This is a genomic window from Mesorhizobium sp. M0563 (assembly GCF_040321065.1).
Taxonomy (GTDB): domain Bacteria; phylum Pseudomonadota; class Alphaproteobacteria; order Rhizobiales; family Rhizobiaceae; genus Mesorhizobium.
The window spans coordinates 1-92,983 of sequence record NZ_JAMYQV010000027.1; the positions used below are offsets into that span (position 1 = coordinate 1).

Here is a 92,983-nt window from a genome sequence, read left to right on the forward strand (position 1 = left end):
CACCACCGTGCCATGGCCGCTCGCCCTTCAGAGCAAGCGCCGTTCTCTCTCCAAAACTTTTTGCAGAACCTTCAGGACACTATCGAAGATTTTGATGGCATCGGTGGAGGTAGGACAAGAGTGTGGAATGCCTCGGGTGCTGCGCATATTCGAGCTCGGCAGGACGAGAATTCATGATGCATGACGACCAGGTGGATATCGACATCGATATCGCCCGCCAGATGATCCGCGACCAGTTTCCCCAGTATCGTCATGAAGACATCTCCTCAGTTAGATCGTCGGGAACCGTCAATGCCATCTTCCGCATTGGCTCGAAGAGCACGGCGCGGTTCCCACTGAGGGCGATGAATCCGACCGAATGCGCCAATATGCTTCGGTCAGAGGCCGCTGCCATGGTCGAGATTGGGGAACATTGCTATTTCCGACGCCTCAACCGATTGGGCTCGGCGAGCCAGGTCCTCACTACCCAATGCCATGGGCGTTACAAACTTGGATCGAAGGCGAGGTTGCCACGCCGCACGGGCTAAGTGGATCGACGACGTTCGCCCTAGACCTTGTACACCTCGTGGCATCGTTGCGCCAAGCGGACACACGGGGCCGACGCTTCGACGGGCAAGGACGTGGTGGACATCTCTCCGATCATGACGATTGGATGAGTGTTTGCTTTGAAAACAGCGAGGGCCTTCTTGATGTGGCTCGACTGCGCGATTTGTGGACTCGCTTCCGGGAGTTGCCATCCGCTGGGCCTGTCGTGATGACTCATAGGGACCCTATCCCAGCAAACCTTCTCGTGCAGGGCGGGCGTCTTGTCGGAGTGCTTGATGGCGGCAGTTTCGGACCAGCCGACCCGTCGCTAGATTTGGTAGTCGCGTGGCATCTTCTAGACCGCGAGCGAAGAGCGACCTTTCGGTGCGGCCTTCAGGTTGAAGATCTTTGGTGGAAGCGTGGTGTTGCTTGGGCATTCCAGCAGACAATGGGTCTCGTCTGGTATTACCATCGCACCAACCCCGCCATGAGTGCGCTGGGGCGCAGCACGATCTCTCGCATTCTCGACGATCCGGACATCTGAATCGCGCAGTCCCTCCGTCGGGACGGACGTTCGTTTCCTAAACGGGGTTTGTCTACCATGCGCCGGAGTGTCGCGAGACACCGAACCAACTGCTCGCGGCGCCAATCGCGCACATCACGAGGATATCGCTCAAACTTTTGATCGGCCACCAACCTCCTCCCTCCGCTTGCCTTCGTCTTTGAAAGACAACGTCAGCGTTTCGTGCAATTTGCCGAGTGTGCCGTCCTTGCGAAAACGAATTCCCTGGAGGACGAAGGTGACATGCCCGCTGGACGAGATCTGGCGGGTGCTGTCGCCCGGGGCACGCGTCCAGAAGCCGCCAAACAACGCCATGCGCTTGGGGGCTTGAAACCAGTCGAAAAGCGCCATATGTTTTGCACAGTAAATACGGCTGCTAATATGACAAGGAACTCCATGGGGCAAGCCCTCAAGAAATCCATGCAGAATGAACCCCTGGTTTTGTCCTATATGGACCGTGCCGGGAAAATTGCCGTTGACCAGGTGGCCGACAGCTTTGGAATGTCCAAGGGTCAGTTGGCTCAGACGGCCGGGCTTGCCCGCGAAACCCTCTATCGGCTGGAGCGCAGCCGCACGGCAAAGACGCAGGGGCGTCTGCGCGAGATGCTCGAAATCATCAGCCGCGTGACGGATTGGGCGGGAGGCAAGGAACAGGCCATGGCCTGGTACCGAGCCCAGCCGCTGCCGGCATTCGGTGGACGCACCGCCGAAGCCCTCGTGAAGGACGGCAAGGCCGCTGCTATTCGCGACTACCTCGATCACATGGCCCTGGGTGGCTTTGCTTGAGGTTTGTCGGAACCTGCTACAGGGCGCATGATCCACGTTGGGCATTCAAGCCGAGTTCCGGTGATGGAGCGGCGATCAGGGGCGCTCGATTCAATCCCAAAGGTGTGCCCGCGCTATATCTGGCGCTGACCGTCATGACGGCTGTCAAGGAAGCCAACCAGGGCTTCGCGCATCGCATCGACCCCTGCGTGCTGTGCTCTTATGAGGTGGACTGCGAGGACATCACTGATCTGACAACCGAGCAGGGCAGGGGAGAATCTTCTGTCACGCTTGCGGACATGGGGAGCGCCTGGGCCACGGCTCTCAGCAACGGAGAGCGACCTGCATCCTGGTCCATCTATGACCGGCTGCGGCCTGAAGGCATCGCTGGAATTCTGGTGCCGAGTTTTGCTCCGGGCGCGGAGACGGAAGACCGCAATCTGGTGCTATGGGACTGGGGTCCCGATCTTCCGCACAAAGTGAACGTGTTCGATCCGAGCGGTCGGCTGCCGAAAGACCAGCTGTCCTGGCGATGAAACAGGCCCGGAGGCTCCGGGGCAGCCCGAATGGCCGAAAACCAATCTTTTGGCGCTCAGGGTGAGGCCGTTCGCGCGAACCTGAGCGGCGGAACAACGGCAGAGCAGGGGGTTCGTTAGAGGCCGGAAGCCCTGGTCAGGTTGATGCGGAAGCGATGTCTGCGACGCTGATAGCGGCGGGTCATCTCCGCGGAGGCATGGCCGAGCTGTTTTTGCACATAGCGTTCGTCGACCTCGGCCGACGAGGCCAGCGCGCAGCGAGTGGCCGGCGAATTTGACGATGCGGGCCATTGTCGAGAAGCCCGGACAAGGCGCAGCAATGACGATGATCGAATTTTCTCTTCAAAGGCGGGGTTCGAATAGGACAACTAGGACTAGCAGCCCCGCCAGCGCGTGTTCCTGCTGGCCGCTGTCCCAGCGTTAGCGCGAGGGCCTGGCTCCCACGCCCTGCATCGTCAGCGACCGATCGGGAGCACGGGCTGCTCCGCAGACTCGACTTCATATCAGCTGGCGCTAATTATCGTCCCCTGGGTGAAAAAACCTTAGAGGCGACATGCTGAAACCATCAAGGAAGAACAATGTTCGAGAAAGCCGACTTCTATCTCTTTTTCGCAGCTATGGTGATCGTATCACAGTACGGCGGGTCACACGCAAACTTCATTCGTACCGAGATTGGCTCAGAGCCTTTGCCCTGACGCTCCTCCCGATGAGCAAGGCTCATCACTGCAATGCCTGCGATCGCGATGTCGCGGCTTTTTACCGTTTCGGAGCGTACACTCTTATCTGCCCGCTTTGTCATGCCGTGGATCGTGAGCGGTTTTTGATTTGTGCTCTAGACCGTAGGCTTATCAAGTTGCCGGCGGGGCAGCTTGAAATTCTCCAGATTGCGCCGAGCGAGAAGGGTCTTTCAAAGAGACTCTCTCAAGCGGGCAATCTAATCAAAGCCGATTTCGAGCCGGGACGGTACGGCCCCGATACCGTGAAAATTGACCTGATGGACATGCGTCGCACCAGCGATCTCGATATCGTCGTCTTAAGTCATGTCATGGAACACGTACCTGATGATCGGCATGTGTTTCGGCAACTTTGGTCATCTCTTAAGCGCCGAGGGCAGGTCTGGATCCAGGTGCCGCTTATTTATCGCCAAACGATCGAAGCGACGCCATCTATGTCACTGAGCGAGCGCGACGAGCGCTTTGGTGGATCGGATCACGTGCGAGCCTACGGACCGGATATCAAGGAGCGTATCGAGGACGCCGGCTTTACGGTCACCCGAATAAATTCAGATCGTATACCCGCCGCGGATCGCGACCGGCTTGGGCTTCTCTCCGATACTCTCTTTGTGGCAGAACGGCCCGAGTAACCCAATTTGGAATGAACTTGTCCGCTTGGGCCTGCCTTCGGGCGCCGGGCCGGCTTTGCCCAGCCAACCCGGACGCGAGCGGACAGATTTGGTTCCGTGGGGCTCCATCTTCGAAACTGCGGCGACCGTTTTAAAGAAATCAAAAGGCTGCCGAAGGCGTCATCTTGGCGAAGAGGCCATGATCGGCGAATCCCACCCCTCCGCGACCATGATCCGAGGGCTATCTCGCGCCTTGCCTCTCAAAAAGTGGTTTGTCTACCATGCGACGGAGCGTCGCGAGGAACATAAATCAATAGAAAAATCAATGTCTTAATGACTAGACCTTCGTTCCTTGATGCCTCGCAAACTTGTCTAGGTGCAGAATAGGAGCCGCGTCTACAACTGCTCGCGGCGCCAATGGCGCCCAAAAGGCATACGTCGACGAAGCTGGTGCACGACGAGGCATTGAGCATCCACAGCCTGCGGCGCCTCTACGCGTTGATGACCCGAAGCCGCCTTACGCATTGCCTGTTGACCCAGGCATATCTTCTCTGTCCGCACAAAAGGCATACAGTGGTATAAACAGGAGATATCGTCGGTTTCCAATCTGATAACGGATGAAGGGAGTTGAGTGATGTTCACGAACAGCAAACGTTTTTCGCGCCGTCGGTTCCTCGGCGTCAGCGCCGGCGCCTTCGCAGCCGGCCCGTTGGGCCCGTTTGTGCGAGCGGCATGCGCGCAGGTGACGACATTCAAGGCCGGCGTTATCACCTCGCTGTCGGGCGAGAACATCCTCGGCGGCAACCTGACCAAACGCGGTTACGACCTATGGGCGGAGGCCGTCAACGCCAAGGGCGGGGTTGAAGTCGCCGGCGAGCGTTTCAAGGTCGACATGTTCTACGGTGACGACCAAAGCAACCCGGCGACCGGCGCGGATGCCGCCGAGCGCCTGATCGTCCAGAATGAGGTCGACGTGCTATTCGGCCCTTACACCAGCGGCTCGACTATCGCCGTGCAGCCGATTTGCCAGAAGTACCAGGTGCCGATGATTTCCGGCTCCGCGGAATCCCCAAACGTCTGGAAGGCCAAGCCGGAATTCAACTTCGGCATCATCCCGGCCGTGGACACCACTGCGGGTAAATCGCTGGCCGTGCTGGCGAAACTGTCTAACCCCATGGCCAAGACGATTGCTGTGATCGGCGTCAACGAACCCTTCTCGAAGGAAACCGGCGAAGGTTTTCGCGACGGGGCCAAGGAGGCCGGATTGGAAGTCGTCGCCTACGAATTGGTGCCGGCCTCTGGCGACCTTACTCCCGTCATCTCTAAGATCGCAGCGCTCAATCCCGATATCGTCGCCGTCGGCGGCCATGAGGAGCCGCTGATCAATGTCGTCAAGACCTCCAAGTCGCTGAACTTCCGGCCCAAGGCGCTGATAATGCACTATGGCGTCACCGACCCGGCCTTCGCCCAGGCGCTCGCCGCGGACGCCGACGGTACCTGCGGCGTCTCCGTGTGGCTGCCGTCGGTTTCATATAAGGACGACTTCTTCGGCACCGCAAAGGAGTTTGCCGAGATGGCGCAAAAGAAGTCCGGGCACGAGCCCGACTATACCGAAGCGGCCTGCGCGGCCAGCGGTCTCGTTTTCGGCGATGCCGTCAAGCGGCTTGGCAAGAAGCCGGGGCTCACGCCTGAAGACAGGGTTGCTCTTAAGGACGCGATAGCCGCGACCGACATCCAGACCTTCTACGGACCGATCAAGTTCGAGAAGGAAGGCAACCACTACCACGACAACGTCCAGCCGGTGCCGGTGCTGATCCAGATTCAGGGTGGCAAGACCGTAGCGGTGGGGCCGAAAGAGGCCGCGGCAGCGGACCTCACCTACCCGCTGCCAGCTTGGAAATAGCCGGTTCTGGACAGGGTGGGGGCGGCCTCGTCGCCATCACCCTTGCCCGGCGCAATGACGGTGGTTGCGCGTGCTCGGAAAATGACGGACCATGCTATCGTGTGTACGGCCGCTTTGCCGCGGCACTCTGCCCTTTCGTTGGCTGACGGACGGTTCCCGCGTTGGATCTATTCCTACAGACCTTGCTGAACGGCCTTCTGATCGGCGGCGTCATCGCCACTTTTACGATCGGTTTCCAGCTCGCTTTCGGCGTGCTGCATGTCATCGATTTCGCGGTGGGCGGCTGGGTCGTGCTGGGCGGCTATCTCGGCTACTATATGGGTGCCGGACTGGGTGTCGACGGATTCCTGGCGATCCCCGTGGCCTTCATGCTGTTCGGCGCCATCGGCTATCTGATTGGGCCGATCCTCTACAATGTCCGCAACAGCCGCACGGCGCGGCCGGAATTGATGGCGCTGGCGTTGACCTTCGGCCTGTTCACGCTACTGCGCGGCGGCATGCTGACCGCGTGGGGCTTCAATACCCACAGCGTGCCGACCGTGTTGAGCGGCGAGAGCCTCGCCGTCGGGCCCGTGACGGTGCCCCTGATCCGCGTGGCCGCGGCGGTCTTCGCGATCGCCATCGCCGGCGGACTGTTCCTGTTCCTCTACCGCACCCGCTATGGGTTGGCGATCAGAGCGACGGCTGAAAACCGGCAGAACGCCGCACTGATGGGCGTCAACATCCGCCGCCTCAGCGCCACTGTTTACGGGCTCTACGCAGGCATCACTGCCATGGCCGGCGTACTAATGGGTGCAATCTTTTCAGTGAACCCGGAAGTCGGCCTGCGCTATACTCTGTTCGCATTTTTCGTGGCTGTGCTTGCCGGCTTGGGCTCCGTCGGCGGTGCCCTCGTCGCCGCGCTGCTGCTCGGCGTCATCGAAGCCTTCGTCGCGACCTATGTCGGGTCGAGCTATTCGCTGCTGGCGATCTTCGGCACCCTATTCCTCGTCCTTCTCGTGTCTCCGCGCGGGATCCTGCGGCACGGCTTGTGAGGCGGGACATGAAGCCACGCTGGGCCGTCCTCCTCCTGCTGATCGCCGTAATCGTTGTGCTGGCGCTGCTGCCGATGCTGGTCAACAACTACTGGCTGCGCATTGCCACTGGCGCGCTGATGTGGGCGGGGCTGGCCTGCTCCTGGAACATGCTCGGCGGCTATGCCGGCTACATCAATTTCGGCCATTCGGCCTTCTTCGGGCTCGGCGCCTATGTTACGGCGCTGCTGATGGGCGACAGGCTCGCCTGGCCCTTCTTCGCCACCCTCCCGGCCGGTATCGTGGTGACGGCGCTGTTTGCCATCATCATCGGCGCGCCGACGCTGCGCCTGCGCGGCGCCTATTTCGCCATAGCCACCTGGGCCTTCGCCGAGGTGCTCATACAGTTCGCCTCGGTGATGGACTTCACCGGCGGCATCGGCGGCATTGGGCTGCCGCCCTTTCTTGACGAGCGCTTCTTCTACTTCGCCATGTTCGGCGCGGCTGCGCTCACCTATCTCATTACGTGGGCGCTGTTCGAGCGCTCGCGTTTCGGGCTGAAGGTCAAGGCACTGCGCGATCATGAGCCGGCGGCCGAGGCTATCGGTATCAATACTTCGCTGGTCAAGCTGCAGACCTTCGTGCTCAGTGCCGTCACCGCCTCGGTATTTGGCGCGATCTTTGCCTACTGGGTCACGTTCATCAATCCGAAAAGCGTCTTCGGCGGCGACATCACCGATCAGATGGTGGTGATGGTGCTGCTGGGCGGGCTGGGCAGCCTGTGGGGGCCGGCATTGGGCGGTGTGGCGCTCTTTGTCGTAAACCGCATCATCTGGATGTACTGGGGTGACACCGCGTTCTATATCGCCATATTGGGCGCGGCCATCGTGCTGGTGGTGCTGTTTCTGCCGAACGGCATCGTCGGCATGTTTTCGAGGCGCGTGGCCAAGTCTGGCGCCGTGCTGGACAAGGCGGTCGGCAATCTTGTCGGCGGCGGCCCGGGACGGCCCAGTTGAGCGCCGCCGAGGGCAAAACTTCTGGCACCGGCGAACCTATTCTCGTCGTGCGCGAACTCCACTGCCATTTCGGCGGCATCAAGGCCGTCAACGGTGTCTCCCTGGACGTCGGTCGGCGCGAGATCGCCGGCCTGATCGGGCCTAACGGGTCTGGCAAGTCGACTCTGTTCAACCTGATATCGGGCACGGTGACGCCGGATCGTGGCCAGATCCGCTTCGACGGTCACGAAATCGGCGGCCGAAAGGCTCACACGATCGCGCGGCTGGGGCTTGCTCGCACCTCCCAGATTCCGGCCATGTTTGACAATATGAGCGTCACCGAAAACCTGCTGGCGGCTGCGGCCGAGGGCCACTGGCGGGGCGCGCGCGAACGGGCGGCCGATACGCTGGCGCTGCTCAAGCTGGAGCATGTCGCAGACAACCGCGCATCCGATCTTTCGGGCGGCCAGCAGAAACTGCTGGAGTTCGGGCGCGTTGTGATGCGCCAGGCCTCGCTCATTCTGCTCGACGAGGTGACAGCGGGCGTGCATCCCAGCATCCGCAAGATCATCGTGGAGGCCATCGCGCGGCTGCGCGAGCGCGGCACCACCGTCCTGGTCATCGAGCACGACATGGAAATGGTGCGGAACGTGTGCGACCGCGTCATTGTCATGGATGCAGGCCGTGTCGTGGCCACCGGGCCTTTCAACGACATCGTTCGCAATTCGGAAGTTATGCAGACCTATCTGGGGCGGCCACAATGAGCACCACGCTCACCGCCGACAACATCGTCGCCGGCTACGGCAAGCAGGAGATCGTCCATGGCGTCTCGCTGAGCGCGGAAGCTGGCAAGATTACCTGCATCTTCGGGCCGAACGGCAGTGGCAAGTCGACCCTGCTCAAGGCCATTGTCGGCGCGCTGCCGGTGTGGAGCGGTACGGCGCGCCTGGGTGAATCAACACTCTCCAACCTTGCCGTCCATGAAGTGGTGCGCCAGGGTCTGGTGTTGATGCCGCAGGGCGGCGGTGTGTTTCCGCGCCTGACAGTGATGGAGAATTTGCGCATGGGTGGCTACGCCATCGCGGACCGGCGGATAGTCGAGCAGCGCATCGAGGCGCTGATCGAGCAATATCCCTCTTTAGCACGGCGGCGGCGTACCGCGGCCGGTTCGCTTTCGGGCGGCGAGCAGGCAATGCTTGCGCTGGCGCGGGCACTGGTTTCGGAACCGCGCTTCATTCTGCTGGACGAGCCTTCCGCCGGATTGTCGCCGGCCATGGTCATCGAGACGCTCGAACGCATTACCACCCTCACCGCGCACGGCATTGGCATCGTGATGGTGGAGCAGAACATCCGCGAGGCGATGCCGATTGCGGACAAGCTTTACATCCTGGCGGCCGGCGAAAAGCGCTTCGAGGGGACGCGTCGGGACGTGCGCGACGACCGGCAGATCATGGAAATCTATATGGGGGGAGCGTGAGAGAAGCGGTCGACACCCCAGCGCGAGTTGCAAATGCCAAATGTGGCTTGGCGGTTAGTTGTAAGAAGGCGGTCATTTTCGGCAGTCAATTGGGAGAATGATCAGGCTGAGTTCGTTGTCGTACAGAAGTTCAAGCCTGCTGCTCAGAACCTGAACACTCGCCCTGTGGCCGACTCGGCGAGACCTTTGCGTCGAGCAACATTTCCGTTCTCATATCCAACTCCGGTCGTTCGTTTCGTGGAATGCCGAAGATATCGCCGCAAAGGGGAATGTTCAGATCACCGGCCCGGCGCTTCGCCGAAGCCACCGGCAGGATCGTCCTTGCCAAAGCGAGCGTTGAAGTCCGCCATGAACTCAGGCGCATAAGCATTGGTCTCCTTTGATCGTGCTGATGACGCGCAGGCGCAGTGCCTTCACAAGCCGGTCCTGGAGTGTCTGATGGCGCGCTCAACACGTCCTTTGAGAACCGGCACGCGTCCGCCTGCAGAATAATAGAGAGATGGTCCCGAAATGGATGTTGCGTAGGAGCCCGGGATCGACGGGCGTCACTGCAGCACTTCTTGATGGACTATCATGTCCGCGGCCCGCTGGCCGATCATCATACTGGGCGCATTGGTGTTGCGGCCGATCAACTTCGGCCGCGTCCAGGAGGGCAAGGGCCGCAAGGACCGCCACTCCACGATGTCGCCGCGACTGCACGAACTGCTCCGCGTCTGGTGGCGTGAGGGCGACGACGGGGCATGAAGCTGCCGCAGCTTGCCTGTTTCCGCGCCGAAACCCCGGTCACTGACGGGAATCAGCTACGCGTAGGAGCACCGCGCCAGTTTTGGCGCTTAGGTTCTGCGAATTTGCAGAGGTGCAGGTCGATGGTCTTTCCGCTGAGGCAGAGCTCATGAGCGATCACCTTATTCGACCTGCCGGTCGCCACCAGCCGCAGCACGTGCAGCTCGCGTGGCGTCAGCCCGAAACCAATCTCCGGTGATGCAACTGATCTCTGAGAATCGATCCTCGGGATATCGGATGCGGCACCCAACGCTTCGAACGCTCCCGAAGCGGAGCGCATGCGCCGCGGCTGTGATCGGCGAGTGCCCATCGGAATCTCGCCACACTTGTCACTCCAGAGTAGATGTCCGATCCTATTCTATCGCACGAGCAGCCAACTGGTTTACAATTGCTCCAACTGTCGCAACTATGGAGGAAGCCGATGCAAGAGGCCCTCGTCGTCCGCCGCGAGACACACATCCCGGCGCCCCCCGCTGCGCTGTTTGCCCTCCTGACCGATCCGGAGAAGATCCTGCGCTGGATGGGAACGGAGGCGCAGCTCGAGCCGCAGTCCGGCGGGCTCTATCTCGTCAATGTTACCGGGGCTCGCGTCGCTCGCGGCACCTTCCGGGAGGTGGTGCCGGTGCACCGTCTGGCATACAGCTTCGGCTGGGAAGAGAGCGATGAGGTGCCGCCGGGATCGAGCCTGGTTGAGATCGATCTGATCGAGCAGCCGGACGGAACGCTGCTGCGCCTGACCCACTCCGGCCTGCCCAATGCCGAGCAATGCGCCGGCCATGCGGAGGGCTGGGCTCATTACCTCGGCAGGCTGGGCGAGGTTGCAGCCGGGCGTGATCCCGGCCCGGATCCCAAATACGGCCACACGGGCAGGCGGTGACGGCCTTCCGCGCGCGATATCGCCGCCCGTGAGCCCGTTGCAATTTGACGGCGGATGCCGGCTCGCAGGGCGGGTCGAACCCGGCGCCATCGAGGATCGGACCGTACCAGCGCCGGGGGCGGGGGGATAGATCGGCGGGCCGGCTGCGCATCGTCACGGCGCGGATGACAGGCCGGGCGCGGTGGCCGCATAATCGCGCCATGGATCTGCCCGCGCCTCTCGCCTGGCTGGTGGACGAGGCCGGCGCCTCGGCCGCCCCCGACCGGTTTCTGGCCGAGCTCGGCGGCCGACTTCTGGCTGACGGCCTGCCGCTGGCCGGCGGCGCGCTGACGCTCGCGGTGCCGCATCCCATCATCACCCGCCGCACCTGGCTTTGGCGGGCGGAGACAGGGGCGGTGATCGAGGCGCTGAGCTTCGCCGGCGGTCCGCTCGGCCAGGCCGGGCGCGACTGGCTGGCGGAGCTCGGCACGGTGCAGGAGGGCCCGGTTGGCCGGGCGCCGGATAGTCCGGTGCTGGGCTGGGCTGGAACCCGGCCGTTCGGCCCCGCCGAGGCTGCCCGGCTGCGCCAGGCCGCGCGCTTCGCCGCGGCGCCCCTTGCCGCACTTGCGGCGCGGGCGGCGCTGACAGCGCTGCTCGAGGCTTATCTCGGCCGGCGCAGTGCCGCCCGGGTGCAAGGCGGGTCCCTGCGCCGCGGCACCGGAGAAACCATTCGCGCCGCGCTGCTCTATGCCGACCTGCGCGGCTTTACCGCCCTGTCCGAGTCAACCGAGCCCACGACGGTGATCGCCGCGCTCGACGCCTGGTTCGACCGCGTCGCCGGCGCGGTGCACGCCTTTGGGGGCGAAGTGCTGAAATTTATCGGCGACGGCATGCTGGCGATTTTCCCGGTCACCGCTGCGCCGGCCGAGGCCTGCGAGGCGGCGCTGCGCGCCGTCGTCGCCGCCCGCGCCGGCATGGCCCATCTCGATGCGGGGCGGCAGGCGCAGGGCCTGCCCCGGCTGCCGTTCGGCGCGGCGCTGCATCTCGGCGAGATGCTGTGGGGCAATATCGGCGCGGTCGACCGGCTGGATTTCACCGCCATCGGCCCCGCGGTCAACCTGGTCAGCCGGCTGGAGGGGCTATGCCGGCCGCTCGGCCGCTCGGTGCTGATCTCGGGCGCGCTCGCCGCCGAGATCACCACACCGCTGGTGCCGCTGGGCGAACACGTGCTGCGCGGCATCGCCGCGCCCTGCACCGTCTTCACCCTGCCGGATGCGTAATCGCGGTCCTGCGGGGCGGCGGCGTCAACCGCAGATTTGGTTAGCTTGATTTTGGCCATCTAGTCGTCTCCGAACGTCAAAAACTAGGAGCAGAATAGGGGCACTCAGACCCACTGCTCCGGACTACTGCCGCGTGCTAGAGAAAGGTCGAAGGCTCAAGAACGCAAGCTAAGTCCTTGCATCGTAGTGTCTTTTCGCATTTTTACTTGCAAACGGCGGACATGAACTTAGACGAAATTGGCGGGCTCTTAGTCGGCTTCCGCCCCCCTTCGGCGTCTGCATCCGGTACGGTTTCATCAAAGATGACCGACCAGACAACATCCATCAGCCTGCGGCGCCTGACGCCAGGATTGTCACTTGGGGGAAGGCCGGACTGGCGCCCTGAGCATTTGTGGCGCAACTGCGACGCATGGCATGTGCATGGAATGGCGCGAAGACGCCGTCCTCGGGCAAGGTGCGGCAACGCTATCATGTCACGATGATAGCCATCAATTCGCTCTTCTGCCGTGCAGACTTTGGTCTTCCGCTTGATTGGCGCGAACGCGACTTCCTATTCCAAGCGCGCTCGAATGCTTAGGCTCAGGTTTAAGGTGGCGGCGCATTGCGGTCTGGGCAATCAAGGGTTGAGCCTTCTTCACATGGAGAAGGCTGATCGCCAACGCCGCCATAACGTTCAACGAGTTTTGCGAATCCGTAGGCGAAGGCGGAAAGAAGCGCCAGGATACTATTCGGATGGCCATAGGGGATCGTAACAGGATCCCACATTGGATGTCGCAATTCCTCCGCTGCCGCTAGTGCGTCAATTTGAAATTTGACCTTTGCCGTGTCGCATCCGGTCCGGGCTCCTATATGCTTAGCGGAGGTACGCAGGAGACGTGGGTCATGAGCGTGACGTCTGATAAGCCCGAGCATGTCGCTACCGCTTTTGCGAACGCTTGGAACCGGCATGACATGGATGAGTTTGCGTCTCTGTTCGCTTCCGATGCTAATTTCGTTAACGTCGTAGGTGTTTGGTGGAAGAACCGATCCGAGATCGAAGCGGCGCACCGAGCCACCCATGACACCATGTTTCGGGATAGCCGATTAGAAGGCGATATCTCGTCGGTTGTGAAATTGGCTCCGGGGCTTGCTTCTGTTCATTACACTTGGACGCTAACGGGAGCATTTGCTCCGGACGGCTCCCCGGCCGGGGTTAGGAAAGGCATATTGCTTCTGATTGTCCAAGAAGGGCAGTCGGGATGGCGAATCAAGGTGGCTCAGAACACGGATATTGTTCCAGGCGCAATCGCCCCAGCCGGCTCGAAAGGCTAGCTCGCGCCAACCAGAGGCGGAACAGGGCGTCCGCCAGCGAGCCTGACCACCAATACGTATGCGTGCCGGAATGCCGAATTCGACTGGTTTGATCCTCGTCACCGAGGCCGTCAACGCCACGCGTACCGAATTCCTGGTCTTCGCCAAGGCCCATGGCGCCATGGACCTGAGGGTACCGGCCGAGGTGGGCGTCGTTGCGAAAGTGACTATCCTCGGCTCAGGCAAACTCGATTTCTCCGCCGTGACAAAATGGTGAGCGGCGAAGACATGAAGCCCGAGCGGCTTGACAATAGCCGACTGAGGAAGTCGGCGTGTTTGCCCAATCACATGCAACTAAGGCCATCTTGGCTCAAAGGTAGCCTTTGGCCGAGGTCGGTTCTGAATTGAAGCCGGCCTACATCTATCACGAAGTGAATGGCAGTTTTACGCTTCAATATCGGCCGCAGAGGCGGATTTTGCTTTCGCCCAAAAGCCAGACATCGCAGCTGACCATGCTGAAGGTCGCGCCCGCACCACCTGCCGACCTCAGCACCTCTATGCGCAAACGTCTGGTGTAATGCCCGATGCGCGCGCTCGCAGGCCATCTCGCTGTTACATCGCCGTGACAAAAGCACCGCCACGGTGGCGTCAACCGGTTACACAGGGCAAGAAATATCTCCGGCCTTCTGGGAGTGACGTGTCAGCGTCTCCAGAGGCTGCGTGGGCGCGGCGACTGGAACGCTCCACGCCTCGCAAGAGGGTTAGCGAAACCTCGTGAAGGCAAGGTCGAGCTGCGTTCTGCGTTCTATATCGGCGACGGCGGCGACTGGGAGAGATAGATACCATGCGCATGGGGCGTCTGGAAGTTGGCAGGACATGGACGCGGGGCGGCCCGCGTGCAGGCGCTTGGCTGAGCGGTGCAGTGACCACGCAGCGCCACCTCGCAGCGATCATGGCTTGCGACGTGGTCGGCTATTCGCGCCTGACGGAGCGCGACGAGCGCGGCACGCTCGAGCGGCTGAAGATGTACCGCAAGGACCTCCTCGAACAGCTGGTCTCTGTGCACCAGGGTCGGATCGTCAAGCTCACCGGCGACGGCATGCTGTGCGAGTTCGCGAGCGTCGTTAACGCGGTGACCTCGGCAATGGCGATTCAGCAGGCCCTGGCAGAACATGAGGCGGAGATGCCCGAGGAAGAGCGGATTCGCTTGCGCATCGGTGTCAATCTCGGCGACGTGGTCTGCGAGGAGGACGGCGACCTCTACGGTGACGGGGTCAACATCGCCGCCCGACTCGAAAGCATCGCCGATCCCGGCACCGTGGTCGTCTCCGGCACCGCGTACGACCACCTTCAGGGCAAGCTCGATTGCGGCTTCAGGCCGCTCGGCAACCTGCGCCTCAAGAACATCGAGCGGCCCGTGCGCGCCTACCGCGTCGAGTCCGACACCAGCGCCTCGGTGGCTGCATCGCCTCCCTTGCCCGAGAAACCCTCGATCGCGGTCCTGCCTTTCACCAACATGAGCGGCGACCCCGACCAGGAATACTTCGCCGACGGGCTGGTGGAGGACATCATCACGGGATTGAGTCGGGTGAACTCCTTCTTCGTGATCGCCCGCAACTCGTCCTTCACCTACAAGGGCCGGGCGGTAGACCTGCGCCAGGTCGGGCGCGAGCTGGGCGTCCGCTACGTGCTAGAAGGCAGCATCCGCAGAGCAGGATCGCGGGTGCGTATCAGCGGGCAGCTGGTGGACGCGATCAGTGGGCACCATGTCTGGACTGACCGCTTCGAGGGCGATGTGAGCGACATCTTCGACCTGCAGGACAAGGTGACCGAGAGCGTCGTCGGTGCGGTCGAACCGAGCATCCGGCTGCAGGAGATCAAGCAGGCGCGCATGAAACCGACCGAGTACATCAGCGCCTACGACCTCTACCTTCGCGCGCTGCCGCGCTTCTACAGCATGACGCGCGAAGGCTTTGCCGACGTGCGCCGGCTCACCAACGAGGCGCTCAGCATCGACCCTGGCTTCAACTTGGCGAAGGCACTCGGCGCCTATATCCGCAGCCTATCCGTGAGCCAGTGCTGGCACGAGCCCGACGATATCCGAGTCGCCGCGCGCATGGCGCGAGAGGTACTGGCGGAAGCGCGCGACGATCCCACGAGCCTACGCTTCGCCGCGCAGGTGATCGCCTACAGCGCGAAGGACTACGAGATGGCGTTGCGCACGATCGAGCGATCCCTGCTGCTCAACCCCAATTCGGCGCAGGGCCATACGGGCAGCGGCTGGGTGAACGCACATTCCAGCCGCCCGCTCGTCGCCATCGAGCACTTTCACAGGGCAATGCGGCTGAGCCCGATCGACCCCGAGAAGGGCATCGCGCTCTCCGGCATCGGGATGAGCTACCTGATGCTCGAGCGCTACGAGGAAGCGCTGGCATGGGGAGAACGCGCGCTGCACGAGATGCCGAACTACGGCTCCTCGCACCGGGTGGTGATCATGGCGCTGGTCAAACTCAACCGGCTGGACGAGGCGCAGGCGGCGGCGCGGCGTCTTATGAAGGCGTTCCCGACCTACACGCTCACCCTGCAGAGACAGATCAACCCGTGGCTGGACGAGGTGTTCGCCGAGCGTTATGTCGAGGCGCTGGGCATCTCCGGCGTGCCAGAGTGATCGTCGCAGTTGCAAAGATGCCCGGCGAGGCGACGTTCCCTTGACCTGCGTCGCTTCTGGAAGGCCAGTTCTCTGGCGGCTTGTCTTAGGACTGAGCGCGTAGTAGCGTGAACAGCCGGCGAGCTCTCCGTTGAATTCGCGTCGAACTTCCGGTTTCGATCCGCTTCTTATAAGGCAACAGGCAACCTCCGGGCGGTTCAGATCCTGCTTGGGCACACCGAGATCGAGAATACGGTTCGCCATCCGGATGTCGAGGTCGGGGACGCGCTCACATCGCCGAGGGAACCGAGATCTGATCACGATGGCCTCTCGACTTCGCGGAGAGGTCATCATGTTCTGAAAGCCACCGCTCAGTTACGGGGCTCGATTTCCGCAATGCGTCGCATCACAGCCGTTCGGCATGGAAGATGGTCATCCCGAAAACCGCCGGTCCACTGTCGCCCATCAAAGGCGGAACTATGCGGCGTTGAGGCGCTAGGCGAATTTGCGCCTCGTCTCGGCGGTTGAGACGAGCTCTGCCACTTCCTGAAAGCGGTCGCTAGCGGCGATCACAAGCCAGATCCGGCCGAGCACCCAGAGGGAAAGCGCCCACCGGAGCAGCAGCCAGAGATGCGGTGTTGGCATTTTCGGGCCCCCTGAATCCGGCCCGGCTGAGTTTGATGGAGAAGTTCGAACAGGCGCCAGGCATTAACCGGCAGCAGCACCAGTTCCATCAGGCTCAGGGTAAGCTGCCGATGAGGGGCGCCATAGGCGGCAAAGCACAAACCATCTCAGCACCGCCGTTATGCGCAGCCACAGCATGGCTTCATTGAGGCTTCATTGAGTAGGTGAGAACGGCGAAGAAGCTTCCGAGGAAGCCGATCGTCTCGGTCCAGATCATGATCATATTTCTTTGGTTGAGTGAAGCCGGTGGGCCTTGGTCAGCCGGAGAAGCCGCCGTCATCGAGAAAACGTCTCCGCGTCCGCCGTTCCTCTCCTGGTCGCGGCTGGCACTGACCACGACCGAGCATTGGCCCCGGCTGCGCACATGTCCCTCAAAAGTCTGCGCCATGGCGGAGAAGTAGCGATTGTCGTGGATGGGCGGCATCAGTCCGACCAGGCCCGATCGCGAGCCTCCCAAGCCCCGCGCCTGCAGATTGGTAGTGTACTGGTGGCGTTCGGCGAGGCTGAGAATTGTTTCCGCCGCCGCAACCCGATGGCGCTTGCACGGCGACACGCTTCCTTCACCGGCCTGATAATCACGGTGAACTCGGAGCCGATCGCCTCGATCGACAGCCAATACGCGGCGTCAAGACGATAAGGCGATCCGGCTCGGCATGATCGCGGCTGCGCTTGCGCCCGTTCCGGCCCGCTCGCATGCGATCAGCCCGCTGGCCGACAAGGCGAAGGTGCGCCTCGATACGTGAGTCTGGTCGGCATCGATCCACGGAATGAATGCTTGACCTCAAGTTAACTTCAGCTTGTACCAATAAGTTGTACGGATTGAAGGAGTATCGTCAATGCTGACCAACATTGATCTTCAGGGACTTCGTGTAGCAGTCACCGGCGGCACGTCCGGCCTAGGACTGGCCCTTGTCCGGCAGCTTGCCAGAGAGGGTGCGTTCGTCGCCTTCGTTGCCCGCACTGCCGCGAACGTCGAACGCATCGCTGACGAGACGGGCGCACATGGCATCGTCGGCGACGTCGGCAAAAAAGACGACATCTACCCGATCGCGTTGCAGGTCACCGCGAGCCTAGGCGGGCTCGACGTTCTGATCAACAATGCGTCGAGCCTCGGGCCCGTTCCACTGGCGCTCCTTGCCGATACCGAGTGCGAGGAGCTGGAAAAAGCGCTCGCGGTCAACCTCGTCGGCGCGTTCCGGCTGACGAAAGCACTGTTCGGTGCACTTGCCGCGTCCGCGCGCGAGGACCGTGGCGCGCTGGTGATCAACATTTCCAGCGACGCGGCGGTGAACGCTTATCCCTGCTGGGGCGCGTATGGTGTGAGCAAGGCCGCTCTTGCTCACCTGACGGCGATTTGGGACGAGGAGGCGAAGGCCGACGGCATCCGGCACCTCGCGCTCGACCCCGGCGATATGGACACCCCGCTGCACGCGCTGGCGCTTCCTGACGCCGATCCGTCGACATTGAAGCGTCCCGACCTGGCTGCTGCCGAGATCATCGAAAAGATGCTCGATACGTTGCCGGCCGGCGCAACACTTCTCGCCGAGACACGCGGATGATTGCCGCCGACCGTCCGGATCGGCGCGCCGCCAGGCTGCTCGTCGTGGAGGCGGACGGCGCGACGCGCGACCTGCCGCGCACTGAACTCGCGATACTGTTCGATGCCGGCGATCTTGTCATCGCCAATGACGCCGCGACCTTGCCTGCCAGCTTGCGCGGCACGCACCTTCCCAGCGACGAGGCGATCGAGATCCGCCTGGCAGGCTGGCTGACATTTCCCGACCCAACCAACTTCCTGGCGATTGCCTTCGGCGCGGGCGATCACCGCATGCGCACGGAAAATCGGCTGCCTCCGCCCCCGCTATCACCAGGCGATCACCTCCGGCTCGGCCGGCTTGAAGCCGTCATAGAGCGCCTTCTCGACCATCCTCGCCTTCTCGAATTGCGCTTCCGAGGCAACCGCGCAGCGGTGCTTGCAGGAGTGGCGCAGCACGGCCGGCCGATCCAATATGCCAATGTTCGCGAACCGTTGGCACTTTGGAATGTTTGGACGAAGATTGCCGCCGGGCCGGTGGCGTTCGAGGCGCCCTCGGCAGGGTTCGCACTCGACTGGCGCACGCTCCAGGCCTGGCGTCGGCGAGACGTGGGCTTCGCAACACTCACGCATGCCGCGGGCGTGTCTTCCACCGGGGACCCCGCGCTCGACTTGCGCCTCCCTTTCGACGAGCCGTACCGCATTCCCGAGCGCACCGCGGCCCAGGTCGCGCGGGCGAAGCTCCGCGGAAGCCGCATTATCGCAATCGGCACGAGCGTGGTGCGCGCGCTTGAGGCAGCTGCCAACCCCGACGGCAATGTGCGTGCCGCAAACGGCATTGCGACCGGGCGCATCGCGCTGGGCACCCCACTTCGCGTGGTCGATGCGATTCTAACAGGCGTCCACCAGCCCGGCGAAAGCCATTTCGAGCTGCTGCGCGCCTTTGCCGACGATGCTCTGCTCGCCAAGGCCTCCGCGGCCTTCGCCGAGCACCGATATCGCACGCATGAATTCGGCGATTCCATGCTGCTCAATCGCCAACGGCTGGATCGATCGCGGACAGAACCAGGAAGTGCGCGAGACGAAGCCTCTACTCTAGGCGATCCGATGATCTTGGATTTCCAAGGCTTTCGAAAACGACATTTTGATTAAGTAATTCATCTAAAACAACTATTTTGACACTAGTAACTTCGACTCTAGGGGTCCGGAGTTCGAATTTCGCCGCCGGGAGTCACGCGCGAGCTGCGGCTGAGACGCGGATAGGCCCGCGCCCTGTGCCGCGGTGATCGCCACCACGTCACCAATGCCTATTCGCCGCGCCAGGGTGAGCCGGGAGCGACGATGGCGGTATTCAAGTTGACGCTAATACAATATTGCCTACGCTCCAACGTTGGGCGATAGTGTGCGTCGGGAGGCAGGAGGCCATAGTTGGCTTTAGCTTAGACTTTGCCCAATCACGAGAGAATACGTTGCAGCTCGTGAATCGGTTCAAGGCAGCAGCTTGTGCTTCAGCCTAGGCGGAAGATGCCAGGTGGATCGTCTCTTCCACTGTAACGTTGCGTGGTTGGGAAGCAATTCGGCAAGCCTTTTCACAGAGCGAAGACAGGGATCTCGCTTGCGCAATACAGGAACTCAGCAATTACCCTGATGTTTGGGCAGGATGCCTTCGATGCGCCATGACGACCAGGAAACTGGGAGGCGACGCGTGAAGTCTTGGTAAGGGCAGCTGGCAGCGTAGTGGTGGCGTCGACGATCGCGTGAACGCCCGGGCTCCAGACAGTGTCGAGGAGACAGCGGATGAGGCAACTCGAATTTTTCTATTTCCTTGGGAGTGGTTATGCATACCTCTCCGTCATGCGTATCGGCCCTTTGGCGAGGGACGCTGGCATTACCGTCAGATGGCGTCCATTCAATGTCCGCACCGTCATGGCGGAAAACAACATTGCGCTTCGCTCGCAGACCGCCAAGGTCAAATACATGTGGCGTGACGTGCAGCGCAGGGCGCGAACTCACGCGCTACCCTTCGTAAATGCACCCATCTGGCCAACCGACCCCGACCTTCTGGCCAACAGGGTTGCTATGGTCGCCGCGGAAGGCGGCTGGTGTGAGGACTATACAATCGAGAGCTTCAAGGCTTGGTATTTGGAGGGCGTGGCCCTCGGCGACAGAGCCCACCTTGAACACGTGCTTCGGCCACTCGGCAAAGACGTGGATGCGGTGATCGCTCAGGCCAACGCACCCGCCGCCCACGAGCGGCTCAAGATGGAAACCGATGCGGCGCGCGAATACGGAATTTTCGGTTCGCCTGCGTTCGTGGTAAATGGCGAAACTTTTTGGGGAGACGACCGGCTCGAAGAAGCGCTTTCTTGGGCAACCGGTCGGCATCGGTTGCAAGATGTCCATTAGCACGGAAGTGCGCGAGCCCCTTGGATCCGCCAATCGTGGCTGACCTGCCCTGTTTGTCCGCTATGAGCGAATTCGCCAAGGTGATGGTCGTTTCTGGCCGGCGGCGGAAAATCTGAAGAAGATCGCAGAGCAGATGGAGGGCAGCGGTCCAGACCGGCCGCAACGTCGAAAAAGCTATCTCGAGATACTCGAAGCGACCGTTCGTGATCCACTCGACGTTGGGAAATCAACGAATCTGCCGAACTAGGGGGCGAGAGCGAATCCACAGTGCCTGGCGGCTTTCTAAACGGCAGGAATCCGATTCTGTCGCCGCATGGACGCCAAGCTTGGCCCCGACGATCTGCATTGATAATAATGCAGATTTGCATTATCTTATTGCGATGAACAGGAAATGTTTAATATGACAACGTTAACAGTGACGACAAGGGGACAGGTGACGTTCCGCAAGGACGTGCTGCAACATCTGGGCATCAAGCCGGGCGAGAAGATCGAGCTTGATCTGCTGCCCGACGGTCGGGCGGAATTGAAGGCGGCACGGGCGAAAGGGTCGTTCCGGGACCTCCACGGCTTCCTCAGAGGCAAGACGGACGGCCAGGTGCTCAGCATCGAGGAGATCAACGAGGCGATAGCGGAAGCGGGCGCCGCGGCCGGGTCCGGCAAGGAATGAGGGTTACGGCCGACACGAATGTGCTGCTGCGCGCCTATGTCGCCGATGATGAGGGGCAGGCGGCCGTTGCCGTCGACCTGCTGGCCAAAGCGGACATCGTGGCCGTGAGCTTGCAGGCCTTGTGCGAGTTCGCCTGGGTTCTGGCCAGGCAATACCAGACAGAGCGCGAAAATATTGCCGCGGCGATCCGGGCGTTGCTGAACACCGCGAATGTTGTCGTCAACCGGCCGGCAGTTGAGGCAGGGCTGTCAGTCCTCGATGCCGGCGGCGATTTCGCGGACGGCGTGATCGCTTTTGACGGCGGCTGGCTTGGCGGGGAGACTTTCGTCTCGTTTGACCGGAAGGCCGCCAAACTGCTTTCGGCGCAGGGACAATCCGTACAGCTTCTTTCCTAAGTTTTCCGCGGTGGTCTTTCGCACTGCGCTGTCGCGTCTGTTAGAGGCTGCTGCGAGGAATCGAATTCTGTTTGTCCCGTGCCACAATCATCTAGGTGCGGCAGGCAGGAGAGGCAGGTGCCAAATCTGATTGCGCGTGCCGGGAGTGCAGCTTTCCATAGTGAACTGTGCGCCGTCATGCGCGGTCAAGCATAGGCCGGAAGCACGACTCCTAAGTTGGCCGCCAGTATGATCCCAGCGTTGATTGCTTCCCTGCTGGCAGGAATGGACGATCACGTTCGAACCGGGTAGCCGGACATTGGGGGTGTTTGTGTTCAGCAACACCATTCCGGCCAATCCCTCAACGGGATGACGAGAGCGGCGAACTGGGAGTCCAGCCGCTCAGATCTTCACCGACCCGGCGGCCAAGCCTGCGAGGAAATAACGCTGTGCAATCAGATACAGGATCAGAAGCGGGAGCGATCCCAGCACGCTCATTGCCATCATCTCGTTCCATTCGAACGCATGTTGGCCCATTAGCAACTCGATACCGATTGGAACGGTCCGCATGTCTGTCGACTTCGTCAAAGTGAGCGCAAAGAGGAACTCATTCCACGCCAACAGAAACGTATAGACCGCAGTCGCGACGATGCCAGGCACTGAAAGAGGGATAACCACACGCCACAGCGCTGTCCAACTTGACCCGCCATCGACCAACACCGCCTCATCGAGTTCCCTTGGCAGGGTATTGAGATAGCCGGTCATCAGCAGAATTGCGTAAGGCAGGGTGAACACCATGTAGGTTAGAATCAGCGCGAAATAGGTGTTGAAAATGCCGAAGGCGACGACCATGCCGAAATAGGGGATGAGAAGCGTGATCGGCGGGACGGTCTGCGTGCTGATGATGAAGACGTTAAGCGTATTCTTAAAACGGAATGAATAGCGGCTGAAGCCATAGGCCGTAAGAATGGCGACCAGCAGCGTCAGAAGCGTTACCACTCCCGCGACGAGATAGCTGTTGAGAAAGAAGCGCACCTTGACCGGATCATTGAAGATCGAAAGGTAGGCTACGTTGGTGAAATGGTCGGGCAGCAGCCTCGGCGGTAGGGCAAAGATCTCGGTGTTCGATTTCAACGAAGTGAAAAACATCCACAGGATGGGAAAACCTGCAAAGACCAGACCGGCCGCGAGCCCCAGATATGTCAGTACGGTGGGCAATACGGTGTTTTTGAAAGAAGAGCGCTTTGCCATTGCCGGTCACCTGGCCTTCTGGTGTTTGATGTAGAAGTAAGTCGCGCCCATCGAGATGATCAGGATGAAGATCGCGCTCGCCGAGGCTTGTGAAAATTCGTAACTCGAAAACGCAAGCTTATAGGTATATGTGCTTAGCACCTCGGTCGCATGGATCGGGCCACCGCCCGTTGTCATCCAGACCAGCGGGAAGACCTGCATCGTCCAGATGAAATCCAGCAAGGCGATGCTGATGATGATCGGCATCAGCTGCGGAATCGTGATGTACCGGAACTTTTGGAACTCATTGGCCCCATCGATGCCTGCGGCCTCGTAAAGGTCCTTGGGGATGCCCTGCAGACCGGCGAGCAAGCTGACCATGTAAAGCGGGTATCCCGCCCAGATGTTCGCAAACGTCAACGCATGGAGCGCGGTTTTCGTCGAGGAGAACCACTCGACCTTGAAGTTGACGATATGGAGCGCCATCAGGATGCTGTTGACCACGCCGTTGGGATCCAAAAGCAACCGCCATATGATCGCGATGATCACTGCCGTAAAGAGCCAGGGCAAGATGTAGAGAACACGCAGAATGCTTCTAATCACCGGATGGACGCGTTGGGTGTTCAGCAAGAGCGCGAAGGCCAAGCCGATTAGAAGATGGAAAATGACGCTCATCACCGTGAAATAGAGGGTCTGCCCGACCGACTGCCAGAAAACCGGATCTGCGAAGATCGTCACGTAGTTCCGCAACCCTACGAAAGCAGCGTCCTTTTTCATGATCGCGCCGTCCATCAGCGAATAGCGCAGGACCGTGATCATGGGAAACAGCATGAGCAGGCAAAACAAAAACGTGGCTGGTGCCACGTAAAACAGCGGGATCAGCCTCTTTCTTGTCTTGTAAGAGATCATGCCACGCTTGCGCACTTTCGTTGGCGTGACGATCAGACCTTCGTTGGCGAGGCTCATGAGGTGTAACCCGTTTGATCGTAGGAACGTATCGTCTGGTTACGATGCAGCGGCAGCGCGATAGAACCATATCGCGCTGCCGGAATTGTCTGGAGCTGCGCCTACTTGGCGAAGTCAACCAACCACTGCTTTTGCGTATTGGCAGCCGCGTCCTTTGCGGTTTGCTGGCCGTCGAACATCTTTTGCACTTCGACGTTCATGTCTCGCATCAGGTCCTCGGCGACGGGCAGGCCCACGAATTCGTTGGCCAGGTGGCCGCTTTGGTAGATCTTGAAGGCTTCCTCAAATAGCGGGTCCGATTTCGAGAAGTCAGGCTTCGCGTGCACATTGCCTGGAAAGGCGTTTGCGAGCGATACCAGGCGGCCGTTCACTTCCGGGCTCATCAGATATTCAACAAGCTTCCAGGCCTCAGCCTTGTGCTCGGTGCTGTTGCTGATGCCGATGCCCCACGAGGCATAGGGCAGTCCGCGCTTACCCGAATAGCCATCAACCGCAGGCAGGGCAGAGATGCCGAACTTGAGATCGGGGTTGCGCTGGCGGATAAGATTGATATGTGCCAGCGAGTCGATCATCATTCCAACGCGGCCGTTGACGAACTCTTCGACCTTGTCCTGTTCCTTCTTGGCAAAGATGCCTGGCGATATGACGCCGGCGTCCTGCAGGGACTTGATGTATTCGAGCGTACCGACCACGGCACTATTTTCCACATCGGGCTTACCGTCCTTGAGCATCGACGCCCCGGAAGCCCACACCCAAGACATCACGTCGTTCTGGATGCCGCCGGGATTTTGCAGCGATAGCGGCAGCACCCACCCGTATTCGTTCTTGTCCGTATTGGTCATCTTCTTCGCGGCAGCGGCGAATTCTGTGCGGGTAGTCGGCATCTTGTCGACACCGGCAGCCTTGGCCAGATCGAGATTGACGAAGACCGGGTATACGAACGAGGCTAGCGGGAACATGACGCTTTGGCCGTTGACCTTGATGATGTCAGCGATCTGGCTCGGGTCATATTTGGCGTCGGCCATTAGGCTGTCCATCGACGCGATTGCGCCCTGCTTTGCAAGCCCGTTGACCCATGCGCCGTCCAGGCCGACGACATCGCTGAGCGTACCCGACGCGGCGCCGACCACGATCTGATCATGGGTGGCGGAGTAGGGGCCGCTGACAAGCGTCACCTTGATGCCAGGGTTTTTAGCTTCGAACTCATCCATGATGCCACGCAGAGCGCCAGCGGGCATTTCGGGCTCCCACCATTGGATGAATTCGAGATTGGTCTCAGCGAAGGCGCAGGTGGCAGATAGTACCCAGACGGCCACAGCGGACGAAGCCGCTACAATATATTTACTGACGTTCATGTTTCCCTCCTCGGAGCAATGTTTTGGCTCGATCCTCCCGATCGCGATCAAACTAGGTTCCCTTCCGGGTCTTTGTGTCAATCAAGAACTGGGATCGTGAAGAATGGCTGGGAAAATGGGAAGCCAGAAATAAATGTAAGCAGTTGAATAATATGCGCTTTTCTCTGAGTCTTTCCGGCGTATTTTTTCCATTGTACACATTGCTCGCGTCGCATTTCTCGGCTAATTTCGTAACCAAACGAAAGCCAGTTTGCTAAAAAGAAAACAAATGAAAGGCGCATCGATCGGACGGAAAAGCGGGCTTTCGGCGAGGTCACGCACTTGCGAAGACGTCGCAATTTAGACGGCGTTCAGGCGACTCTTGGTCGCTTTGTTGGGTGACCAATGGGCACGAGACGATCTCGAGCTCCCGGTGAAAAAATCGGCGTGTCGCACGCTGAACGATGTCGAGCAGGGTTGCACCGTTTGCCAAGGAGGACGGCCCGAAATTTCCCTTGATGCAAAGCCAACGATCTTAGTCGCCCACGAATGCTTGGCTCCTGGCCGGCTACGATCTGGCAGCTTAGAAGTCACGGCCTTAAAATAACCCTCAACCAACCGATTTGATGGTCGAGCGAGGGTTCGCACACCAGAGTGGAGCCAGCGTCTAACGAAATTTGCGCGTCCGATTCTTTCCGGATCAACCCTCGCGGATCACGCTAAATTGCGAGATGCGTCTGGGGATCGAAGAAGTGCAACTTGGCCGCGTTGATCGCAAGATTAATCAACTCGCCCGGCCCGACCGCGCTGACGGCTTCAAACCTCGCTACGGCGTTTGCCGCACCGCTTAGATCTTCAACGGCATCTGGGTCGCCGGAATCGATTCGAACCGCATCGACACTCAGGTGAACGACAAGCTCGGATCCCAATTCCTCCGTCGACTTTACGATTGCCGGCAGAGTGGCATGGCGCGATCCCGATTCCAGACTGCTGTCGTAGAGATCCTCGGGGCGTATGCCGAAGATGAGTGTCTTGCCTTCGAAGGCGGTCAGACCAGGCGAGCGCTCAAACGCACTCGTCGGCACCGGGATCGAAAAGGTCGGCAGGTCGATCCTGCCATTGTGCAAACGGCCTTCGAACAGGTTCATCGACGGCGACCCGATGAAACCCGCCACGAAGGCATTGATTGGCCGATTGTACAGTGTCTTTGGCGTGTCGACCTGCTGAAGCACACCGCCTTTTAAGACCGCAACCCGGTCGCCCATGGTCAAGGCTTCGGTCTGATCGTGTGTTACATAAATCGTGGTCACCCCCAACTGTCTTTGCAGGCTGACAATTTCCGCGCGCATTTGCACGCGCAGCTTGGCATCGAGGTTTGACAAGGGTTCATCCATGAGAAAGGCCGCCGGTTCGCGCACCATCGCGCGCCCCATGGCGACCCGCTGGCGTTGTCCGCCTGACAGCGCCGCCGGCTTACTGTCGAGCAGCGTTTCCAATTGCAGGGTCTTTGCAATTTCATGGACGCGCTTCGTGCGCTCGGCCTTGCTCTTCCCCGCAAGCTTCATCGAGAAGGCTATGTTGTCGAACACTGTCATATGCGGATAAAGGGCATAATTCTGAAAGACCATCGCAATATCGCGGTCCTTCGGCGCCAGATCCTCAACATTCTCGCCGCCAATGCTCAGGGTTCCGCTGCTGATCTCTTCCAGCCCCGCGATCATGCGCAAGGCAGTCGATTTTCCGCATCCCGAAGGGCCAACGAGAATGAGGAACTCGCCATCGTTTATCGTCAGGCTAAGATCCCTGATTGCTTGGAATTTCGTCCCGTAGGTCTTGCAAATCTTGTCCAACACAACAACGGCCACGTCACATCCTCCCTATTATCTGCGCTAGCTAAACGTCGAATAGCCTCCACCCAGCGCGACTGCAGATCGAACCGGCAGTGTCATCGGCGCAGCCAAGGCGCGCTCCCCGGACGTTCCCCCAGAAGCGGCAATATCCGAGCGATGAATTCTCAGTCTGGCGACGTAATCGGTATGGGCACAGGCGCATTTTCTTTCGCCATCCACGCGAGACAGGCATTGTGGTCTGGCAGAGCCATACGGCCACCGCGGCCCGTTACCGAGATCGCGGCCGCGGCGTTTGCATAAATAACGCAGGCGACAGGCTGCTTTCCCTGTGTAAGGGCAAAGGCATAGGCCCCATGGAAACAATCCCCCGCGCCGGTCGTGTCCACTGCCCTGACCTTGTAGGCCGGAACGTGCCACAAAACGGCATCGTCCCTTTGCCGGAGGTAGGCGCCTCGATCGCCATCGGTCAACACGACCGCGGAGCGGTCATCCGACCACAGCTTGCGCAGGATCGCCGTCGCCTCTTTTTCGCCTGTATAGGTCTGCGCAAATTCCAGAGGGAATACGAGGTGATTTGATAGGCGGATCAATCGGTCGGTTGCAGGTCCGATTGTCCACTCAATATCGGCGATCACCGCCAGACCCAGCGTGCGGGCACGAGCAACGACCATCTCCGCCTGCGTGGCGTAGCCGTCGATCAACAGTACCTGGGCTTGCGCAAGGACGCTGTCGGCCAGCGCATCCGAGGTCCCGTGCGGCACATCATCATCATAGGCGATGAACCGGTCACCATTAGGCGCCACAGTGATCACCGACCGGATCGGCCTGGCATCGGAACGACGTGGCGCGAACGATATGTCGACACCGTGTCGTTCAAGTTCGCGGGCGCTGACATCTGAATGTGGCTGATCGCTCAGCCAGCCGATGAAACCGGCACGCCCGCCCAACTTGGCGACAGCAACGAGTGCCGTCGCCACATTGCCGCCGTGGTCCCTCGTGCGATTTGTCACCCTCCCTTTGCCGGCACCCAGCGGGCTGTCGACATAGATGATGTCGTCAATCGCCAAGGCTCCGAAGCCCAAGACCTGAAGATCGCCGGTCACGGCTCACGTGCCGCAGCCGCCAAAGCGTCTTGCGGCGCCATCCCGTCGTGAATGACGCCCTTGAACGCACGCGCTGCCATCGTGGTGTCACCATGCCCCCACAAATTGCGCCCCACGACCGCACCCTTCGCGCCGGCGCGCAGGGCTTCAGAGGTCTGGGTCAGAGCGCCCAGAAGATCCTCGGTCTTCGGGCCGCCGGCGATAACGATGGGAACCGGGCAAGTGGCGACCGTTTCCTTGAATGAGTCGAAGTCCCCAGTGTATCCGACCTTGATCACGTCGACGCCGGTCTCAAAGCCAATCCTAACTGCATAGGCGATCTCGTCGGGCGTGAAGACGATCTTGCAGCCGTTTGAATAGTCGCGCGGATAAACATGCGCAACGACCGGCATTTCGAAACGAGCAGCAGCGTTGACCGTATCGGTAAGCCAGCGAATGTAGTGGCCCTCGGTATCGCCCCGCACCGGAATGGCGACGGCCAGCGCATCGGCACCGTAGCGCACGGCATCTTCGGGTGTCGCGATCAACTGACTGATCCGATCGTCGGGCGTAAAGCACCCCGCCTGAATGACCAGCGCCGCCTTGCCGGCGTAAGCCGGCCACAGATGACGCGCCGCACCAGGCTGAATGCTGATGTAATCTGGCTCTCCGGCCATCACTCGCTTGAGCGCGCCGGGGAGATCCGCAAGGCCGCCCTCACGGACGTTGCCATAGCCTACGAAATGGTCGACCGCACCACCGAACAGGTTTCCAGATCGATGCGAGAACAGCCGCGACAAGCGAATTTTAGTTCCAAGGCCCATATCGGTGCAGTCCCTTCGCGATTTTTGATCTGACATTGAGAGGGACCCTAACTCGAAAGCAAAACAATACTCAATATTTCGATTTCTTTCGTTTTGATATAAGATTGCGATTGCGACCGCTAGCGTTCGCTACGATGACGCGCTATCCCAAGGATTCGCAAACGCTTGCCGGTTTGGGGTTCGATTTTCGAAAGGTTAGCGTGCAGCTATTCAAACAGCAATTCGGGGTCACACATGCTGGCGGAACAACGACGACATCAGATCATGCTCGAGCTTCAACGGACCGGCCAGGCGCGCACCAGCCAACTGGCGGAAAACTTCGGCGTGTCCGAGGTGACCATTAGGTCCGACCTGGAAATTCTGGACGCAAAAAAGCAGTTGATCAAAACGCATGGCGGCGCAATTGCCTTGCCCGCTGATTCGCCCGCCGCGGCCTTCGAAGAACGGATGTACCGCAACTTCGATGCCAAACGGCGTATCGCGCAGATGGCGGCGCGCCAGATCATAGACAACCAGTCCGTGGTGTTCGACAGCGGCTCGACGTTGCTGCAGGTCGCAATGCAGATGCCTCCGGTCAGCAATGTCGTAGTAGCGACAACCGCGATGAACATCGCGCAGCATCTGATGTATCGTCCCGGACTGGACGTGCATATGATAGGCGGTCGGGTCTATCCCGAGACGGTCAGCACGATCGTGTCGGATTTTGACAAGGCCGTGGGCGGTCTTGTGGCTCACCAGGCATTCGTCAGCGCGCATGCGATAGATCACTCATTCGACGTCGTCGATGTCTCAGAAGACATTGCACGTACGAAGCGTAACCTGGTTCGTATGGCCAGGCGTGTGATCCTTGTGGCAGATTCAAGCAAATGGGATATCGGCGCCTCGTCCAAGGCATTCTCGTTGTCACGTGTCGATCTGATCATCACCGACACTGGTATGCCGTATGGGATTCGTAGCCGATTGGACAAGCTGGGAGTCGAAGTGCGCTACGTGTGAGTGCCTTCCGTCTGCCATCAGCCTCTCGGTGCCGCGCTGCGTTTGACGCCGGAGTTCGAATTCGCTGCGGCCGAAGCGCTCCCGGCGAGTGCCGGCGTCATCTTCTCTCGTCGTTCTGCGCCATTGCCAGTGACGTTCCTGGCTTGCCCTCCCGCAGGATCAGGCTTGCCGCGCCGACCAGGCCGGCCTGGTCGCCGAGCTGCGCCTGTACGATCGGCACATCGCGATAGGCGGGCATCGCCCGCGCTTCGACGGTGCCCCTGACAAGCGGCGCCAGCAGATCGAAGCCGTTGGCGAGGCCGCCGCCCATCACGATCAGATCAGGCGAGTAGAGGTGCAACAGATTGGTGAAGCCGATGCCCAGCCACTTCGCCTCGGCCTCGACCAGTTCCAGGGCCCTGATATCGCCGGCGCGAGCGGCCTCGACGACGTGCCTGGCCGAGACATCGCCGTCGCCGGAAAGACGCCTGAGCAGTGAGCCGTCGCCGGGAGCCGTCAGCCGCGTGGCATGCCGCCCGAGCGCGGTTCCCGATGCCACCGCCTCGAAGCAGCCGATGGCGCCGCAGAAACAGCGGTCGCCTTCGCCGGTGATGGTCATATGGCCGATCTCGGCTGCCAGCCCGCGTCGGCCATGATAGATGTGGCCATCGGCAACAACGCCGCCGCCGATGCCGGTCGACACGGTGACGAAGACCACCGATCCGCTACCCCGGCCGGCGCCGAAACGCCATTCGCCCAGCGCGGCTGCATTGGCGTCGTTCTCCAGCCGCACCGGCAGGCCGAAATGCCTGCCCAGAATGTCGAGCAGCGGCACGTCGTGCCAGCCGGCCAGCGTCGGCGGCGCGATCACGATCCCGGCCTTGGGATCGAGCGGCCCCGGCGCGCAGACGCCGATGCCGGCAATCTCTGCCTGCGGCCGCTCGACCAAAAGCCTGCCAGCAAGTGAGATGATCTGGCCGATCACCGCTTCCGATCCCGCACCCGCCAACGTCGGCGCCGAAACGCGGGCGACAACCCGACCGTTGCGCTCGACCAGCGCGCCCCGCAGCTCCGTTCCGCCGAGATCGAATGCAAGCGCAACTTTGGTCATCAGGCGGTGACCTTCAACCCATGCAGCCAGGCCATGCGTTGCGCAAGGTCGGGGTCGCCGAACGCCAGCGATCCGAGCACCACCGTTTCGGCCCCGGCAGCACGCAGGCGCGGCACCGTCTCGTGTCGGATTCCGCCATCGGCAGCCAAGATGATTTGGTTCTCTCGACCTGCTTTTCGCATCAGCGCGCGCGCCTCGATCAGGCGCGGGCAGGCCTGATCGGACAGCGCCTGGCCCTTGAGGCCGATCGACGTGCCGAGAAGCGTCACAAAGGCAACTTCGGGCAAGAAGGGCGTGACGGCGCAGACAGGCGTTTCCAGCCTGAGCACCGCGCCGGCCTCGGCGCCGAGCTCATGCGCCAGCCGCACGGCGCGCAACCCGGCCTCGCCGTTTTCAGCATGGACGCTGATGAGGTCGGCGCCGGCCTCGATGAACTGGCGCGTTTGCTCCTCGACGATTTCCGCTTCGACCATCAGATGCACATGGATCGGCTTTGTCGTCAGCTTGGCGATCCGTGCCACCAGATCCGGAAAGAACAGGAAGCCGGGGGTGAAGCGGGCGTCAGCGACGTCGATGTGATGCAGGTCGACATAAGCGTCTATGCGCTTCAGATCGCGCTCCATGTTGGCCAGGTCGGCCGACCACAGGGAAAACTCGCCGAGCAGCCGGTTGCGCGGCAAGGCGGCGATGGCAACACGGCCGGATAAGGATTTGCTCGTCATGACGCAACAAGGCTCCGGATGTTGAAGTGGGCGTGAAGGAACGTGGTGATCTCGGCCTGCAGCTCGGCGAAATGCCTTTTGCCGTCGAGCGCCTTGGCGGCGATCTCCATAAAGGCCGCGCCGGGGATGGCATCCGCAAGTGTATGCGCGGCCGATAGTGGATGCACCGCATCCACAGTATTGCCGATGACCAGCACAGGAATGCCAAGGGTGGCGGCGTCGCTTGCCGAGACCTCAGCTCCATCGGCAGCGATGTCGGCCAGGACTTGCGCAAACAATGCTGCATCCGGGCGGTCGAAATAACCGAACAGCGAGGCGAGATTGTCTGGTGCCTCGCTCTGCAGGCGCGCGGCGACTTCAGACCGCGAGAAGATCGTCCTGGCCTTGTCGGGGCCATGATCGAGGATGAGGCCGGCGACCTCGGCGATCGGCTGCAGGTTCACTGGCGCGCGTTCGAACGTCCAGGCCGGCCGCACAAGCATCAGGCCGGCGACGCGGTCCGGACAACGGCAGGCAAGGCGTAACGCAATCGCGGCGCCCATGGAAATGCCGCCAGCGACGAAACGGTCCAGGCCGGCCTGGTCGGCGGCGGCCAGAACATCGTCCGCAAACATCGCCATTGAAAACGGTCGGCGGCTGCCTAGATCGGACTCACCGTGTCCGCGGCAGTCCAACGTGATGCGCCGGCAGCCGGCGTCGATGGGGAAAGCCTGCGCGACCTGTGCCTCGCCGCCGCCCAGTCCGTGCTGGAAGACGACGGCAAGCCCGTCGCCCTCATCGGAAATCCGCAGCGTGGCATCGTCGCGAAACAAGGTGGCCGGGCGCGCCATCAGGCCAGCCCCTTCAGGAACCGGGCGACGCCTGGTGCCTCTTCGGCTGAAAGGCCGTGCGTGACCAGCGGCCCGTCAAAGCCTGACACTTTGAGCCGGGCGACGAAATCGGCGAAGTCGACGACGCCGCGGCCGACGGTGGCAAAGCGGCCGTCGGCGAAACGGTCCTTAGCGTGGGCCATGGCGACGTGGCCTGCGGTGCCTTCGACTGCTGCAGCGACGACGGCGCGTGCTTGCCCTGTGCTCGCCTGTTCGAACAGGTTCGCCGGATCGAGCACAATGCGCAGCCGCTTCGAGCCCATCTCTGCGATAAGGCGCATCGCGTCCGCTGCCGATGTGACGATGTTGGCCTGTTCGGGTTCGATGCCGAGATCGACACCGTGATGCTCGGCCAGAGCAAGCGCCTTTTCCATCTCGCTTGCCATATCGGCCCAGGCCGACGGATCGGCATTGCCAGGGTGATGCGCCCACTGGTCGTCCGCGTTGCGCGTTCCCGTGCACAGGGTGACGAGCGGAACCGAAAGCGCTGCCGCGGCCTCGATGACCGCGCCAAGACGGCGCAGGCCGTCGTGGCGCACCGTCCTGTCCGGATGGGCCATGTTGTAGGTGCCCGACAGCGCCACCAAAGCGACGCCGGAGGCATCAGACGCAGCCGCAATAGTGCTGATGGCGTGATCCGGCACCGCATCCGGCATCGACGGCAGGCCGGCGCAGGCAAGGTTGAACTGGGTAACGGCAAATCCGGCGTCGCGCACCGCGGCCAGCACACCGGCCGGCTCGCTTCCCGGAAAGGTCTTGGCGAACACCCCGATCTCCATCAGACCGCTCCTGTTACGCCAGCAATCTCGACGCGTTGGCCGGTTTCGACCGAGCGGGCGATCGCCACCATGGCGCGGATCGAGGCGAGGCCGTCCTCGACGTCGGCGCCACGCAGCGGCGCGCCGTCAAGCACGGTGTCGGAGAGGCCTTCGAGCTGGCGTCGGAAGAAATGGCCGTCCGCGCCAAGCGGCTTGCGCGACGTTGCATCCTTCTCATGGAAGATATCGACCTCGCTTGCCCGGAAGTACCAGGGATTGAAAGTCTTCGCGATCACCGAGCCGTTTTCGCCGTAGAGCTGGAAGCCCTCGTGCCAGTCCATGCGCACAGCCACCGTCAGGTCGAGATGGCCAAGCGCTCCGTTGGCGAATTCCGTTTCGACGAACCAGCAATAGGCGCCGAAACGTTGGTTGAGACGGGCGCGCACCGCGAGGATCTCGCCGCACAGGAAGCGTGCGGTGTCAACGAGGTGCGAGCCATGCGCAAGCATGAAGTACCGCCTGAGATCGGCCTTCGGATTACCGGCCGGCTTGCGCGCCAGCCGGCTGCTGACCGGCAGCGGTTGGATGGCATCGGTGTTGGTGTAGCGGTGGGTGGAATCGCAATACCAGGCTTTTAGCGCCAGTATCTCGCCCATCTCGTCGCGGACGAAATCGCGCGCCGCCTCAAGAGCCGGGTCGAAGCGCTTCATGTGGCCGACCTGCAGCACCTTGCCGGAGCGCTTGACCGCGTCGGCGAGTTTTTGGCCCTCTTCGACCGAGACGCCGATCGGCTTCTCGCACAGCACATGCTTGCCGGCCTCGAGCGCCTTGATCGCCATCGGCACGTGATAGGCGTCCGAGGTCGCGACGATCACCGCCTCCAGTTCCGGGTCGGCCAGCATGGCGTCGTAGTCGCCATACATCTTCTCAGGTTCATAGGTCGCGCCCATGCGCGCCAAAAGGTCGGGGGCGGCATCGCAGATAGCATAGAGGTCGGCGTTCCTTGCTTTGACGCAGGATTCGAGATGGGCGAATTGCGCGATCGGCCCGCAGCCGAGCACACCGACACGAAGGCGGCGGTCTTGTTTCCGGATCATGATCTGTTCCTCACGCGCCGTAGCCGCGCATCGTCTGGCGGTTGGTCTTGACCGCGGCGGCCGGATCTGCGGCAGCGGTGTCGGATTCTTCCTCCAACACCAGCCAGCCGTTGAAGTTGGGCGCGGCGCTGGCGATGGCGATCACTGCCTGGGTGTCGCAGACGCCCTTGCCAAGCATTGCCCAAGTGCCGCTGGCATCGACATCCTTCAGGTGAACGTAGCGGATGCGGTCGCGATGGGTTGTGAGGGTGTCGATCATGTCGTTGTGGCCGCGCAATATATGGCCGGTGTCGGGCACCCAACCGACCAGCGACGGATCGATCAGCCCGAAGATACGGTCGTAATCGGCGCGGTCGAACAGCAGCGTGTTGTGGTGCGAGCTCGGATGTACCGCGACATCGACGCCGGCCTTGCGCCCGAGCTCACCCGCCCTGTTGTAGATCTCGGCCGCGATGGCGAACCTGTCGTCGCGTCGGCCGTCCGAGACGACGGTGGCCGAGCCCATCGACACCATCGCGCCCGGAAAAGCGGCGGCGAAGTCGATCCAGCGCTTCGCGGCCTCGAGGTCGGCGCCGATCTGCTCCTTCAGTGTGAAGCCGTTCTTCGAACCGAAGGCAAAGGAGACGAGGGTGAGGCCGGTCGCCTTCAGTGCGGTGGCGAATTCCGCCGGCCTGCCGGCATAGCGGCCGATCATCGTGTCGGTGATCTCGATGCCGGCATAGCCGCCATCCGCGATCGCCTTCACGAGATCGTCGGGGCCGCCGGCAAAGCGGTCTCCCAACATTTCCCAAGTAAAAGTCTGGCAACCGACTTTCAGGTTTTTCACGACCGTCCTTTCCTTCCTTGATGCCGCCCTGCGTCAGCCTCCCCCGAGGCGGTGTTGGCAAAGCTCGGCGCGCGACTGGCGCGAGTCCGGCGAACGCCCAGTCCTGCGCGCAAGCCGCGCTACTGCACCAGCTGCCCGGCGCTTCCAGTGAGAAATTGCCGGCGGTCGGCGATCATCACATGAGCACGGGCTTCGAGCCGGCGGCCGGCCGATTTTTCATGTCAGTCATTTCTCCTCCCAGGGCCGGCAGCGCGCCCGACGTTCGTCAGCATTTTCGCATGTTCTATAACAATTTTACGCGCGTCAATATTTAAAATGTTGTATAGCGGCTTGCGAATGTGATCCGTTGCCGCGCAGCGGTCCAGGCCGCTGACGTGTTGGGAGGTACGATCGAAATGCACGGGAAATCAAAGACAAAGCTCGGCATCGGCGTTGTCGGGTGCGGCAACATCTCGATGACCTATTTGCGCAATGCGGCTCTGTTCGGTGAGGTGGAACTGCGCGCCTGCGCCGACTTTTCCGCCGACATGGTGGCCTTGCGCGCCAGCGAATATGGCATCCGTCCGCTCAGCGTCGACGCGCTTCTGGCCGACCCGGAGATCGACCTCGTCCTCAACCTGACCATCCCGTCGGCGCATTTCGACATCTCATTTTCAGCACTTTCGGCGGGCAAGCATGTCTTCACCGAAAAGCCGCTGGCGACCTCGGCCAACGACGGTCGCCGTCTTGTCACGGAGGCGGCGAAGCGCGGGCTGCTGCTCGGCTCGGCCCCCGACACGTTTCTTGGCGCCGCCGGCCGGCGGGCGCGCCGCCTCATGGACGGGGGCGCGATCGGCCGGCCGGTGACCGGCACCGCCTTCATGATGGGGCGGGGCATGGAGCATTGGCATCCCAATCCGCAATTCTATTATCAACCCGGTGGCGGCCCGGTCTTCGACATGGGGCCATATTACCTGACTATGCTGGTCAACCTGCTCGGGCCGGTCGGCCGCGTGATGGCCATGGCAACGCGTGGCCAGGAGGAGCGCCTGATCACCGCAGAGGGTCCCTACAGGAACACCACCTTCAAGGTCGGCACGCCAACCAACATCCTGTCGCTGCTGGAATTCCGCTCAGACGTTACCGTCGCCTTCGGCGCCTCCTGGGACGTCTTCAAGCACTCCAACCATCCGATCGAACTGCATGGCACGGAAGGCTCGCTCAAGCTGCCCGATCCGGACACATTCGGCGGCACCGTCTCGCTTTCGGAGCGCGGAGCCGACTGGGCTGACTTCACAAGCGAGAGCGAACTCTACGGCGCTCGCAACTGGCCCTTCGCCGCGCCCGATCGCGCCAATTACCGCATGCTCGGCGTCGCCGACCTTTCACGCGCGCTGTTGAGCGGAAGAAAGCCGCGTGCGTCCGGCGACCTTGCGCTGCATGTGCTGGAGATCATGGAAGCGACCCTCGCTTCGGGAGAAAGCCGCGAGTCGGTTGCAGTCAATGGAACCGTCGATCAGCCGCCACTCCTTGCGGAGGACGAGGCGGCAAGCCTGCTTGCCTGAGTTTGGGGGCCGTCCATGACAATATCGCCTTCGCCCTTGCTCGATCCGGAAGCCCGGCATGTGCTCGACCTCGGCCGGCAGGCGGCCGCCAAGCCGTTCGAGGCCGGCAGCCCTCAGGAAGCCCGCCACGCCTATGAGCAGGGCTTTCCGACACTGCAGGGCGAACGCGAGCCGGTCGCCTCGCTGACCGAGCGCACCATCGCCGGAACAAGCGGCCCATTGACGCTCAGGATCTATCGCGGGCTAGGAGCTTCCGCGCACGGCGCGCCGGCGTTGCTCTATCTGCATGGTGGCGGCTGGGTGATCGGTAATCTCGACTCCCATGACGAGATCTGCCGCTGGTTTGCCAACATGGCCGCCTGCGTCGTCGTCTGTCCCGACTACAGGCTGGCGCCGGAGCACAAGTTCCCGGCGGCCATCGAGGATTGCCGCGTGGCGCTTGCCTTCATGCAAAGTGCCGTCGACGATCTCGGCGTCGACGCGAAGCGCATCGCTGTCGCAGGCGACAGTGCGGGCGGCAACCTCGCCACGGTGCTCTCCCTGCTCGCGCGCGAAAACAAGAATCCGCCGACGGCGCAGCTGCTGTTCTACCCGAATACGGACGCCTCGCAGACGGCCGACAGCTATTGCCGCTTTGCCGAGGGTTTTGGTCTCACTGCGGCAACCATGGCTTGGTTCCGCGACCACTATGTCACCCATGCCGGCGATATCGACGATTGGCGCGTGTCGCCGCTGAAGGCGGCCAGCCTTGCCGGTGTGGCGCCGGCCTTTGTTGCCATCGCCGGCCATGACATTCTCGCCGACGAAGGCGAGGCCTACGCGAAGCGTCTGGAAGATGAAGGAGTGCCGGTCGCCCTGCGCCGCTGGAATGGCCAGATCCACGGCTTCGTCTCGATGGGCCGCCATGGCCCGGCTGCACGGCAAGCGGTCAGCGCGGCGGTCGGCGCATGGCGCGGCTTCGATCTCGCCTTTGGAAATGCTCAGGCCGATTGACGCATGACCAGCGTCGCGTCGAGATTGATCTTGGGTGCAACCGCAGTCCCGTCCTCATCAAGCAGGGCCAGCAGCGTCTCCACACTGCGTCCCGCCATAGCGGCGAAGTCCTGCGCCATGGTGGTCAAGGCAGGACAGGTGTAGCGGCTGAGCGGGTGGTCGTCATGGGCCGCGACGCGCAGGTCGCAATCGCTTTTGCGGCCGACCTTGCGACCTTGCGAATAGGCGGCCGCCATGATGCCGAAGGCCAGGCGGTCATTGGCGCACAAAATGGTCTTACCCGGCAAGCCACCAGTGCTGAGCATTGCCTCCATCTGCTGGTAGCCGATCCGTTCGAAATCCCAGGTGTATTCATGGGTGTCGCCAATGATCACCGGCTCTTGCCCGAGCCGTTGCATGGCGCTTACATAGTTGTGCAGGCGTTCGCGCGTATTGTGATTGACGTGCGGGATGTCGAAATAGACCGGCGCGTCGCCGGAGCGGCAGAGGTAATCGACGATCGTCGAAACGCTCTGGCTGTTGTTGTTGCCGACGAATGGCGTGCCGCTCTCGAGATAGGTGTCGAAATAGACGATTGGTATGGCCTGCGTCAGCTTCTCCAGCGCACGGTGGTCCGAGCGCAGGCCGAGCGGCGCGATCAGCCCACCGGAAACTTTTAGTGACAGGATGGTTCGCGTCGCTTCCACTTCGAGTTCGCGCGAGCCGTGCGAGGAGATCACGATCGGCCAGTAGCCTTCGTGGCGCAGCCTGAGTTCGATGCGGCTGACCATCTCGGAATAGAAAGGATCGGCGAGTGTCGGCACCACGATGCCTATGCTGCGGGTCCGCTTGCGGTTCAGGTTGCGGGCAAACAGATTGGGCTGATAGTCGGACGAGCGGAGTGCCTCCTCGATCCGCTTTCGCGTCGCCGGCTTGACGCTGGTTGGATCCTCGAAATATTTCGACAAGGTCGGCCTGGAGACGCCGCAGGAGCGCGCGAAATCCTCCATGGTCTTGTGCGTCATCGGCATTGAAATCCTCTCGTCACGGACATCCGTTCCCGGGTGGTTCCTCGGCGCTGCCCGCCAGGCGTGCAAACTGCAAGGCGAGAATTTACAGATAATGTCCAAGAGTTTCCATGCGTAAATTTATAAATTGACGCAAAAGGTGAAAGCGGTATTCATCTTTGGGTGAGCAATGGGAAAATTCGAGTCTCGCGGCGAGGCGGGAGCGCAGCGCCGGAACGAATTCCGCGAGATGGAGAAACTGGTCAGTCCGGCGAGATCCTTGTCGAGATCAGCCGACACCCCTGCGCGGTGACCCTGTGGTGCCGGCACGCTACGATGAACAGCTAAACCAGCTTCAAACAGGCTTGCCAAAGGAATTGGGGCTGGCAACTCCGAATCCGCAGAGGCGATGCGGGACTTCCAAACAGTTACTGTGTCTCGAGATCCGTGAAGATCGGCGGCATCGAAGTCGAAACGGGCGTCCAACGACACTACTGGACGATATGCCTTCCCCACAAGCATCGAACGATCGCCTCGACTTCGTTGCTGTGGTTGAGCGAAGCTACCATCCTGATCAAGCCATTCCTAACGGCGAATTCGGGTCATTAGGTCGAAATCCCTTCCTTGCTAGGAGCCGGCTAGGCGCGAGGAAGTCGCTCAATAGTTGAAGATCGGCCCGAGTAGACTAAGTTGCATGGACTAAGTCGCGGGGCCCGCAATGCACACCGTCAATATTCACGAGGCCAAGACGCATCTGTCTCGTCTTGTCGACAGGGCGGTCAAAGCTGAATCCTTCATAATTGCGAGATCCGGCAAGCCGATGGTGAAGGTCGTTGCCATAGACGCACCTGCGGCCGGCGAAATGCGTCGCGTTGGGTTTATGGCCGGGCAGTTTTTTCAGTTCCAGACGAGGTTGATCGCATGGCCGATGAGGAAATCGGGAAGCTGTTTGGCGGCGACGCATGAAACTTCTGCTCGATGCCCATCTTTTGCTCTGGGCGGCGGGCGAGCCCGAAGAGCTCCCGCCCCTCGCGCGGGTGACTGCGGCCCTTCGGTGCGGTGGGGGGTTGAAGTCAGCTATCGCCTCAGACCACCCATGAACGCCTTTACTCGAGCAGAGTCGACTTGGTTCCACCAGACGCCGTCGTGCTTCAGCGCGCTGGCGATGATGACCCCGTCGACAATGGCGAGGATATCGTTGGCGTTGTCCGGCGTCACGCCGCTGCCGACCAACGTCGGCAGGCCGGCGGCCTGCTTGATCATGCTTATGTAGCCCAAATCCGCGGCGTGGCCGGTGCGCTGGCCGGTGGCGATGATGGCGTCGGCGTCGAAGAAGACCAGGTCTTTGACCAGTTCCTCCACTGGGCGGTCGGCGACGATGGCGTGTGCGCCATGCTTGACATGGGCATCGGCGAAAATGCGGATGCCGTTGGCGCGCAGCCTGGCGCGGTAGCGTGCCGCACGGCCCGATTCGCCTTCGACAAAGCCCTCATTGGCGACATAGGCATTCGCCCACTGATTGACGCGGACGAAGCCGGCGCCGGCGGCGCTAGCGATCGCCAAGGCCGGGATGGCGGCATTGGCCAGCACATTGATGCCGATCGGCTTGCCGAGCTCGCGGCGGATGCGGTCTGAGACGACAGCCATATAGGCCGCCGTCTCCGGTCCGATATCGTCAGGCTTGGCGAAGGGGATGTCGCCATGGTTCTCGACGATGACGCCGTCGCAGCCGCCATCGAGATAGGCCCGGGCATCGTCGAGCCCGCGCTGGTAAATCGCCTCGATCGCCTCGCCATCATAGCGCGGCGCGCCGGGCAGCGGCGCCAGGTGAACGACGCCGATCACCACCTTGGTGCGGCCGAAAAGGTCCACGAGCGCGTCGCCGCCGGATTGGCCGATCTGGGTCATGAGAGCTCCATTTGATCGATGAGCGCCGCCATCTCGGAGGCGGAAGGACAGGATGCCAGCGTGCCCGGCCGTGTCACGGCGATTGCGGCGGCGGCGAGCGCCAGCTCCAGTGCCGAGGTGACCGGCATGCCCCGGGCAAGCCCGCCGGCGAGGCAGCCGCAGAACACATCGCCGGCGCCGCTGGTGTCGAGTGCTTCGACGCGCGGCGCCGGCAAGCGAAGCGGTTCCGTCTGGTCCGGACCAAGCACGAGACAGCCTTCGCCGCCGAGCGTGATCACGACAATACCTGCGCCTCTGGCCGCCAGCGCCCGGGCGGCGGCTGCCATATCGCTCTGGCCGGTCAGGGCTTGCGCTTCGGATTGGTTGACCACCAAAACCTCCGCCAGTCCGAGATCGGGCACAGATGCCGCATCGATGGGGCTGGCGTTGAGGACGGTGCGCGCGCCGTTTTCCATTGCTGCTCGGAGGCAGGCATTGGTCGCGGCGAGGGGCAAATTTCCCTGGCAGACGAGGATGTCGCCGGGAGCGATCCAGCGGACAAGTGCTGTCTGCGCCACCGGGTCGAAGGCTTCGACGCAGGCGACGCCGCTGACGATGAAATTCTCTCCGCCTCGATCGACGACGATGGTCGAGCGGTCACTCGGCAGCTCGAATTGGCTGACCTCAAGGTCGGACAGCTCGTTGTCGAGGCGGCTCCTGATCCATGCGCCAGCTGGGTCCTTGCCGAGCGCCGTCCAGAACGTCACCTCTGCACCAGTCCGTGCTGCTGCGACTGCCTGGTTGGCGCCCTTGCCGCCGAGCCCGTCGGCATAGCTCACGGCATTCAAAGTCTCGCCCGCGGCCGGGAAGCGGCCGACGCGAAACATGGTGTCGACGCAGGCATTGCCGACGACGTGGACGCGCATGGCTCAGCTCTCACCGGTCGCCCAGCCCAGCATCTGTTCGAACAGGGTCTTGTAGCCTGGCCAGGCGATGAACTGCGGCGGCAGCCAATGCGGCCCGACATCGGATGTCCAGGCCACGGTGCGGCCCTTGCCATAGTGGCCGGTGACGAGCAGCGGCAGCGAGCCATAGTCCGACGACACGGCAGCCAGAACTTCCGCACCGTCCTTCAGCCTCACCTCGTTGAAGCCGAGCAGGATCGGCCAGTCCGAACCAAGGCCCCTGAGGATGGGATGTGTCGACCCTGGTTTCGGTACGGGCGCAAAACCTTCCGGAACCTCGACGCGGTCGTCATAGGCCAGGCAGTTCACAGGCAGCACGTCCTCGACCGGCGTCTTGCGGTAGCGCGCCCCGCCGTTGATGCCCTGGAAACTATAGTAGCCGCCGAACATCAACAGACCGCCGCCGCCGCTGACATAATCGCGCAGCAGGCGCAGGCGGTTCGGTGTCGGCTTCGAGTGGACCCAGGTGTCGGGATGCAGCAGCAGCGTGTTGGCGCCGATGTCGGATAGCACGACCGCGTCATAGGCCGACAGCGCCTCCATCGTCTGCGGAAAGCCGCGCTGCGCCTCATGCGCCGGCATGAAGGTGACGTCGAAATCGGTCGCCTTCAGCGCGCCCAGCAATTCGTCGGCGCCGGTGTGGTAGGTGACGGTCGGAAACTGGTCAAAACCCTTGATATGGGTCGCGGTCGACACCCAGGATTCGCCGGCAAGCAGGATCTTCTTCTTGGACATTTGAACTCCCGTGTAATTCCAGGCCGCTTAGAGCCGCGCGAATACGCTTTTCGGATTGGCGATCAGCATGCGGTCGATGGCCGCCTGCTCGACGCCGTGGCGTTTCAGGCGCGGTATGAAATGCTTCAGGATATAGCCATAGCCGAAGCCGCCGAAGCGCGTCAGCATGATCTTGAGGAAGACATCCTGCGACAACAGCAGGCGGTCGCCGAAACCGGCCTCGACAAGGGCGGCGATGGCGCGTGCGTTCTCCTCGTCGGAGGGCGATTGCGCGTCCTGGTCGGCATAGTAATAGTCCATGCCGATCATGTCGTATTCGAGGAACGCGCCGCGCCGGGCGAGGCTTGTCTGGTAGTCGGGGTCGTCGTGGCTCGGGTTCATGTGACAGAGCACGGTATGGCGGAGATCGGCGCCCTCGGCCTCGACGATATCGAGCACCTCGTGCGCCAGCCGCTCCCAGCCCGGCAGATGGATCGACAGCGGCACGCCGGTGATGCGCGAGGCGCGCGCCGAAGCTGTCAGCGACTTGCGCTCCTCGGCGGTGAAATCCTTGCTGACGCCGACCTCGCCGATCAGCCCGGCCATGATCGGCGGCTGCGTCTCGCCGCCGCCGACATCGTTGACGATGAATTCGGTCACCGCGTCCACATCCATGGCCTTCAGCCATTCGGGATGGGTGTGCTCGAGATAGAAGCCGGTGCCCATGACGATCTTCAGGCCGGACATGCGGCTGATACGGGCGAGCTTTTCGGGATCGCGGCCGATGCCGATATTGGTGGCATCGACGACGGTGTGGCCGCCCAGTGCGCGATAGCGCTGTAGCTCTGACAGCGCCAGGTCGGCGTCGTCGAGCGAAACGTTGTCGCGGTTGACGTATGGGTTCATGCGCAACTCGCCGATGATCTCGATGTTCACCGGCTGCTCGGCGACCGCCATGTCATCGGGATGGCAGGGGCATTTCCAGCTGCGCGCGCCATCGAGCAAGATGTGCTCGTGCATCAGCGTGATGCCCATCTCCTCGACCGGAACCGGGCCGAGCACGGTCATCACATGGCCGGTTTCGACCCCGATCGCCAGCCGCTGGCCGGGCACCGCGTCATCGAACAGACCGCCCATCGGCTCAACGGCTCCGCACGGCGCCGCGGAACAGGCGGAAGTTCAGCCAGATGGCGACCAGGATGATCGTTCCGGTGACAATCGGCGTCAGGAAAGGCGACAGATGCGCCAGGATCAGGCCGTTGCCGATGACGGCCACGGTCAGCGCGCCGAGCACCGTGCCAATGATCGTTCCGCGGCCGCCGAACAGGCTGGTGCCGCCGAGCACGACCGCGGCGATGACTTCCAGCTCGAAACCCTGTCCGGCATTCGAAGATCCCGATCCAAGCCGGGCAGCAATGATGATCCCGGCAAGGGCTGCCGCGGTGGCGGAAATCACATAGACGAAGAGCGTCGTCTGCCGCGTGTTGACGCCGGCGCGCCGCACCGCCTCAGCGTTGGCACCGATGCCGGTGACATAGCGGCCGAACGGCGTCTCGTTGAAGGCGAGATAGGCGATGGCCAGGATCGCCAGCGCGATCAGCGCCGGCACCGGCACGCCAAGGAACCAGGCACGGCCCAGCACGGTGAAAGCGCTTCCGGGCTCGATCGGGATCGAATAGCCGCCGGTGATCAGCAGCGCCACGCCACGGATCACCGAAAGCCCGGCAAGCGTGACGATGAAGGACGGGATGCCCTCATAGGCGACGAAATAGCCTTGCACCGCGCCAAGCAGGGCACCGAGCGCCAACATGGCGAGGATAACGACTGACCATGGCAGGCCGAACTGCAAGAGCGTCGCCGACAGCGTTGCCACCAGCGCCAGTACCGAGCCGACCGAAAGGTCGATGCCGCCAGTGGTGATGACGAAAGTCATTGCCGCGGCGACGATCAGCAGCGGCGCCGACTGCCGCAGGATGTTCAACAGATTAGGCGACGTCAGAAAGGCGTCGGTCGCCACCGAGAAGATGATGCAGACGACCAGAAAGAACAGCGCGATCGAGACGACACTGCCATTGGCGAGCAGCGCATCGCGCCAGGTGCCCTTGCGCACTCGTGAGGGCTGGGCAGCGTGGATCGCATCGCTCATGCCGGCGCTCCACCGCGATAGCCGTTGGTGGCGGAACGCGCACTGAATTTGCGGCCGACGATCAGATTGACCACGTCCTCGATATTGGTCTCGCCGATCAGCCGCTCGGCGACATTGCGCCCTTCATACATGACCTGGATGCGGTCGCAGACGAGGAACAGGTCCTGCAGCCGGTGGGTGATCAAAATGACGCTGACACCGCGCGCGCTGACCGCGCGGATCAGTTCGAGCACCGCCTCGACCTCGGCCACCGCAAGCGCTGCCGTCGGCTCGTCCATGATCAGCACGGCCGGCTCGAACGAGGCGGCGCGGCCGATGGCGATCGACTGGCGCTGCCCGCCGGAGAGGTTTTCGACCTTGAGCCGCGTGTCGGCAATGACGATACCGAGCCGATCGAGCATCTGGCGCGTCTCGTCGTGCATGCGCTTCTTGTCGAGAAAGGAAATGCCGGCGATGCGGCGGCGCGGCTCGCGGCCGAGAAACAGATTGCCGGCGACATCGACCGTGTCGCAGAGCGACAGGTCCTGGTAGACCATCTCGACGCGCGCCGCACGTGCGTCCGCCGGCGAGCTGAAGATCACCGGCTTGCCGTCGATCTCGATGGTGCCGGCGTCGGGAACCACAGCCCCCGACAGCACCTTGCTCAATGTCGACTTGCCGGCGCCATTGTCGCCGACCAGCCCCAGCACCTCGCCCGGCTTCAGCGTCAGCGACACATCATCGAGCGTCTGGATGGCGTTGTAACGCTTTGAGATGCCGCTCATCCGCACCCGATAGGTCTGGCCACTGCTCATCTGGGATTCCACGCGATTGCCAGGTATCCGCGGCGCAGCTTCAGGCGGCGCCGCGGCTCGGTCGCCGACGCAGTTTACTTGAACATCGCGCGGTATTGGTCGACATTCTTCTTGGTCACGATCGTCACCGGGATATTGATGATCGGGTCGATTTTCTCGCCCTTCTTGAGCTTGCCCAACGCTTCGACCGCGGCCTTGCCTTCGCCTGCCGGATCCTGCTGCACGACCGCCACCACCCAGCCGTCGTCGATGCCCTGAACGGCCTGCTTGGTCAGATCCCAGCCGAACACCTTGACGTCGCCGGTGCGGCCCTGGCTGGTCACAGCCGAAACGGCGCCGAGCAAGGCGGGTTCGCCGGTTGCATAGAGCGAGTTCATGTCCGGATTGGCGGTCATCAGGTTTTCCGAAGCGCTCAACGCCGTCTCCTGAACGTTTTGGCCGTCGACCGTGTCCAGGAAGGTGACGGCCTGGCCGCTTTCGGTCACCGCCTTCTTGAACCCGTCGAGCCGCTGGTTCTGGATGAATGAATTGAGTGCGCCGACGATGCCGATCTTGGCCTTGCCGCCCATCTCGGTCTTCACATAGTCGGCGTAGAATTTGCCGATGTCCTCGCCGGCCTTGGTGTTGTCCACACCTATGAACGAAACGTTGTCGCCGTCGGGGATCTGCGCGTCGATGGCGATGACGGGAATGCCGGCCGCCTTGGCCGCAGTAATCGCGGGCTTGACGCCGTTGACGTCGATGGCGACCAGAATGATGCCGTCGACTTTCTGCGTGATGTAGTTCTCGATCGCGTCGTTCTGCGCGCTCGGCACATTGTTGGCGTTGAAAATGACCAGCTTGGCGCCGGCGGCGTCGGCTGCCTTCTGCGCGCCCTCGTTGATCTGGTTGAAGAACAGGGCCTGCTGGTTGATGTTGACGAGTGCGAACGTATCGGCAAGCGCCGATCCCATGGCTGCCGAGCCCATGGCAATGGCGGCGGCACAGCCGGCGAGAATTTTGAACAGACGCATTTTCGGTTCCCCTTGCTTGCGGACCAGACCGGCTGGTTCCCGTTGGTGCTACAGGCACGAGGCAAGCATTCAAGAGACTTGAATATTTGTCAATCCAAATGAACGCAGAGCGTTGCTCAGAAAGTCGCCGGCGTGTTGACCCAGAAAATGCTGGCGCGTTCCTTGCCGATATTGCGGTAATGATGCGGCAGCTCCGACCTGAAAACGAAGGCATCGCCGGTGGCGAGAGCATGTCGCTTGCCGTCGACGATCAACTCGATCCGGCCGGCGAGCACGTAGCCGACTTCCTCGCCGGCGTGCTGAATCGGGCCTTCGCTCTCGCCGTCTGCCTCGATGTGATGGATGTTGCATTGTAAGAGGTGGCCAGGCGAATACGGAATGATGCGTTCGAGCGAAATGCCCTCGCCACGCCGTAGCGCGTCGAGCGCAATCAAAGGCCTTGCGCCCGCCCGGAATACGATCGCCTCGTCGTCATCGACTTGCTCGAACATCCAGCCGATGTTGGTGTCGAGAACCTCGACCAGACGGTGAAGCATGGGCAGGGACGGCGAAGCCTTGCCGTTCTCGATCTTGGACAGCAGGCTTTCCGAGCAATTCGCAGCCGCGGCCAGGCTCTTCAGCGTCATGCCGCGTGTCTGGCGGGCGAGGCGCAGTCGAGTTCCAAGTCTCGCGGCATTTACGGTGGCGTCCGTTTCCGACTCTGGCCGCCGTCGATCGATTTTATTCATCTGTTCGCCAACCATTCAACGGTCAAGGGCAACTATCGCGCGAGCAAAAGACCTCGGCCGACGATTTGCAAGTGCTGATGCGTCAAATTCGAGGCTGCAGCCGTAGCTCCGGCCTCTGGCGAATGCTGCTCTCGCATGAACCGTGCTGATGATCCCGCGCCAGTTACCCCTATCGCTTGGCTGTCCATCGTGGTCGAAATCGCCAGCCGTTACCGCGTTGCGTCTCGTGGCGAGTGGACTTGGACAATACGGGCAAGGCGGGCCACACAGCCAATCTACACAACCACGGCCATGCCGACACGATAAAATCTGGACTGTCACCGAATTTGCGGAGTCCGCCGGAAGTCACCCGCGGCAGCGCCCCATGGAGTTGCTCTCGGTAGCGGCGATGTACTCAATGAAATCCCTGAGGCAGTCGCGCACCGCCTGAGCTTCGACAATTTTGAAGAAAGTCCAACAGAATTAATGGACTAGCACCTTGCGGATGTGAATCGCGGAAGCGACGCGCGGTTAATGCTTTAGAAGTATAGACACATCGACACGAGGTGCGAAGAAGCAACGCCAATACAGCTGATTGGTTACGACATATTTATTTTCGCAGATATGGTATTGCCCGTCCGGGGATTGCTGCACACGGTCCCGTGGGATGGTGAAATTATGCGGCAAATAAGTGTACCCACCGTCTACCCTGGACCGCACCGAAGACCGAGGTACGGCGCGGCAATCCGAACCACCGCAGCACTTGAATTTGGTCTGCGGGTCAATCTTGTCTTCGTACCAATCATGGGCGTTAGCTGCTGTTGCGGCGGCGATACACATTGCCGTGAAGATGAGCCTTCGCATGGCATTCCTCAAATATCTGGCAGGCGCTGCTCGTTGGGATTTCCATGTATATTAGCGTTCCATTGAAAATACCATTGGCCCCCGACCGACTGACGCAGCTCCAGCGAGCGACGCTCGCAACTGAAGGCCGCATTGGGTCACGTCAGGACGACACTTGCGCCGGACAAAAGGTCTGCTCGTGTCGCTCCGGGTTAGAAAAGCATCTGTCCGCTTTCCGGCCCGAAGGAGACCTTTGCCGAGCGGCGATCAGCCTGGCGGGATAACCTTACCCTCCTTCGCTTTTCGGCGGCAGACATCGGCCTGTGCGAGGTGGGGCGTTCGCTTGGGGGCGCCTCCGGCGACGGCGAGTTTTGTTCCGTTCCGCCAAAAGGGGGTTTGCTGGTGTGGATCTTGTTTTGGGGGTATTCTCTTCGTTGAGGGATAGGCCTAGTCGATTTCGATTACGGTCGCTTAAGCTTGGCCGCTCCGCTCGGGAGGAGCCTCTGATTGCGATGGCGCGCTTTGCCCACCTTGCCCTTCTCGCCTTTGGATTGTTGCCTGGAATTGCGCTGGCTGGGGAGCCTTTCGTCCCGAGCTGGATCAAAAACGATCCGGCAGCCAAGACGGTGGCTATAGAGATTGTCGCCGATTGGAACCAAGTCGAGCGGTACCGCAGGGACAACATCCGGACCGACATTATCGACTTCAACGGCTACTGGGACGGCAATCTCACGATCATCGTGCCAGAAGAATGGTCGGTACAGATCGAGTTCATCAATGGCTCTTCGAATTTCAGGCACGGTCTGATGGTGACCAGGGTCTATGCTCGGTCGGAGATGCCAGTGAAGTTGGAGGCTGAGGATGCGATTTGGGGGGCGTACACCGCTCCGCTAGAGGGGATTAAAATTAATGAGAAGAGACAACTCAACTTTGTTGCCCAGCAGGCGGGGAACTATTTCCTCGCCTGTCCGAGACAAACACACCTGATGGACGGACACTGGATCGGTTTCGAGGTGAGAGGCAATCTTGTGCGGGCCGTGGCAATCGTCCATGAAGACAAGTTTCCGCAGGAGCAGCCCCCAGGACGCCCATAGGGTTGCGCGAGCAACCAGCGCTATGGCTTCGTCGTGGAGATCATTGCAAATCCGTGGCGGCTTATCTTGAAACTCGAAAGTCTGGCCGCGCCCCGACCGGTCTAGAACTGCCCCTGGTTGCCAAGCCACCAGGTCCAAGCTGAGGCATCCAAACAAGCCTTTGGCGCAGCCGGAGCATCGGCGAGGGCTAATTTGGGCCGTAGTGTCGAAGCATCGGCTTGTGGAGCCGCCTTCCAAAGCTTGATCCACAAGTCGCCTGTTGGCGCAGATGAGCCTACTAGGCCGCTCCCGTGTGCGACCTTTCCGCCCGATCGAGACGTAGAGCGCTCCCACGCGTATAGTCCGAGCCGATGCGCCCGCCGGCTCGGTCGTGCCATTTCAAGACACCCGCGGTGCTTTCCAGAGCGAACTTTCGCCTGTCGGAAGGAGTCGGGCGGATTCTCCCGTAGCCGACAATCTGCTTCCGGCCCCGAAACGGTCATTCCGGATGACAGATTGCGTGAAGCGGTCCGCGTGGTGCTGGGTGGCGCAAGAAGGATGGTTCAGTCGAAGAAGCCTGCATCCTCTTCCCCGAGATACTTCCTGGCTGCTTCGGCGTCGATATCGAGGCCCAGCCCCGGCGCTTCCAGCAGCTCCACCATGCTGTCCTTCACGATCTGCGACGGCAGGCCGATTACGAGATCCTCCCACCAGGGGTCGGAGGCGCTCGGGTATTCGAACGCGATATAGTTGGCGGGCAGGGTGGCGCAGACATTGATCAGCGCGCCGAGGCCGAGAAGGCCGTTCGCGGTGCCGTGCGGTGCCATCAGGATCGAGTGCATATAGGCGTGCTCGGCGACCCATTTGAGCTCGGCAATGCCGCCAATATCGGCCGGATCGGGGCCGATGACGCGCACCGCCTGCGTTTCGATCAGCTCCTTGAAATTGTGCCGCAGGTAGATCTGCTCGCCGGTATGAATTGGCGTCGAGGTGGAGGTGGTCAGCTCCCGATAGGCCTGCGGATTGACCCACGGCACATAGTCGCCGGTCAGCATGTCCTCGAGCCACATCAAATTGTACTTCTCGACCGCGCGAGCGAATTTGATCGCATCGGGCAGCATCCAGCCCGGGCCGCAGTCGAGCGCCAGGCTGACCTTGTCGCCCAGCACTTCCTTCATCGCGATCACGCAGTCGAGCATGTGGTTGAAACCGCGCTCGCTGATCACGCCCTGGTCCATGGCGCCGTGATAGCCGGCCTTCTTCTGCGTCACGCCGTAGTGAAAGCCCTCGATGGTGTCCTTCATGTCGGAGTGGAACGAGATTCCCTGCTTGATCATGAAGAAGTTCTGCGGCTGCTCCATCATCCATTTGACGTCAGCGGCGTAATCCTCCGGCCGGTCGCCCGTGCGTTTCTGGCGGATCGAGCCGTTATAGACGCGCACCTTGTCGCGCACCTTGCCGCCGAGCAGTTTGTAGGCCGGCACGCCTGCAGCCTTGCCGGCAATGTCCCACAGCGCATGCTCGATGGCGCTTACCGCCGCGCCATAGGGCTTGAAAGAGCCGCGTTGGCGGATCTTCAGCATCACCCGCTCGACGTCGGTCGGGTCCTCGCCGATCAGCGCCTCGCGGAAATGCAGGACCCAGGGCTTGAGGTAGGTCTTGGTGAACTCGACTTCGCCCAGGCCATAGAGGCCCTCGTCGGTAACGATGCGGACGATGGGGTGCCTGCCGATAACGGCACAGCGGAGGTCGGTGATCTTCATCTTCGGTTCTTTTCGCCTCAGCTCCAGGTGCGGTCCCAGGAATACTCGTTGTCCCAGTGATCCGTGGGCTGCCAGATGTCGGTGACACCCGGCTGCAGATGCTGCGAGATCACCTCGTCGACGACGTCGTCAATCCCCAGGCCCGGTTTGTCCGGAACAGTGATAAAGCCGTCCTTCACGAGCGGCTTGGAAACGCCGGCGACGATATCGTCCCACCAGTCGACGTCGGCAGAGTGGTATTCGAGCGCCATGAAGTTTTCGGTCGCGGTCGCGACATGTGCCGCGGCCATTGCGGCGATAGGACTTTCGGCCATATGGATGGCCATGGCGACGCCGTGATCCTGTGCCATGTCGCCGATCTTCTTGGTCTCCAGAATGCCCCCGCTGGTGAGCAGGTCTGGGTGGATAACGGAGAGGCCGCCGCTCTTGAGCAGAGGCTCGAAGCCCTCCTTAAGGTAGATGTCCTCGCCGGTGCAGATCGGCACCGTGGTGGCGGCCTGCAGTTGTCGGTACTGCTCGGTGTACTGCCATGGGATCACATCCTCGAGCCAGGCTGGCACGTATTTTTCAATCCGCCTCGCGAGGCGAATACCGTTCTGCAGTGAGATGTGGCCGACATGGTCGATGGCGAGCGGAACATCCATGCCGATAATTTCGCGAACCTCGGCAATGTACTGCTCAAGCAGGTCGAGGCCCTTGTCGGAAAAGTGGAGGCCAGTAAACGGGTGGGGGACATTATGCAAATCATACGCGGCATTGCGGGCGCGCCGCTCCTCCGTGGTCTTGACCGGGCCGCGGCCGGGGTGGACGCGGTACCCTTCAAGTGAGCCGGCAGGGGATACGACCGCACCGGGTACATCCGCGATCTGCATCAGCCCCAGATCCATCTTGAGGAAGGTGAAGCCAAGCGCCATGCGCTGCTTGAGGCGCTTGCCGGTCTCGGTGCCGCTCGGCACGGTCGCATCGGTATCGCAATAGAGGCGCACCTTCTCCCGAAACCGGCCGCCAAGCATCTGATAGATGGGCACGCCATAGGCCTTGCCGGCGAGATCCCACAACGCGATTTCGACCGCCGAGACGCCGCCGCCTTGCCGGCCGTGCCCACCGAACTGCTTGATCCGGCGAAACAGGCGGTCGATGTCGCAAGGGTTCTCGCCAAGCAGCCGGCTCTTCAGCATCAGCGCGTAGGTGGCGCTGGCGCCATCGCGCACTTCGCCAAGTCCGACGATGCCCTGATTGGTGTAAATCTTGAGCAGGGTTGAGGTGAACGGCGCGCCGACGATTTCGGCTACCCGCATGTCGGTGATGCGAAGCTGAGATGGCCTGGAGTTCGCGTTCACCCGATTGAGCGCCTCGTCGGCGCCACCTGTCTTTGCCATGACTTATCCTCGTTTTCGGCTTGTCGCCCCGTACCCTGGGCATAGAGTGTTGCTAGCCCAGCTCAATCTCGTGGGCCTGCAGATAGTCGCGGTCCATCTCAATACCGAGACCAGGCTTCGACGTCAGCTTGAGGCTGCCGTTCGAAATGTCGAGTGGTCTGTCGATCAGGTGATCGTATTTGCCCAGGTTCCACTCCGACGTTTCGAGTTTGTAGAAGTTGGGGACGGTCATCATCACCTGTGCTCCCGCAACCACATTGATCGGTCCCGCGGCGTCATGTGGCGAGACCGGGACGTAGTAGGCTTCGCATAGGGCAGAAATTTTCTTGAGTTCGGTAATGCCGCCGGTCCAGGTGACGTCGGGCATGATGTAGTCGGCGAGCTTGTTCTCAAGTACCGGCACGAAATCCCACTTCGTGTGGCCGCGCTCGCCCCACGAGATGGCGGTATTGACCTTCTCACGCACCTGCTTGAGGGCGTTAAGGCTCTCGGGCGGGCAGGGCTCCTCAAACCAGTCGATCTGACCGGCTTCCTCGAGGCTCCGACAGAGGCGAATGGCGGTGGGAACGTCGAAGCGGCCATGGGCATCGATGAGAATGTCGACATCGGGTCCCGCCGTTTCACGGATCAGAGCCGTGAGTTCGGCGGCTTCGCGCTCGTCCTTGCGGGTCATGCTGCCATCGAGGTAGCCGTCCCGCTGTTCGCGAGGCAGACCATCGGCGCTGCGACCCTGGTGCGGGTAAGGATCGAACTTGAGCGCAGTGTGTCCGGACTCGACAATGTCTAGAATTTCGCGGACCACGGCTTCCTTGCTCGTGAATTTGGCTTGGTTGGGATGGGTGTAGAGCGCGATTTCATCGCGTACTGGTCCGCCCAGCAGCTCGTAAATCGGCTTACCAAGGACTTTGCCCCGGATGTCCCAGAGGGCAATATCGATGGCGCTCACGCATTCGACGGCGGCGCCGCGGCTGCCCATGTAGGTGAAGCTGCGGAAGATCTTGTGCCAGAGATGCTCGATACGCGCTGGATCCTCGCCTGTCACGGCGACACCGATCTGCCGCAGGATCGTGCAGAGAGCGCGGTTGGCGAGCCTTGTGGTGGTGGTGATCTCTCCCCAGCCACTCACTCCCTCGTCGGTCGTCACTTCGACGAACAGGAACTCTCCCCAATAAGAAGCATCGGACTTGATCAGCCACGGCCGAATGCTCGTGATTTTCATCGCAACTACCTTTGTCTGAAAATGGTCAGCCTAACGATGTTCTGGACTGGATATTCTATCCGGCCCGAGCGGCGTTGCGCGCACGCATCTGTTCGAGAATATGCCGGCCCGAGCCCTCGACATGGCGGGAGACGAGTTCGGCCGCCTTGTCGGCCTCTCCCGCCTTTACGAGCGCGATGAGTTCGCGGTGCTCGCGCATGATCGCGGCACGTCGCGCCAGCGTGAAGTTGAAACGACGGCTCACGGCTCGCAGCACTTCGCGATGCTTCCACCAAAGCTCGGCGGCGTGGCGGTTATAGTGCCGCTGGTACATCACGGTGTGGAAAGCGGTATCCAGCTCACTGTGCCTGAATGTGTCGGCGAAGTTGTTCTCTTCAATCAGGCCTTGGAGACGTTCGAGTTCGGCAATGTCCTCGCCGGTAGCCATATTCACAAACCATCGTGTCAGGGCTGGCTCGATCAGAACACCGATCTCGTAGATATCCCGGACAAAATCCTGATCAATGGGTCGGACGCGTGCCCCGCGGTTGGCGACAAAGATGACAAAGCCTTCGCCGCGCAACAGCTGCAGGGCCTCGCGCACAGGATTGGTCGAGGTGCCGTGACGCCGGGCCAGATCGGTGACCACAAGCCGTTCGTTGGCGGCGAGCCGTCCCTCGATGATGTCTTCCCTGATCAATTCATAAAGCGAGGCGCCCTCGCTGGAGGCTCCGATGGGATCGGTGCCCACAGGTGGCATAGCTTTGAAATCGCTTATTTCGGCCAAGGCCGGCTCCCCAACTTAATACATACCTTGCCCGATATCACACACGGCTTTCGCAAACAATGTACGATCCTGCGCGTTGACAGGCAATCCATGATCTGAAAACGTACCAAGGGATCGGGAGGATACATTGAGCATCCTCGCGATCGAAACGAGCAAGGACCGCTTTGCCTTGGCGCAGGGCGGCATGGGAGAACCAGGGAGGATACCTATGACGAGGATTACGCTCGGCAGTGCGGTCCTGCGCGGCACTGTCGTCACTGCTTTGATGGCATCCCTGATGCCCACATCGGCGCTGGCTGCGCCACCGGTCGACCTCAGCAAGTGGTCGCCGGAATATGTGCGCTCCATCGCCGGCACACAGGATTTTGACACGGCGGCCGATTGCGCCAAGGTCACCCCGCTCGACTACAAGGGGCGGCTGACTTTCTGGTATCAGGGCGTGTTCGAGGGCGACCCCGACCTCCTGCGCCAGTACTACAAGGATTTCTTCGAGACCTTCCGCAAAACCTATCCGAACATCCAGCTCGAGGAACAAGCCCTCACCTATAACGACCTTCTCGACAAGTTCCGCACGGCGCTTCTGGGCAATGCCGCGCCGATGGCGGTCCGCCTGCAAATCCTGGGTGGTACCGAGTTCGCCTCAAAGGGCTATCTGGCGCCGCTCAAGCCAGAGGATGTGGGGTATTCGACCGAGGATTTCTGGCCCGGCGCCATGAAGGCCGTGACCTGGGAGGGCGTGACCTACGGCATTCCGACCAACAACGAGACGATGGCGTTCATCTGGAACGCCGACATCTTCAAGCGTGCGGGTCTCGATCCGGACAAGGCTCCGGCAACCTGGGAAGACGTCGTCAAATATTCCAAGCAGATCCACGACAAGCTCGGCATTGCCGGCTACGGCCTCGTGGCGCGCAAGAATGCCGGCAATACGCCGTACCGTTTCATGCCACAGCTGTGGGCCTATGGCGGCGGCGTCTTCGACGAAGCCACCGCGAATCCGACCTATGAGCAGGTCCAGCTCGATAGTCCCCAGAGCAAGGCGGCGCTGCAAGCCTCCTACGACATGTATGTTCGCGACAAGTCGGTTCCGGTTTCGGCGCTCACCAACCAGCAGGCCGATAACCAGCCCCTGTTCGTCGCCGGCCAGCTCGGCATGATGATCTCGCACCCGTCCGATTACAACGTCATGCTCGACCTGCAGAAAAAGGCGACGGGCACCGACAAGGACAAGGCGCAGACGGTCATCGACAATATGCGCTACGGCCTGATTCCAACTGGCCCCGACGGCAAGCGCGCCGTCGTGTTCGGCGGCTCGAACATTCACATCCTGAAGCCCGAATATGTCGAGGGCGGCAAGGTAGACGAGCCTGCTGCAAAGGCTATCATCTGCATGTGGACGAGCCCTGAATGGTCGCTGAAGATGGCCTACGCCGGATCAAACCCAGGCAACCTTAACGGCTTCAAGACCAAGTGGATGAAGGAACGTCTGGACAACATCAAGTTCCTCGATGTCACGACCTCGATGCTGCCATACGGCATTCCGTTCCCAGCGCTGCCGCAGGCCCCCGAGATCATGAACATCATCATCCCGGACATGCTGCAGAATGCCCTGACCGGAGCGATGACCGTCGACGAGGCGGCGGACGACGCGGCCAAGAAGGTAAAAGACGTGATGGGCGGACTCTAGTCCAAGCCTGACCTACGACCTGACCGGCTGCGCCGCTGGCGCAGCCGCCTCGTTCCCAAGAATAAGGGCACGCCACAAGTGACGATCGTGACCGGCAAGGCCGAGGCTCGCCGAAGATTGCAACCCGGTACAGCCGGCACGCTGCGGAAGATCTGGGAGCATCGCGCGGACTACGCGTATGTGCTCCCGGCGATCGCCGTGATGCTCATCGTCATCGCCTATCCGATCTACTACACGGTCGAGCTGTCGTTCTTTAAGACACCGCCTGGTCTGCAGCTCCGCGACAAGACCTTCATCGGCTTCGACAACTACACGACGATCCTCACCAGTCAGGTGTTCTGGAAGGTCACCTGGAACACACTGATCTGGACGCTGGGGTCCACTTTCATCTCCTTTGTCCTGGGGTTTGCAACGGCGCTGGCGCTCCACCGCGACTTCATCGGCCGTGGTGTCTTGCGCGCTATCCTGATCATCCCTTGGGTCATCAGTGCCGTCGCCGCCTCCTATATCTGGAAGTGGATCTACCATTCGGACTTCGGGATCATCGGCGCGGTGCTGGTCGGCCTCGGATTGGCCGACCGGCCGCCGAATTTTATCGACAATGTCAGCACGGTGCTGCCCTCCCTGATCGTCGTCAATATCTGGCGCGAGTTTCCGTTCGCCATGATTATGATGATGGCCGGCCTGCAGACAGTCCCCGACCAATTGCTGCGCGCCGCAAAAGTCGACGGTGCCAGTGCATGGCAGCGCTTTTGGCACGTCACCTTCCCGCACTTGCGCAACGTCTCGGTGGTGACGATGCTGCTGCTCGCAGTGGCCAACTTCAATTCCTTCATCATCCCCTGGATCATGACCGGCGGCGGGCCGTCGAACGCATCGCATATCTGGATAACCCACATTTATGAGCTCGCCTTCGGACGGCAGCGCTGGGGCGTGGCATCGGCCTATTCAGTGCTCCTGTTCCTCACACTGATGACACTGGGCTACTTCTACGTCCGTGCGCTAAGCGGCAACGAGCGGAAAGAGGGCAGCGCATGAGCACGATTGCCGAGACAGCCTCTCGAGCCCCGACCCGTCGCCGCATGCGCGTCGACGGTTGGCGGTGGGCCGGGCGCATATTCCTCGTGTTCATGCTGCTTTATACTGCGTTGCCGATGATCTGGATGCTGATCACCTCGATCAAGTCCGGATTCGCGGCGACGCAATTCCCGCCGCAATGGTGGCCGGACGAGCCTACCCTCGCCAGTTACCAGAAGCTGCTCGATCCGCAGAACAGCGTCGGCCAGGATTTCCTCCGCTTCTTCTGGAACAGCCTTTTCGTGTCGACGGTTACGACAATCCTTTCGGTGATCGTGGCTGTCCCTGCGGCCTACGCGTTTTCGCGCTTCAGTTTCCCCGGCCGGAATTTCCTGTTTTTTGCCGTGCTGCTGCGCAATATGTTCCCGGCGGTGATCTTTCTCGTGCCACTCTTCATCCTGATGCGCGCGATCGGGCTGGTGAACACGCACGGCTCGCTGATACTCACCTATCTCACCTTCGGCCTGCCGCTGGCGATCTGGCTGCTCAAGGGCTTTTATGACAACATCCCGGTGCAGCTGGAGCAGGCGGCGCGCATCGATGGCGCCACACGGTTCCAGGCCTTCATCATGATCGTGATGCCGCTCTCGACGCCGGGGATCATCGCCACCGCAATCTATTCCTTTATCGGCGCGTGGAACGAGTACATCTACGCCTACACCTTCCTCTCCAAGAACGAGCAGTTGACCCTTCCGGTTGGCATCCAGCGCTTCTTCTCGGAAAATACGACGGACTTTCCGGGCCTGATGGCGGCCAGCTTCATGATGAGCGTGCCCGTCGTGGTGCTGTTCCTGGTCCTGCAACGATACTTTGTACGCGCCCTTACAGAAGGCGCGGTCAAGCACTAGGGAGTTGCCGATGGCCCACGTGGTCCTCCAAGATCTCGTCAAGAGCTATGGCGGCTTCAAAGCTGTCAACCACGTCTCGCTGACGGTCAATGACGGCGAGTTCGTTGCGCTCGTCGGCCCTTCAGGCTGCGGCAAGACAACCACGCTCAATCTCGTCGCCGGGCTGACCCCGATCACATCGGGCGACATCATCATCGGCGAGCGGGTGGTCAACGACCTCGACCCCAAGGACCGGGATATCGCAATGGTGTTCCAGAACTACGCGCTCTACCCGCAGAAATCGGTCTACAAGAACCTGGCGTTCCCGCTTCAGATGCGCAAACTCCCTAGGGACGAGATCGACAAGAAGGTCAAGGAAGCGGCGCGAGTGCTCGACATGACGCATCTGCTCGAGCGCAAGCCGCGCGAACTTTCGGGCGGGCAGCAGCAGCGCGTGGCCCTTGGCCGTGCCCTCGTCCGCGACCCTGCGGTGTTCCTCATGGACGAGCCACTGTCTAACCTCGATGCCAAACTGCGCGTGCAGATGCGGTCGGAGATCAAGCGCTTCCACCAGGACCTCAAGGCGACGATCATCTATGTGACGCACGACCAGCTCGAGGCCGTGACCATGGCTGACAAGATGGCGGTGATGAATGGCGGCTACCTGCAGCAATACGATTCACCGGCGCAGGTCTTTGCCCATCCGGTGAACATGTTCGTCGCCAGCTTCATCGGCAGCCCGGCGATGAGCCTTATTCCGCTGGAGGCGTCGACGGCAAACGGAAACACGGTGTTGACCGGCGCCGAGGGCTGGCGCCTTGAGCTCTCGCCGCGCAATGCCCAGAAGGTCGTGAGAGCGACGACCATGAAAGTCGTGCTCGGCGCACGTCACTCGACGATCAAGCTCCACAAGAGCGCGGTCCCCGGTTCCATTCCGGCCAAGGCCTACACCGTGGAACCGACCGGAGACGTCACCTTCGTGCAGGCGTTCCTGTCCGGCGCCATCGTCAACGTCAGCGTGCCGCCGAACATTGCCGTCTCGCCCGACGAGCAGATCTGGCTCGAGTTCGACCAGGAGCGGATGCATCTGTTCGACGGCGAAACTGAAATGGCCCTCAAAGCCAACTGAGATAGGGCCGATGCGTGTGGAACGTGGGCGTGGATGACTGAGAAGCTTAAGATCACCGCGATCAAGCCCTATCCGGTTTGGGTAGGAATGCGCAACCAGATGCTCGTCAAGGTCGAGACCAACCAGGGCATCTTCGGCTGGGGCGAGAGCGGCTTGAGCGGTCGCGAGAGGGCCGTGGCCGGCGCGGTCGAGCACTATCGCGAGTTTCTCATCGGTCGCGACCCGATGCAGATCGGGCGGATCTGGCAGGAGGTTTACCGCAGCCAGTACTTCGAAGGCGGGCGAGTCCTGCAGGCGGCGATTTCCGCCATCGACATCGCCCTTCACGACATCAAGGGCAAGGCGCTGGGCGTGCCCGTCTACGAGCTGCTCGGCGGCAAGCAGCGCGACCGCGTCCCCACCTTCGCCTCGACCGGCGACGAGGCCGAGGGCGATGTTGCCATCGGACGGGCCCGCGAACTTCGCGCACAGGGGTGGCAGGCGATCCGCTTCTTCCCCTTCGGGCAAAACAGCAAGGACATCTTCGAGCCGCGCGAGTCCATCGGCGCTACCGCGGGTATGCTGAACAAGGCGCGCGAGGCGCTGGGCGACGACGCCGTTCTCGGCATCGACTATCACCATCGGCTGTCGGTGGCAGAGGCGGCGAGCTTCTGCAACAAGCTCGGCCGCGGCGTGCTTGATTTCCTCGAGGAGCCAATACGGGACGAGACGCCGGAGGCCTATGAATCGCTGCGCACGATGACCGATATCCCCTTTGCCATCGGCGAGGAATTTGCCAGCAAGTGGCAGTTCCTGCCCTACATCGAGCGCGGCATCCACCAGTTCAACCGGCTCGATGTTTGCAACGTCGGCGGGCTCACCGAGGCAATGAAAATCGCTGGCTGGAGCGAGGCGCACTATGTGGACCTGATGCCGCACAATCCGCTTGGTCCAGTGTGCACGGCCGCTACCGTGCATCTCGCCGCCGCAGTACCCAACTTCGCGTGGCTCGAGACCAGGGCGCCCGAAACAAAGCTGGGCTTCGACAGTTCCGACTTCTTCCCCGTGCAACCACGGCTCGACGGGACCGATTACCCGGTCGGCGATCTGCCGGGGCTCGGCGTCGAGGTCAACGAAGTGGCGGTCCAGGCGCAGAGTTTGCGTTTCTGGGAAGCGCCTCACCTTAAGCGCCGCGATGGTTCTGTTACGAACTGGTAGTTCCATTCATCCGGAGTCGACAATGACGCATACTTCCGACATCACGCGGCCGCCTAAAGACCTGATCGACGCGCTGAGGGAGATCGGCGCCGCGACGGTTGCCGGCACGCTTGGCCAAATGGGCTTCCGCAATCCGCACATGGTCGGTCCGGTGGCGCAAAACCATGGGAAGTCGATCGTCGGGCCGGCATTGACGCTGCAGTTCCTGCCGCAGCGGCCGGACCTGTTCACCGAGGGAGAATATGCCGATCCGGAGACCCAACTTCACCGGCACGTGCTCTACCACGCGCAGGAGGGCGATGTGGTCGTGGTCGACGCGCGCGGCGACATGAGCTCGGGTGTCTTTGGCGATATGATGTCGACTTATTTCAAGGGCAGGGGCGGGGCGGGTATCGTCATCGACGGGTGCATGCGCGACCGGCCCAATGTCGAAAAGCTCGATCTACCCCTATGGCTGCGCGGCTGGACGCCAAACTATCATGTGCAGACCAGCATCTATCCCAATGCCGTCAACGTTCCGATTGCCTGCGGCGGTGTCACGGTGATCCCCGGCGACATCATCGTCGCTGACGACGACGGCGTGGTGGTGCTTCCCGTCGTGATGGCCCCGAAGGTGATCGAAGAATCACAGAAGCATCACGATTGGGAGGAGTTTTCGCGAGCCAAGCTCATGGAGGGGGGCCCATTGCAACGCTACTATCCGCTGCATGACGATGCCCGCGGGGAGTACGAGGAGTGGCGCAAAGCAAATCGCTTGGAAAACCCGAGTTAGCGCATCAACTACCTCGTGGCGGGGCCGGGGAGTCGAGTTTCGTCGTCGGGCGCCCACTGCACTGCACTGAACGATCGAGACGGTCCGGCTCCCGCCATCTCGTGCGGGCACCAAGCGTTACACCATGCGGACCTCCAATGGCTAACCGGAAGCCTCATCAGCGCCTAGAAGCTGACGTAGCACCGGGCGTTCGGCAGCCGAGTTCCGCGACGATCGACGCCATTGGCGAAGGCGTGACGAAGCTTGTACGGGCTGCTGCAGAGTAACCTCATGTATCGCCAAGACACGCCAGGAGGCGGCTGCTGATCCTTCTCGCAGCGCGGATCACCTAGTCTCTAGGCGCGTCGAAACGCTTTTTCGGCGTCCGCCGGTACGAGGCACGATCAGCCTAGTCTAGTTCGAAAGAGCTCCTGAAGGCGACAAACGGCGGCAGGCTTAACAGAAAATCAGATGTCGGTTCAATTTCGCTCGCTGTCCCCAATGACTAGGTTCTGAACCAGGAAGTCGATGAAGACGCGCATCTTGGCAAGTGGAAGCCGGGTCGCTGGCCACACCACATGAATCGGGATCGGCGGTTGTTCGAACGCTGCCAGGATAACCTCAACCGCCCCGTCGTCTACCAGGTCTCTTACTTGCCAGAGTGGTACCCGACCGATGCCCAACCCCGCAGCGACCGCCGCATGGCTTGCGGCGGCATTGTCGACGTGAAATCGCGCACCCACATTGACGCTCAGCTGCTTGCCGGCTTCCAGGAATTGCCATTTTCCAGCATCGCGGTCGGTGTTGCGGAAGATGCACTGATGGTTCGCTAGCTCCTTCGGATGTTGTGGCCGCCCGTACGTGGCGAAATACGACGGAGCGCCGAAAATGACGAGACGCATCGCTCCAAGGCGCCGGGCCTTGAGATCGTAGTCGCGGAGTTCCCCGATGCGAACAGCAAGGTCGAGTTCATCTTCAATGAGATCGACGAATCGGTCCGACAGTTTGAGGTCGACCTCGATCCTCGGATAGCGCTCCATGAAGCGGGCCACGACGGGTACCAGGTAAGTAGGGCCGAAGAGCACCGGCGCTCCTACTCTTAGGAGTCCGAAAGGTTCGGCACTGCGCTTGCCGGCTTCGGCCTTTGCTTCGACAATCTCAGACAGTGCCGGTTTCACCCGTCGATAAAAGTCGTGGCCTGCCTCAGTCGTTTGCGTGTTGTGGGTGGTTCGGCGGACCAATTCGACGCCGACGCTGGTTTCAAGCGCGGCAAGCGACCGGCTGACAGATTGCAAGGAGCGGCTGAGGTGCCGCGCCGCGGCTGAGAGATTGCCGCGCTCCACGACAGCGAGAAACGCCTCAATGTCTCGAAATCCGCCCATGATGATCTCTCAAATTTAGAGAGACCATATCACATTTTCCGCGCCTACCATCCGAAAAGCGGAACTCGATATTTCACTCGATGGGGCAGGGACGCCACCTCGCTACGAAAGGAAGAACTCATGTCAGAACCCAAGAAACGAACTGTTCTGGTTGTCGGTGCGTCCGGCCGCAGCGGCGGCTTCGTCGCGGCCGAGCTTGCCCGGCGGGGCATAGCGGTGAGGGCGTTGGTCCGCAGTGAGTACGCTGCTGCGACGGCACGCGCGAGCGGAGCGACCGAAATTGCTTCAGGTGACCTTCGAGATCCGGAGAGCCTAAAGGCAGCGCTGAGAAACGTCGACGGAGTCTATCATGTCGGACCGCCGTTCGTGGCCGATGAAGCGGACCTAGGCATAACCATGGTCAAGGCCGCAAAGCGTGCCGGTATCCGCAAGTTCGTTTTCTCTTCAGTTATCCACCCGGCGAACGGACTTGCAAACCACGCAAGCAAGCTGCCCGTTGAGCAGGCCATTCTCCGCGCGAATTTGGATTACACCATCCTCTATCCGGCGACGCTGTTTCAGAACATGGCAGCTGCTTGGAAAGGCGTGGTGGAAACCGGCGTCTTTGCCGAGCCGTTTGCGAAAACGGCGCGCCTGGCGCGTGTCGACTACCGCGACGTCGCCGAAGTGGCGGCCGAGGCCCTGACGTCCGACCGGCTCGCCTACGGCTCTTTCGAGCTTGCGGCAGAAAGTATGCACGATCGCGTTGAAATTGCGGGGATGATGAGCGTCGCCCTTGGCCGGCCCGTGGAGGCAGCCGAGGTGACGTTCGAGCAATGGACCGCTGTCGCGAAGCCGCCCTTCCGGGGGGAGCAGCTTGCTCAGCTCGAACGGGTATTTCAGTCCTATTCCGACTTCGGTTCCGCCGGAAACAGCCTGACCTTGCGTGCCATCCTCGGACGCCAGCCCCGCACGTTGCATCAGTTTTTCGAGGAACTTGCTGCAGCGTCGCGCGGGGCGGCCGCGGCCGCCTGATCTCATCGACGCCTTCGGCCATTTTCTCGCAAAGAGGGTATCTCCGATGTCGGTCTCCCAATTGATCTTCCAACTCGTGCCACGGCGCAGACACGGAACGTCATCTCTCGATTACCCTGGCAGAAGCAATGCCTCTGCCACCGAGGGCCGCTTGGTCCCAGTTTTCACCGCCGCCATCGCCGCAATCGTATTGAGCCTCTATGCCTCTCAACCGTTGCTCGGCTTGATTGGGACTACATTCGAGGTTGGTCCGGAAATGGCGGGGTTGGTTCCGACCGTCACACTGCTTGGTTACGCAGCCGGACTGATCTTCCTGGTCCCGCTCATCGATCTGATGGAGAACCGTTGGCTTATCGGGCTGACACTTGTCCTCATGGTGCTTTCGCTGATTGCCAGCGCGCTTGCCCCAACGGCGGCACTTTTTCTTGTCGCCTCGACCTCCGTCGGCATCACCTCCACGGTCGCGCAGATGCTCGTTCCGGTCATCGCGAGACTGGCGGCGGAAAAAGATCGGGGCCGCATCGTGGGCACGGTGCAGAGCGGCATCGTGGTGGGCGTCCTCCTGTCGCGCCCGTCCGCAAGCCTGGCTGCCGAGTTTCTTGGATGGCGTGCATTCTATGGTATCATGGCCGTATTGGTTGCTGTGCTCGGCCTGATCCTTGCGCGCGTTGTCAAGGCTCATCGCCCGGCGACCGGTCTTCAGTACGGCGCTCTCATCGGATCGCTTTGGAAGCTGATCCGTGAAGAGCCATTGCTGCGCCGTCGCGTGCTTTATCAGTTCCTGCTGATGGCTGCCTTCAATATTTTCTGGACGGCGGTCGCCCTGAGGCTTGCTGAGCCACCATTCGGGCTCGACCAGATTGGCATTGCAGCCTTCGCACTGGTCGGCATACCCGCTGCGTTGATTGCGCCTTTCACGGGCCGGATCGCCGATCGAGGCTGGTCAGATGGCGCAACGCGATTTGCACACCTGTCGGCTTTCATCGGCGTCGTGCTCATCGGATTGCCAACTTCCGGCGGCTGGGGTCTCTGGGAGGCGGATCGCTTCCCCTGGCTGTCGCTCGCGGCGTTGGCCATTGGGGCGGTTCTGCTTAATCTCGGTACTGTCGCCGACCAGGTGCTCGGCCGCATCGCCATCAACACAGTCCGACCGGAGGCGCGCGGACGCATGAATGCGCTTTTCACCGGGTTGTTCTTCTTGGGTGGGTCGGCCGGCTCCAGTCTCGCTGGAGTATGCTGGGCCCAGGCCGGCTGGGCAGGCATCAGCGGTGCAAGCTTGGTCTTTGCCTTTGCTGCACTGATCGCCAGCTCTGCGAACTGGCATCCGGGGACACCTTCGGTGCCGGGGGAAACCTCAACAAACCTGTAACAAACGAATAGTCAGCTCGCGCCGAGCTCGCCGGTGGCACAACGACGCGCCATGATGTTTGAATCCGGAGCCCACAATATGCGACGAATGAGGCCATGGCGCGGGATGCGTTGTCATCTTACCTCGTACGATGCCACTTGGCCCCGATGGCGGGCTACCTTTTCGCGATTCCCGCAAACCCGCATATTGCACCAGCGACGTTTTCCGCCCCGTGAGATGTCTACGAAGAGCCACCCACATCGTGGGCACACGCGGAGCCTTGCGCGGGGTAGCGTAAAAAACGCCTCGATGGACAAGAACGCAAGGAATGCGGTCACCAAGGCTGGGTCTTCCCATTGATCAGACGCCAGAGCGAGCCGTGTCCCATCCCACGCGACTTGCTGGGCTCCCAACCTGTTTGCGGCGCGTGAGCATAAAAGACCAAGCGGTTGCGAGGGAGGCTCCAGATTTGAGGCGATCGCGTCGAAGAGCGCGTATGACGATTCCCGTATGTCACGAACTTCGTGGAGGAAGTGCCGATCCCGTATCTCGGCAACGGCCACTGCTTCCTGTTCGTCTGCCAACCCCGCGGCGAGCAACCACGTCCCGATATCGCGAGGGGAGTTGAAGAGTTCATTGTGCAGGGGCGGGTTTCGCCGGTCATACACGGCGTTCGAAAGGTCGAGGGCGGCGTGGCCGCCTATGAAGTGCTCTGGCACCCAGGCCGTGGGATCGCGCGACAGGGAACTTAACCTTTAATATTCCGTTACATGGTTACAAAACGTAACCGGATTGACCGATTTATCAGGTTTCTTCGCTCGCTGCAAACCAAAGACGGAAAACGGCCATGCTGAACGTTCATAAAGCCAAGCATCATACGGTCGAAGTGGACGGGGTGAACTTGTTCGATCGCGAGGCGGGGCGGCGCGATGCGCCCGGTGTCCTGCTGCTCCACGGCCAGCCCAGCTCATCGTACAGCTTCCGCGACGTCATCAACCCGCTGGCGGAAGTGGCACGGGTCGTCGCGCCCGATCTGCCCGGGTTCAGCTTCACGGAGGCGCCAGAAGACTATCCGTATACGTTGGAGGCCCTGGCGCAGACGATCGACCCGCTCAAGTCATGTGTATGTCGGGCCGGCGACGCTTCGTGCGCAGCAGCTGCCCTACATCCACACCGACGCCGACAAGCTCAGCTGGCGAAAAGAGGTGGGCGACAAGCTCGATCCAAAGGCTGACCCGCTGGCGGAGAAGCGAAAGGCGTTCTGGGACCGCATCGGCACCATGCCCCCGGCCCAAGAGATCAGCGAGCTTGAGGCCCTTGGATATGGCCCAGGCGAGGAGCGCTCCAACAAGTCCTTCTGCCCGTTTAGGTAAGTAGCCTCGCACGGAAGCATCAAGCACCGTAGCGGAAGGTTGCCTCGCTGGAGGATTGCTATATGGGAAAGCAACTTTTATCTGCTGCCACAGGAATCTTTCTATTCGTAGGTATCGGAACCGCCGCCGCTCAGGACGTCATCATTCAGCCTGAGCAAGACATGGTGATCCGGGAATATGTAAAGAAGAAGCCGATAGCATCCCTGAGCCTTCCCTGTGCTGAGCTCAACATTGGCACCGCTCTGCCCGACACAGTCAGAGCTTTACGAAGTGCCGGACGTTCAGTACCGCTATGTAGTTGCCGAGGGACGAACCGTCCTGGTTGATCCAGGTACCCGCAAAACTTTTAAGATCTACGACTGATTTTCTACCTGAAGCCCGCCGTGCCGAAAAGGTGCGGCGGGCTTTTTGCGTTCAGCCGATCCAAGCAACTGATCGGGAAGCCTTTCGTTTCGTAGAACCAAAACCGGTGACAATCGTTTCGTAACTATGGCGATCCCGCCTGATGGAGAAAACCATGGACTGGAACCGCGTGGAAGGAAACTGGAAGCAGGTCAAAGGCAAAGTTAAAGAACAGTGGGGCAAGCTCACTGATGACGATCTCGATCTAATTGCCGGAAAGCGTGACCAGCTCGAAGGCAAAATTCAGGAACGCTACGGCATCGAAAAGGACAGGGTCCGATCCGACGTCGATGACTGGTACAGCCGCCAATCATGGTAGCGGACGATGCGCCCGCCGCCGGCATACGGCGGCGGGCAGCCTCACGGAACGCGCGAGATGCCGCGTTTGGTTCCAAAGTCGCCAGGAGCTATGTCGGGTTCTTCATGCTTACTGCCATCAATACTTCCGGTACTCCGGCAAGCGACGAGGTCGATAGCTTCGTCATCCTGCCACCTTCAGGGGCTCGGTCCGAAGCGGTGTTGCGCGAGGTCGAAGCATTCCTGAAGGCCTGCTTCCCGGAATATGATTTTCTTGCAAACGGCTGCGGCACGCCGTTCGACGATGACTACCAAATCGTGCCAATCCGTTGCGTTTGCGGCGAGGAGCCGGGCACGTTGCGCTTGCTCGACTTTCCTGACCCGTCCATCATGATGGGCATCGCTGCCGCTCTGAAAAGTTTCAGGCCAGGGCAGCCGCCGGCGCTGAACTAGAGGGACGGTCGCGCCGCCGGGCTTCCTTTGCGCCCCGCCATCAAAGACGAGGAACGCGACGGCTTTTCCGCTCGTTGATCCTTTATGCCCTCTACCTCGATTCGCAAAACGGAGTACGATCCCGAGCGGAAGGTACTTTCGGTGTGGTTCGTGGCCAGCGGCAAGCGGTACGAGTTTGAGGGTGTTCCGCCAGAGACCTTTGCGGCATTCAAAGCCGCGTTCGCGAAGGGCCGCGAGCGATAGCGACCCGGGATGACCTGACATGTCGTGGCGAGGTGGCGCTAAGTGCGACCAGTCCTTGGGACCTCGTCCAGGAGACTTGGACCTTTGCTCGGTGGCAACTGGCCGTCGGGAGTGAGCTTGTCCACTGCGTCAGGGAGTTCTCTTGTGAGCCGATCGAGAAGCTCGTCATGGGACAATCCGGTCTGCTCGGCCAGATCGTTCAACGTTTGCGGGTCGATTGCTTTTTCAACCTGCTCCCGCTGAACGGGTCGGTTTGATCCTTTACTTACCCACGAATCAACCTGGTCGCCGGCACCTGCATTCCTGAGGCCGTCCAGGATGTCGCCGAGGCCGCCGGGCGAGCCGGCACTATTGGGATCTGTCGATCTCTTTCCCGCGATCAGCTCGCCGATCTTGTCCTTGTTCTTGTAGGCAAGCAGGCCAAGCAACGCTATGGCGACCTTTCCTATGTCAAGGCTCATTTGTCGTCTCCTTCATCCAAAAGGGACAAGGCATGCGGCTCTGAAAGGTTCCGCCGGGTCGGATCTCCCACCGGAATTCCGGGCCAGCCTCGCACATGTTGTATATTAGCATCTGCGGAACTTTCGGCCCTTTCGCGTGTTGGTGCCTGTACTCCGGCCAGACAGCAAATTGTGATCAGCTGTTGGTTGCACTTGGCCCGTCGGCTTCGGTCGGCGGGCTTTTGTTGTCTTGGGCAGAACCCCCGCCTGCGACGATGGTTCGATCAAGCAGCACCGTGCCGCCAGCCGCATAACGGTTCGTTAGGCATGTTGAGGCGGTGATGGGACTATCTCCAAACGTTCCATCGACCGTCTTCCAAGCGCTCGGTAGGCGGGCAGGCATGCATCATCTCCCAATGGGTGTCGCCCTCGCCATTTCGCTTGCATTCGGTATAGTCGTGACGGCGGTTGCCGGGAAGGATCAGTCGGAAGGCTGCAGCACGTGGTGCTCATCGGTCCTGGGCGATGTTCCCATGAGGGGCACGCGTCACGATGTAGAGGCGGAACCGGACATCGGGCACTCCGAGCCCTAAACAGAGGGCCGTAGCACCCCCTGGACGACCGCGGTGCGCTGAGCCTCGATGCCCAGTCCCGAGCGGCCTTACCGCCGCGTGGAGACACCACTGCGCTCGGCAACTTGACCTCCCCAAGGGTGCGCAAACTGCAAACCACCGTTTGGTGGCGCCAAGCGTCTAAGACCCCGGGCCCCGGTAAAAAGCGGAGCCAATGATTAGATGGCTCTAGTCGGGAACAAAGTCGAATATCCATGATTTTGTACGTTGCCCTGAGTGGCAGTACCGATAGCTATCCAACGGGTGTTCCATGGATTCTCCAACGTTGCCTCCGCCACCTCCGACTGAACTCAGCCAAACACTGATACGCAATATCCAAGCGATTGAGGAGCGCCGGGCGAAGGAAGCAAGCGATGCAACTTTGGAAGAGAAAATCGCTGAGGCGATTACTTCTTTTACGGGCAGTATGCGTTTCGTGTACCTTCACTTGGCCGTGTATGGCGGCTGGATCGTCTTGAACTTGGGCTGGATACCGATCACTCCGCCATTTGATCCGACATTCGTGATATTGGCTATGGTAGCTTCCGTCGAGGCCATATTCCTCTCGACCTTTGTACTGATCAGCCAAAACCGGATGTCAGTTGCCGCAGATAAACGGGCGGATCTGGACCTTCAGGTGAGCCTGCTAACGGAGCACGAACTCACAAAGCTTACTGAACTTGTCGATTCAATTGCGGATCGGTTGAGTGTAAAACCAGCCTTAAGCGATATAGAAGTCGGCGAGATTAAGAGAGACATTGCGCCAGAAGCAGTACTGGACGAGATCGAATCGAAGCAGCGGGAGACTGCGAAGAAGCTGGACCAGCGCTGAAGGTGGTGACGAAGGTCACTGATGTGTCTCCCTCTAGCTCATGGATCGACGTCTCCTTCCGGCGCGCCCTGGTCTTCAGCCAGAAGATTGCTTCAGTGACGGCCCTCGACCTTCACCGCTCGCCTTGCGGTATAGGTTCTCGGCGACCCGTGCGTCGGCCTTGATGGCGCCGCTCTCGAGCTTATGGGCATAGGTCGCCTTAAACCTGCTCGTCTGTGGCGAGCACGCAGGCAATGTCGCCCGTGCTAAGCCCGAAGCCGGCCAGCGCCTCCACCCTACCCGCGAGGTTCATCTGAGCGGGCCGGAAGCAGGTCAATCAGAACGAGCGCGTCGGCACCGCATGGAAGACGTCGCGAAAGCCGCGAATATCACTCGGTCAAGCTCGACGATCCAAGCTTTCCTGCTCCGATTTATGCAAGCGTGGTCGATACCCAGACAAAAAACGAGTTCTCGCTCATCATTTTCCCGCCGCGCCGCAGAGTGATCCGCCCCAACACGGAGCCCCGTCGCAAAAGGCGGGCTTCGCCACGTTCAGGTACGACACTGCTTGGAGCTCCTTATCGGGTGCAGCACGCTACGCTTTGACGAGTGCCTTGCGCGCCTTCTTCACCGGCGACTTGACGGCCGTTGCGGTTGTTGTCGCCGCCGCGGCGCGAGCAGCTCGTTTTGGTTTTTCTGCCGCTGCTGGTGCGGGCGCCGCCTTGCGCCCGAGCCCAATTGATTTCGCAAGAGCCGAGCGGGTGGCTGCGTAGTTCGGCGCCACAATCGGATAGTCGGACGGCAGGCTCCATTTCTGGCGGTACGCGTCGGGCGTTAAATTGTAATGAACTCCGATGTGCCTCTTGAGGGATTTGAACTTCTTCCCGTCTTCCAGGCAGATGATGAAATCAGGTGACACTGATTTCTTGATCGACACCGCCGGCTCCAGCTTGACTGCGGCCGGAACGACAGGCGTGCCGATCCCTTGCAAAGCAACATAGGTGTCCCCAATCAGCTTCGACAACTCGCCGACCGGCAAGGGATTGTTCGACACGTAGGCGGAAACGATGTCGGCCGTAATTGATGTGAGATCAGCCTGGTTGTTTCGGTCCGGAGAAACGTTCATCGAGTTTTCCTCTTGTCTAATGGCACGCGTTGAAACGGATGAGCTGTTTATTTCGGAATCAGGCAAACAATTCGTCGTTTCCGCCAACAAACCTCATTCGTTGCAAATATCAACCGGCACGCTTCGCTTTCATCAGCTCCAGACAAGGTTGGGAGGCGCTCGAGGTCGGCAGCCTGCTGATGAAGCAATGCAACAGCAGCTTATTCGGCGGGGTCGAGGTCCGACACAATGCCACCGATCGGCAGCGGCAGGAACGAGGCCCAGATCACTGGGCCCGCTGTCTGAGAAGTGCCAGGTCAGCGTCCCATTGACGTCGAAGGCTACAGCCGGACCGGTCTGCGCGACACGCGCATGAGCCCGCGGAAGCAGCGGCGATGATATCGCCGAACTCTCGCGCCCTCGGCATCGCCAGGCAGACATCCCCGGCTGTTCGGGTGCCTCGGCGCTTCAGAACGGCCATCCAGCATCCGGAGTTGGTGCGCAATCTGATCGTGATTACGATAGCGTTCTGGCGAGCTTTTCTCGCTTGACGCTTTGCCACGGGTGCGTTTTTCTCTTGGGCCATGCTCAAGCCCTTGCTAGACACCGACGTTGCCGACGAGGCGCCTGGCTACGACGAAGAGCACCTGCTTACCTTTATCCGCCTGCTTGATGCTTCTGACGAAGGGGCCGATTGGAGGGAAGTTTCTAGGATCGTTCTGCACGTGGATTCGGACAAGGAGCCGGAGCGGGCCTTCACAGCCTGGCAGACGCATCTAGCGCGCGCGCACTGGATGACCATCAACGGCTATCGATATCTTCTTTCCGGTGGCGCGCTGCGAAGCCAGGATCTGGTGAAAGTCACCGCGATGAAGATCGGAATGGTATGGACGGCTCGTTTGAACGGCATTTTGAAGTCCCAAATTTCAGTAGCTAAGCAGCGGCGCGGGTATGATCTTTCACAAACCCGCGCACCGGGTACAGCCCAACCCAATTCCACGCCACTGGCGTGGTGCAATGCCTGATAGACCGGTCGTGCTGTAGAGTGCGGCGTGTTTTTCACGGTCGGTCGCACAACTCTTCAGCTTGGATAGGTGAGGACAGCGCCGCCTCGGTCCAATCCGATCTTCCGAGCCTCAAACTCGGTCCTGGATTGCGCAAGGAGATGTGGCATGGTTGGTTCTGATCGGATCGACAAACTGATCGCAGCGGTGCCCGCGGCCTTGGCGCTTCGCGCCGGGCTGGACCTCGGCATCTTCACCCGGCTCGGGAGCAGCGCGGTGACCGCTGACGGCCTTGGGGCCGCGCTCCAAGTCGAGCCCGATCGTCTGTCGCGGCTCCTCTACGCGCTCGCCAGCATTGGTCTTCTCGAAGTCAACGATGGTCAATTTCGCAACGGAGCCGAAGCGTCAGCCTTCCTCGACGCGTCCAAGCCAACCTATCGCGGCGGCGATCATGCCCTCCTGCGGGAGCTCTGGGGAGCCGACTTGCTGACGGCAGAGTCGCTGCGACAGAACCGGCCGGCTGCGCTGCACGACTTCTCCGAAGCGCGGGCCGAGGCCGCGGCGGCTTTCAGCCGCAGGCTCGCACCGGGCGGGGTGATTTTCGGCCGACATTTGGCCCGGAAGATGGACCTCTCGGCGATCAGTTCGGTGATCGACATCGGCGGGGGCTCCGGGACCATTCTTGTCGGACTTCGGGAGCGGTGGCCGCAGATTGCGGCGACGCTGATGGAGCTCCCAACGGTCGCAGCGGTCGCGCCAGCGATCCTGTCAGAATACGGTGCAGACGACGTGGTCGTCGAAGAGGGGGACATAACTGTCGCTCCATCGATCGGTCGGCACGATCTGGCGATCCTGAAGGCCGTCGTCCAGGTGCCTCCGCCGGACCAGGCGCGCAGTTCGATCCTGAACGCGGCACGTTGCCTCACACCCGGAGGCGAGATCGCAATTGCGGGGTGGGGTGTCGTCGATGACGACCGCCTCGGCCCGCCTGAGGGTGTCTTTCTGAATGTCACTTTCTTGAACCTCTATCGCCACGGCGAATCGTACACTGAAGGTCAGTATCGCGCGTGGATGACCGAGGCTGGATTCCGGGATATTTCGAGGTCGCGCCTGGCGGACGGCTCCACGCTCTTTCGTGCGCGCCTCACGGGCTGACCGTGGCTGAATCGTTGATTTTCGGACGCAGGGATCTCCGAGGCGCCCCGCGACTTGATTGCGGTTGCGGCTGTCTTGTCGCTGCTGCCGCCCGAGCAGCTCGTTTTGGTTTTTCCGCTGCAGCTCTTGCTGGCGCGGCCGCCGTTGGTGAACAACCGGGTGGCCGGTTCGGTACGCGCAGCAAACTCCCCCTCCGATTGCTGCATTGGTCGGTGGCACCGATCGCAGCCCGCTTCTGACGCCCGCCCTGATACTGCCGTATTAAACGCAGAAGCCTACCGAGATTCCAATTTACCTTTTTCCCAGCCATCTGCGGCAATGGACTCTGTTCCCCAATGTGCCGCCACGTGCGGATGGCTATGTTCGAAGTAGCGGCGTCCTAGGTTCGGATAAAAGGAGTGGCCTGATTTGTTGCGTGCGAGACCTTTTCCCATCGTGGCAAGGATTGCTTTTCTGGTCACACTGGCCGGTGTCCTCGTGCTCGCGCTCTCACCGGTGTGGCTTTTGCAGAATTTTGGTTTCGGGTTCACCTCTCACGATGACAAGCTCAATCACGCCGCAGCGTTCGTCGTGTTGACGGCTATCGGCAGTCTTGGTTGGCCAGAGCACAGAGCAAGGCTGATAGTTTTTCTCGCCCTTACTGGCGGCGCGATCGAGATACTGCAGGGCATGCAAATAATAAGTCGCGACATGGATATCTTCGACTGGTTTGCCGATTGTGTCGGCATCGCGTGCGGGCTCGCGATTGCAAGCTGGACAAAGAAATTAGCTGACGGCTTCTCCTAGAGGTCGCATCCTGGCAAGTACGGGCTGGCCGCGTAAAGTACTTGCGCGGTGAATAGGATTTGCGGCACGCTTCGCTAAAGGATTTCCGCGAGGAGAATGGGATGGCCGTAGCTAAGAAGGACTCGGAGTCCCGGAACTAGACGCATGAAATACGTCATCGCCTCGCTGTTCGGCGCCTTGCTGCTGTTCGGTTTCATCGCGTTGGCTGGCGCTGGCCACGGGTGGATCGCGGGCGCGTTGAGTTGCCTGCCATTAGCTGCGGTCTCGTTTGCCGCTTGGCTCAACGCACTGCGCACTATACCTTCACTCCATATCGCTAACGGATTGCTTGTTACCGCATGCGTCGTGCTCGTAGGTACGGCGTATGGAACGCTATCAGAAGGCGCACGGTACTTCCTTGATTATTGGCACCTGCAAGGTCCCCTGGCCGGGCCGGTTATCGCCCTCATCTATTTCAACTGGGTCTTCGCTTGCGGGCTCACGTGGTGGCGTCGCCGCGCAGAGACTTAGCTTTGCATCGCCCTCCCGGGAACCCGCTAGAGAGGACCGACGAGCAAGAAGACCATCGCTCGGCAATCGCAAGCTCCGCTTCCGTCCTCGCCTCTCTTTCTGGGTCCATATTGTCGGCGGCGATGAGCCGTCGCGGGGATTGCATGATTTCGCCTCGCGTCCATCCGGCCCAAGCAGGCAACCTACGATGGCTTGGAATCCCGGCCCCATGGCCTCCTGGCAGTATCTCGCGATCGGCACGCCGTGTCGTCTTGGCGGCGTGATCATCCTCGCTCCCTAGAGATACGCTTAGCCGGCACGCTACTCGATGATCTTCACAACCACGTTTTCACGGCTTGCTTCTGCGCGCGCGTAGTCGATGCTAGCGTTATAGTCCGCTTTCGGGCTGGCGATTCTTTCAGGGCGCTCTGCTGGACCGGCGATGATATGGGGAGGCGCTCGCAAATCGCGCCCCACGCGCGGGTTGATCGGTTGATCAACATCAAATCGTGAATATGAGAAATGCGCTAACTGTGACCGCGGTGGTCACCGTGGCTCGTGTGTCAGCAGATGTAAGGTTGAGTGTCGGCGAGTAGCAGAGGTCCAGCAACAATGACTTTGAGGCGAATCAGAGCTTACGGCGCATCCGGCTTGGTTCTAGCGCTTTGCACTGTGTTTGCTTGGCAGAACGCCACTGCCGCTCAAAATTGCGACGCAGCCGCGACGCCTGGCGTCAATTGGCGCGAGTGTGACAAGAAGCTTCTCATCCTAGAAGGACAGGACCTGAGCGGGGCGAACCTGTTCGGTGTTGATTTCACTTCGACCGACCTCAGGAACAGCAATCTCGTTGCCGCAAATCTTGAGAAGGCAACGCTTGTGCGTGCTTCCCTGGCCGACTCGACCGCCAAAGGCGCCCGGTTCGACAGAATCGAGGCCTACAGGACCGACTTCAGCCGTATGGACGCGCAGGGCGCTGTGTTTGCGAGCGCGGAAATGCAGCGCTCGAATTTCCAGGACGCCAATCTGACCAATGTTGATTTCACAAAGGCAGAATTGGGGCGTGCGCAGTTCCATGACGCCGATATCAGCGGCAGCCGCTTCTCGTTTGCCAATCTCGCACGGGCGGACTTCCGAGGAGCGACGTTCACCGCGCCGGTAGACTTTGACCGCGCTTTTTTGTTTCTGACCCGTATCGAGGGCCTCGACCTTTCCAATTCGGTGGGTCTGTCCCAGTGGCAGCTCAACATGGCTTGCGGAGACGCCCGGACCGAGTTGACTTCTGGCTTGACGAGGCCTGAAGATTGGCCCTGTCAATTCCAGCAGGAATAGTTGTCGCAAACGAACTGCGGCAATGCTGCACCCGACAGGATTCGAACCTGTAACTTCTGCCTTCGGAGGGCGGAGATCCTCCGCCAAAGTGGCACGTTTCTACGGTATTGGTATTGGCGAAATCGCGGCAGCTACTGGTGCTGCTGGCTTTGCTCTGTGGACCCGACGCAATGGATGAGCTGGCGGCTTCCAAGAAAAATCGACCGAGTTCATCTGTCTCTCCCGTGAAGAAGACGATCCTCCGCAGACTGGGGCCGGGCCTCATCACTGGCGCGTCGGACGATGATCCATCCGGGATCGGCACCTATAGCCAGGCGGGGGCCCAACTCGGGTTCGCAATCGGATGGACGATGCTGCTGACCTATCCTCTGATGGTCGCGATTCAGGAAATCAGTGCGCGCATCGGAAGGACCACCGGCCACGGCATCGCAGGCAATCTATGCCGCCACTATCCGAATTGGCTTCTACAGTCCATCGTAACTCTTCTGTTCATCGCAAATACCGTCAACATCGGCGCCGATCTCAGCGCCATGGCCGATGCGACGAAGCTTCTAATCGGCGGCCCGACCGTTCTCTATGTCGTCCTGTTCGCAGCCATTTGCGTAATTGGAATCGTTTTCGTGAACTACGATCGCTACGCGCTCATCTTGAAATGGATGACGTTGAGCCTGTTCTCGTATGTCGCTGTCGTGTTTGCTGTGCAAGTTCCCTGGGCCGAAGCACTGGGTGGCGTGCTGGTCCCGCGAATTGTCTGGAGCAACGAGTTCTTCACTACGCTTCTCGCTATCTTCGGCACGACGATTTCGCCCTATCTCTTCTTCTGGCAGGCGTCAGAGGAGGCCGAAGAGGTCCACGCAAATCATCGCAGAAAATCGTTGTTGAGGGCTCCACGTCAGGCGGTCGACGCGTTCTCGCGAATACGCGCCGACACTCTCATAGGCATGGCATTCTCCAACGTCATCGCGCTGGCGATCATCTTCGCGACCGCGGCGACCTTGAACAAAGCCGGCATCACCGACGTCGAGACATCCGCTCAGGCGGCCGAGGCGCTGCGGCCGATCGTCGGCGATTTTGCCTTTGCTATCTTCGCTTTCGGCATCGTCGGGACAGGGTTGCTGGCGGTACCAATCCTGGCCGGCGCGGCGGCTTACGCCATTGGCGAGGCGAGACGATGGCCCGTGGGGTTGTCGCGCAGACCTGGGGAGGCTGTGGCGTTTTACAGCACTCTTGCCGCGGCCACGGGGCTCGGAGCAGCGATCACGTTCGGTCCAATCGATCCGATCAAGGCGCTGTATTGGACAGCCGTCGTCAACGGTGTCGTCGCCGTTCCGGTCATGACGGTCATGATGATAATGACAGCCCAGCCAAAGGTCATGGGCGACTTCACCGTCAAGGGCTGGCTGCGCTGGCTGGGATGGGCCTCCACGATCGCTATGGCGATGTGCATGGTCGGAATGCTCATGAGCTGGTTCATGTGACAGCCAATTGATCACCCGCCGCAGTTCGTATGGCGGTGGAAACCAGGCCGGAAGCTATCTTCGACACTCTATCAAGGTCTCGACGCCCTAGACTATCGCGCTGCCGAAACCGCAGGCTCGAGGCCGAGCCGTCCCACAACAGCTTCAACCGGCATTGGTTGCGGGTTGTCGCCGATTGCTGGACGTTACCTCGAAACGCGCGGGTGCTCTTCAGATCGGGGCGGTCGAGGCGCCGAAGGCTCAGATGACCGATGCCGACGTCGGGATTGCGGCAGACCACACGGACGAGAAACTGGGCTCGAACTCGGTTAACCAGCCGCGACCGCGGCGAGGAGCGTCCGGCGGGCTTGGCGAGGACGCCGAACGCGGCGGAAGACCAGCGGGTCGGCGCAGTATTGAGGTCGCACACGTTCAGTTCCTTCTTGAGAAACATAATTCCAGCACCGAGGAACCCGATCCCGGACCCGCGCGGCAGGACGATGCCCAAATTAATTGGCAGCCTGTTCGATCGAAATCATGGAATGTTCCTGAGAAGACAGCCCTGCGAACTCGCTCACGCCGGGTTCTCGAGGTCGAATTGCTTCGACGGCTCGTCGTAGCCGAACAACTCCGCGTAGCGCCCCAGGAGATGATCGCGCGCATCGTGTCGGCACGTTCTTCGGACATGTGGTCTTCGAGGTGGCGTGAATTGTGCCATGCATCGCCAACTCCCAAGCTGGCTCGGTCATTCACTCACTTGCCAGGGAGGCGTGCATTTTCTGGCGCGGTACCCAGTTCCGACCGTATCAGGCGCCTTGGTCTCATCCATTCGCCGCGCGCTCTTTCGGACAGTACCAATCCATGGCCAGGTCGATCGGGCGCATAGACGTAGCCGTCCCGGATTTCGATGGGCTGTTCCACCAGATGATCGAAGTTCTGAAACGAATATTCCAGCCATTCGACTTCCGGCAGCGCGACCGCCATGTGCACGCCGATCTCCAGAAAGGTGTTGCCGATGCTGACCGGGATGCCGAGCTCGGCGGCCAGCCAACCAATGTGCATAACATCGGTGACTTGACCGTGGACATTCAGGATGTCGGCTGCGTGGGCTTCCAGAAGAAGCCGTTTGCCTTGAAGATCCAGATACTCGCCGCTGTTGATCTGAGTCCATGTCATTGCCTGCCTGAGCATTCTCAATCCTTCGTGGTCGTGACGCAGGATTGGATCCTCGACCCAGAGAAGATCGTGGCCGGCATCGCGGATCGCCACCAATTTCATTAGCGCTTCCTTCGAGGTCCACGCCTCGTTCGGGTCGATCATGATTTCCGAGCCTGCCGGCACGCAGGTTTTCAACAGCTCCAGGCGCCGCAGATCGCGATCGAAATCCGGGTGGCCGACCTTGATCTTGAAAGCGGAATAGCCAAGCGACGCCGCGTGGGAAAACAAGGAGACGAAAGCATCGTCGTCGAGGTGAAAATCGAGGCCACTGGCGTAGGCTTTCACACGGTTGCGACGACTGCCGAGCAGCACGTGAAGGGGTAGGCCAGCTTCCTTTGCCGCAAGATCCCAAAGCGCCACCTGGATCGCTTCATGAAAAGGCAGGGAGTACGCCCGCTGATTGCCACCGCGCGGGCGGTTCACACGATGAACCAGCGCGATCGCCTTATGTCCTTTCAGCCCCGGCCAAACCTCGTTTTCGAAAACGGTCTCGATCTCAGTCTGGTCGGGCAGGGGATTGAAGAGCGTCTGGATGAAGCCCAGTCCCACTTCACCACTTTTCGAAACGAGTTCCAGCGCAGCGACGTTTACATCGTCGGCTCGAACCTGACTGTCCCCGATTACCCGGTCGCGGGCGAACTGAAATCGGGTTATACGAAAATGCGAAAGGCTCATCACAGGGGCTTTCTGATCGTTTAGTATAACGCACTGATCTATCAGCTAAGATGTCTCAGTACCGAATCAATGGAGGTGCCGCAAGTGGCGGGCAAAGCAAAAGCCATCTCTCATACCCTGGTGGCGGCCACCCGTATGAGCGATGTTGCCTACGAACGAATTCTGGAACGCTTGTTCGACAGGCGCGTTCCGGTCGGGGCATTCGTTTCGCAGAGCGAACTGTCCGCGATCGTTGACGTGCCCGTCGCTCCGCTTCGTGACGCTCTGCGCAAGCTCGAGGCGGAAGGAATTCTCACCATCCATCCACGCTCCGGAATCCAGTTCATAAAACCTGGCATGGAGCTCACGCGCGCCACCTACCAATTCCGCGCCATCATAGAGCGATCGGCAATTCGCGTCTTTGCCGAGCAGGGCGATGAAGCCGTCATGAATGCCTTGGAAATGCGGCACTCCCGGCTGGTCCGGCGCATCGAACGGGAGGGTGTGGGAAAGGAGCAACTGGAGGAGATGGATGCGCTGGAGGGAGAGCTGCATGGCGCAATCATCGGCGCGCTGCGCAATCCCTTGATCGATAGCACCTATCGGCGCATGCACAATTATCTACGTCTGTTGCGGCTGGACAGCAAACTCACCTCGCCAATCATGATCCGGACACTGAAGGAACACCTCGACATCCTTGAGGCTTGCAGCACCAGGAATGCCGACGCTGCCGAAGCAAAGCTGCAGTCCCATTTCCAGGCGGCCATGCAGCGGAACCTTGGTCTGGTCTGACACGTCGTTGCTTGCCTCTCCGGCGCGGTTGCACGGCTTGGGAAATGATGTTACCCAACACTCCAACTGATCGATCAGTCTGCTGATCTGATATCTTGGAGGTTCGCATGCGGTTGAACAAATGGCAGTTTCTCGTGGGTTCGGCGGCCCTCGCGATGGCAGGGCGCATTGGTGGTGCCCGTGCCGCGAGTGCCATCAGTTACTGGCACCACTTCACCAGTCAGTCGGAAATGGCCAGCTTACTCAAGATCATCGGATTGTTTCAGGCGGCCAATGCAGATGTGGCGGTGACCCAGGAAAACATCCCGAACTCGGAATATATGGCCAAGGTTTCATCGGCCGTGCTGGCCGGCGGGCGTCCCGATACCGCCATGGTGATTGCCGAGCGCTTCGCCGATCTTACCGCGATGGAGGGATTGATCGATCTTACCGAGCGCGTGAATGGGTGGGAGGGCAAGGCGAACTTTCCCGACAATCGCTGGACCGGGCTTTCCAGCAATGGCGCCATTTATGCGGTTCCCGCCTTCGCCTTCGTTGACTGGATGTACTACCGCGCAGACTATTTCGAGGAAGCTGGACTGACGGGGCCACCCCGAAATTTCGACGAATTCCTTCAGGCATCCCGCAAACTGACCAATCCTTCGAAGGGCAGGTATGCCTTCGGCATGCGCGCCGGCGCCGGCGGTTTCAAATATGTCATCGATGTCATGGAGGCGTTCGGCTCGCCGATCGTCAAGGATGGGCAGCCGGCCATCGACAGGGCCGCGGCGATCGAGGCGATAACGTTCTATTCCGATCTCTTCCTGAAGGAAAAGGTCGTGCCGCCGAGCGCGCCCCACGACAGCTACCGTCAGATCATGGAAGCCTTCCGCACCGGGCAGACTGCGATGGTGTGGCATCATACCGGTTCGCTGAACGAAATCTCGAGTGCGATGAAGCAGGGTGAACAATTCTCGACCGCGCCGATGCCGGCCGGTCCGAAGGCGCATGTCGCTCGCGTCGCGTACGCCGGCAACGGCGTCATGAAGGAAGACAATATCGAGGCTGCCTGGCGGTGGGTGAGTTTCTGGGGCCAAACGGACGCTGCCCTGGCCCTGCTCGAGGGGACCGGCTATTTTCCGGCCTCCGCCGCTGCGCTGCAGGATCAGCGGATCACCGGCAATCCGATCTATAATGCGGCGACGGAAACGCTCAAGTTCGGACGCCTGCCGAACAATTTCGTCGGCGCCGCGGGCTGGTCCGAAAATGTCGTCAATCCCGCTTTCCAGTCGGTGCTGACGGGTCAGTCGACGCCGGAACAGGCAGTAGACCGCATGATCCAGGGCCTGGAGGCGGCGCTCCGCTGATCCCCGGACGTGCAGCCGTGCTCAGAACGCAACGGGACGGTGCTTTCGCATCGCAGATTCATGATAATAAGCTCGAGCAGATATCTGCCTATGCGGGCTCTCGGCGAACTATCCGAGACCCGATACTGGATGTATTTGCTGCTCCTTCCCAGCCTCGCCCTTATCCTTCTCGTGATCGCCTATCCGACGCTTTACGGCATGGCAATCAGCTTTCGCGAGATGCGTCTGACGCGTCCCGGGTTGGATGGCTGGGTCGGCTTCAAACATTATCTAGCGATGTGGTCAGACCCGGTATTCTGGATCGCATTGAAGAACACCGTCGTGTGGGTTGCTGCCGCGGTCGTGCTGGAACTATCGCTTGGTCTGCTCGCCGCGACAGCTCTCAACAGGGATTTGCCGGGCACGAAAATCTTCGCCGTGCTCATCCTGCTTCCCTACTTCCTGCCCAATGTCGTAGCGGGCCATATGTGGGCCTTGCTGCTCGATCCGCGGCTCGGAGTCATCAACGATCTTCTTGTCCGGCTAGGCGTCCTGCAGGCCTACAAGGCATGGTTTGCTGATCCCAATACTGCGCTTGCGGCGACCATTCTCGTCGAGGCCTGGCATGGGTTTCCATTCTTCGCGCTGCTGCTGCTCGCGGGCCTGAAGGGTATTCCCGAGGATCTCTACAGGGCAGCGGCGGTCGACGGCGCAGGCCTGGCGGCGCAGCTCAGGCTGATCACCTTGCCCATGCTCAAGACCGTCATCGCGGCGGCAGTGATCCTGCGCGTCATCGGTCTGGTCAATTCGCCCGATCTGCTCCTCATTCTCACCGGTGGCGGACCGGGAGATGCCACGCAAGTGCTGTCGTTGTACGCCTTTCAGACTGCCTACAAGGAGTTCAATTTCGGCTACGCATCCGCCCTGTCGGTGGTGATGTTCGTGACCCTGATGATCTTCGCGGCCGGGTATATCCGCATCTCCAGGATTACCAAAGGACAGGGCGATGATTGAAAGCAAGCGTCACCGGCGGATGATCGCGAACATCGCCACCTACATCGTGCTCGCAAGCCTGACGGTGTTCTGCATCGGTCCGATGATCTGGATGTTCCTGACATCCCTCAAATATGAGGCCGACATTGTCACCCAGACGATGCAGTACCTCCCGAGCCGCGTTACCTTCGACAATTATGTCGCCATCTGGACGCAGTCGGGTTTCCCACGGCTTATAGGCAACAGCCTCGTCGTTACCTTGCTGACGGTGACGATCTGCGTCGTCACGGGCACGCTTGCCGCCTATGCATTTTCTCGCTTCGCGTTTCGAGGCCGAGATCAGCTCATGCTCGGCTATCTTGTCGTTCGCATGTTTCCCGCAGTCATGATGATCATTCCCCTTTATGTTGTTATGCGCGGTGTGGGGCTCGTCGACAGCCGTTTCGGCCTAGCGCTTGCCTATACGAGTTTCCTGCTGCCGCTGTTCGTGTGGATGCTCAAGGGGTTCTTCGATTCGGCACCTAACGAACTCGAGAGCGCGGCTCGCATCGACGGCTCGACAAGGCTTGGCGCCATGGTCCGTATTGTCATGCCCCTTGCGCGGAACGGCCTGGTCGCAAGTTCGGTGTTCATTGCCATCGCGGCCTGGAATGAGTTCCTGTTCGCCCTGATGCTCACGACGGGGCAGGGGTCTCGCACCTGGCCCGTGGGCCTGCAACTGATGGTCGGAGAGTTCCAGCTTCCTTGGGGCGTTCTGGCGGCAGGCGGCATTCTCAGCATCATCCCTGTCATCGTTCTCTTCGCGATTGTCCAGCGAACCATGGTCCAGGGGCTGACTGCAGGCGCCATCAAAGGTTAGGAGTTTCGCATGGCGACACTTTCCATCAGGGACGTGCGCAAGTCCTATGGCTCCGTACAGGTTCTTCACGGGGTCGACATCGAGCTCGAGGACGGAGGCTTTCTGGTTCTGCTCGGGCCGTCCGGATGCGGCAAGTCGACCTTGCTCAACATGATTGCCGGCCTCGACGACACGTCCAGCGGTGACATCCTGATCGGTGGACGCTCGGTCCTCGACCTTGCGCCCAAGGACCGCAATATCGCGATGGTGTTCCAATCCTACGCGCTTTATCCCACCATGTCGGTCGCGAGGAATATCGGCTTCGGATTGGAAATGCGTGGCGTCGGCGCCGACCAGCGCACGCGTGCCGTGGAAGATGCCGCGCGCATGTTGCAAATCTCCCATCTGCTCGATCGACGCCCCGCCAACCTTTCGGGCGGACAGCGGCAGCGCGTTGCGATGGGCCGCGCGATCGTGCGCGACCCGGAGCTGTTCCTCTTCGACGAGCCATTGTCCAATCTCGATGCCAAGCTTCGCGTGGAAATGCGCACGGAGATCAAGCGCCTGCACGAGCGTCTCGGCACGAGCATCGTCTATGTCACGCATGATCAGATCGAGGCGATGACGCTGGGCACCAAGGTGGCCGTCATGAAAAGCGGCTACATCCAGCAATTGGGCGATCCGCGCACCATCTATGAACGGCCCGCCAATATGTTCGTGGCAAGTTTCATCGGATCTCCGGCAATGAACTTCCTTGCCGGACGACTGGTCCCGGATTCGGAAGGTGTCCGGTTTCAAGCGAGCGGTGTATCGATCGTGTTGCCGACGCGGAACCGGCAGGTGGACTCTGAGCGACCGGTGATGTTGGGCATACGGCCTGAAGAGCTGAGAACCGTTGCGGAGAATCGAGCTTCGATCATTGGGGAGATCGACGTGGTAGAGCCCACCGGGCCTGAAACCATGGTGACTGTGCAGGTCGGCGAGAACGCGATCATCGCGCGCCTGCCGCCGAGGTTTGCCGGCCGGCGCAAAGAGCCAATATTTCTTGCCGTCGATCCGGCGAGCGTCAACCTGTTCGATCCGGATAGCGAGCAGCGCATCGACATTTAGGACGTGGATACCAGCGGCTGGACGCAGTGGCGCAGGGATCCGCGATGTCGCCTCGAACTCATCCGGAGCGAATGCGGACCGCTTGCGGTCAAGCTGCGCTGGGTGAGCGGTATCTCGGCAGGGTAGTCAGCGGGCCTTGGCGATCAGTTCTGTCAGGCAATCAGCAGCCTCCGTCCCTGGCACGCCAAGATCTCTGACACTGTCCATGTGGTTGCGGTTCGGGAGCACATGCGACGTTACCAACGATCCCTGCCGCACCAAGCTTGCTTTGAATCGATCGGCTTGCTGATGGAAGGGTGGCGTCTCATTGGCTCCGACCAGAACCGCCGCCCTGGTTTGAGGATCATGCCGACAGGCGAGCGGCGTAAACATGGCGACTTCCTCGTCGGTTATTCCAATCTCGTGGGCGAGAAAGGAATCCTGGAGCGGTTTCAAATCGTAGAGCCCGCTCAGCAGAAGAGCTGCCCTTACATTCGAGGGGGTATGCTCGTCGTTGAACAGAAACGTTGCAAGATGTGCTCCAGCCGAATGACCACTGACAGTCAGGGCCGCCGGGTTTCCGCCATGATCGGCGATGTTGGCCAGGATCCACTGCTTGGCGCGGCGCACCTGGTCGACGATCGTCGCCATTCGGACCTTGGGCATCAGAGCATAATCAAGGATGACGGCAATGGCCCCGGCCTGGGTAATCGTCGTCGCGACATATGAATAGTCGCGCTTGGAGAACATTCTCCAGTAGCCGCCATGGACAAAGATGTGCACCGGCAGCGCCGTTCTTTTCCCCGGGGGAAAGAACAGATCCATGGTTTCGGTCGGATCCGGTCCGCAGGCCACGTCCGCGGTCATCGCAATGGTGGCGCGGGCGGCCTCGCTGCGGCCAACGAAGTCCTGCACGATTTCGTCAAAATCCGCGACGTGGTCGCGGATGCGAAAGGGATCGTCTTGCATGCTTTCTCCGCTCACATGCTGATGGCGAGGTATTTCGCCTCCATGAACTCGGCAATGCCGTGATGCTGCCCTCCCTCGCGGCCGAGCCCACTCTGCTTAACGCCGCCGAAGGGGGCCGCCGGATCGGACATCAGCCCCCGGTTGACAGCGATCATCCCGGCCTCGATCCGGGAGGCCACCCGCATGCCGCGCGCCAGATCGCGCGTGTAGATGTAGGCAGCAAGCCCATATTCGGTGTCATTGGCGCGTGTGATGACCTCAGCCTCGGTGTCGAAGCTCGAGATCGGCGCCACGGGCCCGAATATCTCCTCATGCGCCATCTTTGCGTCGCCTGGCACGTCGCGAAGCACTGTAGGAGGGTAGAAGAAACCAGTTCCGGACAGGACTGAGCCGCCGCACATGACCCGCGCGCCGCGTGCGACCGCGTCGATGACAAGGCGATCTATCTTCTCGACCGCCTTTTTCGTGATCATGGGTCCGCATTCCGTGTCCGGGTCGGTGCCAGGGCCGACCTTGAGCGACGACATCCGCTTCTTGAGGCCGTCCGAGAAGGCTTCGTAAATGCCAGATTGCACGTAGAGGCGGTTGGCGGCCGTACAGGCCTCACCGGCGTTACGCATCTTGGCTACCATTGCGCCATCGAGCGCCGCTTCGAGATCAGCGTCGTCGAACACAATGAACGGTGCGTTGCCGCCGAGTTCCATCGAACACGAAACCACATGCCTGGCAGCCTCTGCCAGCAGAGCGCGACCCACACCCGTCGAACCGGTGAAGGAGAGCTTGCGCACTCGCGGGTCGGCCAGCATGGCGGCTGTCAAAGGGCCGGGACTGGAGGTCGTCAGGACGTTGACCACCCCCGGTGGCACGCCTGCGTCCTGATAGAGCGCGGCCAGCGCGTAGGCGGTAAGCGGGGTCTCGCTGGCTGGCTTCAAGATCACCGTGCATCCAGCGGCAAGTGCTGGCGCGATCTTGCGGGTCGCCATCGCGGCAGGAAAATTCCAAGGCGTGATCAGGACGCAGATACCGATCGGTTCGTAGTCGACCACGATGCGATTGGTGCCGGAAGGCGCAATACCGAATTCGCCAGTAATGCGAACGGCCTCCTCGGCATTCCAACGGAAAAATTCCGCGGCATAAGCGATCTCGCCGCGGGCATCCCGCAGAGCCTTGCCGTTTTCCAATGCGATGAGAGTCGCGAGCGCCTCTGATCGTTCCGTCATCAGTTCAAAGCAGCGTCTGAGGATCTCGGAACGCTTTCGCGGCGACGTTGTCCGCCAGCCATGGGCTGCCTTGGCAGCGGCGTCAACGGCAGCGGCCGCGTCGTTCACGGTCGCATCGGGCACAGCGGCGATGACAGCCTCGGTCGAAGGATCGACGACCGGAATCACCCTGCCATCCGCGGACTGGCGCCATTCGCCGCCAATATACAGCCCGTGCGAGATTGTGTGGAAGTCGCTGATTCCCTGATCATCCGACAGAACCTGTGAAAACGTGTTCATCTCGATATTCCCGATTGTTACATGATGCTGGCGAGGTCGCCATCAAAGGCGGCCTGGACCAGGCGTCGCATGGACCCCAAGTCGAATGGACGCGGATTGTTCTTGATGAGGCGCTCGATACCAATCGCTTGTTCGGCCGTCCAATCGAGCTTATCGGCGGGCAGCCCCAGTTCGGCCAACGAGGGGGTGATCCCGATTGCCCCAAACAGCCGACTGACCTCGCCAATGGTCGCGTCGGCCAACTCTTCGGGCGTACAGCCCTTTGCATCGAGGCAGAGCGCGTCGGCGATCTCGGCCATCTCGGTCGCTGCGGCTGTTTTGTTGTACTTCATGACGTATGGCAGCATGGTGGCGACACCCAGTCCGTGAGGGGTGTGGGTTATCGCGCCAACCGGGTATTGCACGGCGTGCGCTGCCGCTGTGCCGGCCGTTCCGAACGCACAGCCGGCGGCCAGTGCACCCATCATCACGTCGGCCCGGGCGTCCTCGTCAGAGGGCTGGCGGTATGCCGTTTCAAGGCTTCGGCCAAGCAGCTTGATCGCCAGCAGGGCGAAATGATCGGTCAAAGCGGTTTTGCCGATAAAGACATGTTTCTGCGGAAGGCCGGGATCGGTCCCCCGCCTGACGGCGGTGAAGGCCTCGATTGCATGCGTCAGCGCATCGGCGCCTGCGATCGCCGTCAATGCCGGCGGGCATGTCATCGTCAGTTCAGGATCGCAGATGGCCGCGGCCGCGATCAGATATGGGCTGGAGATGCCGACCTTCAGGGTGCGATCCGGATCGGAGATTACGGCGACCGGGGTCACTTCAGAGCCCGTGCCGGCTGTCGTCGGCACCGCGATCAGCGGCAGCGTCGGGCCGGGCACCTTGAACTCGCCGTAGTAATCCTGGAGCTGACCGCCGTGAGTGATGAGCAACGCGGCGCATTTGGCCATATCGAGACAACTGCCGCCGCCAATGCCGATCACCATGTCGGGCGCGAACCTCCGTGCTTCCTCGACGCAGACGGCAACGGTGTCCCGGGGAACGTCGGGTAGCACGCGGTCATGCACCAGTACGTCTATCGAGCTGGCTCGCAGCGCCGCGACGATCTCTCCAAACGGGCCCGTTGCGGCAAAACGTTCATCGGTGCAGACGAGCACGCGACGCCCGAGCCTGGCCGCGACAACCGGAATGACGTGGCGTTGGCCCTTCCCGAAGAGGATTTCGCGCGGCAGCCTTATGGCAGCGAAAAGGCTCATTATCTGCATCCTGTGATGATGTCTGGATTGGAATGCGAAAGGCCGTTCAACTCGGCCCAAAGGCTGGGTTTGACGTCAAACCCCACTTGCAGCACGCTTGCGTTCCGACGCGTTGAACCATCGCCCGGAGCGCTGACGGTCCGTTCAGGCTCGGACGGTGAGGAAGCCCGGCCCGCGGAGTCGGCCCGCTGCTCCAGCAGGGCCACCGCAAGTACGATTGCTTTGTCTTGAACCAGCCTCAAATTATATCCTCTATAAAATCGTATAGGATATAGGATTGCATTGGCCGAAGCATCGTGTTAGCAACTCAATGTGTCAAGGGGCAAAAAATGCAGGCCATGAACTTACCCAGTCTAGATGAACCGAACCTCGCCGGCGGGCGTATCCAGCGCTCCAGCAGCCTGGTTGAGGACGTCTACGAAGCGATTTTTGCGCAACTCATGTCGCTGAAGATTGCGCCGGGCTCGCGCATCACGGTCGACAGTCTGGTCAAGGAATTCAACGTCTCCCACACGCCGATCCGCGAGGCGCTCGGCCGGCTCGAAGGCGAAGGCCTGGTGCTGAAGACGCATCTGATCGGTTACCGCGCTGCGCCGCAGATCACGAAACGACGGTTTGACGAGCTCTACGAGCTTCGCCTGCTGCTCGAGCCTCATGGCGCGGCCAAGGCAGCCGCGCTCATGGACGAGGTAAAGCTCGCACAGCTTCAGGAATCGGCGGGCGTCATGGCGCGCCGTGAAGGCAAGGACGAGCGTCTGAGGTATTCCAACTTCGCCCGCCAGGATGCCATTTTCCATGACAAGGTCATGGAATTCGCCAACAACGAACTCGTGCGCGAGACGCTGGCGCACCAGCATACCCACTTCCACATATTTCGCCTGATGTTCCATTCGCGCGTCACCGAGGAGGCGCTCGACGAGCATGAGGCCATTCTGGCCGCTTTCGCTGCGGCCGATCCTGCCGCTGCCGAGCAGGCGATGCGTCGCCATATCGAGCATTCCCGCGACCGTTTGTTGCTGGCGTTCGACTGAGACTGTCCCGATGTCTTTGATCACAGGCCAGTGCCAAGGATACTTCCCCGATTCACCCTTCTAGAAAGTCAAACCCACCGGGCGAGTACAGGTCTCGCCCGGCCGTTGTCACAGGAAAGGTACGACCATGCCAGGCAAAAAGATCCTAATGCTGACCGGTGAATTCACCGAGGAATACGAAATCTTCGTCTACCAGCAGGCGATGGAAGCGGTGGGCCACACGGTTCACGTTGTGTGCCCAGACAAAAGCGCCGGAGACCTGATCAAAACATCGCTGCACGATTTCGAGGGCGATCAGACCTACACCGAAAAGCTCGGCCACTATGCGCTGATCAACAAGACCTTTTCCGACGCTGAGAAGCAGCTGGAGCAATACCACGCTGTGTACTGCGCCGGCGGTCGTGGGCCCGAATACATCCGCACCGACAAGCGCGTGCAGGCGATGGTGCGCCACTTCCACGAAACCAAAAAGCCGATTTTCACGATCTGCCACGGCGTGCAGATCCTGATTGCGGTAGACGGCGTCGTGCGTGGCAAGAAGGTCGGCGCACTGGCGGCATGCGAGCCCGAAGTGACGCTTGCGGGCGGCACCTATATCGACCTGTCTCCAACGGAGGCATATGTCGACGGCACGATGGTTTCAGCCAAGGGCTGGACGGCGCTTGCAGCGTTTATCCGCGAGTGCCTGAACGTGCTTGGGACAGAAATCCGCCACGCGTAGACCTTCTTCCGACGCGTCTCAAAGGGGTGCGTCGGTTCCCTTTCTGGAAGGGCATTGTCACCGCAATTCGGCTTCGGATCATAAACGCCCGCATCGCGCTGTTTGCCCCCCAGGTTCAAAGCTCTTTCGTTATGCATTGATGCTCGTTTCATCAAATCCCGTAAGCGAACGCATCAGTGTTTCCCTTGCTGAAGCCAGATGCGCTCGGCAGGCTACCTCAATCCGAGTGGCGTTGCGGCTCTCAAGCGCATCGATATAGGCAATGTGTTCGTGGATTGCGGCAAGGTTGCGCTGCTTTTCGTCCTGCTTGTTCCACTGATAGTGGTAGTGAAAAATGAACATGATGATGTCGTAGAAATCATCGATGAAGCGGTTCGGTGATGCCTCGTTTATAAGCCGGTGGAACCGGTTATCCAGGCCGGAGAAGTCGTGAAAGCGGCTCTCAATTCGCTCCAGCAGGTCGGCATGCGCCATCTTGAGCGCGGCGAGTTTCGACCATAGCGGAGAGCTGTTCGGCTGCAGTGAAAACAGTTGTGCCGAACGCAGTTCAAACATCACCCGGATCTCGAAGAGCTCAAGTGCAAAGTCTTCAGTGAAACCCTTGAAAAGCCAGCCTGTATTCGGCCTTTTCTCGATCAGTCCAAACCGGCTGAAGCGGATCAGGAATTCGCGAATTCCATTGGTCGCAACACCGAATTGCCGTGCAAGCTCAAGCTCATTGATGCTGGTTCCGGGCCTGGTGTCACCCCGCAGCATCCACTCCATGAACTGCTGTTCGACATGCTTGGCGCGAGGCGTAGTTTCGGCGTCCGGATAGTAGTCGTTGTCGCCGACCGCGCGGCCCGTCGCTCTGAGGCCGTGGCGTTCGGTGACAAGTTCGCGGTTAACAAGTTCTCGCAGGACCTTTCGGACGGTTGTGCGGCTGACGCACATTCGCCGTCTAAGCTCATTTTCGGAAGGAAGTTCGCCGGCCAATTGTCCGTCGCGCAGCATATTTGCAGCTCGATTGAAGGCCTTCTTGTAGACGGTGTCCGTTCTCATCGGATTTCCTTGGAACAATACCTTGTCCTTTTTAGCATGAACTTTATCCATAAAAAACAACTTGACCCGACTACACCAGTTGTTTTTTATCGATAAGAAGAGGACCTGAACACGAACTGAGTTTTTGACGACGCGGCTCGCACAAGCTGCGGCGGGGAGGGGAAATTTGCCTGAAACGGGAAACACCGGCACGACTGTCGGCGAGGCCGCGTTGCCGGCATCCAGGAAGTCAGAAGCCGTCCCCGGCCTTGCGCTTGGCCTGATGCTGCTGAGCGCTGGTCCGGTCGTCATCCTGGTGCTGCTGGTCGCCGTCCTCAGCTTTCTGTCACCCTATTTCCTGACAGGACGCAATCTCAGCAACATCCTCGCCCAGACGGCCGTCATCTCGGTTGTGGCGATGGGCCAGCATCTGGTCATCCTGACACGCGGCATCGATCTCTCCGTCGGCTCGAACCTTGCGCTGGCTTCCGTCGTTGGCGCGCTGAGCTTTCATGCTGGCGCCCCCGCCATCGTTGTGATCGCGGTGATGGTTGGCTGCGGTGCCGCGGTCGGCGCGATCAACGGGCTCTTCTATGTCTTCGGCCGACTGCCGCATCCTTTCATCATCACGCTGGCAACATTGAGCATCGCCAAGGGGTTGGCGCTGCAACTGGCCGATGGCCGCGCCATCCCTGGCATGCCGGATTCGATCGATGCGCTTGGCCGCGACGCGGTCTGGGGTCTGCCTGGATCGGTTTTCGTTGTTGCCGGCGTTGCCGCGGTGCTTTTCGTCATGGCTAAAACCATGGTCTGGGGGCGCTGGATTTATGCGGTTGGCGGCCGGCCCGACGCTGCGTTGCGCATGGGTATTCCCGTGTCCTGGGTCCTGGTTTCCGTCTATGTCATCTCAGGGCTGTGCGCCGGCATCGGTTCAGTCATCCTTGCCGGCCGCACCGACGCCGGTTCGCCGCTCTTCGGCAATCTGCTGGAACTGGATACGATCGCGGCGGTGATCATTGGCGGCGCCAGCTTTCTTGGTGGTCGCGGCCACCTCGGCCATGCCTTGATCGGCGCCATCATGATCGGCGTTATCCGCAACGCGCTCAACCTGCTCAACGTCAACGTCTTTTTCCAGCTCATCGTCATCGGCGTGGTCATCGTCATAGCGGTCGAGTCCGACGTGCTGCGCAATTACCTCGAAGGGCGTGTGCGTGTCATGCAAGCCGGGAGGCAGTCATGAGCGCTGCTGCGGCCAACGTCGATCATGCGGTCACCGCGGACAATCCCGTGCTGGCGGTACGCGGTGCGACCAAGCGTTTCGGTTCGGTTCTGGCTCTGGACGATGTCAGCATCGAGGTGCGGCGAGGCGAGATCGTCGGCCTGCTCGGCGACAATGGTGCGGGTAAATCGACGCTAACCAAATGCATCAGCGGGGTGCACCAACTCGATGCCGGCGCGATCTTTTTGGATGGTGCGCCAACGCAGATACGCTCCCCTGCGGATGCGCGCTTCGCCGGCATCGAGACCGTCTATCAGGACCTGGCGCTGTTCGACAATCTGACACCGGGACAGAACTTCTTTGCCGGCCGCGAGCTGGCTGGCCCGCAATGGCTTCCGCGCGGCCTGCGATTTCTGCAGCAGCGCCGAATGGACGCCGAGACCCGCGCTCTGTTGGTGAATCTCAAGGTCACGTTGCCGCGGCTGGATGCCGTCGTCGCCATGATGTCGGGTGGACAAAGACAAGCCATTGCCGTGGCCCGCTCGACCGTATTCGCCCGCAAGGTTGTCATTCTGGATGAGCCGACCGCCGCACTCGGCCTGCGTGAATCACGGCAGGTGCTCAATCTGGTTGCTGCGCTCCGCGACCAGGGCAATGCCGTCATCCTGATCACTCACAACATGGAACACGTCGTCGAACTCGCCGATCGCGCGGTGGTGCTTCGCCAGGGCCGCAGGGTCGGCGAACTGGTGCCGACCAAGGACAACAAACAGGAGCTGGTTTCCATGATCGTTGGAGCCTGACCCGTTCGAGATTTGGGGACCGTTCCGGTCCGCAAATGCCTGAAGCGTCTCCCGCAGGGAGGCGTCTCAATCCAAGGGAGGAAAACAATGCCAATGAACCGAAAACTGTTCGCAGGGCTGGCGATCGCCGTTGCGTTTTCTATGCCGGCTTCGGCCGCAGACAAGATCAAGATCGGCCTGATCACGAAATTCCCGGTGCCGTTCTACTCGACCATGGAGGACGCCGCCAAAAAATACGCGGCCGCTCATCCGGAGATCGAACTGGTCACCGGCCAGGGCCAGGCGGCCACCGACATTGAAGGCCAGATCGCTCTGATCGAATCCATGATCACGCAAGGCGTCAAAGGGCTTGCAATCACTCCGGTCGACCCGACGGTCGCGCCGGCGCTCGACAAGGCGGTGGCCGCCGGCATCAAGGTGGTTCTCGTCGACAACAGCATCCCCAACTGGAAAGGCCAGACGGCGTTGGTATCGACCAATAACCTCAATGGCGGCAAGATCGCCGGAGAATACCTGAAGACGGTGCTCAAGAGCGGTGACAAGATCGGTATTCTGCAAGGCGTTCCCGGGGTGCCGGCTCTGGATGACCGGGTCACGGGCATGATGGAGGGACTGGGTGAGGTAAAGGTCGAGGTCGTCGGCAAAGGTGCAACCAACTGCACGCTGGAACTTGGCACGTCAGTGACCGAAGACATTCTGACGGCCAATCCTGATCTCAAGGCAATCTACGCGGCCTGCGGCCCGCCGATCCCTGGAGCCGTCAAGTCGATCAGCAATGCAGGCATTGCCAACGACAACCTCATAGTGGTCGGCTTTGACGCCTGCTGCGGTGAGATCGAAGCGATCAAGTCAGGGGCGGAGGACGCCAGCGTAGCTCAATTTCCTGCAAAAATGGGCGAGCTTGGCATCGACACCGTCGTCAGGGCCATCCGTGGGGAACCCGTCGAGGCCAATGTGGATACCGGCGCCGGACTGGTGACGCTGCAGAACGTCAAGGACTTCGAGTGATCCACCAGCGGTGGGGGGGGGGGGCCCCCCCCCGCCCCGGCGAGGAGCTCAACCTTGTCGACCGTGATCGCTTCGAATTGTGCTGGATCGTCGACTTCCCGTTCTTCGAATGGAACGAGGA

94 protein-coding genes and 7 pseudogenes are annotated in these 92,983 nt (G+C 60.9%); 58 read left to right on the plus strand and 43 right to left on the minus strand.

Annotated elements, in window-relative coordinates; all coding sequences use genetic code 11:
• Window positions 1-173: 173 nt before the first annotated feature.
• Both NKI50_RS26665 and NKI50_RS26670 read left to right on the plus strand, forming a co-directional pair.
• Entirely contained in the window at window positions 174-527 is a 354-nt protein-coding gene (locus NKI50_RS26665) for a protein kinase family protein (protein WP_352718063.1), read from the plus strand.
• The gene (locus NKI50_RS26670; protein WP_352496551.1) at window positions 470-1,069 is read left to right on the plus strand and encodes a phosphotransferase; all 600 of its coding nucleotides are present in this window, start codon (window positions 470-472) and stop codon (window positions 1,067-1,069) included. Before NKI50_RS26665 ends, NKI50_RS26670 begins: the two co-directional genes overlap by 58 nt.
• 129 nt (window positions 1,070-1,198) lie before the next feature.
• Here NKI50_RS26670 and NKI50_RS26675 read toward each other — a convergent pair whose 3' ends face one another.
• Window positions 1,199-1,438, minus strand: a complete 240-nt coding sequence (locus NKI50_RS26675) for a hypothetical protein (RefSeq protein WP_352496552.1) — start codon at window positions 1,436-1,438, stop codon at window positions 1,199-1,201.
• Between the two features lie 45 nt (window positions 1,439-1,483).
• Here NKI50_RS26675 and NKI50_RS26680 point away from each other — a divergent pair, with 45 nt between their 5' ends.
• Together NKI50_RS26680 and NKI50_RS26685 are read left to right on the plus strand one after the other, a co-directional pair.
• Window positions 1,484-1,873, plus strand: coding sequence for an antitoxin Xre/MbcA/ParS toxin-binding domain-containing protein (locus NKI50_RS26680; RefSeq protein ID WP_031195508.1), 390 nt, complete (start codon window positions 1,484-1,486; stop codon window positions 1,871-1,873).
• Window positions 1,870-2,388: an RES family NAD+ phosphorylase gene (locus NKI50_RS26685; RefSeq protein ID WP_352496553.1), complete on the plus strand. Its 519-nt coding sequence runs from the start codon at window positions 1,870-1,872 to the stop codon at window positions 2,386-2,388. Before NKI50_RS26680 ends, NKI50_RS26685 begins: the two co-directional genes overlap by 4 nt.
• Window positions 2,389-2,504: 116 nt before the next feature.
• On the opposite strand, the pseudogene NKI50_RS26690 reads toward NKI50_RS26685, so the two are convergent.
• Window positions 2,505-2,673, minus strand: a pseudogene (locus NKI50_RS26690) (integrase); the annotation flags it as partial.
• 268 nt (window positions 2,674-2,941) lie between these two features.
• Here NKI50_RS26690 and NKI50_RS26695 point away from each other — a divergent pair.
• From NKI50_RS26695 to NKI50_RS26720, 6 genes are all read left to right on the plus strand, one after another.
• The gene (locus NKI50_RS26695) at window positions 2,942-3,751 is read left to right on the plus strand and encodes a methyltransferase domain-containing protein (protein WP_352718065.1); all 810 of its coding nucleotides are present in this window, start codon (window positions 2,942-2,944) and stop codon (window positions 3,749-3,751) included.
• A gap of 613 nt (window positions 3,752-4,364) precedes the next feature.
• Entirely contained in the window at window positions 4,365-5,633 is a 1,269-nt protein-coding gene (locus NKI50_RS26700) for an amino acid ABC transporter substrate-binding protein (protein ID WP_352496555.1), read from the plus strand.
• A 161-nt stretch (window positions 5,634-5,794) separates the two neighbouring features.
• Window positions 5,795-6,667: a branched-chain amino acid ABC transporter permease gene (locus NKI50_RS26705; protein ID WP_352496556.1), complete on the plus strand. Its 873-nt coding sequence runs from the start codon at window positions 5,795-5,797 to the stop codon at window positions 6,665-6,667.
• Between the two features lie 8 nt (window positions 6,668-6,675).
• Window positions 6,676-7,662, plus strand: coding sequence for a branched-chain amino acid ABC transporter permease (locus tag NKI50_RS26710; protein ID WP_352496557.1), 987 nt, complete (start codon window positions 6,676-6,678; stop codon window positions 7,660-7,662).
• The gene (locus tag NKI50_RS26715; protein WP_352718067.1) at window positions 7,659-8,405 is read left to right on the plus strand and encodes an ABC transporter ATP-binding protein; all 747 of its coding nucleotides are present in this window, start codon (window positions 7,659-7,661) and stop codon (window positions 8,403-8,405) included. Before NKI50_RS26710 ends, NKI50_RS26715 begins: the two co-directional genes overlap by 4 nt.
• The gene (locus tag NKI50_RS26720; protein ID WP_352496559.1) at window positions 8,402-9,118 is read left to right on the plus strand and encodes an ABC transporter ATP-binding protein; all 717 of its coding nucleotides are present in this window, start codon (window positions 8,402-8,404) and stop codon (window positions 9,116-9,118) included. Before NKI50_RS26715 ends, NKI50_RS26720 begins: the two co-directional genes overlap by 4 nt.
• Window positions 9,119-9,248: 130 nt before the next feature.
• Here the strand turns inward: NKI50_RS26720 and NKI50_RS26725 are convergent, their stop codons facing one another.
• The gene (locus NKI50_RS26725; protein WP_352718109.1) at window positions 9,249-9,488 is read right to left on the minus strand and encodes a hypothetical protein; all 240 of its coding nucleotides are present in this window, start codon (window positions 9,486-9,488) and stop codon (window positions 9,249-9,251) included.
• Window positions 9,439-9,588: pseudogene (locus tag NKI50_RS30590) on the minus strand (ISNCY family transposase); the annotation flags it as partial. The gene NKI50_RS26725 and the pseudogene NKI50_RS30590, both read right to left, overlap by 50 nt.
• 103 nt (window positions 9,589-9,691) lie before the next feature.
• On the opposite strand from NKI50_RS30590, the gene NKI50_RS26730 reads away from it, so the two are divergent.
• Window positions 9,692-9,862, plus strand: a complete 171-nt coding sequence (locus NKI50_RS26730; protein ID WP_023723176.1) for a hypothetical protein — start codon at window positions 9,692-9,694, stop codon at window positions 9,860-9,862.
• A gap of 52 nt (window positions 9,863-9,914) precedes the next feature.
• Here the strand turns inward: NKI50_RS26730 and NKI50_RS26735 are convergent, their stop codons facing one another.
• Window positions 9,915-10,211 carry a helix-turn-helix transcriptional regulator gene (locus NKI50_RS26735; protein ID WP_352496560.1) on the minus strand — a complete coding sequence of 99 codons (297 nt, stop codon included), beginning with the start codon at window positions 10,209-10,211 and terminating at the stop codon, window positions 9,915-9,917.
• A gap of 111 nt (window positions 10,212-10,322) precedes the next feature.
• On the opposite strand from NKI50_RS26735, the gene NKI50_RS26740 reads away from it, so the two are divergent.
• From NKI50_RS26740 to NKI50_RS30595, 6 genes and pseudogenes are all read left to right on the plus strand, one after another.
• Window positions 10,323-10,778: an SRPBCC family protein gene (locus tag NKI50_RS26740; RefSeq protein WP_352496561.1), complete on the plus strand. Its 456-nt coding sequence runs from the start codon at window positions 10,323-10,325 to the stop codon at window positions 10,776-10,778.
• Between the two features lie 200 nt (window positions 10,779-10,978).
• Window positions 10,979-12,037 carry an adenylate/guanylate cyclase domain-containing protein gene (locus tag NKI50_RS26745; RefSeq protein ID WP_352496562.1) on the plus strand — a complete coding sequence of 353 codons (1,059 nt, stop codon included), beginning with the start codon at window positions 10,979-10,981 and terminating at the stop codon, window positions 12,035-12,037.
• A gap of 882 nt (window positions 12,038-12,919) precedes the next feature.
• Window positions 12,920-13,348: an SgcJ/EcaC family oxidoreductase gene (locus tag NKI50_RS26750; RefSeq protein WP_352496563.1), complete on the plus strand. Its 429-nt coding sequence runs from the start codon at window positions 12,920-12,922 to the stop codon at window positions 13,346-13,348.
• 70 nt (window positions 13,349-13,418) lie between these two features.
• Complete coding sequence (locus tag NKI50_RS26755; RefSeq protein WP_156948243.1) at window positions 13,419-13,604, plus strand: hypothetical protein; 186 nt, start codon at window positions 13,419-13,421, stop codon at window positions 13,602-13,604.
• 645 nt (window positions 13,605-14,249) lie between these two features.
• Window positions 14,250-15,995 carry an adenylate/guanylate cyclase domain-containing protein gene (locus NKI50_RS26760; RefSeq protein WP_352496564.1) on the plus strand — a complete coding sequence of 582 codons (1,746 nt, stop codon included), beginning with the start codon at window positions 14,250-14,252 and terminating at the stop codon, window positions 15,993-15,995.
• A gap of 159 nt (window positions 15,996-16,154) precedes the next feature.
• Window positions 16,155-16,291 (plus strand): annotated as a pseudogene (locus NKI50_RS30595) (integrase); the annotation flags it as partial.
• 178 nt (window positions 16,292-16,469) lie between these two features.
• Here the strand turns inward: NKI50_RS30595 and NKI50_RS26765 are convergent.
• Both NKI50_RS26765 and NKI50_RS26770 read right to left on the minus strand, forming a co-directional pair.
• Complete coding sequence (locus tag NKI50_RS26765; RefSeq protein WP_023721868.1) at window positions 16,470-16,619, minus strand: hypothetical protein; 150 nt, start codon at window positions 16,617-16,619, stop codon at window positions 16,470-16,472.
• A gap of 349 nt (window positions 16,620-16,968) precedes the next feature.
• A pseudogene (locus NKI50_RS26770) lies at window positions 16,969-17,178 on the minus strand (LacI family transcriptional regulator); the annotation flags it as partial.
• A gap of 316 nt (window positions 17,179-17,494) precedes the next feature.
• On the opposite strand from NKI50_RS26770, the gene NKI50_RS26775 reads away from it, so the two are divergent.
• The 5 genes from NKI50_RS26775 (at window position 17,495) to NKI50_RS26795 (ending at window position 21,660) form a co-directional block, all read left to right on the plus strand.
• Window positions 17,495-18,217, plus strand: coding sequence for an SDR family NAD(P)-dependent oxidoreductase (locus NKI50_RS26775; RefSeq protein WP_352718070.1), 723 nt, complete (start codon window positions 17,495-17,497; stop codon window positions 18,215-18,217).
• Complete coding sequence (locus tag NKI50_RS26780; RefSeq protein WP_352718072.1) at window positions 18,214-19,344, plus strand: S-adenosylmethionine:tRNA ribosyltransferase-isomerase; 1,131 nt, start codon at window positions 18,214-18,216, stop codon at window positions 19,342-19,344. Before NKI50_RS26775 ends, NKI50_RS26780 begins: the two co-directional genes overlap by 4 nt.
• A 645-nt stretch (window positions 19,345-19,989) precedes the next feature.
• A complete protein-coding gene (locus NKI50_RS26785; RefSeq protein WP_352718074.1) occupies window positions 19,990-20,598 on the plus strand; it encodes a 2-hydroxychromene-2-carboxylate isomerase in 609 nt (202 codons plus the stop codon).
• Window positions 20,599-20,998: 400 nt separating this feature from the next.
• Window positions 20,999-21,265 carry an AbrB/MazE/SpoVT family DNA-binding domain-containing protein gene (locus NKI50_RS26790; RefSeq protein WP_352718076.1) on the plus strand — a complete coding sequence of 89 codons (267 nt, stop codon included), beginning with the start codon at window positions 20,999-21,001 and terminating at the stop codon, window positions 21,263-21,265.
• A complete protein-coding gene (locus NKI50_RS26795; RefSeq protein WP_352516340.1) occupies window positions 21,262-21,660 on the plus strand; it encodes a type II toxin-antitoxin system VapC family toxin in 399 nt (132 codons plus the stop codon). The genes NKI50_RS26790 and NKI50_RS26795 overlap by 4 nt, the downstream gene beginning before the upstream one ends.
• 87 nt (window positions 21,661-21,747) lie before the next feature.
• Here the strand turns inward: NKI50_RS26795 and NKI50_RS26800 are convergent, their stop codons facing one another.
• The 7 genes from NKI50_RS26800 to NKI50_RS26830 form a co-directional block, all read right to left on the minus strand.
• Window positions 21,748-21,987, minus strand: a complete 240-nt coding sequence (locus tag NKI50_RS26800) for a ricin-type beta-trefoil lectin domain protein (RefSeq protein WP_352590998.1) — start codon at window positions 21,985-21,987, stop codon at window positions 21,748-21,750.
• 54 nt (window positions 21,988-22,041) lie between these two features.
• Complete coding sequence (locus NKI50_RS26805; RefSeq protein ID WP_352591001.1) at window positions 22,042-22,890, minus strand: carbohydrate ABC transporter permease; 849 nt, start codon at window positions 22,888-22,890, stop codon at window positions 22,042-22,044.
• A 6-nt stretch (window positions 22,891-22,896) separates the two neighbouring features.
• A complete protein-coding gene (locus NKI50_RS26810) occupies window positions 22,897-23,778 on the minus strand; it encodes a carbohydrate ABC transporter permease (RefSeq protein WP_198030552.1) in 882 nt (293 codons plus the stop codon).
• A 158-nt stretch (window positions 23,779-23,936) separates the two neighbouring features.
• Complete coding sequence (locus tag NKI50_RS26815) at window positions 23,937-25,190, minus strand: ABC transporter substrate-binding protein (RefSeq protein WP_031194880.1); 1,254 nt, start codon at window positions 25,188-25,190, stop codon at window positions 23,937-23,939.
• 698 nt (window positions 25,191-25,888) lie between these two features.
• On the minus strand, window positions 25,889-27,034 hold the full coding sequence (locus NKI50_RS26820) for an ABC transporter ATP-binding protein (RefSeq protein ID WP_023721857.1): 1,146 nt from the start codon (window positions 27,032-27,034) through the stop codon (window positions 25,889-25,891).
• Window positions 27,035-27,183: 149 nt separating this feature from the next.
• Window positions 27,184-28,122 (minus strand): PfkB family carbohydrate kinase, encoded by a 939-nt coding sequence (locus tag NKI50_RS26825; RefSeq protein ID WP_352718079.1) that lies wholly within the window; start codon window positions 28,120-28,122, stop codon window positions 27,184-27,186.
• Window positions 28,119-28,925 (minus strand): beta/alpha barrel domain-containing protein, encoded by an 807-nt coding sequence (locus NKI50_RS26830; RefSeq protein ID WP_352496431.1) that lies wholly within the window; start codon window positions 28,923-28,925, stop codon window positions 28,119-28,121. The genes NKI50_RS26825 and NKI50_RS26830 overlap by 4 nt, the downstream gene beginning before the upstream one ends.
• Window positions 28,926-29,159: 234 nt before the next feature.
• Here NKI50_RS26830 and NKI50_RS26835 point away from each other — a divergent pair, with 234 nt between their 5' ends.
• On the plus strand, window positions 29,160-29,921 hold the full coding sequence (locus NKI50_RS26835; RefSeq protein ID WP_023721854.1) for a DeoR/GlpR family DNA-binding transcription regulator: 762 nt from the start codon (window positions 29,160-29,162) through the stop codon (window positions 29,919-29,921).
• Window positions 29,922-30,018: 97 nt separating this feature from the next.
• Here NKI50_RS26835 and NKI50_RS26840 read toward each other — a convergent pair whose 3' ends face one another.
• Genes NKI50_RS26840 through NKI50_RS26865 form a run of 6 tightly spaced genes read right to left on the minus strand, consistent with a single transcriptional unit; the run spans window position 30,019 to window position 35,241 of the window.
• Window positions 30,019-31,011 (minus strand): ROK family protein, encoded by a 993-nt coding sequence (locus NKI50_RS26840; RefSeq protein WP_352548581.1) that lies wholly within the window; start codon window positions 31,009-31,011, stop codon window positions 30,019-30,021.
• On the minus strand, window positions 31,011-31,733 hold the full coding sequence (locus NKI50_RS26845) for a ribulose-phosphate 3-epimerase (protein ID WP_352718082.1): 723 nt from the start codon (window positions 31,731-31,733) through the stop codon (window positions 31,011-31,013). The genes NKI50_RS26840 and NKI50_RS26845 overlap by 1 nt, the downstream gene beginning before the upstream one ends.
• Entirely contained in the window at window positions 31,730-32,563 is an 834-nt protein-coding gene (locus tag NKI50_RS26850; protein ID WP_352718084.1) for an alpha/beta fold hydrolase, read from the minus strand. The genes NKI50_RS26845 and NKI50_RS26850 overlap by 4 nt, the downstream gene beginning before the upstream one ends.
• A complete protein-coding gene (locus NKI50_RS26855) occupies window positions 32,563-33,381 on the minus strand; it encodes a sugar phosphate isomerase/epimerase family protein (RefSeq protein WP_352496436.1) in 819 nt (272 codons plus the stop codon). The genes NKI50_RS26850 and NKI50_RS26855 overlap by 1 nt, the downstream gene beginning before the upstream one ends.
• On the minus strand, window positions 33,381-34,457 hold the full coding sequence (locus tag NKI50_RS26860; protein WP_352548576.1) for a Gfo/Idh/MocA family protein: 1,077 nt from the start codon (window positions 34,455-34,457) through the stop codon (window positions 33,381-33,383). Before NKI50_RS26860 ends, NKI50_RS26855 begins: the two co-directional genes overlap by 1 nt.
• Window positions 34,458-34,467: 10 nt before the next feature.
• Entirely contained in the window at window positions 34,468-35,241 is a 774-nt protein-coding gene (locus tag NKI50_RS26865) for a sugar phosphate isomerase/epimerase family protein (RefSeq protein WP_352496446.1), read from the minus strand.
• Window positions 35,242-35,678: 437 nt separating this feature from the next.
• On the opposite strand from NKI50_RS26865, the gene NKI50_RS26870 reads away from it, so the two are divergent.
• Together NKI50_RS26870 and NKI50_RS26875 are read left to right on the plus strand one after the other, a co-directional pair.
• Complete coding sequence (locus tag NKI50_RS26870) at window positions 35,679-36,827, plus strand: Gfo/Idh/MocA family protein (protein ID WP_352718086.1); 1,149 nt, start codon at window positions 35,679-35,681, stop codon at window positions 36,825-36,827.
• Between the two features lie 15 nt (window positions 36,828-36,842).
• The gene (locus NKI50_RS26875) at window positions 36,843-37,820 is read left to right on the plus strand and encodes an alpha/beta hydrolase (RefSeq protein WP_352548573.1); all 978 of its coding nucleotides are present in this window, start codon (window positions 36,843-36,845) and stop codon (window positions 37,818-37,820) included.
• Here NKI50_RS26875 and NKI50_RS26880 read toward each other — a convergent pair.
• Window positions 37,808-38,830, minus strand: a complete 1,023-nt coding sequence (locus NKI50_RS26880; protein WP_352483924.1) for a LacI family DNA-binding transcriptional regulator — start codon at window positions 38,828-38,830, stop codon at window positions 37,808-37,810. The two genes, NKI50_RS26875 and NKI50_RS26880, sit on opposite strands and share 13 nt — an antisense overlap.
• A gap of 694 nt (window positions 38,831-39,524) precedes the next feature.
• On the opposite strand from NKI50_RS26880, the pseudogene NKI50_RS26885 reads away from it, so the two are divergent.
• Window positions 39,525-39,772: pseudogene (locus NKI50_RS26885) on the plus strand (type II toxin-antitoxin system Phd/YefM family antitoxin).
• Window positions 39,773-39,883: 111 nt separating this feature from the next.
• Here the strand turns inward: NKI50_RS26885 and NKI50_RS26890 are convergent.
• From NKI50_RS26890 to NKI50_RS26925, 8 genes are all read right to left on the minus strand, one after another.
• Window positions 39,884-40,714 (minus strand): BtpA/SgcQ family protein, encoded by an 831-nt coding sequence (locus tag NKI50_RS26890; protein WP_352483923.1) that lies wholly within the window; start codon window positions 40,712-40,714, stop codon window positions 39,884-39,886.
• Window positions 40,711-41,619, minus strand: coding sequence for a ribokinase (locus tag NKI50_RS26895; protein WP_352548569.1), 909 nt, complete (start codon window positions 41,617-41,619; stop codon window positions 40,711-40,713). The genes NKI50_RS26890 and NKI50_RS26895 overlap by 4 nt, the downstream gene beginning before the upstream one ends.
• A gap of 3 nt (window positions 41,620-41,622) precedes the next feature.
• The gene (locus tag NKI50_RS26900; RefSeq protein ID WP_352496441.1) at window positions 41,623-42,393 is read right to left on the minus strand and encodes a glutamine amidotransferase; all 771 of its coding nucleotides are present in this window, start codon (window positions 42,391-42,393) and stop codon (window positions 41,623-41,625) included.
• 27 nt (window positions 42,394-42,420) lie between these two features.
• On the minus strand, window positions 42,421-43,509 hold the full coding sequence (locus NKI50_RS26905; RefSeq protein WP_352548567.1) for a phosphotriesterase family protein: 1,089 nt from the start codon (window positions 43,507-43,509) through the stop codon (window positions 42,421-42,423).
• Window positions 43,510-43,513: 4 nt separating this feature from the next.
• On the minus strand, window positions 43,514-44,518 hold the full coding sequence (locus NKI50_RS26910; protein WP_352483919.1) for an ABC transporter permease: 1,005 nt from the start codon (window positions 44,516-44,518) through the stop codon (window positions 43,514-43,516).
• A complete protein-coding gene (locus NKI50_RS26915; RefSeq protein WP_023721835.1) occupies window positions 44,515-45,312 on the minus strand; it encodes an ATP-binding cassette domain-containing protein in 798 nt (265 codons plus the stop codon). The genes NKI50_RS26910 and NKI50_RS26915 overlap by 4 nt, the downstream gene beginning before the upstream one ends.
• 74 nt (window positions 45,313-45,386) lie before the next feature.
• On the minus strand, window positions 45,387-46,325 hold the full coding sequence (locus tag NKI50_RS26920) for an ABC transporter substrate-binding protein (protein ID WP_352718090.1): 939 nt from the start codon (window positions 46,323-46,325) through the stop codon (window positions 45,387-45,389).
• Between the two features lie 116 nt (window positions 46,326-46,441).
• Window positions 46,442-47,053, minus strand: a complete 612-nt coding sequence (locus tag NKI50_RS26925; RefSeq protein ID WP_031194868.1) for a cupin domain-containing protein — start codon at window positions 47,051-47,053, stop codon at window positions 46,442-46,444.
• Window positions 47,054-48,387: 1,334 nt separating this feature from the next.
• Here NKI50_RS26925 and NKI50_RS26930 point away from each other — a divergent pair.
• Complete coding sequence (locus NKI50_RS26930) at window positions 48,388-48,969, plus strand: sulfocyanin-like copper-binding protein (protein ID WP_352718092.1); 582 nt, start codon at window positions 48,388-48,390, stop codon at window positions 48,967-48,969.
• A 542-nt stretch (window positions 48,970-49,511) separates the two neighbouring features.
• Here the strand turns inward: NKI50_RS26930 and NKI50_RS26935 are convergent.
• Genes NKI50_RS26935 through NKI50_RS26950 form a run of 4 tightly spaced genes read right to left on the minus strand, consistent with a single transcriptional unit; the run spans window position 49,512 to window position 54,075 of the window.
• Window positions 49,512-50,711 (minus strand): mandelate racemase/muconate lactonizing enzyme family protein, encoded by a 1,200-nt coding sequence (locus tag NKI50_RS26935; protein ID WP_023721831.1) that lies wholly within the window; start codon window positions 50,709-50,711, stop codon window positions 49,512-49,514.
• Window positions 50,712-50,728: 17 nt separating this feature from the next.
• On the minus strand, window positions 50,729-52,090 hold the full coding sequence (locus NKI50_RS26940; protein ID WP_352718094.1) for a mandelate racemase/muconate lactonizing enzyme family protein: 1,362 nt from the start codon (window positions 52,088-52,090) through the stop codon (window positions 50,729-50,731).
• Window positions 52,091-52,142: 52 nt separating this feature from the next.
• Window positions 52,143-53,309, minus strand: coding sequence for a mandelate racemase/muconate lactonizing enzyme family protein (locus NKI50_RS26945; protein ID WP_023721828.1), 1,167 nt, complete (start codon window positions 53,307-53,309; stop codon window positions 52,143-52,145).
• A gap of 55 nt (window positions 53,310-53,364) precedes the next feature.
• Entirely contained in the window at window positions 53,365-54,075 is a 711-nt protein-coding gene (locus NKI50_RS26950; protein WP_023721827.1) for a GntR family transcriptional regulator, read from the minus strand.
• A gap of 208 nt (window positions 54,076-54,283) precedes the next feature.
• On the opposite strand from NKI50_RS26950, the gene NKI50_RS26955 reads away from it, so the two are divergent.
• From NKI50_RS26955 to NKI50_RS26980, 6 genes are all read left to right on the plus strand, one after another.
• Complete coding sequence (locus NKI50_RS26955; protein WP_031194862.1) at window positions 54,284-55,762, plus strand: ABC transporter substrate-binding protein; 1,479 nt, start codon at window positions 54,284-54,286, stop codon at window positions 55,760-55,762.
• A 78-nt stretch (window positions 55,763-55,840) separates the two neighbouring features.
• Entirely contained in the window at window positions 55,841-56,800 is a 960-nt protein-coding gene (locus NKI50_RS26960; RefSeq protein WP_023721825.1) for a carbohydrate ABC transporter permease, read from the plus strand.
• Window positions 56,797-57,687, plus strand: a complete 891-nt coding sequence (locus NKI50_RS26965; RefSeq protein ID WP_031194860.1) for a carbohydrate ABC transporter permease — start codon at window positions 56,797-56,799, stop codon at window positions 57,685-57,687. Before NKI50_RS26960 ends, NKI50_RS26965 begins: the two co-directional genes overlap by 4 nt.
• 10 nt (window positions 57,688-57,697) lie before the next feature.
• Window positions 57,698-58,795: an ABC transporter ATP-binding protein gene (locus tag NKI50_RS26970; protein WP_023721823.1), complete on the plus strand. Its 1,098-nt coding sequence runs from the start codon at window positions 57,698-57,700 to the stop codon at window positions 58,793-58,795.
• A gap of 33 nt (window positions 58,796-58,828) precedes the next feature.
• Entirely contained in the window at window positions 58,829-59,992 is a 1,164-nt protein-coding gene (locus NKI50_RS26975) for a mandelate racemase/muconate lactonizing enzyme family protein (RefSeq protein WP_352718096.1), read from the plus strand.
• Window positions 59,993-60,014: 22 nt separating this feature from the next.
• Window positions 60,015-60,764: a ribonuclease activity regulator RraA gene (locus NKI50_RS26980; protein ID WP_023721821.1), complete on the plus strand. Its 750-nt coding sequence runs from the start codon at window positions 60,015-60,017 to the stop codon at window positions 60,762-60,764.
• A gap of 458 nt (window positions 60,765-61,222) precedes the next feature.
• On the opposite strand, the gene NKI50_RS26985 is transcribed toward NKI50_RS26980, so the two are convergent.
• Complete coding sequence (locus NKI50_RS26985; RefSeq protein WP_023721820.1) at window positions 61,223-62,125, minus strand: LysR family transcriptional regulator; 903 nt, start codon at window positions 62,123-62,125, stop codon at window positions 61,223-61,225.
• A gap of 120 nt (window positions 62,126-62,245) precedes the next feature.
• Here NKI50_RS26985 and NKI50_RS26990 point away from each other — a divergent pair, with 120 nt between their 5' ends.
• Both NKI50_RS26990 and NKI50_RS26995 read left to right on the plus strand, forming a co-directional pair.
• The gene (locus NKI50_RS26990) at window positions 62,246-63,139 is read left to right on the plus strand and encodes an NmrA family NAD(P)-binding protein (RefSeq protein WP_352483889.1); all 894 of its coding nucleotides are present in this window, start codon (window positions 62,246-62,248) and stop codon (window positions 63,137-63,139) included.
• Window positions 63,140-63,290: 151 nt separating this feature from the next.
• Window positions 63,291-64,508 (plus strand): MFS transporter, encoded by a 1,218-nt coding sequence (locus NKI50_RS26995; protein ID WP_051409750.1) that lies wholly within the window; start codon window positions 63,291-63,293, stop codon window positions 64,506-64,508.
• A gap of 113 nt (window positions 64,509-64,621) precedes the next feature.
• Here the strand turns inward: NKI50_RS26995 and NKI50_RS27000 are convergent, their stop codons facing one another.
• On the minus strand, window positions 64,622-65,206 hold the full coding sequence (locus tag NKI50_RS27000; protein WP_023721817.1) for a CGNR zinc finger domain-containing protein: 585 nt from the start codon (window positions 65,204-65,206) through the stop codon (window positions 64,622-64,624).
• Window positions 65,207-65,334: 128 nt separating this feature from the next.
• Between NKI50_RS27000 and NKI50_RS27005 the strand changes: the two genes are divergently transcribed.
• The 5 genes and pseudogenes from NKI50_RS27005 (at window position 65,335) to NKI50_RS27025 (ending at window position 67,255) form a co-directional block, all read left to right on the plus strand.
• Window positions 65,335-65,721 (plus strand): alpha/beta fold hydrolase, encoded by a 387-nt coding sequence (locus tag NKI50_RS27005; protein WP_245278717.1) that lies wholly within the window; start codon window positions 65,335-65,337, stop codon window positions 65,719-65,721.
• 201 nt (window positions 65,722-65,922) lie between these two features.
• Window positions 65,923-66,223, plus strand: a pseudogene (locus NKI50_RS27010) (DUF1236 domain-containing protein).
• Between the two features lie 154 nt (window positions 66,224-66,377).
• A complete protein-coding gene (locus NKI50_RS27015) occupies window positions 66,378-66,581 on the plus strand; it encodes a CsbD family protein (RefSeq protein WP_031194857.1) in 204 nt (67 codons plus the stop codon).
• A gap of 200 nt (window positions 66,582-66,781) precedes the next feature.
• Window positions 66,782-67,012 carry a hypothetical protein gene (locus NKI50_RS27020; protein ID WP_352496536.1) on the plus strand — a complete coding sequence of 77 codons (231 nt, stop codon included), beginning with the start codon at window positions 66,782-66,784 and terminating at the stop codon, window positions 67,010-67,012.
• An 84-nt stretch (window positions 67,013-67,096) separates the two neighbouring features.
• Complete coding sequence (locus NKI50_RS27025) at window positions 67,097-67,255, plus strand: KTSC domain-containing protein (protein ID WP_023721813.1); 159 nt, start codon at window positions 67,097-67,099, stop codon at window positions 67,253-67,255.
• Window positions 67,256-67,293: 38 nt separating this feature from the next.
• Here the strand turns inward: NKI50_RS27025 and NKI50_RS27030 are convergent, their stop codons facing one another.
• Window positions 67,294-67,716, minus strand: a complete 423-nt coding sequence (locus tag NKI50_RS27030; protein WP_352718099.1) for a YidB family protein — start codon at window positions 67,714-67,716, stop codon at window positions 67,294-67,296.
• Window positions 67,717-68,577: 861 nt separating this feature from the next.
• Between NKI50_RS27030 and NKI50_RS27035 the strand changes: the two genes are divergently transcribed.
• Both NKI50_RS27035 and NKI50_RS30600 read left to right on the plus strand, forming a co-directional pair.
• Window positions 68,578-69,138, plus strand: a complete 561-nt coding sequence (locus NKI50_RS27035) for a DUF1003 domain-containing protein (RefSeq protein WP_352718101.1) — start codon at window positions 68,578-68,580, stop codon at window positions 69,136-69,138.
• A gap of 315 nt (window positions 69,139-69,453) precedes the next feature.
• The gene (locus NKI50_RS30600; RefSeq protein WP_084643003.1) at window positions 69,454-69,723 is read left to right on the plus strand and encodes a DUF736 family protein; all 270 of its coding nucleotides are present in this window, start codon (window positions 69,454-69,456) and stop codon (window positions 69,721-69,723) included.
• Here the strand turns inward: NKI50_RS30600 and NKI50_RS27045 are convergent.
• Window positions 69,713-70,243, minus strand: coding sequence for a Ros/MucR family transcriptional regulator (locus NKI50_RS27045; protein ID WP_352718103.1), 531 nt, complete (start codon window positions 70,241-70,243; stop codon window positions 69,713-69,715). The two genes, NKI50_RS30600 and NKI50_RS27045, sit on opposite strands and share 11 nt — an antisense overlap.
• A gap of 563 nt (window positions 70,244-70,806) precedes the next feature.
• On the opposite strand from NKI50_RS27045, the pseudogene NKI50_RS27050 reads away from it, so the two are divergent.
• The 6 genes and pseudogenes from NKI50_RS27050 to NKI50_RS27075 all read left to right on the plus strand — a co-directional run.
• A pseudogene (locus tag NKI50_RS27050) lies at window positions 70,807-71,058 on the plus strand (DUF2285 domain-containing protein); the annotation flags it as partial.
• Between the two features lie 336 nt (window positions 71,059-71,394).
• Window positions 71,395-72,381, plus strand: coding sequence for a methyltransferase (locus tag NKI50_RS27055; RefSeq protein ID WP_352549511.1), 987 nt, complete (start codon window positions 71,395-71,397; stop codon window positions 72,379-72,381).
• Window positions 72,382-72,789: 408 nt separating this feature from the next.
• Window positions 72,790-73,167 (plus strand): VanZ family protein, encoded by a 378-nt coding sequence (locus tag NKI50_RS27060; protein WP_245278716.1) that lies wholly within the window; start codon window positions 72,790-72,792, stop codon window positions 73,165-73,167.
• A gap of 144 nt (window positions 73,168-73,311) precedes the next feature.
• Window positions 73,312-73,677: a hypothetical protein gene (locus NKI50_RS27065; protein ID WP_023721803.1), complete on the plus strand. Its 366-nt coding sequence runs from the start codon at window positions 73,312-73,314 to the stop codon at window positions 73,675-73,677.
• Window positions 73,678-74,268: 591 nt separating this feature from the next.
• The gene (locus NKI50_RS27070; RefSeq protein WP_352496628.1) at window positions 74,269-74,985 is read left to right on the plus strand and encodes a pentapeptide repeat-containing protein; all 717 of its coding nucleotides are present in this window, start codon (window positions 74,269-74,271) and stop codon (window positions 74,983-74,985) included.
• 170 nt (window positions 74,986-75,155) lie between these two features.
• Window positions 75,156-76,463, plus strand: coding sequence for an NRAMP family divalent metal transporter (locus NKI50_RS27075; RefSeq protein WP_352496629.1), 1,308 nt, complete (start codon window positions 75,156-75,158; stop codon window positions 76,461-76,463).
• On the opposite strand, the gene NKI50_RS27080 is transcribed toward NKI50_RS27075, so the two are convergent.
• Both NKI50_RS27080 and NKI50_RS27085 read right to left on the minus strand, forming a co-directional pair.
• Entirely contained in the window at window positions 76,456-76,896 is a 441-nt protein-coding gene (locus NKI50_RS27080; protein WP_198030477.1) for a hypothetical protein, read from the minus strand. The two genes, NKI50_RS27075 and NKI50_RS27080, sit on opposite strands and share 8 nt — an antisense overlap.
• Window positions 76,897-77,195: 299 nt before the next feature.
• Window positions 77,196-78,335 (minus strand): mandelate racemase/muconate lactonizing enzyme family protein, encoded by a 1,140-nt coding sequence (locus tag NKI50_RS27085; RefSeq protein WP_352496630.1) that lies wholly within the window; start codon window positions 78,333-78,335, stop codon window positions 77,196-77,198.
• Between the two features lie 135 nt (window positions 78,336-78,470).
• Here NKI50_RS27085 and NKI50_RS27090 point away from each other — a divergent pair, with 135 nt between their 5' ends.
• From NKI50_RS27090 to NKI50_RS27110, 5 genes are all read left to right on the plus strand, one after another.
• Window positions 78,471-79,106: a GntR family transcriptional regulator gene (locus NKI50_RS27090; RefSeq protein WP_502895979.1), complete on the plus strand. Its 636-nt coding sequence runs from the start codon at window positions 78,471-78,473 to the stop codon at window positions 79,104-79,106.
• Window positions 79,107-79,213: 107 nt separating this feature from the next.
• Window positions 79,214-80,452: an ABC transporter substrate-binding protein gene (locus NKI50_RS27095; RefSeq protein ID WP_352718105.1), complete on the plus strand. Its 1,239-nt coding sequence runs from the start codon at window positions 79,214-79,216 to the stop codon at window positions 80,450-80,452.
• Window positions 80,453-80,581: 129 nt separating this feature from the next.
• Window positions 80,582-81,445, plus strand: a complete 864-nt coding sequence (locus NKI50_RS27100) for a carbohydrate ABC transporter permease (protein ID WP_245278558.1) — start codon at window positions 80,582-80,584, stop codon at window positions 81,443-81,445.
• Entirely contained in the window at window positions 81,438-82,283 is an 846-nt protein-coding gene (locus tag NKI50_RS27105; RefSeq protein WP_352718107.1) for a carbohydrate ABC transporter permease, read from the plus strand. Before NKI50_RS27100 ends, NKI50_RS27105 begins: the two co-directional genes overlap by 8 nt.
• A 9-nt stretch (window positions 82,284-82,292) precedes the next feature.
• A complete protein-coding gene (locus NKI50_RS27110) occupies window positions 82,293-83,372 on the plus strand; it encodes an ABC transporter ATP-binding protein (RefSeq protein ID WP_352496633.1) in 1,080 nt (359 codons plus the stop codon).
• A gap of 126 nt (window positions 83,373-83,498) precedes the next feature.
• Here the strand turns inward: NKI50_RS27110 and NKI50_RS27115 are convergent, their stop codons facing one another.
• The 3 genes from NKI50_RS27115 to NKI50_RS27125 are packed head-to-tail and all read right to left on the minus strand — an operon-like array spanning window position 83,499 to window position 87,060.
• The gene (locus NKI50_RS27115) at window positions 83,499-84,320 is read right to left on the minus strand and encodes an alpha/beta hydrolase (protein WP_352496634.1); all 822 of its coding nucleotides are present in this window, start codon (window positions 84,318-84,320) and stop codon (window positions 83,499-83,501) included.
• Window positions 84,321-84,331: 11 nt separating this feature from the next.
• Window positions 84,332-85,819, minus strand: a complete 1,488-nt coding sequence (locus NKI50_RS27120; protein ID WP_352484914.1) for an NAD-dependent succinate-semialdehyde dehydrogenase — start codon at window positions 85,817-85,819, stop codon at window positions 84,332-84,334.
• 17 nt (window positions 85,820-85,836) lie between these two features.
• Window positions 85,837-87,060 carry an iron-containing alcohol dehydrogenase gene (locus tag NKI50_RS27125; RefSeq protein WP_352484915.1) on the minus strand — a complete coding sequence of 408 codons (1,224 nt, stop codon included), beginning with the start codon at window positions 87,058-87,060 and terminating at the stop codon, window positions 85,837-85,839.
• A 338-nt stretch (window positions 87,061-87,398) separates the two neighbouring features.
• Between NKI50_RS27125 and NKI50_RS27130 the strand changes: the two genes are divergently transcribed.
• Window positions 87,399-88,091: a GntR family transcriptional regulator gene (locus NKI50_RS27130; RefSeq protein WP_352484920.1), complete on the plus strand. Its 693-nt coding sequence runs from the start codon at window positions 87,399-87,401 to the stop codon at window positions 88,089-88,091.
• A gap of 127 nt (window positions 88,092-88,218) precedes the next feature.
• Window positions 88,219-88,812 carry a DJ-1/PfpI family protein gene (locus tag NKI50_RS27135; RefSeq protein ID WP_023718517.1) on the plus strand — a complete coding sequence of 198 codons (594 nt, stop codon included), beginning with the start codon at window positions 88,219-88,221 and terminating at the stop codon, window positions 88,810-88,812.
• A gap of 129 nt (window positions 88,813-88,941) precedes the next feature.
• Here the strand turns inward: NKI50_RS27135 and NKI50_RS27140 are convergent, their stop codons facing one another.
• Complete coding sequence (locus NKI50_RS27140) at window positions 88,942-89,853, minus strand: GntR family transcriptional regulator (RefSeq protein ID WP_352484916.1); 912 nt, start codon at window positions 89,851-89,853, stop codon at window positions 88,942-88,944.
• A gap of 166 nt (window positions 89,854-90,019) precedes the next feature.
• Here NKI50_RS27140 and NKI50_RS27145 point away from each other — a divergent pair, with 166 nt between their 5' ends.
• From NKI50_RS27145 to NKI50_RS27155, 3 genes are all read left to right on the plus strand, one after another.
• Window positions 90,020-91,072, plus strand: a complete 1,053-nt coding sequence (locus NKI50_RS27145; protein ID WP_352484917.1) for an ABC transporter permease — start codon at window positions 90,020-90,022, stop codon at window positions 91,070-91,072.
• Window positions 91,069-91,854 (plus strand): ATP-binding cassette domain-containing protein, encoded by a 786-nt coding sequence (locus tag NKI50_RS27150; protein WP_023718514.1) that lies wholly within the window; start codon window positions 91,069-91,071, stop codon window positions 91,852-91,854. The genes NKI50_RS27145 and NKI50_RS27150 overlap by 4 nt, the downstream gene beginning before the upstream one ends.
• A gap of 93 nt (window positions 91,855-91,947) precedes the next feature.
• Window positions 91,948-92,862, plus strand: a complete 915-nt coding sequence (locus NKI50_RS27155; RefSeq protein WP_156948053.1) for a sugar ABC transporter substrate-binding protein — start codon at window positions 91,948-91,950, stop codon at window positions 92,860-92,862.
• Window positions 92,863-92,983 lie beyond the last annotated feature (121 nt).

Bases quoted from the DNA above. Each gene is read 5' to 3' on its own strand.
- NKI50_RS26970 (WP_023721823.1), top strand. From the start codon at position 57,698: ATGGCCCACGTGGTCCTCCAAGATCTCGTCAAGAGCTATGGCGGCTTC.
- NKI50_RS26905 (WP_352548567.1), bottom strand. From the start codon at position 43,509: ATGGGCGGTCTGTTCGATGACGCGGTGCCCGGCCAGCGGCTGGCGATC.
- NKI50_RS26755 (WP_156948243.1), top strand. From the start codon at position 13,419: ATGCCGAATTCGACTGGTTTGATCCTCGTCACCGAGGCCGTCAACGCC.
- NKI50_RS27025 (WP_023721813.1), top strand. From the start codon at position 67,097: ATGCCCTCTACCTCGATTCGCAAAACGGAGTACGATCCCGAGCGGAAG.
- NKI50_RS27030 (WP_352718099.1), bottom strand. From the start codon at position 67,716: ATGAGCCTTGACATAGGAAAGGTCGCCATAGCGTTGCTTGGCCTGCTT.
- NKI50_RS27125 (WP_352484915.1), bottom strand. From the start codon at position 87,060: ATGAGCCTTTTCGCTGCCATAAGGCTGCCGCGCGAAATCCTCTTCGGG.
- NKI50_RS26785 (WP_352718074.1), top strand. From the start codon at position 19,990: ATGAGGCAACTCGAATTTTTCTATTTCCTTGGGAGTGGTTATGCATAC.
- NKI50_RS26955 (WP_031194862.1), top strand. From the start codon at position 54,284: ATGACGAGGATTACGCTCGGCAGTGCGGTCCTGCGCGGCACTGTCGTC.
- NKI50_RS26790 (WP_352718076.1), top strand. From the start codon at position 20,999: ATGACAACGTTAACAGTGACGACAAGGGGACAGGTGACGTTCCGCAAG.
- NKI50_RS26935 (WP_023721831.1), bottom strand. From the start codon at position 50,711: ATGAAGATCACCGACCTCCGCTGTGCCGTTATCGGCAGGCACCCCATC.
- NKI50_RS26735 (WP_352496560.1), bottom strand. From the start codon at position 10,211: ATGGGCACTCGCCGATCACAGCCGCGGCGCATGCGCTCCGCTTCGGGA.
- NKI50_RS26975 (WP_352718096.1), top strand. From the start codon at position 58,829: ATGACTGAGAAGCTTAAGATCACCGCGATCAAGCCCTATCCGGTTTGG.
- NKI50_RS27100 (WP_245278558.1), top strand. From the start codon at position 80,582: ATGTATTTGCTGCTCCTTCCCAGCCTCGCCCTTATCCTTCTCGTGATC.
- NKI50_RS26775 (WP_352718070.1), top strand. From the start codon at position 17,495: ATGCTGACCAACATTGATCTTCAGGGACTTCGTGTAGCAGTCACCGGC.
- NKI50_RS26990 (WP_352483889.1), top strand. From the start codon at position 62,246: ATGTCAGAACCCAAGAAACGAACTGTTCTGGTTGTCGGTGCGTCCGGC.
- NKI50_RS27115 (WP_352496634.1), bottom strand. From the start codon at position 84,320: ATGCAAGACGATCCCTTTCGCATCCGCGACCACGTCGCGGATTTTGAC.
- NKI50_RS26965 (WP_031194860.1), top strand. From the start codon at position 56,797: ATGAGCACGATTGCCGAGACAGCCTCTCGAGCCCCGACCCGTCGCCGC.
- NKI50_RS27090 (WP_502895979.1), top strand. From the start codon at position 78,471: ATGAGCGATGTTGCCTACGAACGAATTCTGGAACGCTTGTTCGACAGG.
- NKI50_RS27080 (WP_198030477.1), bottom strand. From the start codon at position 76,896: ATGTTTCTCAAGAAGGAACTGAACGTGTGCGACCTCAATACTGCGCCG.
- NKI50_RS26870 (WP_352718086.1), top strand. From the start codon at position 35,679: ATGCACGGGAAATCAAAGACAAAGCTCGGCATCGGCGTTGTCGGGTGC.
- NKI50_RS26880 (WP_352483924.1), bottom strand. From the start codon at position 38,830: ATGCCGATGACGCACAAGACCATGGAGGATTTCGCGCGCTCCTGCGGC.
- NKI50_RS26780 (WP_352718072.1), top strand. From the start codon at position 18,214: ATGATTGCCGCCGACCGTCCGGATCGGCGCGCCGCCAGGCTGCTCGTC.
- NKI50_RS26720 (WP_352496559.1), top strand. From the start codon at position 8,402: ATGAGCACCACGCTCACCGCCGACAACATCGTCGCCGGCTACGGCAAG.
- NKI50_RS26845 (WP_352718082.1), bottom strand. From the start codon at position 31,733: ATGACGAGCAAATCCTTATCCGGCCGTGTTGCCATCGCCGCCTTGCCG.
- NKI50_RS27110 (WP_352496633.1), top strand. From the start codon at position 82,293: ATGGCGACACTTTCCATCAGGGACGTGCGCAAGTCCTATGGCTCCGTA.
- NKI50_RS26695 (WP_352718065.1), top strand. From the start codon at position 2,942: ATGCTGAAACCATCAAGGAAGAACAATGTTCGAGAAAGCCGACTTCTA.
- NKI50_RS27140 (WP_352484916.1), bottom strand. From the start codon at position 89,853: ATGAGAACGGACACCGTCTACAAGAAGGCCTTCAATCGAGCTGCAAAT.
- NKI50_RS26700 (WP_352496555.1), top strand. From the start codon at position 4,365: ATGTTCACGAACAGCAAACGTTTTTCGCGCCGTCGGTTCCTCGGCGTC.
- NKI50_RS26725 (WP_352718109.1), bottom strand. From the start codon at position 9,488: ATGCTTATGCGCCTGAGTTCATGGCGGACTTCAACGCTCGCTTTGGCA.
- NKI50_RS26980 (WP_023721821.1), top strand. From the start codon at position 60,015: ATGACGCATACTTCCGACATCACGCGGCCGCCTAAAGACCTGATCGAC.
- NKI50_RS26985 (WP_023721820.1), bottom strand. From the start codon at position 62,125: ATGGGCGGATTTCGAGACATTGAGGCGTTTCTCGCTGTCGTGGAGCGC.
- NKI50_RS27005 (WP_245278717.1), top strand. From the start codon at position 65,335: ATGCTGAACGTTCATAAAGCCAAGCATCATACGGTCGAAGTGGACGGG.
- NKI50_RS26665 (WP_352718063.1), top strand. From the start codon at position 174: ATGATGCATGACGACCAGGTGGATATCGACATCGATATCGCCCGCCAG.
- NKI50_RS27150 (WP_023718514.1), top strand. From the start codon at position 91,069: ATGAGCGCTGCTGCGGCCAACGTCGATCATGCGGTCACCGCGGACAAT.
- NKI50_RS26850 (WP_352718084.1), bottom strand. From the start codon at position 32,563: ATGGCGCGCCCGGCCACCTTGTTTCGCGACGATGCCACGCTGCGGATT.
- NKI50_RS26865 (WP_352496446.1), bottom strand. From the start codon at position 35,241: ATGTTGGGAGACCGCTTTGCCGGCGGCCCCGACGATCTCGTGAAGGCG.
- NKI50_RS26800 (WP_352590998.1), bottom strand. From the start codon at position 21,987: ATGGTGTTGCTGAACACAAACACCCCCAATGTCCGGCTACCCGGTTCG.
- NKI50_RS27095 (WP_352718105.1), top strand. From the start codon at position 79,214: ATGCGGTTGAACAAATGGCAGTTTCTCGTGGGTTCGGCGGCCCTCGCG.
- NKI50_RS26815 (WP_031194880.1), bottom strand. From the start codon at position 25,190: ATGAACGTCAGTAAATATATTGTAGCGGCTTCGTCCGCTGTGGCCGTC.
- NKI50_RS26875 (WP_352548573.1), top strand. From the start codon at position 36,843: ATGACAATATCGCCTTCGCCCTTGCTCGATCCGGAAGCCCGGCATGTG.
- NKI50_RS27075 (WP_352496629.1), top strand. From the start codon at position 75,156: ATGGATGAGCTGGCGGCTTCCAAGAAAAATCGACCGAGTTCATCTGTC.
- NKI50_RS26900 (WP_352496441.1), bottom strand. From the start codon at position 42,393: ATGTCCAAGAAGAAGATCCTGCTTGCCGGCGAATCCTGGGTGTCGACC.
- NKI50_RS26940 (WP_352718094.1), bottom strand. From the start codon at position 52,090: ATGGCAAAGACAGGTGGCGCCGACGAGGCGCTCAATCGGGTGAACGCG.
- NKI50_RS26890 (WP_352483923.1), bottom strand. From the start codon at position 40,714: ATGACCCAGATCGGCCAATCCGGCGGCGACGCGCTCGTGGACCTTTTC.
- NKI50_RS27130 (WP_352484920.1), top strand. From the start codon at position 87,399: ATGAACTTACCCAGTCTAGATGAACCGAACCTCGCCGGCGGGCGTATC.
- NKI50_RS26730 (WP_023723176.1), top strand. From the start codon at position 9,692: ATGTCCGCGGCCCGCTGGCCGATCATCATACTGGGCGCATTGGTGTTG.
- NKI50_RS26745 (WP_352496562.1), top strand. From the start codon at position 10,979: ATGGATCTGCCCGCGCCTCTCGCCTGGCTGGTGGACGAGGCCGGCGCC.
- NKI50_RS26795 (WP_352516340.1), top strand. From the start codon at position 21,262: ATGAGGGTTACGGCCGACACGAATGTGCTGCTGCGCGCCTATGTCGCC.
- NKI50_RS26710 (WP_352496557.1), top strand. From the start codon at position 6,676: ATGAAGCCACGCTGGGCCGTCCTCCTCCTGCTGATCGCCGTAATCGTT.
- NKI50_RS26920 (WP_352718090.1), bottom strand. From the start codon at position 46,325: ATGCGTCTGTTCAAAATTCTCGCCGGCTGTGCCGCCGCCATTGCCATG.
- NKI50_RS27045 (WP_352718103.1), bottom strand. From the start codon at position 70,243: ATGAACGTTTCTCCGGACCGAAACAACCAGGCTGATCTCACATCAATT.
- NKI50_RS26840 (WP_352548581.1), bottom strand. From the start codon at position 31,011: ATGACCAAAGTTGCGCTTGCATTCGATCTCGGCGGAACGGAGCTGCGG.
- NKI50_RS27105 (WP_352718107.1), top strand. From the start codon at position 81,438: ATGATTGAAAGCAAGCGTCACCGGCGGATGATCGCGAACATCGCCACC.
- NKI50_RS27085 (WP_352496630.1), bottom strand. From the start codon at position 78,335: ATGAGCCTTTCGCATTTTCGTATAACCCGATTTCAGTTCGCCCGCGAC.
- NKI50_RS26805 (WP_352591001.1), bottom strand. From the start codon at position 22,890: ATGGCAAAGCGCTCTTCTTTCAAAAACACCGTATTGCCCACCGTACTG.
- NKI50_RS26910 (WP_352483919.1), bottom strand. From the start codon at position 44,518: ATGAGCGATGCGATCCACGCTGCCCAGCCCTCACGAGTGCGCAAGGGC.
- NKI50_RS26680 (WP_031195508.1), top strand. From the start codon at position 1,484: ATGGGGCAAGCCCTCAAGAAATCCATGCAGAATGAACCCCTGGTTTTG.
- NKI50_RS26945 (WP_023721828.1), bottom strand. From the start codon at position 53,309: ATGAAAATCACGAGCATTCGGCCGTGGCTGATCAAGTCCGATGCTTCT.
- NKI50_RS26670 (WP_352496551.1), top strand. From the start codon at position 470: ATGCCATGGGCGTTACAAACTTGGATCGAAGGCGAGGTTGCCACGCCG.
- NKI50_RS26750 (WP_352496563.1), top strand. From the start codon at position 12,920: ATGAGCGTGACGTCTGATAAGCCCGAGCATGTCGCTACCGCTTTTGCG.
- NKI50_RS27065 (WP_023721803.1), top strand. From the start codon at position 73,312: ATGAAATACGTCATCGCCTCGCTGTTCGGCGCCTTGCTGCTGTTCGGT.
- NKI50_RS26740 (WP_352496561.1), top strand. From the start codon at position 10,323: ATGCAAGAGGCCCTCGTCGTCCGCCGCGAGACACACATCCCGGCGCCC.
- NKI50_RS26915 (WP_023721835.1), bottom strand. From the start codon at position 45,312: ATGAGCAGTGGCCAGACCTATCGGGTGCGGATGAGCGGCATCTCAAAG.
- NKI50_RS27015 (WP_031194857.1), top strand. From the start codon at position 66,378: ATGGACTGGAACCGCGTGGAAGGAAACTGGAAGCAGGTCAAAGGCAAA.
- NKI50_RS26830 (WP_352496431.1), bottom strand. From the start codon at position 28,925: ATGGGCCTTGGAACTAAAATTCGCTTGTCGCGGCTGTTCTCGCATCGA.
- NKI50_RS27120 (WP_352484914.1), bottom strand. From the start codon at position 85,819: ATGAACACGTTTTCACAGGTTCTGTCGGATGATCAGGGAATCAGCGAC.
- NKI50_RS26925 (WP_031194868.1), bottom strand. From the start codon at position 47,053: ATGAATAAAATCGATCGACGGCGGCCAGAGTCGGAAACGGACGCCACC.
- NKI50_RS26855 (WP_352496436.1), bottom strand. From the start codon at position 33,381: ATGGAGATCGGGGTGTTCGCCAAGACCTTTCCGGGAAGCGAGCCGGCC.
- NKI50_RS27155 (WP_156948053.1), top strand. From the start codon at position 91,948: ATGAACCGAAAACTGTTCGCAGGGCTGGCGATCGCCGTTGCGTTTTCT.
- NKI50_RS27070 (WP_352496628.1), top strand. From the start codon at position 74,269: ATGACTTTGAGGCGAATCAGAGCTTACGGCGCATCCGGCTTGGTTCTA.
- NKI50_RS27135 (WP_023718517.1), top strand. From the start codon at position 88,219: ATGCCAGGCAAAAAGATCCTAATGCTGACCGGTGAATTCACCGAGGAA.
- NKI50_RS26835 (WP_023721854.1), top strand. From the start codon at position 29,160: ATGCTGGCGGAACAACGACGACATCAGATCATGCTCGAGCTTCAACGG.
- NKI50_RS27055 (WP_352549511.1), top strand. From the start codon at position 71,395: ATGGTTGGTTCTGATCGGATCGACAAACTGATCGCAGCGGTGCCCGCG.
- NKI50_RS26860 (WP_352548576.1), bottom strand. From the start codon at position 34,457: ATGATCCGGAAACAAGACCGCCGCCTTCGTGTCGGTGTGCTCGGCTGC.
- NKI50_RS26765 (WP_023721868.1), bottom strand. From the start codon at position 16,619: ATGCCAACACCGCATCTCTGGCTGCTGCTCCGGTGGGCGCTTTCCCTC.
- NKI50_RS27035 (WP_352718101.1), top strand. From the start codon at position 68,578: ATGGATTCTCCAACGTTGCCTCCGCCACCTCCGACTGAACTCAGCCAA.
- NKI50_RS26810 (WP_198030552.1), bottom strand. From the start codon at position 23,778: ATGATCTCTTACAAGACAAGAAAGAGGCTGATCCCGCTGTTTTACGTG.
- NKI50_RS26675 (WP_352496552.1), bottom strand. From the start codon at position 1,438: ATGGCGCTTTTCGACTGGTTTCAAGCCCCCAAGCGCATGGCGTTGTTT.
- NKI50_RS26930 (WP_352718092.1), top strand. From the start codon at position 48,388: ATGGCGCGCTTTGCCCACCTTGCCCTTCTCGCCTTTGGATTGTTGCCT.
- NKI50_RS26895 (WP_352548569.1), bottom strand. From the start codon at position 41,619: ATGCGCGTCCACGTCGTCGGCAATGCCTGCGTCGACACCATGTTTCGC.